Origin of the sequence: Streptosporangium sp. NPDC051022, from assembly GCF_040683035.1 — a bacterium.
Lineage (GTDB): Bacteria > Actinomycetota > Actinomycetes > Streptosporangiales > Streptosporangiaceae > Streptosporangium.
On sequence record NZ_JBFBCF010000001.1, the window covers coordinates 297,736 to 413,078 of the forward strand.

Annotated in this window: 103 protein-coding genes and 1 pseudogene (2 of these 104 only partly in view); 61 read left to right on the plus strand and 43 right to left on the minus strand. The window is 69.8% G+C overall.

Going from position 1 to position 115,343, the window contains the following annotated elements; translation table 11 throughout:
- Positions 1-1,736: the 3' portion of a transglycosylase domain-containing protein gene (locus tag AB0N02_RS01370; protein ID WP_363941221.1), read on the plus strand. It extends 514 nt beyond the left edge of the window; 1,736 of the gene's 2,250 nt are visible here — the last part of the coding sequence; the start codon falls outside the window, past its left edge; it ends in the stop codon at positions 1,734-1,736.
- Between the two features lie 271 nt (positions 1,737-2,007).
- Here the strand turns inward: AB0N02_RS01370 and AB0N02_RS01375 are convergent, their stop codons facing one another.
- Positions 2,008-3,630 carry an FAD-binding protein gene (locus AB0N02_RS01375; protein WP_363941224.1) on the minus strand — a complete coding sequence of 541 codons (1,623 nt, stop codon included), beginning with the start codon at positions 3,628-3,630 and terminating at the stop codon, positions 2,008-2,010.
- A gap of 288 nt (positions 3,631-3,918) precedes the next feature.
- Here AB0N02_RS01375 and AB0N02_RS01380 point away from each other — a divergent pair, with 288 nt between their 5' ends.
- Both AB0N02_RS01380 and AB0N02_RS01385 read left to right on the plus strand, forming a co-directional pair.
- Complete coding sequence (locus tag AB0N02_RS01380) at positions 3,919-5,142, plus strand: LLM class flavin-dependent oxidoreductase (RefSeq protein WP_363941226.1); 1,224 nt, start codon at positions 3,919-3,921, stop codon at positions 5,140-5,142.
- Positions 5,142-5,996 (plus strand): patatin-like phospholipase family protein, encoded by an 855-nt coding sequence (locus tag AB0N02_RS01385; protein ID WP_363941228.1) that lies wholly within the window; start codon positions 5,142-5,144, stop codon positions 5,994-5,996. Before AB0N02_RS01380 ends, AB0N02_RS01385 begins: the two co-directional genes overlap by 1 nt.
- Positions 5,997-6,167: 171 nt before the next feature.
- Here the strand turns inward: AB0N02_RS01385 and AB0N02_RS01390 are convergent, their stop codons facing one another.
- The gene (locus AB0N02_RS01390; protein WP_363941229.1) at positions 6,168-6,797 is read right to left on the minus strand and encodes a TetR/AcrR family transcriptional regulator; all 630 of its coding nucleotides are present in this window, start codon (positions 6,795-6,797) and stop codon (positions 6,168-6,170) included.
- 109 nt (positions 6,798-6,906) lie between these two features.
- Here AB0N02_RS01390 and AB0N02_RS01395 point away from each other — a divergent pair, with 109 nt between their 5' ends.
- Positions 6,907-7,389 (plus strand): nuclear transport factor 2 family protein, encoded by a 483-nt coding sequence (locus AB0N02_RS01395; RefSeq protein WP_363941231.1) that lies wholly within the window; start codon positions 6,907-6,909, stop codon positions 7,387-7,389.
- Between the two features lie 340 nt (positions 7,390-7,729).
- Here the strand turns inward: AB0N02_RS01395 and AB0N02_RS01400 are convergent, their stop codons facing one another.
- The 7 genes from AB0N02_RS01400 to AB0N02_RS01430 form a co-directional block, all read right to left on the minus strand.
- Entirely contained in the window at positions 7,730-9,208 is a 1,479-nt protein-coding gene (locus AB0N02_RS01400; RefSeq protein WP_363941233.1) for an FAD-dependent oxidoreductase, read from the minus strand.
- Positions 9,205-10,122 (minus strand): VOC family protein, encoded by a 918-nt coding sequence (locus tag AB0N02_RS01405; RefSeq protein ID WP_363941235.1) that lies wholly within the window; start codon positions 10,120-10,122, stop codon positions 9,205-9,207. Before AB0N02_RS01405 ends, AB0N02_RS01400 begins: the two co-directional genes overlap by 4 nt.
- Before the next feature lie 37 nt (positions 10,123-10,159).
- The gene (locus tag AB0N02_RS01410) at positions 10,160-11,347 is read right to left on the minus strand and encodes an acyl-CoA dehydrogenase family protein (protein ID WP_363941237.1); all 1,188 of its coding nucleotides are present in this window, start codon (positions 11,345-11,347) and stop codon (positions 10,160-10,162) included.
- A 95-nt stretch (positions 11,348-11,442) separates the two neighbouring features.
- The gene (locus tag AB0N02_RS01415) at positions 11,443-12,321 is read right to left on the minus strand and encodes an alpha/beta fold hydrolase (protein WP_363941239.1); all 879 of its coding nucleotides are present in this window, start codon (positions 12,319-12,321) and stop codon (positions 11,443-11,445) included.
- Complete coding sequence (locus AB0N02_RS01420; RefSeq protein ID WP_363941242.1) at positions 12,321-12,752, minus strand: hypothetical protein; 432 nt, start codon at positions 12,750-12,752, stop codon at positions 12,321-12,323. The genes AB0N02_RS01415 and AB0N02_RS01420 overlap by 1 nt, the downstream gene beginning before the upstream one ends.
- Positions 12,753-12,848: 96 nt before the next feature.
- On the minus strand, positions 12,849-13,073 hold the full coding sequence (locus tag AB0N02_RS01425) for a ferredoxin (RefSeq protein WP_363941245.1): 225 nt from the start codon (positions 13,071-13,073) through the stop codon (positions 12,849-12,851).
- Positions 13,074-13,096: 23 nt separating this feature from the next.
- Positions 13,097-14,272, minus strand: a complete 1,176-nt coding sequence (locus AB0N02_RS01430; RefSeq protein WP_363941247.1) for a Rieske 2Fe-2S domain-containing protein — start codon at positions 14,270-14,272, stop codon at positions 13,097-13,099.
- A gap of 178 nt (positions 14,273-14,450) precedes the next feature.
- Between AB0N02_RS01430 and AB0N02_RS01435 the strand changes: the two genes are divergently transcribed.
- The 10 genes from AB0N02_RS01435 (at position 14,451) to AB0N02_RS01480 (ending at position 26,413) form a co-directional block, all read left to right on the plus strand.
- Positions 14,451-15,191, plus strand: a complete 741-nt coding sequence (locus AB0N02_RS01435; protein ID WP_363941250.1) for a hypothetical protein — start codon at positions 14,451-14,453, stop codon at positions 15,189-15,191.
- Between the two features lie 282 nt (positions 15,192-15,473).
- The gene (locus AB0N02_RS01440) at positions 15,474-17,096 is read left to right on the plus strand and encodes an ABC transporter substrate-binding protein (protein WP_363941253.1); all 1,623 of its coding nucleotides are present in this window, start codon (positions 15,474-15,476) and stop codon (positions 17,094-17,096) included.
- 67 nt (positions 17,097-17,163) lie between these two features.
- Positions 17,164-18,117: an ABC transporter permease gene (locus AB0N02_RS01445; RefSeq protein WP_363941255.1), complete on the plus strand. Its 954-nt coding sequence runs from the start codon at positions 17,164-17,166 to the stop codon at positions 18,115-18,117.
- Positions 18,110-19,147 (plus strand): ABC transporter permease, encoded by a 1,038-nt coding sequence (locus AB0N02_RS01450; protein ID WP_363941257.1) that lies wholly within the window; start codon positions 18,110-18,112, stop codon positions 19,145-19,147. Before AB0N02_RS01445 ends, AB0N02_RS01450 begins: the two co-directional genes overlap by 8 nt.
- Positions 19,148-19,149: 2 nt before the next feature.
- A complete protein-coding gene (locus AB0N02_RS01455) occupies positions 19,150-20,208 on the plus strand; it encodes an ABC transporter ATP-binding protein (protein WP_363941258.1) in 1,059 nt (352 codons plus the stop codon).
- Positions 20,208-21,221 (plus strand): oligopeptide/dipeptide ABC transporter ATP-binding protein, encoded by a 1,014-nt coding sequence (locus AB0N02_RS01460; protein ID WP_363941260.1) that lies wholly within the window; start codon positions 20,208-20,210, stop codon positions 21,219-21,221. Before AB0N02_RS01455 ends, AB0N02_RS01460 begins: the two co-directional genes overlap by 1 nt.
- 86 nt (positions 21,222-21,307) lie before the next feature.
- A complete protein-coding gene (locus AB0N02_RS01465; RefSeq protein ID WP_363941263.1) occupies positions 21,308-22,258 on the plus strand; it encodes a VOC family protein in 951 nt (316 codons plus the stop codon).
- Between the two features lie 165 nt (positions 22,259-22,423).
- On the plus strand, positions 22,424-23,836 hold the full coding sequence (locus tag AB0N02_RS01470) for an MFS transporter (protein WP_363941265.1): 1,413 nt from the start codon (positions 22,424-22,426) through the stop codon (positions 23,834-23,836).
- Between the two features lie 46 nt (positions 23,837-23,882).
- Entirely contained in the window at positions 23,883-25,388 is a 1,506-nt protein-coding gene (locus AB0N02_RS01475; RefSeq protein ID WP_363941267.1) for a CoA-acylating methylmalonate-semialdehyde dehydrogenase, read from the plus strand.
- A 245-nt stretch (positions 25,389-25,633) separates the two neighbouring features.
- A complete protein-coding gene (locus tag AB0N02_RS01480; RefSeq protein ID WP_363941270.1) occupies positions 25,634-26,413 on the plus strand; it encodes an IclR family transcriptional regulator in 780 nt (259 codons plus the stop codon).
- Between the two features lie 62 nt (positions 26,414-26,475).
- Here the strand turns inward: AB0N02_RS01480 and AB0N02_RS01485 are convergent, their stop codons facing one another.
- Together AB0N02_RS01485 and AB0N02_RS01490 are read right to left on the minus strand one after the other, a co-directional pair.
- A complete protein-coding gene (locus AB0N02_RS01485; RefSeq protein ID WP_363941272.1) occupies positions 26,476-27,513 on the minus strand; it encodes a ferredoxin--NADP reductase in 1,038 nt (345 codons plus the stop codon).
- 1 nt (position 27,514) lies between these two features.
- Positions 27,515-28,672, minus strand: a complete 1,158-nt coding sequence (locus tag AB0N02_RS01490; RefSeq protein ID WP_363941274.1) for a flavin reductase — start codon at positions 28,670-28,672, stop codon at positions 27,515-27,517.
- A gap of 245 nt (positions 28,673-28,917) precedes the next feature.
- Between AB0N02_RS01490 and AB0N02_RS01495 the strand changes: the two genes are divergently transcribed.
- From AB0N02_RS01495 to dmpG, 4 genes are all read left to right on the plus strand, one after another.
- Positions 28,918-29,721 carry an IclR family transcriptional regulator gene (locus AB0N02_RS01495; protein WP_363941276.1) on the plus strand — a complete coding sequence of 268 codons (804 nt, stop codon included), beginning with the start codon at positions 28,918-28,920 and terminating at the stop codon, positions 29,719-29,721.
- A 118-nt stretch (positions 29,722-29,839) separates the two neighbouring features.
- Positions 29,840-30,640 carry a 2-keto-4-pentenoate hydratase gene (locus AB0N02_RS01500; protein WP_363941279.1) on the plus strand — a complete coding sequence of 267 codons (801 nt, stop codon included), beginning with the start codon at positions 29,840-29,842 and terminating at the stop codon, positions 30,638-30,640.
- A gap of 11 nt (positions 30,641-30,651) precedes the next feature.
- The gene (locus tag AB0N02_RS01505) at positions 30,652-31,545 is read left to right on the plus strand and encodes an acetaldehyde dehydrogenase (acetylating) (protein WP_363941281.1); all 894 of its coding nucleotides are present in this window, start codon (positions 30,652-30,654) and stop codon (positions 31,543-31,545) included.
- Positions 31,546-31,557: 12 nt separating this feature from the next.
- Complete coding sequence (gene dmpG, locus AB0N02_RS01510; RefSeq protein ID WP_363941284.1) at positions 31,558-32,577, plus strand: 4-hydroxy-2-oxovalerate aldolase; 1,020 nt, start codon at positions 31,558-31,560, stop codon at positions 32,575-32,577.
- Between the two features lie 93 nt (positions 32,578-32,670).
- Here the strand turns inward: dmpG and AB0N02_RS01515 are convergent, their stop codons facing one another.
- The 5 genes from AB0N02_RS01515 to AB0N02_RS01535 form a co-directional block, all read right to left on the minus strand.
- Complete coding sequence (locus tag AB0N02_RS01515; protein ID WP_363941287.1) at positions 32,671-33,846, minus strand: acyl-CoA dehydrogenase family protein; 1,176 nt, start codon at positions 33,844-33,846, stop codon at positions 32,671-32,673.
- Positions 33,815-34,015: a hypothetical protein gene (locus AB0N02_RS01520; RefSeq protein WP_363941290.1), complete on the minus strand. Its 201-nt coding sequence runs from the start codon at positions 34,013-34,015 to the stop codon at positions 33,815-33,817. The genes AB0N02_RS01515 and AB0N02_RS01520 overlap by 32 nt, the downstream gene beginning before the upstream one ends.
- Positions 34,015-35,442, minus strand: a complete 1,428-nt coding sequence (locus tag AB0N02_RS01525) for a dihydrolipoamide acetyltransferase family protein (RefSeq protein ID WP_363941293.1) — start codon at positions 35,440-35,442, stop codon at positions 34,015-34,017. Before AB0N02_RS01525 ends, AB0N02_RS01520 begins: the two co-directional genes overlap by 1 nt.
- Positions 35,443-35,510: 68 nt before the next feature.
- A complete protein-coding gene (locus AB0N02_RS01530; RefSeq protein ID WP_363942476.1) occupies positions 35,511-36,470 on the minus strand; it encodes an alpha-ketoacid dehydrogenase subunit beta in 960 nt (319 codons plus the stop codon).
- 8 nt (positions 36,471-36,478) lie between these two features.
- Positions 36,479-37,597, minus strand: coding sequence for a thiamine pyrophosphate-dependent enzyme (locus AB0N02_RS01535; RefSeq protein ID WP_363941296.1), 1,119 nt, complete (start codon positions 37,595-37,597; stop codon positions 36,479-36,481).
- Between the two features lie 166 nt (positions 37,598-37,763).
- On the opposite strand from AB0N02_RS01535, the gene AB0N02_RS01540 reads away from it, so the two are divergent.
- The 3 genes from AB0N02_RS01540 to AB0N02_RS01550 all read left to right on the plus strand — a co-directional run bounded on the left by AB0N02_RS01540 (position 37,764) and on the right by AB0N02_RS01550 (position 42,009).
- Positions 37,764-38,201: an Lrp/AsnC family transcriptional regulator gene (locus AB0N02_RS01540; protein ID WP_363941299.1), complete on the plus strand. Its 438-nt coding sequence runs from the start codon at positions 37,764-37,766 to the stop codon at positions 38,199-38,201.
- Positions 38,202-38,480: 279 nt separating this feature from the next.
- Positions 38,481-39,020 carry a DUF1062 domain-containing protein gene (locus AB0N02_RS01545; protein ID WP_363941301.1) on the plus strand — a complete coding sequence of 180 codons (540 nt, stop codon included), beginning with the start codon at positions 38,481-38,483 and terminating at the stop codon, positions 39,018-39,020.
- Between the two features lie 943 nt (positions 39,021-39,963).
- A complete protein-coding gene (locus AB0N02_RS01550) occupies positions 39,964-42,009 on the plus strand; it encodes a primary-amine oxidase (RefSeq protein ID WP_363941304.1) in 2,046 nt (681 codons plus the stop codon).
- A 143-nt stretch (positions 42,010-42,152) separates the two neighbouring features.
- Here AB0N02_RS01550 and AB0N02_RS01555 read toward each other — a convergent pair whose 3' ends face one another.
- The 3 genes from AB0N02_RS01555 to AB0N02_RS01565 form a co-directional block, all read right to left on the minus strand.
- A complete protein-coding gene (locus AB0N02_RS01555) occupies positions 42,153-43,262 on the minus strand; it encodes an aldo/keto reductase (protein WP_363941307.1) in 1,110 nt (369 codons plus the stop codon).
- A gap of 243 nt (positions 43,263-43,505) precedes the next feature.
- Positions 43,506-44,111: a TetR/AcrR family transcriptional regulator gene (locus AB0N02_RS01560; protein ID WP_363941309.1), complete on the minus strand. Its 606-nt coding sequence runs from the start codon at positions 44,109-44,111 to the stop codon at positions 43,506-43,508.
- A 99-nt stretch (positions 44,112-44,210) separates the two neighbouring features.
- Positions 44,211-45,464 (minus strand): oxygenase MpaB family protein, encoded by a 1,254-nt coding sequence (locus AB0N02_RS01565; protein WP_363941311.1) that lies wholly within the window; start codon positions 45,462-45,464, stop codon positions 44,211-44,213.
- 114 nt (positions 45,465-45,578) lie between these two features.
- On the opposite strand from AB0N02_RS01565, the gene AB0N02_RS01570 reads away from it, so the two are divergent.
- From AB0N02_RS01570 to AB0N02_RS01580, 3 genes are all read left to right on the plus strand, one after another.
- Positions 45,579-45,701, plus strand: coding sequence for a hypothetical protein (locus AB0N02_RS01570; protein ID WP_363941314.1), 123 nt, complete (start codon positions 45,579-45,581; stop codon positions 45,699-45,701).
- 234 nt (positions 45,702-45,935) lie between these two features.
- Entirely contained in the window at positions 45,936-46,871 is a 936-nt protein-coding gene (locus AB0N02_RS01575) for an SDR family NAD(P)-dependent oxidoreductase (RefSeq protein ID WP_363941317.1), read from the plus strand.
- A gap of 469 nt (positions 46,872-47,340) precedes the next feature.
- Positions 47,341-48,096, plus strand: a complete 756-nt coding sequence (locus AB0N02_RS01580) for a GntR family transcriptional regulator (protein ID WP_363941320.1) — start codon at positions 47,341-47,343, stop codon at positions 48,094-48,096.
- Positions 48,097-48,131: 35 nt separating this feature from the next.
- Here the strand turns inward: AB0N02_RS01580 and AB0N02_RS01585 are convergent, their stop codons facing one another.
- The gene (locus AB0N02_RS01585; protein WP_363942478.1) at positions 48,132-49,379 is read right to left on the minus strand and encodes an amidohydrolase family protein; all 1,248 of its coding nucleotides are present in this window, start codon (positions 49,377-49,379) and stop codon (positions 48,132-48,134) included.
- 1,248 nt (positions 49,380-50,627) lie between these two features.
- Here AB0N02_RS01585 and AB0N02_RS01590 point away from each other — a divergent pair.
- The gene (locus AB0N02_RS01590) at positions 50,628-52,445 is read left to right on the plus strand and encodes an APC family permease (RefSeq protein ID WP_363941322.1); all 1,818 of its coding nucleotides are present in this window, start codon (positions 50,628-50,630) and stop codon (positions 52,443-52,445) included.
- A gap of 116 nt (positions 52,446-52,561) precedes the next feature.
- Here the strand turns inward: AB0N02_RS01590 and AB0N02_RS01595 are convergent, their stop codons facing one another.
- On the minus strand, positions 52,562-53,230 hold the full coding sequence (locus AB0N02_RS01595; RefSeq protein ID WP_363941325.1) for a class I SAM-dependent methyltransferase: 669 nt from the start codon (positions 53,228-53,230) through the stop codon (positions 52,562-52,564).
- Complete coding sequence (locus AB0N02_RS01600; RefSeq protein WP_363941327.1) at positions 53,227-53,349, minus strand: hypothetical protein; 123 nt, start codon at positions 53,347-53,349, stop codon at positions 53,227-53,229. The genes AB0N02_RS01595 and AB0N02_RS01600 overlap by 4 nt, the downstream gene beginning before the upstream one ends.
- 220 nt (positions 53,350-53,569) lie before the next feature.
- Here AB0N02_RS01600 and AB0N02_RS01605 point away from each other — a divergent pair, with 220 nt between their 5' ends.
- From AB0N02_RS01605 to AB0N02_RS01625, 5 genes are all read left to right on the plus strand, one after another.
- Complete coding sequence (locus AB0N02_RS01605) at positions 53,570-53,905, plus strand: PadR family transcriptional regulator (protein ID WP_363941329.1); 336 nt, start codon at positions 53,570-53,572, stop codon at positions 53,903-53,905.
- On the plus strand, positions 53,902-54,318 hold the full coding sequence (locus AB0N02_RS01610) for a DUF1048 domain-containing protein (RefSeq protein ID WP_363941330.1): 417 nt from the start codon (positions 53,902-53,904) through the stop codon (positions 54,316-54,318). The genes AB0N02_RS01605 and AB0N02_RS01610 overlap by 4 nt, the downstream gene beginning before the upstream one ends.
- Positions 54,315-55,118, plus strand: coding sequence for an ATP-binding cassette domain-containing protein (locus AB0N02_RS01615; protein WP_363941332.1), 804 nt, complete (start codon positions 54,315-54,317; stop codon positions 55,116-55,118). Before AB0N02_RS01610 ends, AB0N02_RS01615 begins: the two co-directional genes overlap by 4 nt.
- 34 nt (positions 55,119-55,152) lie before the next feature.
- Positions 55,153-55,914, plus strand: coding sequence for an ABC transporter permease (locus tag AB0N02_RS01620; RefSeq protein ID WP_363941335.1), 762 nt, complete (start codon positions 55,153-55,155; stop codon positions 55,912-55,914).
- A 324-nt stretch (positions 55,915-56,238) separates the two neighbouring features.
- On the plus strand, positions 56,239-57,447 hold the full coding sequence (locus tag AB0N02_RS01625; protein WP_363941336.1) for a cytochrome P450: 1,209 nt from the start codon (positions 56,239-56,241) through the stop codon (positions 57,445-57,447).
- An 89-nt stretch (positions 57,448-57,536) separates the two neighbouring features.
- Here the strand turns inward: AB0N02_RS01625 and AB0N02_RS01630 are convergent, their stop codons facing one another.
- Positions 57,537-58,508: a transcriptional regulator gene (locus AB0N02_RS01630; protein WP_363941339.1), complete on the minus strand. Its 972-nt coding sequence runs from the start codon at positions 58,506-58,508 to the stop codon at positions 57,537-57,539.
- A gap of 147 nt (positions 58,509-58,655) precedes the next feature.
- On the opposite strand from AB0N02_RS01630, the gene AB0N02_RS01635 reads away from it, so the two are divergent.
- From AB0N02_RS01635 to AB0N02_RS01645, 3 genes are all read left to right on the plus strand, one after another.
- On the plus strand, positions 58,656-59,078 hold the full coding sequence (locus tag AB0N02_RS01635; protein WP_363941342.1) for a VOC family protein: 423 nt from the start codon (positions 58,656-58,658) through the stop codon (positions 59,076-59,078).
- A gap of 198 nt (positions 59,079-59,276) precedes the next feature.
- Positions 59,277-60,371, plus strand: a complete 1,095-nt coding sequence (locus AB0N02_RS01640; RefSeq protein ID WP_363942480.1) for a winged helix DNA-binding domain-containing protein — start codon at positions 59,277-59,279, stop codon at positions 60,369-60,371.
- Positions 60,372-60,984: 613 nt separating this feature from the next.
- On the plus strand, positions 60,985-62,742 hold the full coding sequence (locus tag AB0N02_RS01645; RefSeq protein ID WP_363941345.1) for a phosphatase PAP2 family protein: 1,758 nt from the start codon (positions 60,985-60,987) through the stop codon (positions 62,740-62,742).
- Between the two features lie 91 nt (positions 62,743-62,833).
- On the opposite strand, the gene AB0N02_RS01650 is transcribed toward AB0N02_RS01645, so the two are convergent.
- The 16 genes from AB0N02_RS01650 to AB0N02_RS01725 form a co-directional block, all read right to left on the minus strand.
- Positions 62,834-64,051, minus strand: coding sequence for a VOC family protein (locus AB0N02_RS01650; protein WP_363941347.1), 1,218 nt, complete (start codon positions 64,049-64,051; stop codon positions 62,834-62,836).
- 20 nt (positions 64,052-64,071) lie between these two features.
- Complete coding sequence (locus tag AB0N02_RS01655; RefSeq protein ID WP_363941350.1) at positions 64,072-65,577, minus strand: aldehyde dehydrogenase family protein; 1,506 nt, start codon at positions 65,575-65,577, stop codon at positions 64,072-64,074.
- 80 nt (positions 65,578-65,657) lie between these two features.
- The gene (locus AB0N02_RS01660) at positions 65,658-67,004 is read right to left on the minus strand and encodes a M20/M25/M40 family metallo-hydrolase (protein ID WP_363941353.1); all 1,347 of its coding nucleotides are present in this window, start codon (positions 67,002-67,004) and stop codon (positions 65,658-65,660) included.
- Positions 66,997-68,034 (minus strand): branched-chain amino acid ABC transporter permease, encoded by a 1,038-nt coding sequence (locus tag AB0N02_RS01665; protein WP_363941356.1) that lies wholly within the window; start codon positions 68,032-68,034, stop codon positions 66,997-66,999. Before AB0N02_RS01665 ends, AB0N02_RS01660 begins: the two co-directional genes overlap by 8 nt.
- Positions 68,031-68,900 (minus strand): branched-chain amino acid ABC transporter permease, encoded by an 870-nt coding sequence (locus tag AB0N02_RS01670; protein WP_363941359.1) that lies wholly within the window; start codon positions 68,898-68,900, stop codon positions 68,031-68,033. Before AB0N02_RS01670 ends, AB0N02_RS01665 begins: the two co-directional genes overlap by 4 nt.
- Positions 68,893-69,696 (minus strand): ABC transporter ATP-binding protein, encoded by an 804-nt coding sequence (locus AB0N02_RS01675; protein ID WP_363941362.1) that lies wholly within the window; start codon positions 69,694-69,696, stop codon positions 68,893-68,895. Before AB0N02_RS01675 ends, AB0N02_RS01670 begins: the two co-directional genes overlap by 8 nt.
- Positions 69,693-70,433 carry an ABC transporter ATP-binding protein gene (locus AB0N02_RS01680; RefSeq protein ID WP_363941365.1) on the minus strand — a complete coding sequence of 247 codons (741 nt, stop codon included), beginning with the start codon at positions 70,431-70,433 and terminating at the stop codon, positions 69,693-69,695. Before AB0N02_RS01680 ends, AB0N02_RS01675 begins: the two co-directional genes overlap by 4 nt.
- 9 nt (positions 70,434-70,442) lie before the next feature.
- Positions 70,443-71,726: an ABC transporter substrate-binding protein gene (locus AB0N02_RS01685; RefSeq protein WP_363941367.1), complete on the minus strand. Its 1,284-nt coding sequence runs from the start codon at positions 71,724-71,726 to the stop codon at positions 70,443-70,445.
- Between the two features lie 15 nt (positions 71,727-71,741).
- The gene (locus AB0N02_RS01690) at positions 71,742-73,163 is read right to left on the minus strand and encodes an APC family permease (RefSeq protein WP_363941369.1); all 1,422 of its coding nucleotides are present in this window, start codon (positions 73,161-73,163) and stop codon (positions 71,742-71,744) included.
- Between the two features lie 52 nt (positions 73,164-73,215).
- Positions 73,216-74,376, minus strand: a complete 1,161-nt coding sequence (locus AB0N02_RS01695) for a M20 family metallopeptidase (RefSeq protein WP_363941371.1) — start codon at positions 74,374-74,376, stop codon at positions 73,216-73,218.
- A 169-nt stretch (positions 74,377-74,545) separates the two neighbouring features.
- A complete protein-coding gene (locus AB0N02_RS01700) occupies positions 74,546-75,712 on the minus strand; it encodes an FAD-binding oxidoreductase (protein ID WP_363941373.1) in 1,167 nt (388 codons plus the stop codon).
- A gap of 57 nt (positions 75,713-75,769) precedes the next feature.
- Positions 75,770-77,146: a glutamine synthetase family protein gene (locus AB0N02_RS01705; RefSeq protein WP_363941376.1), complete on the minus strand. Its 1,377-nt coding sequence runs from the start codon at positions 77,144-77,146 to the stop codon at positions 75,770-75,772.
- Positions 77,143-78,195 (minus strand): amidohydrolase family protein, encoded by a 1,053-nt coding sequence (locus tag AB0N02_RS01710; protein ID WP_363941379.1) that lies wholly within the window; start codon positions 78,193-78,195, stop codon positions 77,143-77,145. The genes AB0N02_RS01705 and AB0N02_RS01710 overlap by 4 nt, the downstream gene beginning before the upstream one ends.
- Before the next feature lie 407 nt (positions 78,196-78,602).
- A complete protein-coding gene (locus tag AB0N02_RS01715) occupies positions 78,603-79,493 on the minus strand; it encodes a MurR/RpiR family transcriptional regulator (RefSeq protein WP_363941382.1) in 891 nt (296 codons plus the stop codon).
- A gap of 74 nt (positions 79,494-79,567) precedes the next feature.
- Positions 79,568-80,722, minus strand: coding sequence for a Glu/Leu/Phe/Val dehydrogenase dimerization domain-containing protein (locus AB0N02_RS01720; RefSeq protein WP_363941385.1), 1,155 nt, complete (start codon positions 80,720-80,722; stop codon positions 79,568-79,570).
- Positions 80,719-83,643, minus strand: a complete 2,925-nt coding sequence (locus AB0N02_RS01725; protein ID WP_363941388.1) for an FAD-linked oxidase C-terminal domain-containing protein — start codon at positions 83,641-83,643, stop codon at positions 80,719-80,721. Before AB0N02_RS01725 ends, AB0N02_RS01720 begins: the two co-directional genes overlap by 4 nt.
- A 159-nt stretch (positions 83,644-83,802) precedes the next feature.
- Between AB0N02_RS01725 and AB0N02_RS01730 the strand changes: the two genes are divergently transcribed.
- On the plus strand, positions 83,803-84,711 hold the full coding sequence (locus AB0N02_RS01730) for a LysR family transcriptional regulator (protein ID WP_363941390.1): 909 nt from the start codon (positions 83,803-83,805) through the stop codon (positions 84,709-84,711).
- A gap of 22 nt (positions 84,712-84,733) precedes the next feature.
- On the opposite strand, the pseudogene AB0N02_RS01735 reads toward AB0N02_RS01730, so the two are convergent.
- Positions 84,734-85,003, minus strand: a pseudogene (locus tag AB0N02_RS01735) (FCD domain-containing protein); the annotation flags it as partial.
- On the opposite strand from AB0N02_RS01735, the gene AB0N02_RS01740 reads away from it, so the two are divergent.
- From AB0N02_RS01740 to AB0N02_RS01765, 6 genes are all read left to right on the plus strand, one after another.
- On the plus strand, positions 85,003-85,518 hold the full coding sequence (locus AB0N02_RS01740) for a GntR family transcriptional regulator (protein ID WP_363941393.1): 516 nt from the start codon (positions 85,003-85,005) through the stop codon (positions 85,516-85,518). The pseudogene AB0N02_RS01735 and the gene AB0N02_RS01740 sit on opposite strands and share 1 nt — an antisense overlap.
- Positions 85,519-85,758: 240 nt before the next feature.
- The gene (locus AB0N02_RS01745; RefSeq protein WP_363941396.1) at positions 85,759-86,460 is read left to right on the plus strand and encodes a GntR family transcriptional regulator; all 702 of its coding nucleotides are present in this window, start codon (positions 85,759-85,761) and stop codon (positions 86,458-86,460) included.
- A 236-nt stretch (positions 86,461-86,696) separates the two neighbouring features.
- Entirely contained in the window at positions 86,697-87,836 is a 1,140-nt protein-coding gene (locus AB0N02_RS01750; protein ID WP_363941399.1) for an LLM class flavin-dependent oxidoreductase, read from the plus strand.
- Between the two features lie 30 nt (positions 87,837-87,866).
- On the plus strand, positions 87,867-88,373 hold the full coding sequence (locus AB0N02_RS01755; protein ID WP_363941401.1) for a flavin reductase family protein: 507 nt from the start codon (positions 87,867-87,869) through the stop codon (positions 88,371-88,373).
- Entirely contained in the window at positions 88,370-88,942 is a 573-nt protein-coding gene (locus AB0N02_RS01760; RefSeq protein ID WP_363941404.1) for an NAD(P)H-dependent oxidoreductase, read from the plus strand. The genes AB0N02_RS01755 and AB0N02_RS01760 overlap by 4 nt, the downstream gene beginning before the upstream one ends.
- 35 nt (positions 88,943-88,977) lie before the next feature.
- The gene (locus AB0N02_RS01765) at positions 88,978-90,438 is read left to right on the plus strand and encodes an aldehyde dehydrogenase family protein (RefSeq protein ID WP_363941407.1); all 1,461 of its coding nucleotides are present in this window, start codon (positions 88,978-88,980) and stop codon (positions 90,436-90,438) included.
- Positions 90,439-90,504: 66 nt separating this feature from the next.
- Here the strand turns inward: AB0N02_RS01765 and AB0N02_RS01770 are convergent, their stop codons facing one another.
- Together AB0N02_RS01770 and AB0N02_RS01775 are read right to left on the minus strand one after the other, a co-directional pair.
- Positions 90,505-91,506: an AraC family transcriptional regulator gene (locus AB0N02_RS01770; protein WP_363941410.1), complete on the minus strand. Its 1,002-nt coding sequence runs from the start codon at positions 91,504-91,506 to the stop codon at positions 90,505-90,507.
- A gap of 67 nt (positions 91,507-91,573) precedes the next feature.
- A complete protein-coding gene (locus AB0N02_RS01775; RefSeq protein WP_363941412.1) occupies positions 91,574-92,380 on the minus strand; it encodes an IclR family transcriptional regulator in 807 nt (268 codons plus the stop codon).
- Between the two features lie 590 nt (positions 92,381-92,970).
- On the opposite strand from AB0N02_RS01775, the gene tcuA reads away from it, so the two are divergent.
- The 9 genes from tcuA to AB0N02_RS01820 all read left to right on the plus strand — a co-directional run bounded on the left by tcuA (position 92,971) and on the right by AB0N02_RS01820 (position 102,560).
- Positions 92,971-94,476, plus strand: a complete 1,506-nt coding sequence (gene tcuA / locus AB0N02_RS01780; RefSeq protein WP_363941413.1) for an FAD-dependent tricarballylate dehydrogenase TcuA — start codon at positions 92,971-92,973, stop codon at positions 94,474-94,476.
- A gap of 19 nt (positions 94,477-94,495) precedes the next feature.
- A complete protein-coding gene (locus tag AB0N02_RS01785; RefSeq protein WP_363942483.1) occupies positions 94,496-95,416 on the plus strand; it encodes an SDR family NAD(P)-dependent oxidoreductase in 921 nt (306 codons plus the stop codon).
- A gap of 100 nt (positions 95,417-95,516) precedes the next feature.
- Positions 95,517-96,302, plus strand: coding sequence for a citryl-CoA lyase (locus AB0N02_RS01790; RefSeq protein ID WP_363941415.1), 786 nt, complete (start codon positions 95,517-95,519; stop codon positions 96,300-96,302).
- 3 nt (positions 96,303-96,305) lie between these two features.
- Positions 96,306-97,172 (plus strand): MaoC/PaaZ C-terminal domain-containing protein, encoded by an 867-nt coding sequence (locus AB0N02_RS01795; RefSeq protein WP_363941417.1) that lies wholly within the window; start codon positions 96,306-96,308, stop codon positions 97,170-97,172.
- Entirely contained in the window at positions 97,160-98,092 is a 933-nt protein-coding gene (locus tag AB0N02_RS01800; protein WP_363941419.1) for a hypothetical protein, read from the plus strand. The genes AB0N02_RS01795 and AB0N02_RS01800 overlap by 13 nt, the downstream gene beginning before the upstream one ends.
- A 121-nt stretch (positions 98,093-98,213) precedes the next feature.
- Positions 98,214-99,167, plus strand: coding sequence for an alpha/beta hydrolase (locus tag AB0N02_RS01805; RefSeq protein ID WP_363941421.1), 954 nt, complete (start codon positions 98,214-98,216; stop codon positions 99,165-99,167).
- 36 nt (positions 99,168-99,203) lie between these two features.
- Positions 99,204-99,968 carry an enoyl-CoA hydratase-related protein gene (locus AB0N02_RS01810; protein ID WP_363941423.1) on the plus strand — a complete coding sequence of 255 codons (765 nt, stop codon included), beginning with the start codon at positions 99,204-99,206 and terminating at the stop codon, positions 99,966-99,968.
- 63 nt (positions 99,969-100,031) lie between these two features.
- Entirely contained in the window at positions 100,032-101,096 is a 1,065-nt protein-coding gene (locus AB0N02_RS01815) for an LLM class F420-dependent oxidoreductase (protein WP_363941425.1), read from the plus strand.
- 36 nt (positions 101,097-101,132) lie between these two features.
- Positions 101,133-102,560, plus strand: a complete 1,428-nt coding sequence (locus AB0N02_RS01820; RefSeq protein WP_363941428.1) for an aldehyde dehydrogenase family protein — start codon at positions 101,133-101,135, stop codon at positions 102,558-102,560.
- Positions 102,561-102,693: 133 nt separating this feature from the next.
- Here the strand turns inward: AB0N02_RS01820 and AB0N02_RS01825 are convergent, their stop codons facing one another.
- Positions 102,694-103,449 carry a GntR family transcriptional regulator gene (locus AB0N02_RS01825; protein ID WP_363941430.1) on the minus strand — a complete coding sequence of 252 codons (756 nt, stop codon included), beginning with the start codon at positions 103,447-103,449 and terminating at the stop codon, positions 102,694-102,696.
- 155 nt (positions 103,450-103,604) lie between these two features.
- On the opposite strand from AB0N02_RS01825, the gene AB0N02_RS01830 reads away from it, so the two are divergent.
- The 12 genes from AB0N02_RS01830 to AB0N02_RS01885 all read left to right on the plus strand — a co-directional run.
- On the plus strand, positions 103,605-104,333 hold the full coding sequence (locus tag AB0N02_RS01830; RefSeq protein WP_363941433.1) for a GntR family transcriptional regulator: 729 nt from the start codon (positions 103,605-103,607) through the stop codon (positions 104,331-104,333).
- The gene (locus AB0N02_RS01835; RefSeq protein ID WP_363941435.1) at positions 104,330-105,085 is read left to right on the plus strand and encodes a 3-oxoacid CoA-transferase subunit A; all 756 of its coding nucleotides are present in this window, start codon (positions 104,330-104,332) and stop codon (positions 105,083-105,085) included. The genes AB0N02_RS01830 and AB0N02_RS01835 overlap by 4 nt, the downstream gene beginning before the upstream one ends.
- 107 nt (positions 105,086-105,192) lie before the next feature.
- Positions 105,193-105,909, plus strand: a complete 717-nt coding sequence (locus AB0N02_RS01840; RefSeq protein ID WP_363941438.1) for a CoA-transferase — start codon at positions 105,193-105,195, stop codon at positions 105,907-105,909.
- Entirely contained in the window at positions 105,894-106,823 is a 930-nt protein-coding gene (locus AB0N02_RS01845; protein ID WP_363941441.1) for a hypothetical protein, read from the plus strand. The genes AB0N02_RS01840 and AB0N02_RS01845 overlap by 16 nt, the downstream gene beginning before the upstream one ends.
- Before the next feature lie 61 nt (positions 106,824-106,884).
- Positions 106,885-107,691 (plus strand): enoyl-CoA hydratase/isomerase family protein, encoded by an 807-nt coding sequence (locus AB0N02_RS01850; RefSeq protein ID WP_363941443.1) that lies wholly within the window; start codon positions 106,885-106,887, stop codon positions 107,689-107,691.
- Between the two features lie 174 nt (positions 107,692-107,865).
- A complete protein-coding gene (locus AB0N02_RS01855) occupies positions 107,866-109,503 on the plus strand; it encodes an ABC transporter substrate-binding protein (protein ID WP_363941445.1) in 1,638 nt (545 codons plus the stop codon).
- A gap of 30 nt (positions 109,504-109,533) precedes the next feature.
- Positions 109,534-110,277 (plus strand): enoyl-CoA hydratase/isomerase family protein, encoded by a 744-nt coding sequence (locus AB0N02_RS01860; RefSeq protein ID WP_363941448.1) that lies wholly within the window; start codon positions 109,534-109,536, stop codon positions 110,275-110,277.
- A gap of 39 nt (positions 110,278-110,316) precedes the next feature.
- Positions 110,317-111,375 (plus strand): LLM class F420-dependent oxidoreductase, encoded by a 1,059-nt coding sequence (locus AB0N02_RS01865; protein WP_363941451.1) that lies wholly within the window; start codon positions 110,317-110,319, stop codon positions 111,373-111,375.
- Positions 111,375-112,313, plus strand: coding sequence for an ABC transporter permease (locus tag AB0N02_RS01870; RefSeq protein WP_363941453.1), 939 nt, complete (start codon positions 111,375-111,377; stop codon positions 112,311-112,313). Before AB0N02_RS01865 ends, AB0N02_RS01870 begins: the two co-directional genes overlap by 1 nt.
- Positions 112,314-112,407: 94 nt before the next feature.
- A complete protein-coding gene (locus AB0N02_RS01875; RefSeq protein ID WP_363941456.1) occupies positions 112,408-113,319 on the plus strand; it encodes an ABC transporter permease in 912 nt (303 codons plus the stop codon).
- Positions 113,320-113,353: 34 nt separating this feature from the next.
- Positions 113,354-114,412, plus strand: coding sequence for an ABC transporter ATP-binding protein (locus AB0N02_RS01880; protein ID WP_363941459.1), 1,059 nt, complete (start codon positions 113,354-113,356; stop codon positions 114,410-114,412).
- 43 nt (positions 114,413-114,455) lie between these two features.
- On the plus strand, positions 114,456-115,343 hold the 5' portion of the coding sequence (locus AB0N02_RS01885; protein WP_363941462.1) for an oligopeptide/dipeptide ABC transporter ATP-binding protein. The gene runs 126 nt beyond the window's last position; 888 of the gene's 1,014 nt are visible here — the first part of the coding sequence; its start codon is at positions 114,456-114,458; its stop codon lies off the right edge, out of view.

Sequence of the window (115,343 nt, forward strand, 5' to 3'; positions counted from 1 at the left end):
AGGAGCTGCGGTACGCGATGGCGGTGGAGAAGAAGTACCCCAAGGACGAGATCCTGGGCAAATACCTGAACATCGCTTACTTCGGCGCGGGCGCCTACGGCGTCGAGGCGGCGGCCAAGCGGTTCTTCGGCGTCAAGGCGGACGCGCTCACCCTGCCGCAGGCGGCGACGCTGGCGGGCGCCGTGCAGAACCCCAACGCCACCGACCCCAACCTGGGCAGGAAGCAGCGTGAGCGGCTGCTGAAACGGCGCAACGTCGTGCTGGACCGGATGGCCGAGCTGGGCAAGATAACTCCGGACGAGGCGGCGAAGGCGAAGGCCACCGGCCTCCGATACAAGGGCACGAAGCTGCCCGGCGGCTGCGAGTCCAGCAAGTATCCGTACTTCTGCATCTACGTCCGCAACGACATCCTGAAAAATCCTGACTTCGGGAAGACGTCCGCGGATCGTCTCAAGCTCCTCAACCGCGGCGGTCTGACGGTCAGGACCACGATCGACCCGGCCATGCAGGCGGCGGCGGACAACGCGATCAGCAAGTGGGTCCACCCCTCCGACAACCCGGTGGCCTCCGAGGCGCTGATCCAGCCGGGCACCGGGGCCATCAGGGCCATGTCGGCCAGCCGGCCGTACGGCCAGGACGCGGCCAAGCACGAGATGGCCTACAACCTCATCGCGGACGCCGCGCACGGCGGCGGCATCGGCTTCCAGGCCGGGTCCACCTTCAAGACCTTCACCCTGCTCACCGCCCTGAGCAAGGGCATGAAGGTCAACGACGGTTTCAGCGTCGGCGCGGGTTACCGCGCGCCGGGCTACTCGACGTTCAAGAACTGCAAGGGCGAGAACATCGGCGACCCGACCCACACCGTCACCAACGACGAGGGCTCTCCCGGCTGGCGGACCCTGCAGACGGGCACGTGGGGTTCGGTGAACACGTTCTTCATGACGCTGGAGCAGCAGGTCGGGCTCTGCGACACGATCAAGACCGCCAAGTCGCTGGGCATCCACCGCTCCGACGGGAACAAGCTCCAGGAGTACGAGACGTTCACGCTCGGCATCAACGAGATGGACCCGGTGACCGTGGCCAACGCCTACGCCTCGATCGCCGCCCGCGGCAAGTACTGCGCGCCGACGGCGATCGCCCAGATCACCGATCGCGACGGCAAGACCACCGTCTACAAGCCCAAGTGCCGTCAGGCGCTCGACCCCGAGGTCGCCGACGCGGCGGCCGACGTCCTGTCCGGGGTGTTCACCAAGGGCACCATGCGCGGCGTCGGCGGCATCGGTCGTGACGCGGCGGGCAAGACCGGCACCACCGACAGCTACGCCACCGCCTGGTTCGCCGGATTCACCCCGGACCTGGCCGGTGCCGTCAGCATCGGTGACCCGCGCGGCTCGCAGAACCACAAGCTGACCGGCGTCACCATCGGCGGCCGCTATTACGGTGTGGTGGCCGGTGCCAGCATCCCGGGGCCGATCTGGAAGGACACGATGCTGGCGGCGCTGAAGAACGTCGACCCGACGTCGTTCACCCCGATCAACGCGGCGCGGTTCGGCGGCTGCGGCCAGAGCTGCCAGCCCGCGCCGCCTCCGTCGAACGACGGCGGCCCCGACCGGAACACCGACGTCAACGGCCCCGACCAGGGCGGCCCCGATCGCGGCGGCCCGGGCGGCGGCAACGGTCCCGGCGGTGACCGCGGCCGCCAGAACGGCAACGGCCACTCGAACGGCCGAGGCTAGGAGAAACGGGTCACGGCCGGGGCCAGGAGAGACGGGGTCGCGGCCGGGGCCAGGAGACACGGGGTCGCGGCCGGGCCCCGGCGGCGGCCCGGTCACCACCGCGCTCCGCCCCTGGGCGGCGGCCTGACCCGAAGACCAGGCAGGTTCCGGGGCCGCCGCATGCCGGTCACGATGGGGCCCCGACCGGGCCCCGACCGGGCCCCGACCGGGCCCCGATCGGGGCCCGAGTGAGTCCCGGGTGAGCCCCGAGTGAGCCCCGAGTGAGCCTCGGTCAGGTGAGGGCACCCCGTCGGATGACCTGTTTGTTCCCCGAGGCGACCGTCTGGTCACCGAGGCGGAGGTCGGGGAACTCGAGCGGCGCGTCCGCCATATGGCGGACCGCCCGGTAGGAGTACACCATCGCGCTGGCCAGGGGCACTCCGGGGCCCGGATAGCAGGGACCGCTCACGTTCGCGCTCGAATTGGAGGCCGCGTAAAGGCCCTTGATGGGAGAGCCGTCGGGACGCAGCACCTGCGCGTCGCCGTTGGTCACCAGACCACCCTTGGTGCCGAGGTCACCCAGCACGAGCCGGGCGGCGAAGAACGGCGCCTGCTTCACCGGTACCAGGACCGGGTTGGGCTGATCGGCGGCGTCCGCGAAGAACCGATCGTAAACGTCCTCGCCGCGGTCGAAGTCCCCGTCATGCCCGCTCGCGGCGTGGCTGTTGAACCGCTCGGTGGTGGCCCCGAGGACGGCCGGATCCATGCCGAGCTTCTCGGCCAGTTCCTCGATCGTGTCCGCCCGCACCCAGGTGCCCGCGGAGAGATGCTGCTCCGGCGTCCGGTACGGGATCACGTTGGCGGGAAGTTCTCCGCCCCAGCGACTGTCGAAAACGACCCACGAGGGGGTGCGGGTTTCGCCGGGGGCACAGCCGGCGAACATCTCCCGGCCGAACCGGTCGTAGGGCAGGGACTCGTTGAGATACCGGCGGCCGGAGGAATCCACCACGAAACCGCCGCGCACGGCGAGCATGAAGGACACGTCCCCGTCCGGGTTGACGATCCCCGGGCACCACCAGGCCTCGTTCATCAGACGCGTGGCCGCGCCCGCCTCGATGCCCGCTCTGATGGCGTCCCCGGTGTTCGCGCCCCGGGGCGCCATGCTCCACTCGGCCTTGCCCGGGGTCTGCTGCCGGGTGCGCCACTCGGCGTTCTGCTCGAAGCCGCCCGCGCTCAGGAGAACGCCCTGACGTGCCCGGATCCGGGAACGGCCCCGGTCGCTGCTCACCTCGACCCCGACGACGGCATCGTCTTCGACGATGAGGCTTTCGAGCCGGGTCCGCCGCCGCAGTTCCACGTTCTCGTAGTTGCGCAGAGCCATCAGGTAGCGGCCGATCAGCGCCCGCCCGCCGTTGAGATCGCCTTCGAGGTGCCCCTGGCCGTTGCGGTCCTCCGAGACCGGCGGGCGCAGCACGTGGATCAGATCTCCCAGCTCACTCTGCGGGAGGTCCAGGGGGAAGATGGAACGCCCCTGCGGCATCCGGCCGGGCGCGTCGTAGTAGTCGGGGAACATCCGGAACTGGAAGGCGATCTCGTCGTGCGACTCCAGGAAGTCCACCACGGTCGGCGCCGAGGTCAGGTAGGCCTCGCGCCGCTCCGGCTCGCCGTCGCCGACGACCGCCAGCCAGTAGTCGCGCGCCTTGTCCACCGAGTCGTCCAGCCCCTCGCGCCGGTGCACCCGGGTTCCCGGCATCCACAGGCCCGCACCGGAGTACGCCGAGGTGCCGCCGAAGTAGCCGGTCTTCTCCAGGACGAGGGTTCGCGCCCCCTGGGCACCGGCGGTCAGGGCACCCGCCAGAGCGCCGCCGCCGGAACCGACCACGACGATATCGACCTCTTCGTCAAACTCCGCCATCCGGCTAGCTCCCTTCAACCCGTTGCGCTGGTGTTGCAGCACGGGCACATCCAACAGAGCCGGGCGCGGATTGCCCATACCACTCCCACTCCTCGGACAGATGCTCCTGGTCTGTGGGAGTCAGGTTCCCTTCTCGGCGCGGGAGCCGTAGCTTCCCGCGATCAGGGGTGACGCCCGGTGGGCCGGCGGAGGGGCCGCGACGCCGTGCCCCGTCCGGTGGGCGGGAGTGGTCTTGTCCGTTTCCCGGGGCGGGTTCCAAGCTACCGGCCGTTAGCCAAAGAGCCACGTGTGAACGACTCACGCGTCGAGACTGAGGAGTCCCAGGTGCAGGTTGGCGTCATGGTGACCAGCTACAACCAGAAGGACTGGCATCGCGTGCTGGCCGGCGACTACACGTCGCTGCCGGAGCGGCGCGACGTGGACATCGTCGACAACACCCTCGCGCTGGGCGAGATGGTCGAGCCGCTCGGTTTCGACTCGCTCTGGTGCGCCGAGCACTACGGTTCGCCGTACTCGATGCAGTCGAACCCGTTGCAGTGGCTCTCCTACTGGGCGGGGCGCACGGAGCGCATCGACGTGGGGTCGGCCGTGCTGGTGCTGCCGTGGTGGCAGCCGATGAAGCTCATCCACGAGATCGGCATGCTCGACACGCTGCTGAAGGGGCGGCGGTTCCACGTCGGGCTGGGGCGCGGCGTCGCGGCCCACGAGTACGAGGCCTTCGGCATCCCCCGCGAGGAGGCTCGCGACCGGTTCAGCGAGATGGTCGAGATCCTCAAGGCGTCCGACGAGAATGAGTGCTTCTCCTACGAGGGCCGGTACTACAACCTCAAGGACGTGAGCGTCCGCCCGAGGCCGCGAAACAAGGGGCGCCTGTTCGACAACGTCAAGGCGGCGTTCAACACGCCCTCCTCCATGCAGATGGCGGCCCGGCTGGGGCTCGGGCAGATGTTCGTCGCGGCGGAGACGCTCGACCAGATGCGGACGCAGGTCGCCAAGTTCAACGCGATCCGGGCCCAGCAGGGGCACGCCCCCAACCAGCCGACGACCATGCTCTACCTGCACTGCTCGACCGACCCCGAGGAGATCGACAACGGCCGCCGGTACGTGGCGCAGCAGAGCTGGGCGGCGCGTAACCACTACGCGATGTGGAAGAACGACGTCGACTTCGCCAGCACCAAGGGCTACGAGGACTACGCGGCGAAGTTCGACCAGTCGAAGCAGATCGCCGAGGACGAGGGGCAGGGCCGCCTCAAGAGCGCCGAACTGGTCGGCACGCCGGACCAGCTCATCGAGAAGATCCAGGCCCTGCAGGAGGCCATCAGCCTTGAGTACCTGATCGTGCACCCGGCGCACGGCGGCAAGTCGGCGGCCGAGGCGCAGAGCAGCCTGAAGCTGTTCGCCCAGGAGGTGCTGCCGGTGGTTCAGGCGATGAAGACGCCGTTGCACGAGCACAACCTGGGCAGCCCGGAGCTTCTCGAGGTCGAGACCGTCGTGGGCGGTGCGGTCGGCTGATGACGACCGACACGTCGGGGGCGCGACCCGGCGCCGCGCCCTTCGCGGTCGTCCTGGGCGGTGGCGGCGTCGCCGCCATCGCCTGGGAGACCGGGCTGGCACTCGGTCTGGCCGAGGGCGGCGTGAATCTCGGCGACGCCGAACTGCTGGTCGGTACCTCGGCCGGCTCGGTGGTGGCCACCCAGATCGCCTGCGGGCGTACGCTGCGGGATCTCTTCGCGGAGCAGGTCGACGCGTCCTCGACCCTCGAACCAGTGATCGACATGGACCTTGGAGCCCTGCGTCAGGAACTCGACGCGATCCGGACCGGCTCCGCCGACCCGGTCGAGGTACTGCGGGGCATCGGCGCCGTGGCTCTTCGCGCGGACCGGGTTCCGGAGAAGGTGCGGCGGGCGCAGGTGGCCGCTCGCCTGCTGGCCGGGGAGTGGCCGCACCGGGCGCTTCTGGTCACCGCGGTCGACGCGGTCACCGGCGACTTCACGGTCTTCACCCGAGCGTCCGGGGTCGACCTCGTCGACGCGGTGGCCGCGAGCTGCGCGGTACCGGGGGTGTGGCCGGCCGTCACCATCGGCGGCCGACGCTACATGGACGGCGGGATGCGGTCGGGCGTCAACGCCGACCTGGCCGTTGGGCACCGCCGGGTGGTGGTCGTCGAGGCGGCGGAGCTCGCCGAGACCGCGGACGTCAAGGAGCTGGGCCCCGAAAGCCAGGTCTTCCGGATCACACCGGACGAGGCGTCCGGCGTGGCACGCGGCGCGAACCCGCTCGATCCGGCGGTCCGCCCGGCCTGCGCGCGGGCCGGGCACGCGCAGGGCCTCCAACTGGCCGCCCGGTTGCGTGCCTGGCTGTCCTGACCGGTATTCCTCCGTACGGCCCCTGGATCTTCGCGGTTCAGGGGCCGTACCGGCGGTTCGGGGGGCATATCGGCGGTACGGGGGAGACCGCCTACTGATCCAGGGGGCCGCCGGTCGATCCGGGGGAAGTCGCCTCGTCGACTCCGGCGCCGTGCCTCGGCCTGCCGGCGGTCAGATCGGCCGGCGAGGGGCGGGCATCAGGAGATTCAGCGCCTGCTCGCCGTACCAGTAGATCAACTGCGCCGTGGGTGTCGGCTGTTCGCGCGTGAAGTGGAGCAGTTGCAGCCAGTTGCACATGTCCTGCAGCAACAACGCGGTGAGGCGGGAGTTGGGCGAGGTGAAGACCCCCTCGTGAACGCCCCGCTCGATCACCTGGAACCACATCTCACGTTGCTCGTCGCGCAGTGCGATGACGTCGGTCCGCACACGCGGGGAGAGGTTCAGCGTCTCCCGGGTCAGCACCAGGATCGCGTCGCTGTGGGCGAGCCGATAACGTACCTGCTCCTCGATCCCCCGCTTGACCTGGACAACCACGTCATCGCACAGGGTCAGCCCCGTCTTGACCGCCGTGGCCGCCCCCTGCATGGTCTCCAGGCACACCGCGTCGAGGATCGCCTGCTTCGAGGAGACGTAGTTGTAGATGCTCGGCGGCTGGATGCCGAGAGCGTCGGCGATCTCTTTCATGCTCGTCTCGCCGTAGCCCCGCTGAGCGAAGAGCCCGGTGGCGACCTCGTGAAGACGTTCGATACCGCCCGCCGCGGCGAGGCTGCCACGTTTGGTTTGACGGATTCGTTGGGACACGCAAAGACAGTAGCCGACCATTCGCCCTCCGCGGTACTAATGATGTTTACACTCTCACTCTGCGGGAGTGAGGTGTTCCGATGCGGACGCACGGTCGACACTGTCGGCCATGAATAGCGAAACGAGGACGATCGTCCCCGGCGCCACACGGTCCGCTCTCGAGGACCTCGTCCACCGCTATGCGCGGGCAATGGACGTCAAGGACTTCACCGGCGTGGGAGAACTCTTTCTCGACGACGGGGTTCTGGTCACTCCCCGGCCGCCGGAGAGTTTCTCCCCGACCGTTGTCACGATGGGGCGCGACGGGATCAGCGCCGCGGTGAGCGCCCTGGCGCACGTCCCCCTCACCCAGCACGCGGTGGTCGGCGTCACCTTCGAGGCGGGCGCCGGCGAGCACGACGCGACGGGGCGGGTGGTCTGCCGGGCCGCCCATCTCACCGTGGACGGAAACGGCGCCGCGAGCTGCTCGGTATGGAACATCCGCTATCTCGACAGCTACCGTTTTATTGCGAATAAGTGGTTTCTGGCGCGCCGTGAGGTTCATCTGGACTGGATTGAGGAGCCGAGGGTGATGCTCCACGCGATCCGGTGACGGTGCCATCGCCGACGACATCTCCCGGTGATAATCGCGAAATACGCCGGGGCACAGTTATGCCGACACGCTGAACTCCACTTGCCGGACATATCGCCTTTTGCTGGACATATCGCTGAATCCAGCCGGTTCGTCGCCACGCAAAGGCGCGCCATACGGGCACGCCGCCGTGAACGCAGCGCTCCGAATGGCGCACGGGATGCCCGATGCGGCCCAAGTACGGCCCAGTACAGCCCGGCGCGGCCCCGTGTGGCCCGTCCGGAGCGCCGTCCGGAGCGCCGTCCGCGGCGTGAACGCTTCGGGCTCACGCCGCGGACGATGACACCTTCACGCCGGGGCGCTAAACGGCGACCCCCGCCGCGGCCCGCCCGGCCCGGCGGCCGAAGAAGGCGCCGTCGCCGAGTGAGGTGCCGCTCACGTAGTCGGACCCGTGGATCCCGGAGGCGGCTCGTCCCGCGGCGAACAGGCCGGAGATCTTGTTGCCGGAGACGTCGAGCACCTCGCCGTCGGCCGTGGTGTGCAGCCCGCCGAGGGTGAACCCGATGATGCCCGTGCCGACCTGCTTGATCTCGGAGGAGGCGCGGCGGATGACCCGCGGGTCGATCGCGGCCAGCGGACCGCGCAGCGGGCGGATCCACCGCTCCTGCTTCCCGAAGATCGGGTCCTCGCCCTTCTCGGCGTAGGCGTTGTAGAGCTCGATCGTCGACTGGAGCGTGCCCGGCACCATCTCCAGGGCCTTCTCCAGCTCGGCGGCGTCCTCCTCCGCGTGCGTCGGGACGGTGCCGAGCAGATCGATCTCCAGCACCTCCTCGAAGCCCTCCTGGTCGACGATCACCCAGTACGGCCCCGGCTGGTTCCGGATCGCCTCGACGCTGAGGTGACCGGGGTAGGAGTCCTCGGCGACGAACCGCTCCCCGCGGGCGTTGACGAGGATCCCGCGCGCCACGAGCCCGGGGATCACGTTGAGGGCGAGCTGGGTGACCGACATCCGCCGCGTGTTCGCGCCGAGCGCCGCGGCCATCCGGATCCCGCTGCCGTCGTCGAGGCCGTCACTGACCTTGCCGTGGCCGACCAGCAGCGGCGCGTGGTGCGCGAGCATCTGCTCGTTGTCGACGAAGCCGCCCGTGGTGATCACCACGCCCTTGCCGGCGCGGTAGGTGACCTGCTCGCCGTACTTCCTGGCGACGACGCCGACGATCCGGCCCTGATCGACCACCAGGTTCGTCACCAGGGTGTCGGTGTGGGTCGTCGCGCCGGCCTCGGCGACCGCGGCCACCATCCGCTGCATGAGCACGCCGCCACCGGACCACTCGACCTGCGGACGGTGCCCCCGGGGCGCCGGCGTCGCCAGACGGCGGTACGGCGACGCGTTCTCACCCAGCCACATCAGCCCGTCGTCGGTGGGCGGGATCCACGCGGGACGGTCGAAGAACGAGTTCTTGAACGTGACGCCCCGCGCCACGAACCACTCGAAGAGCTCAGGGCTTCCGTCGCAGTAGAGGCGGAGCTTCTCGGTGTCGACGTACGGGCCGAGCGCCGCCTCGAGATACCGGTACATCGCGTCCGGGCTGTCCTCGAAACCGCAGGCCCGCTGCACCGAGGTGCCGCCGCCCAGGTAGATCTCCCCTCCGGACATCGCCGACGACCCGCCGGGGCCGCTGGCCCGCTCCAGGACGATCGTCCGCGCGCCCGCGCCGGCGGCCTCGAACGCCGCCGCGGCGCCGGCCATCCCGAAACCGATGACCAGCACGTCGGTCTCGTGGTCGAAGCTCTCGATGGAGTGCGCCTGGACCGGGGTCACGTCGATGTCCGTGCTCACTTCGCCTCCTGACTCGTCACGGGCACGAACGCGGCCGGCGGCTCGCCGCCCGACCAGTCGTGACCCCAGTAGCTGTCCGCCGTGATCTCCTCGGCGGTGTAGTGGGTCTCGTCCACGAGCAGCCCGCCGCAGCCGTACTCGATGTCCCAGCCGCCGGGAGCCCGGACGTAGAAGGAGACCATCTTGTCGTTGGTGTGCCGGCCCAGAGTCGAGGAGATCCCGAAGCCGAGCTCCTTGACCCGGTCAAGCGCGCGTCCGACCGTGTCGAGGTCCTCGACCTCGACCATCAGGTGAATCACGCCCGGGGGCTCACCGTGCGGAGCGGCCGCCACGGCGAGGCTGTGGTGGCGCTGGTTGACGCCCATGAAGCGCAGCCGTGCCCCGGACCGGAGCCGGAACGCGCCGCGCGGCAGGAAACCCATCACCTCGGTGTAGAACGCGACGGTCTCCGGCGCCTTCGTGGTCGGCAGTACCACGTGCCCCATGCCCTGCGGGCCGGTGACGAACGTTTGGGCGTACCCCGTGCGCACCGGGCTGTGGTCCAGCCGCGGGCCGAAGAAGACCTCGACCGGGGTGCCGGCCGGATCGGTGAAACCGATCAGCGTTTCGACGCCGCGCTCGTCGGCGATCTCCTCGGAGAGCCTCTCCACCGCGATGCCGGCCTTCTCGACGGCCTCGGTGACGGCGGCCAGCGCGAACTGGTCGCGGACCTCCCAGCCGACCGCGAGAACCCGGTCGACATCACCCGGCAGTACCGCCAGGCGGGCCGGACGTTCGTCCATCCGCAGGTAGAGCCCCTCGGGGTGCGGCCCGCTGCCTTCGGCGAAGCCGAGTCCGTCGAGAGTGAGCTCGCGCCATCGCGGCAGATCGCGCGCCTGCACGATCAGATAGCCGAGCCCACGTAGATGTGTCATGGGAATGGTGTTCCTTCCCTCGATCGAGCCGGTCGGTTCAGATGAAGAAGCGCAGCGGGCCGGGCGGGACGTTCAGCCCCAGGTCGGTCATCGCGGAGGCCTGCATGACCGTCCCGGTCACGTGGATCGCGTGGGTCAGTCCCATGTGGGCGTCACGCCAGAACCGCTGCACCGGGCTGGACATCCGCATCGCGTTCCCGCCCGCGCGGGCCACGACCTGGTCGAGGGCCCCTACGGCGCGCCAGGCCGCCTGAACCTGGATCCGCCGGCCGTGGGCGCGGTCCTGGAAGGTGATCTCCTCTCCGGCCACGACCCTGTCGTACAGCCGGGTGGCGTTCTCCAGCAGCGCGGCCCGTGCGGCGTGGATCTCGGCCGCGGCCTCGCCGAGGCTGTAGAGCAGGTGCGGGTCCTCCACGGCGTGCGCGCCGGTGACCCGCACACGCTTACGGGCCTGCTCCTGGACCTCGGCCAGGCCGCCCTCCGCCATGCCGACGACCGACGCGGTGATGCCGAGCGGGAACGCCGCGGAGAACGGCACGTGGAACAGCGGGTCCTCGACGCCGAGCTCGCGGGCCAGCTCGCCTTCGAGCACCTTCAGAGTGCTCAGCACCCGGTTCGCCGGGACGAAGGCGTTCTCGACGACGATGTCCTTGCTCCCGGTGCCACGCAGGCCGACGACATCCCACGAGTCCGGGACGATCGTGTAGTCGGAGCGCGGGATGATCACGTGGTATCCGACCGGCGGGTTCACCGGCGTGCCCTCCGCGTCGCCCAGCCTCGCGCCGAGGAACAGCCACCGGCAGTGGTCGGTTCCGGAGGAGAACTGCCAGCGGCCGTTGAAGACGTAACCGCCGTCGACCGGCCGGAGCACACCGGTCGGCGCGTACGGCGACGCGATCCAGGTGTTGTCGTCCTCACCCCAGATGTCCTCCTGCACCTCGGGGTCGGCGAAGGCCATCTCCCAGGGATGCACTCCCACGACACCCGCCACCCACGCGGTGGACCCGTCCAGTTGCCCCAGCCGCATCACGACCTCGGCGAACTCGCGCGGGGTGGAAACGAGGCCGCCGTGCCGCCTGGGCTGCAGCATCTTCATGACGCCGGCCTCGCGCAGGATCTCGGCGGTCCGGTCGCTGAGGCGACCGAGCCTCTCGTTGGTCTCGGAGAGCGACTTGAGTTCCTCGGCGTGCTTTTCGATTACGGCGAGAACCTGGTTCTCGGACATCCCGACCTCTCGATCCCGTCCAGGGCTGGACGGCGGTGTTTGCTAGTGGGGGTGTGGCCAAGGGGTGAGGGCCGATCCGCGAGTCACCGCGGATGTCATGCGGGCGACGAGGATCCCGCCGAGCGGTCGAGGAAGGCGAGTACGGTGCTCTCCCACGCCGCCTTCTGCTCGATCATGACCCAGTGCCCGCAGTTGGGGAACACGTGCAGTTCCACGTCGGGGATCACGCGCATGGGCAGCAGCCCCAGTTCCAGCGGGGTGACGCGGTCGTCCCGTCCCCACGTGATCAGCGTCGGCGCCTTGATCCGGTGCAGCTGCGCCCAGAGCGGCGGGATCCCGGCGGCGGCGCCGGCGGCCGCCCGCTCCTCCAGCTTCCCGCGGCCGTAGATCCTGCGCGCGGTGTCCAGGGTCGCCGGCTCGGTGGCCTGGCGCCACCGCTGCTCGATCAGTTCCTCGGTGACCATCGCCGGGTCGAAGACCATCGAGCGCAGCCACTGCACGAGGCGTTCCCGGGTCGGGTCCTCCGTGAACTCCACCAGCAGCCTGATGCCCTCGCCCGGGAACGGGTTGAGGATGTTCCGGCCGACCCCGCCGACGGTGACGAGCCGGTCGACCCGCTCCGGTGCGGCGATGGCGAACTGGGCGGCCACGATGCCGCCGAGCGAGTTGCCGACGACGTGCGCCCGCTCGATCCCGAGCGCGTCCAGGAAGGCGGTGACCGAGGCCAGGGAGGCGTCACCCGGATGGCCGGGGGTGTCGTGGCTCAGTCCGTACCCCGGGAAGTCGAGCACCAGGCACCGGTAGCGGTCGGCGAAGCTCCGCAGGTTCTCCCCGAAGTTGCGCCAGCCGGTGACGCCGGGGCCCGACCCGTGCAGGAAGAGCACCGGGGGACCGTCACCGACCTCGTGGTAGTGCAGCGGCCCGTCCGCGGTCTCGACGACCTTCTCCGTGCCCTCGAAGGTGATGTCCGCCATCACCGCTCGATCCACGCGTCGCCGAAGAGCACCAGGCCGGCCGAGGACGGGACGACCCCGTGGACCTTCTTGTTCCAGGCCGCGATCGATGTGGTCATGCCCAGTCCCACGCTCGGCGCATCCATTTTCCACAACTCCTCAATCTTGGTGATGGCGGCGAGCCGCTCGTTGTCGTTCGCGGCGACCTGCAACCGGTCGAGCAGGCCGTCCGTTTCGGGTGATGAGTGACCGCCGGTGTTCGTCAGCGACCTGGTGTGCGGCAGGTCGTACAACCGCTGGAACGGGTCGTCCTCCCGGATGTTCCGGAGGTTCGGCGCGATGTCGTGGTCGTGCTCGACGAAGACCTTCCTGGTCAGCGAATTGGCGCCGGTGAGGAAGCCGGACCGCACGTCGAAGCCGGCCCGGGGGAGGGGCCGGTGCGGTGGGGACACCCGAAATGGCCGAAAGCCGGAACCGGCCGCCGCGCCTCCGGTCGGCGGCGACCGGCCCGCGCCATCCGGCAGGGGTTTCGCCGTCGCCGGGCCCGGTCAGTCGATCCGGGGCAGGGACCCGTCCGCGTAGGCGTCGGCGATGGCCGAGAAGAGCGCCGTGCAGCCGGGGGCCGTGATGTCCCTGTGCTCCACGGCGGTGCGGCGGGCGAACTCCGCGCAGGTGGACGCGGCATCCGGCCCCCACTGGATCGAGGTCTGCGTGACGCTCGCCTTGCGGACCCGAACCCGGGTGTCGCACGCCGGGCATGCCAGCGGAGTCATGGACTCGAAACGGTGGTCCTTCATCACGACCCGGTCAGGTCGGCGATCTGCATCGGCCGGCCGTTGTTGCGACGCAGGTTCTCCTCGACCTCGGCCTGCCAGGACGCCAGCGCCTTCGACGTGTCGATCTCGTACTCGAAGCGGTTGGTCATGTCCTCGGTGACGTCGGCGGCGTCGACGTAGAACTGGCTGTACCACCGGCGGAGCTGGTAGACCGGCCCGTCCTCCTCGCACAGCAGCGGGTTGTCGATCCGGGTCTTGTTCACCCAGATCTCCACGTCCTGGAGGAAGCCGGTGCGCAGCCGGGCGGTGAGCGCCTTGGCGGTGGCCTCGGCCAGCTCGGGCGACACGGAGCCCTGCTTCTCGACGATCACGCCGTACTGCAGGATGAACTTGTTCTCGGTCACCGGGTAGTGGCAGTTGATCAGCACGCTGCGGTTGGTCGCCTTCTCGTACTCGTTGACGACCTTGTCGATCATGTACGACGGACCGAAGTACGCGGCCTCGTGGCTGTTCGAGACGAACGCGCCGGTCTGCTCGGTGCTGCCGAGCGGCGTCATGTCGTCACGTGTGGTGCCCCGCATGTACTGGGTCGCGGTGTGGCCTTCGAAGACGTTCCGGAAGTAGGTCGGCATCGAGTAGTGGATGTAGAAGAAGTGCGCCATGTCCACGACGTTGTCGATCACCTCCCGGCAGTTGGTGTCGATCTCGATGCTGGTCCAGATCCACTCGGTCCAGCTGTCCTCGCCGTACCCCTCGACGACCGGCGGCTGCAGGGCCGGGTCCGGCGGGTTGCCCTCGGGGTCGTGCCAGACGAAGAACTGGCCGCTCTGGGAGAGCGTGTGCCAGGCGCGGGTCCGCGCGCGCAGCGGAACGCGGCGCGCGTAGGGGATGTCGACGCACCGGCCCTCGCCGCTCCACCGCCAGTCGTGGAAGGGGCAGGCGACGTTGCCGTCCTTGACGGTGCCCTGGCTCAGGTCGCCGCCCATGTGCCGGCAGTAGGCGTCCAGGGCCTTCAGTTCCCCGTCCTTGCCCTGGAAGATGACCAGCTTGGTCCCGAACGCCTGCACCGAGTGGGGCTTGCCGTCGGCGAAGTCGCGGACCAGGCCCAGGCAGTGCCACCCGCGTGCGAAGCGGTTCGGAACGGCCTCGGCTTCGATCAGGCGCGGCTCGTCCTCGGTGTTCGTGGACTGTGTCATGCTCATCCTTTCGGCGGTGTCTGGCCCCGCGCCATCGGTTCGGGGCCGGCTGCTCCGCCCGCCGCGCAGGTCTCAGGTTCGTCAGAGCATGTATCCCGCACCGCGGCCCTGAACAGACCACTCCCGATGTCCGGGAGCCGCCTTCTCACCGACCCCACCGTGTGTGAGGGTCCGCGGCATGCGTCAGATCTTCCAGGCCGATCCCTCGCGGCTGTGCGCCGTCGAGGAGGCGGATCGGCATCACGAGCAGGTGCACGGCCCCTTCGCGCGGGACGTGCTGCTGCGGGAAAGCCCTCGCGTGACTCGTTACTCCTGGAACCGGGTCGAGCGAAGCCGTGACCTGAGCGGGCGTTTCGACCGGCGACCGGGTGCGTGGCGATTCATCTTCCTGGACTCCGAACCCCGGTTCGCGGGAGACCCCGAAGCGCGGGTACCGGGCCACCTCAGCCAACGCGTGCTGCACGACCATGTCAACTTCCTCCGCGACATGCGGTGCTTCGAGGCCGAGCCGGCGGTGGCCGCCGACCGCAGGTCCGGGCAGTGCTCGACCGCCAAGTTCCTGCTGGTGGTCGAGGTGACCCGGGAGAGCCGCCGTGACGAGCTCGTCCGGCTGCGCCGCGAACTGGTCTCCGCCCTGGCCGAGCACCTGCCGACCTCCGACGGCGGCAGGCTGCTCGTCACCAACGAGATCGTCCGGGAGATGGCCACCGCGCCGATCGAGGAGCCCGGCCAGCTGCCCACCGGGGAGTTCCGCCAGGTCTCGTCCCGGCTCGCCGTCGACGAGCTGTACTGCGACAACGCCACGGCCGGTGTGGAGCTCCTCACCTGTCCGGCCGTCCGGGAGATCATCGACGGTTTCCTGCCGGACGAGCTGCAGGGACATCTGGTGCGCGAGTGGGTCGGCTTCGACCGGAGTTGATCAGCGGACGCCGATGGGCGAGCCGTACACGCGGCCGCTCGCGTCACTTTGGGTGAACAGATGATCGCCATATGTCGTGGAAATCGGCAAGATCTGACTCTTGACGGCGGCGGGCCGTGCCCCACATCATCTGTTTTACATAAATGTGAAAGATGCATCGGATATCTGAAATCCACCTGCGGGCCGGCTCGCGATGAGCCTGACGCTCAAGCGCCCGTTGACCCTCCTTTCCACTCATCTGTAACCCGGCGACTCGATGCCGGAACCCCCCCTGGAGTACCGATGGCAAACAGTTGCACGCGCTCGTCGCGCTGGCTGCGCGCCGGGGTCGCCCTGCTCGCCGCAGGTGTCCTCGCAGCGTGTTCGACCTCGCCCTCCACCCCCGGCACCGCCGAAAAGGCGCAGGCGAGCGACGTCACCAAGACCTACAAGGCCGGCCTCGTCGGAGTGAGCGAGGGAGGCACCCCCGTCAAGGGCGGGACGCTGACGTACGCGGCCATGGCCGAGACACCCGTGCTGGACCCGGCGAAGGTCATCTACTCCGCGTCGACCGGCGGCATCGAGATGTCCGCGGTCTTCGACGTGTTGATGCGCTGGGACAGCGCGACCGGCGAGCTGGAGCCCCAGCTGGCGAAGAGCCTGGAGTCGTCCGACGACTTCACCACCTGGACGCTGACCCTGCGCGACGGGGTGAAGTTCAGTGACGGCACGCCGCTGAACTCCGACGCCGTGATCTGGAGCATCCAGCGCTACCTGACCATGAAGGGCACGGAGTCCGCGCTGTGGGGCCGGAACGTCACCTCGATGAAGGCCTCCGGCGACTCGACCGTCGTGTTCAAGCTGAAGGACAAGTGGCCCGGGTTCGCCAACCTGCTGGCCAGCGGCCCCGGACTGATCGTCGCCAAGGCGTCGGACGGTAAGGACGCGTTCAAGCCGATCGGCGCCGGTCCGTTCGTCTTCGAGCGCTACGCGCCGCACGAGGAACTGCTGCTCAAGGCCAACGAGAACTACTGGGACGGCCGCCCCAACCTCGACGCCGTGCGGATGGTCTGGCTGAACGACCCGAAGGCCTCCCGGGAGTCACTCGACGCGGGCAGCGTCAGCATGACGCTCCTGCGGCAGCCGGACGCCGTGGAGAAGGCGCTCGCGGACGGGCTGCCCGGTTACCTGAACCTGGTCACCCTCACCAGCCAGCCGATCATCAACGCCACCGAGGGGCGCCCCGGGCACGACGTGCGCGTGCGCCAGGCGGTACAGCTCGCGATCGACCCCAAGCTGATCTACCAGCGGGTCTACAAGGGAGCCGGCACGCCGACCGGAGAGATCTTCTCGGCCGCCTCCCGCTGGCACACCGACGCCAAGCCGCTGCCCTACGACCCCGCCAAGGCGAAGCAGCTCGTCGAAGAGGCCAAGAAGGACGGCTGGAACGGGAAGATCAAGTATCTCGGGTCCCAGGACCCCACCTCGCGTGACATGAGCCTGACCATCAAGGCCGCGCTGGACAGCGTGGGCTTCGAGGTCGAGGTCGAGACGGCGCGCACCGTCCAGGACATCCTCACCAAGGTCGCCGTCGAACGCGACTACGACATGGCGGGCTACGGCATCACGCTGCGCGAGTCCGACCCCTACCCCCGCATGTTCGCGGCCCTGCACAGCCAGGGCACCCTCACCAACGGCGTGCACACCGGCCCCGAGATGGACGCGGTGATCGACGAGTTCAAGGCCGCGAGCACCAAGGAGGAGCAGCTCAAGGCCATGGCCAAGTTCCAGGAGCAGTGGAACAAGGACGTTCCCGCCCCCGTCTTCGGGCCGATCAACGAGTACCTGGCCTGGTCCAAGAAGGTTCACGGGATCGTCGACTCCGCCACCAGCGTCGTCCTCCTCGGCAAGGCCTGGGTCGAGTGATCAGCTTCGTGATGCGGTCCCGCCGGGTGCACACCACACCCGGCGGGGCCGGGAACCAGGAGGAACCGTGCCGTACAAGCTGATCAAAAGGGTCGGTGAACTGCTGGCCGTCCTGCTGGTCGTCAGCTTCGGCACGTTCAGCCTGATGTCCCTGATGCCGGGCGATCCGGCTGTCACGATCCTCGGTGACGGCCGCACCCCCGAGGAGTACGCGGCCGTACGGACCGAGCTGGGGCTCGACGACCCGCTCCTGACCCGCTACTGGCACTGGCTGTCGTCGGCGCTCACCGGAGACCTCGGTCAGTCGGTGATCCCGCCCCACACCGAGGTGACGGCCCGGGTCGCCGCGGCGCTGCCGGTCAGCGTCGAGCTGGCGCTGCTCGGACTCGTCCTGGCCCTGGTGCTGTCGGTCCCGCTGGCGATGTGGTCGGCCAGCCACGAGGGCAAGCGGGTGGACCGGTTCATCAGCGCCGGCACGTTCGGCATGCTGTCTGTGCCGAGCTTCCTCGCCGGTCTGCTGATCATCATGGTCATGGTGAACCAGCTCGGCTGGTTCCCCCGCAGCGAATGGGTACGGCTCAGCGAGGACTTCGGCGGGAACCTCTACCACGCGTTCCTTCCCGCCTGCGTGATCGCGTTCACCGAGACCGCGATGTTCACCCGGATCCTGCGCAACGACCTGATCAGCACCCTCCGGGAGGACTTCATCCTCTCGGCGAAGGCCAAGGGCATGTCGACACTGCACGTCCTGGTCAGCGACGCGCTCAGGCCGTCGTCGTTCTCGATGATCACTGTCCTGGGCATCAGCCTGGGCCGGCTGATCGGCAGCACGGTGATCGTCGAGTACCTCTTCGCCCTTCCCGGCATGGGGACGCTGGTCGTCGGTTCGGCGTCCAACGGCGACTTCCGGATGGTGCAGGGCGCCGTCATGGTCATCGCGCTGATCTACATCGCCGCGAACGCGCTCATCGACGCGTCCTACGGCTATCTCGACCCGCGCATCAGGAGGGCGCATGTCTGAGCTCAAAGCGCCGCTGTCACCGCCGTGGTTCGCCCGGCCCGGCACGGTGCTCAACGTCGTGCTCGGCTTGGTGGGCCTGGCGGCGGTCCTGCTCTCGCTCAGCGTCCTGCAGGGATCACCGGTGCAGATTCCGGCCTTCGCCGTCGCCTGCGTCGGGGCCTACCTGGCGCTCGCGCGACTCGGCGCGGGGCTCTGGGGCACGCGCTTCGACCTCACCGCGGTGCTGTGCGCCGTGTGGATCGTGCTGATCGTCTCGGCCGCCGTCCTGGCGCCCCTGCTCCCCCTGGCCGAGCACCAGGATCTCGCCAAGTCCCTCGACGTGCAGACCATGGCGAGGCCGGACATCTTCTCCGCGCACCCGCTCGGCACCAACAACTTCGGCCTGGACATCCTCGCCCGGATCATCTACGGCGCCCGCGCCTCGCTGGTGGTCTCCCTCGCGGCGGTCGCCATCGGCATGATCGTCGGCGGGGCGATCGGCATTCTCGCGGGATACTTCCGCGGGACCGTCGACGCCGTGGTCGGGGTCTTCACCAACTCGCTGCTCGCGCTGCCGCCGCTCATCCTGCTGATCGCGCTGGCGACCGTGCTGCAGCCGAACCTGCGCAACATCACGATCGGGCTGTCCCTGCTGGCGCTGCCGAGCATGATCCGGATGGCCAGGGCCAGCACCCTGGCGTTCGCCCAGCGCGAGTTCGTCCTGGCGGCCAGGGCGATGGGTGCCAGCCGGCTTCGCATCATGATCCGTGAGCTGCTGCCGAACGTGCTGCTCCCGCTGGCCTCGTACGGCATGGTGATGGTGTCGGTGCTCATCGTGGCGGAGGCGTCCCTGAGCTTCCTCGGCCTGGGCATCCGGCCGCCGGAGCCGTCCTGGGGCAACCTCATCGCCGAAGGTGAGGGCGGCGTGTTCGTCGACCACCCGCACGTGGTGCTGATGCCGGGCATCACCCTCTTCCTGACGGTCTTCTCACTGAACCTGCTCGGAGAGAAAGCGCGGAATCGCTGGGATCCCCGGAAGGCGAAGGTCTAGAGATGGCGACCACGAATCGGATTTCTCCCGCGACGGACTCCCCCCTGAAGGCCGTCGACGAGCGGCCGCTGCTCGTCGTGGACGACCTGCGCACGGTGATCCACACGCCGCGGGGCGACATGAAGGCCGTCGACGGGGTGTCCTTCTCCCTGCGCGGCGGCGAGACCCTCGGCGTCGTGGGTGAGTCGGGATCGGGCAAGTCGGTGCTGGGCCGTACGATCATGGGCCTGTACCGGAGCGGACCGGGCATGACCGTCTCCGGCCGGGTCGAGTTCGACGGTCGCGACGTGCACACGCTGTCGCCGCGGGCCCTGCGCGGCCTGTGGGGCGCGGACGTCGGCATGGTGTTCCAGGACCCGATGACCGCGCTGAACCCGGTCAAGAAGGTCGGCCCGCACCTGACCGAAAGCCTGCGCAAACATCGCCGGATGTCCCGGTCCGACGCCGCGGCGCGGGCCGAGGAGCTGCTGAACCTGGTCGGCATCCCCGAGCCGCGCCGCCGCCTCGGCCAGTATCCGCACGAGCTCTCCGGCGGCATGCGTCAGCGCGTGGTCATCGCCATGGCTCTGGCGAACGACCCCAAACTGCTTGTCGCGGACGAGCCGACGACGGCGCTTGACGTCACGGTGCAGAAGCAGATCCTCGACCTGCTCGACCGTCTCCAGGCCGAACTGGGCATGGCGATCATCCTGATCAGCCACAACCTGGGGGTCGTGGCCGGCCGGGCCGACCGGGTCGCCGTCATGTACGCCGGCCGGATGGTCGAGACCGCGTCGTCCGGTGCCTTGTTCGGCGGGGCCCGGCACCCCTACACCGAGGCGCTGCTGGACTCGATCCCCCGGCTGGCGGACGCGCCGCACATGCGACTGGAGGCCATCAACGGTTCGCCGCCGAACATGACGGCGCCGCCGCCCGGCTGCCGGTTCGCCCCGCGCTGCCGGTACGCCGGGCAGGACTGTGCGGAGGAGCTGCCCGGGATGACCACGGACGACGGCGGCGATGTCACGAAGGCGGACCACCTGTTCGCCTGCCACCACCCCGTCAGTGCAGGAGGTAACTGATGGCCGGCACAGGCTCCGCGCACCTGCGCCCGGACGGCGACCGCGTCCTCGTCGTTGAGGACCTCGTCGTCGAGTTCCCCGCCGGGAGAAACCAGAAGGTCCACGCGGTGTCCGGCATCAGCTTCGACGTGCTGGACGGGGAGACCCTGGGGATCCTCGGAGAGTCCGGCTGCGGCAAGTCGAGCGCCGGTCGCGCGATCATGCAGTTGCCTCCGCCCACGTCGGGCACCGTCCGGATGGAGGACAACGAGCTCACCGGCATCGGGCAGGGCGCGATGCGCCGGCACCGCAAAAGTCTTCAGATGATCCTGCAGGACCCGGTGTCCGCGCTCAACCCCCGGCGCAAGGTCAAGGACCTCGTGGCCGAAGGGCTGGAGATCTGGGGCGTCAAGCCGAGCAAAGACGACATCGCCTCGATGCTGTCGGCCGTCGGCCTGCCGCCCGAGGTCGTCTGGGACCGCCGCCCGCACGAGCTCTCCGGCGGACAGTGCCAGCGGGTGTGCATCGCCAGGGCGCTCATGCTCGGTCCCCGGGTGCTCATCTGCGACGAACCGGTGTCCAGCCTCGATGTCTCGGTGCAGGCGCAGATCCTCAACCTCCTTGAGGAGAGCAAGGAGCGCTTCGGGCTGAGCATGATCTTCATCGCCCACGATCTCGCGGTCGTCAAGAACATCAGCGACCGCATCATGATCATGTATCTGGGCAAGGTGTGTGAAGTGATCCGCTCCGAGGATCTCGCGAGCGCCGCTCTGCACCCCTACACCCGGCTCCTCCTCGACTCCGTCCCCGAGGCGGCGCTCGACGCCGCGGTCAGCGGCGAGCCGGCGGCCGTGGTTCGCGACCGGGGTTCGAAGTCCGAGACCGTCGAACTGCCGTCACCGCTCGCTCCTCCCTCGGGATGCCGGTTCCGGACCCGCTGCCCGCTGGCCACCGAACGGTGCGCGACCGACGAACCGCAGCTGCGGGAGGTGGCGCCCGGTCAGTTCATCGCATGCCACAACGTCGCCGGCTGACCGGTTCACCGATCACCGACCACGCATCTCACCTCGGACGGCCGTCCGAGGCAGTCCATCACCCAAAGCACGAAAGGCAATACCCCGTGAGTTTTCACTTCGGCAACGGTTTCCGCGTGCGCTCGCTTTTCCACACCACCAGCGTCGTCCGCGACATGAAGCCGGTCGCCGACTTCCACCGGCGAGTGTTCGGCACCGAGACCATCACCATCCCCTACGCCATGAACCGGTACGCCCACTTCACCTTCATCGGTGACGTACCTGTCGAGGCGACCAGCCCGAACGTGGCCTTCGCCACCGCCAAGCGGACGTTCCTGCAGCTCGCGGGCAACCACTGGAGCCCCGCTGTCTTCTGGGTCGACGACCTCCCCGACGCGATCCACGCCTGCGACGTGCGGCACGGTTACCGCTTCACCCACCTGTTCGACGGGCGGCCGGTGGAGGGAAGCCCGGCTGACCGGCCCGAGCACGCCATCCAGGTCTACTCCAACCCCTTCGAGACCGGGGTCGACTGGGGGCTGTACGAGATGGACCAGGACCATGTGAACACGCAGCGGACCCGGCAGAACGCCGACCCGTTCGAGTACGCCGGTTCCTACACGCCGGCCCCGCCGCGCGACGACATCGTCAGCGTCGAGCGGCACGCCCAGCACGCGGTCGTGACCGACGACCCCGCCAAGACCCTCCGGTTCCTGGTGGACGCGCTCGGGGGCACGGTGTTCGCGGAGTCCGAGAACAAGGTGCTCGGCACGCGGAGCACCTTCCTCACCCTGGGGGACCGGCCGTGCACCGTCGAGGTGGCCGAGCCGGTCGGCCCGGGCGGCGCGGCGCGTGACCTGGAGCGCAACGGCAGCATTTACCACCGCCTCGACTTCAAGGTCCACGACCTGGACGCGGCGGTGCGACACCTCGAACGGGAGAACATCGGCCTGGAGGCCAAGGGCGACGACTTCGTCGTCCTCGACCCGAAGGACACCAACGGCCTGCGTTACGGGCTTTTCGCCGACCTCCAGGCCGGGGACCCGAGACTGTCCTGAGGCGCCATGACGAACGGCCCCGCCCGGTGGCCGCCCGCCGTCCGTCCGGACGGTGTGGCGTCCCCCGGGCGGGGGCTCGTGATGATCGGTACAGGTGACGGGTCGGGATCGCCCCCGCCGTACGACCTGGAGGGAAGTCCGCGTGCCCCCGGAAGAAAGGCCACAGTGAAGGACAAGTACCTGGTCGCCTGTCTCTGCTGCGCCTGCATGGTCGTCGCCCTTCAGCAGACACTCGTCATTCCCCTGCTGCCGGACCTGCCCCGCCTTCTCGACACCTCCGTCGCGGGTGCCTCCTGGCTGGTCACGGCGACTCTTCTGACCGGGGCGGTGTCCACACCGGTGCTGACACGCCTGGCCGACATGGTGGGCAAGAGGCGGATCGCCCTGGTGTGCCTCGCAGCCGTGGCCGGTGGCGGCGTGATGGGAGCCCTCTCGGTCTCGCTGTCCAGCGCCGTCATCGCCCGCGCCGTCGCGGGGGTGGGGATTCCGCTGATCCCGATCAGCATCGCGATCCTCGAGGAGGAGTTGCCGGACGAGAGGTCGCCGGCCAGGGTCGCCCTGCTCAGTTCCACGCTCGCCGTCGGGTCCGCCGTCGGCATGGTGCTGCCCGGGATAGTGGCCCAGGTGGTGCACTGGCGCCTGATCTTCTTGATCTGCGGCGTCGCGGCCCTTGTGATGATCGCCGGAGTGGTCCGTGTCGTTCCCCGCAGGGAGGGGAGGGCTCCGGGCCGGTTCGATCTCGTCGGCGCCGTGATCCTCACGGTGGCCCTCGTGGCGTTGCTGCTCCTGTTCACCCAGGCGGAGACCTGGGGCTGGACCAGCGGGCCGGTGATCTCGCTCGCCATCGGATCGGTTCTGGCGACCGTGCTGTGGATCGTGCTGCAACTGAGGGTCCGTGATCCCCTCGTCGACATCCGGACCTTGGCGCGGCCGGTGCTCCTCCTCACCAACGCGGGGTCGTTGCTCGTCGGGTTCGCCATGTTCATGAACCTGCTCGCTACCTCGCAGCTTCTTCAACTTCCGGATTCCACCGGGGCCGGACTCGGGATGGACGCCGTGCGGGCCGGTCTCTGGATGACGCCGATCGCGCTGTCGTTCGGCCTGCTCGCGCTGCTGTCGTCGCACATCACCCGCCGTTTCGGCGCGCGGACCACCCTGGTCGCCGGTGCCCTGCTCATGTCCGCCGCGTACGTCGGCAGGATCTCTCTCGGCGCCGGCCTCTGGCAGATCATCCTGGCCTCCGTCGCGGTGTCGGTGGGCTCGGCCTTCGCCTACGCCGCCTTCCCGGTCATCGTCACGCGCGCGGTACCGTCCTGGCAGACCTCCTCGGCCAACGGGCTCAACAACCTGCTCCGATCGATCGGGACCACCATCTCCAGTGCGGTGATGGCGGTCCTGCTGACCACGACGATCACCCGGAGCGGCGCGGGTGCCGCGCAGCAGGCCTTCACCTACGTGTTTCTGATCGGGGCCCTCGTCGCGTTCGTCGCGTTCCTGGTGACCTTGCCGCTCATCTGGCTCCCCGACTTCCCTCCGCGGACCGTCGAGTCACACACAGGCCTCGCGGGCCGGCCGTGACCGACCGGCCGTACGTTCATTCCATGATCAAGAGCAGGAGACCCCTATGACACAGACCGCCGTCGTCGACCACTTCGTCGCCGGAGTTCCCCTAAGCGGTGTGGGCGAACGGCTGGGGCCGGTGTACGACCCCGCCCTGGGGGTTGAGACGAAGAAGGTCCGTTTGGCCGCCCCCGCCGACGTGGACGCGGCCGTCGCGGCCGCCGCGGCGGCGTTTCCGGCATGGCGTGACACGTCCTGGGCACGTCGCCAGACGATTCTGTTCACCTTCCGCGAGTTGCTCAACAGCCGGAAGGGGGATCTCGCGGAGATCATCACGTCCGAGCACGGAAAGGTGCTGTCCGACGCGCTCGCCGAGATCTCCCGCGGCCAGGAGGTGCTGGAGTTCGCGCTGGCCATGCCCCAGCTGGCCAAGGGCGGCTACTCGGAGAACGTCAGCACGGGGGTCGACGCGTTCTCCGTGCTCCAGCCCCTCGGCGTGGTCGGGCTCATCAGCCCGTTCAACTTCCCGGTGATGGTGCCCATGTGGTTCCTCCCGATCGCGCTCGCCACCGGCAACACGGTCGTGCTGAAGCCGAGTGAGAAGGACCCGTCGGCGGCGAACTGGATCGCGGCGCTGCTGAAGGAGGCCGGCCTGCCGGACGGCGTCTTCAACGTCCTGCACGGGGACAAGGTCGCGGTGGACGGGCTGCTCGGACATCAGGACGTCCAGGCGATCTCGTTCGTCGGCTCCACCCCCATCGCCCGGTACGTCTACGAGAGCGCGACCCGCAACGGCAAGCGGGTCCAGGCCCTCGGCGGCGCGAAGAACCACATGCTCGTGCTCCCGGACGCCGACCTGAACCTGGCCGCCGACTCCGCGGTCAACGCCGCCTTCGGATCGGCGGGTGAGCGCTGCATGGCGATCAGCGTGCTCGCCGTCGTCGACTCCGTCGCCGACGACCTGATCGACCGGATCGTCACCCGGATGAAGGGCGTCACCGTCGGTGACGGACGCCGCAACTGTGACATGGGGCCGCTGATCACCCGGGAGCACCGGGACAAGGTGACCTCCTATGTCGAGGAGGCCGAGCGGGACGGTTCGACGCTGGTCGTCGACGGGCGGAGCGTCAAGGCCGACGGAGCCGCCGACGGGTTCTGGCTCGGTCCGACACTGGTCGACCGGGTCTCCGTCGGCTCCCGGATCTACACCGACGAGATCTTCGGCCCGGTGCTCGCGGTCGTCCGGGTCCGCGATCTGGACGAGGGGATCGACCTCATCAACAAGGGCGCGTACGGCAACGGCACCGCGATCTTCACCACGAGCGGTGGCGCCGCCCGGCGGTTCCAGCGTGACGTGCAGGTGGGCATGATCGGCGTCAACGTCCCGGTGCCGGTTCCGGTCTCCTACTACTCCTTCGGCGGCTGGAAGCAGTCGATGTTCGGCGACACCAAGGCGTACGGCATGCAGGGTGTGCACTTCTTCACGCAGGAGAAGACGGTGACCTCCCGGTGGCCCGAACCCGTCACCGGCGATGACGAGCTGAACCTGGGCTTCCCGCAGAACGCCTGACGTCTTCCGGCGAGGACGTCTCCGCCCGTTCGCGGAGACGCGGGCCGTCCGGCCGTGGAGGCGGCCGGACGGCCCGCGTCCCGGGAGCGGCCGATCACCCACGCCCTGTCACGTTCCGGGCAATGAAAAGGACGTGAGAGCGGGTGCTCATGACGCCACGACAGGTTCGAGCAACGTCCTCGCGGGAGCTAGTGTTGTACGCCACGCTTAGCCAAAAGCCGTGCCATAGCAGAAGAGGTGCAAGGATGGCGGTCTACGGGGAGGGCGGTGCCATTGTTCCTTCCGTGGCCCGGGCGATTCGCGTCTTGGAACTCCTCGCCTCCGCTCCGGACGGGCTCACGCTGACCGAGGTCGCGCGTGCTCTTGAGATGCCGCCGAGCAGCGCACTGGCGATCTGCACGACGCTGCGCCAGGAAGGGCTCGCCAACAGGACCCGGGACCGGCGGTACACCCTCGGCCCGGGCATCCTGTCATTGGCCGAGAAATACGCGCGGGGCGGTCTTCCCGCGCTTTTCATGCGCGCCTGCCGAGACGTGTTGCCCGACAACCGGGAAACCGTCGTTCTCGCGTTACGCGAGTGGCACGAAGTGGTCTATTTAGCGCAACGGCCTGGAAATCGCCCGCTGGCGGTTAACTATCACCTGGGCATGAGACTGCCCGCCCACACCACCGCGAGCGGAAAGGCATCACTGAGCCTGGTGCCGGACGACGAGGTGCGGGAGATCTACACGCTCACCCGGCCACCGGCCGAGCACGCCGGCGCCGGGCAACCCGACGTCGACCTGTTGATCGCGGATCTCCGGGAGATCAGGGAGCGCGGTTACGCCATCGACGACGAGCAGACCGCGCCCGGGATGGTCTGCCTGGGCGTTCCCATCACCGTCGCCGGATCCCGTGCGACCACGGCCGCCGTGGCGGTGAGCCTCGTCAAGTCGACCGTGACCGACGAGGTGCTTGCGGAGTACGTCGCGCTGATCCGGCTGCTGGCCGACACGCTGTCGACGGCGGAGCCCGGCAGCGACTGAGGGGGCGTGCGCCCGGGGGTCGTTCCCGCTGTGAAGGAACGAACCCCCGGACGCACGCGGGATCAGTGGTCGTAGCTGACCACGACCCGCTCCGTCAGGGCGCGTGCCTGACAGGGAAGGATCACGCCGTCCTCGAGGTCCTGCTCTTCCAGGATCGTGTTCGCGTCGTGGGCCACCTCGCCCTCCAGCAGGATGCAGGCACAGGCGCTGCACGATCCCTCCCGGCACGAGTACGGCACGTCCATGCCCGCGGCCAGGAGAACGTCCAGCAGCCGGTTGTTCTCCGGCCAGCGCACGGTGTGCTCATCGCCGTTGAGCCGGATCACGGCCTCGGCCGCGGCTCCGCCCTCGTCCGGCACCGGTTCGCCGGAACCGAACGGATCGCCGCTCAGCGAGCGATATTCCTCGATGTGAACGGCCCGGCCCGGCGACCCGGACGACCCCGGGCCGGTGAGACCGCACCGGACGCTCTCCATGAACGGTCCGGGACCGCAGACGAACACATCGCGCGAGGGGAACGGCGCGGCGAACTGGCGGAGCACGTCCTCGGTCGGCACTCCGGAGAGGCTCTCCAGCCAGTGGGTCACGAAGAGCCGATCCGGGTGCCGTTCCTGCAGCGCGCGCAGCTCGCCGGCGAAGATCACCGAACTCTCGTCCCGGTTGGCGTACAGCATCGCCACCCGGCCGGTGCCGGCGGCCATCACGGCCTTGACGATCGACATGATCGGGGTGATCCCGCTGCCGCCGGCGTACACGACCAGATCCCGGTCCAGCGACACCGGCACGAACCTTCCGGCCGGGGCGATGACGTCGAGCACGGTGCCCTTGACGGCGTTGTCGCAGAGCCAGTTGGAGCCGACGCCGCCTTGGACCCGCTTGACCGTGATCCGGGGCGGTTCACCGAGGTCCGGAGCGCTGCTCATCGAGTAGCAACGGGCCAGGGACGCGCCATCGGCCGGAACGCGAACCGTCAGGAACTGACCCGGCCGGTAGTCGAGGGCGCCGTCGTCCGTGAGCGGGTCGAGGACGAACGAGCAGGCGGCCGCGGTCTCCCGAACGACTTCGCGGACCTGCACCTGGAAAACACGAGCGGTGGCCATCTCAGATCCGACCGCCGCGACTCCCGATGAGCTCCAGGCAGCGCATCTTCAGATCGTCGGAGTACCCCATCACGGCCTCCCTGGCCGCCGGCAGGTCCCGGCGGGCGAGCGTCTCGGCGAACCGCACCCTGGCCTGACTCCATCTGCGATGAAGATCGCCCCAGTCGGTTCCGGAGACGACCTGGGCGAGGATCGAGGGGACGCTCAGGAGGTGGTAGGTGTCGAGCACCATCGGGTTCCCCGACAGTGACAGCAGGGTCTCGTGGAAGGCGACGATCGAGGCGCGACGCTCCTCGGCGTCCTGGTCGGGATGGAGTTCCACCGACGCACGCTCGGCGGCCTCGTGCACACGCGCCAGGTCCTCGTGGCTCACGCTGTCCAGCACATCGGCGATGACACCCAGGGTGAGCGTGGCTCGCGCGTCCAGCGCCTTGCTCACCAGGGCACCGTCGACCGGAACGAGTTGGTAGGCGCCGGGTCCGGAGTGCTGGAGCAGACCCTCCTGCAGCAGGCGGGTGATCGCGTAGTACGCGCTGAGCGGATTGGCCTGGAGTCGCTCGGCCACGTCGTCGACCGTGAGATCGCAGTCCAGGGGCAGCTCCCGCTCCAGCACCATGGCCCGGAGACGCTGGTGGGCGGAGCGGTCCGACATCTCGACGAACGCCCCGAAGCGCCCCTGATAGTAGGCCAGGGGGGCGCCCGGGGTGGCGACCGCGTTCACCACGTGTCCCAGGAAGATCACATGGGTTCCGCCCGTCGGCACGTCGGCGACACTGCACTCCAGGTGGGCGAGAGAGCCGTCGAGCAACGGCTGACCGTCGACCCCCGGGCTGTGCCTCACGCTGAGGAACTTGTCGTCCCCCTTGCCGGCGAAGTGCACGGCCAGGTCGCCCTGCCCCTCTTCGAGCACGTTGACCACGAACCGCCCGGTTCGCTGGATCGCCTTGGCGGTTTCGGAACTCTGGTTGAGGCAGACCAGCAGCATGGGCGGTTCGAGAGAGAGTGAGGAGACCGCACTGGCGGTGCTGCCGAACAACCGCTCGCCCTCGCGCGTGGTGATCACGGTCACACCGCTCGCGAAGTGGCCGATCACCTGGCGAAAGGTCCCCTGATCGAGCGGGGTCTTGAGCTGGACCTGTTCGACACCGGACGGGCGCATGGAGGCTCCTGAGTTCGGCCGAGTTAGCTAACGGTCAGTAGTTTGTCTCGACGTCGGCTGGCCCGCCAATACCGCTCCCGCTGACCGGATACCGCTTGCTTGCCCGCTGGTGATCTGGAAAGAAAGGGAAGTTTCCAGGTTGCCGGTATTGATTTCCGGCTGCCTCTCGATCAGGCTAACTAACAGACGTTAACTAACGTTGAGAGGGAGGCTCGCGTGTTCGCCCGTGTCAAAAAGGGAGTCCGGTGAGTACCACAGCGGTCAAGGTGTCCGATCCGCTCCATGACAAGAACAGCGCGGGTCGCGCACCGGGAACTCCCGTCACGATGGTGGAACGCGTGGCCCTGATCCTGGAGGCGTTCGGCGGACAGCCGGGGTGGCTCAGCCTCGAAGCGATCTCACAGCGGACCCGGCTGCCGCGGTCCACCGCTCACCGGATCCTGGACCAGCTCCTCAGAGTGCGGTGGCTGGAGCACAGCTCCTGGGGATACGCGCTGGGTCCCCGCCTGCTGGAGCTGTGCGGCCAGGACAACTCGGACTCGCGGCTGAGGACCGCCGCCGATCCGATCCTTCGCGAACTGCGGGATCGGACCGGAATGGTGGTGCACCTGGGAGTGCCCGAGCGGGACCAGGTGAGGTACCTGGCGAAGTACTCGGTGGCGTCGTTCGCCGTCCCGTCCCAGGTCGGAGCACTGGTGCCGATGCATGCCAGCGCGTTGGGCAAGGCGTATCTCGCCTGTCTGAAGCCGGAGCGCATCGGCAAGATCCTCGGCGACAACCTGGAGCGGCGGACGTCGCGTACCATCTGCGACCTCTCCCACCTCCACGCCGACCTGGCCCGGGTACGCGAACGCCGCGGCATCGCCTACGAGAAGGAGGAATGCGTGCCCCGGCTGGCCTGCGTGGCCTCGGCCGTCCACAGCAAGGACGGGCCGCTGGGGAGCGTCTCGCTGGTGACCAGTGCCGAGACCGGATCGCTCAGCCGTATGGCTCCCCTGGTGGTGCGAGCGGCCCGCCGCATCACCGAGACCCTGCTCAGCGGTGCGTGATCGGACGAAGGCCCCGATTCACCGGTAACGCACAGGGGTAAGCGCTCGCCACGACGATTTCATCCCGGTGGGCGAGAGACGGGTGTGCGCCGGTCGCGCCACCTGCCAACGTTGAATCATGCTCGACGTGACAACCCGCAGGGCCGCGGCGGACGCGCTCTGGACGGCGCAGCGGGAACGAAGCCCGATTGACCCTCTGACCGAGTCGTACCCCGGTATCGACGTGGTCGACGCCTACGAGATCCAGCTGCTCAACATCAGGCGTCAGCTCGACGCCGGGGCCGGCGTCCACGGCCACAAGGTGGGGCTCTCGTCACCGGTGATGCAGCAGATGATGGGCGTCGACGAGCCCGACTACGGGCACCTGCTCGACACCATGGTGCACTCCGAGGGCGAGCCCATCGAGATCGCCCGGTACTGCTACCCCAGGATCGAGGTGGAGATCGGCTATGTCCTGGGAGACGCGCTGCCCGGCGAGAACTGCACCGTAGAGGACGTACTCGCCGCCACCGAGTACATCGTGCCGAGCATCGAGCTCATCGACAGCCGCATCAGGGACTGGAAGATCGGCTTGGCCGACACCATCGCCGACAACGCGTCCTCGGCCGGGGTGCTGCTGGGGGCCGCCAGGCGGAGCCCGGCCGAGCTGCGGGCCGCCGGCGTGGACATCGCCGATATCGAGGCCGTCCTCTACACCGGCGACACCGAGGTGGCACGGGGCAACACCAGCGCGGTCCTGGGCGATCCGACCACCGCCGTCGCCTGGCTGGCCAGGAAGGTCGCCTCCTTCGGGGTCAAGCTCCAGGCGGGGCACGTCATCCTTCCCGGGTCCTGCACCCGCGCGGTCGACGTGCGTCCCGGCGACACCTTCCGCGCCGAGTTCGCCGGGCTCGGCTCCGTGACCGCTCGATTCGAATGAGAGTGAAACCAGTGACCAAGGCGACCGCCGCGATCGTCGGCTCGGGGAACATCGGGACCGACCTGATGTACAAGCTGCTCCGCTCCGAGGTGATCGAGCCGCGCTGGATGATCGGCGTGGACCCCGACAGTCCGGGTTTGAAGCGGGCCGGGGACAACGGCCTGATCGCCTCGGCCGAGGGCGTCGACTGGCTGCTCGGCCAGGACGAGCGCCCCGACATCGTGTTCGAGGCCACCTCCGCCTACGTGCACCGGGCGAACGCTCCCAGGTACCGCGAGCTCGGCATCCAGGCCGTCGACCTGACCCCGGCCGCGATCGGGCCCGCCGTGGTGCCGGCGGTCAACCTCGGCGCGCACCTGGACGCGCCCAACGTCAGCCTGATCACCTGCGGGGGACAGGCCACGATCCCGATGGTGCACGCGGTCTCGCGGGTGACCGAGGTGGCCTACGCGGAGATCGTCGCCAGCGTCGCCTCCCCGTCGGCCGGTCCCGGCACGCGGGCGAACATCGACGAGTTCACCAAGACCACCAGCCGTGGCATCGAGACGATCGGCGGAGCCAGGCGGGGCAAGGCGATCATCATCCTCAACCCGGCCGAGCCGCCCATGCTCATGCAGGACACGATCTTCTGCTCGATTCCGGTAGAGGCCGACCGGGAGGCGATCGCGGCCTCGATCAAGGAAGTCGCGGCGGAGGTGGCCTCATACGTGCCCGGTTACCGGCTGCGTACCGAGCCGCAGTTCGACGACCCGACGGCCGTCAGCAGCGGCCTCGCCCGCGTCGCCGTATTCGTCGAGGTCGAGGGCGCGGGCGACTTCCTGCCACCCTACTCGGGCAACCTCGACATCATGACGGCCGCCGCCACCAAGGTCGGCGAGGGCTTCGCACAGCGCATCCACCCGTAAGGAGATCGACCCATGCCCTACAGCGCCGACCTCGACATCCGCATCACCGACTCGTGCCTGCGGGACGGCTCGCACGCCAAGCAGCACCAGTTCACCGTCGAACACGTCCGCTCCGTCGTCGCCGCGCTCGACGAGGCGGGTGTGCCGGTCATCGAGGTCACCCACGGCGACGGCCTCGGCGGCTCGTCGTTCAACTACGGCTTCAGCCACACCCCCGAGCAGGAGCTGATCAAGGCGGCGGTCGCCACCGCCAAGCGCGCGAAGATCGCCTTCCTGATGCTGCCCGGCGTCGGAGTCAAGGACGACATCCGCGAGGCCGCCGACAACGGTGCGAGCATCTGCCGGATCGCCACGCACTGCACCGAGGCGGACGTCTCCGTACAGCATTTCGGCCTGGCCCGGGAGCTCGGCCTGGAGACGGTCGGGTTCCTGATGATGTCGCACACCCAGCCGCCCGAGGCACTGGCCAGGCAGGCGCGGATCATGGCGGACGCGGGCTGCCAGTGCGTGTACGTCGTCGACTCGGCGGGCGCGCTGATCATGGAGCAGACCTCCGACCGCGTCTCCGCCCTGGTCGCCGAGCTCGGCGACGACGCCCAGGTCGGTTTCCACGGCCACGAGAACCTCGGCCTCGGCGTCGCCAACTCCGTCCTCGCGGTCAGGGCGGGCGCCCTCCAGATCGACGGCTCGGTGCGCAGGTTCGGCGCCGGGGCGGGCAACACGCCGCTGGAGGCGTTCACCGCCGTCGCCGACAAGCTCGGCATCCGTACCGGCGTCGACACCCTGAAGATCATCGACGCGGCCGAGGACGTGGTGCGTCCGATCATGGACGGCGAGTGCCTGCTCGACCGGCTGACGCTGACCATGGGTTACGCCGGCGTTTACTCCAGCTTCCTCAAGCACGCCGACCGCCAGGCGAGGAAGTACGGCGTCTCCGGCGCCGAGATCCTCGTCGAGGCCGGGCGCCGCAAGCTCATCGGCGGGCAGGAAGACCAGCTCATCGAGATCGCGGTCGGCCTGGCCGGCCGCTGAGGCGAGGCGGGGGCGAGTCCGCTTCGTTCCTCCGTCGTGGCTCGGAGGGTACGGGCACGGACCGGGGGAGGGGCCGGTGACTCCCCTCCCCGGTCAGATCCGGGTGATCGCGCCGGTGTTGTCGCGGTCAAGGTGCCGTCCGATGATCATTCGCTGGATCTGGTTGGTGCCCTCGAAGATCTGCATGACCTTGGCCTCGCGCATGTAGCGCTCCACCGGGAACTCCCGGGTGTAGCCCGCACCCCCGAGGACCTGGACGGCGTCCGTGGTCACCTTCATCGCGTTGTCGGTCGCCACGAGCTTGGCGATCGACGCCTCGCGGCTGAACGGAAGATCGGCGTCCTTGAGCCGTGCCGCGTGCAGCAGTGTCGCACGCGCGGAGACGATGGCGGCCTCCATGTCGGCAAGGATGAAGCCGAGTCCCTGGTGGTCGATGATCCGCCGTCCGAAGGTGTGGCGCTGCCGGGCGTAGGCGACGGCGGCGTCGAGAGCCCCCTGGGCGAGACCGGTCGCGACCGCGGCGATGCCGAGCCTGCCGACGTCGAGTCCGGCGAGGGCGATCTTGAGACCGTCGCCCTCCGCGCCCAGCCGCCGCTCCACCGGCACTCGGACCCCTTCGAGCCGCAGGGCTGTGGTGGTCGAGCCGGTGAGGCCCATCTTTCGCTCCGGTACGTCCGCGACCAGGCCGGGCGTGTCCGCGGGGACGAGGAAGCAGGAGATGCCGTGGCGGTCGCCCTGGGCGGCACCGGTACGCGCCATGATCTTGTAGAAGTCGGCCTGGCCGCCGTGGGTGACCCAGGCCTTGGTGCCGTTGAGCACGTAGCCGTCGCCGTCGCCGCGGGCCGTCGCGGTCATGGCCGCGGGGTCCGAACCGGCGTGCGGCTCGGAGAGGCAGTAGGCGCCGAGGAGCTCGCCACCGAGCATCTCGGGCAGCCAGCGCTGTTGTTGCTCCGGAGTACCGCGCGTCGCGAGGCCGAAGCAGGACAGCGCGTGGACGGAGACGCCGACACCGACCGAGGCCCACACCGCTCCGATCTCCTCCAGCACCTGAAGGTAGACCTCGTACGGGAGACCGGACCCGCCGAGCTCCTCCGGGTAGGGCAGGCCGAGGATGCCGACCTCGCCGAGCATGCGGAAGACGTCGCGGGGGAATTCCTCGTCGGCCTCGGCCCGTGCCACCCGGGGTGCGAGCTCGTCGGCGGCGATCGTGCGGACGAGCTGGATCAGGTCGGCGTGCTCAGCTGAACGGAAGGTACGTCGGGCCGGCATCGGTGGTTCTCCTGGAGTGCTGGGGGTGGTGGGTGGCGGTGGTGACGGTCGGAGCCGGGCCGGGCTCACCGCCCGGCCGGGCGGCAGCGCGGATCTCGGCGACGTGACCGCCGGGACCGGCGCCGATGACGACGACGTCGAAGGGCTGTTCGGCGACCTGGTTCGTCATCACAGCGCCGCCAGTCCGGGCTCGGCGAGCAGGGCGGCGGTGTCGGCGAGGACCTGGGAGCCCTCGGCGCCGTCGAGCACGCGGTGGTCGAAGGAGAGCGCGAGCTGGACGATCGAGCGGGGCTCGATCCTCTCACCCGCGGCGTCCTCGACGACCCAGGGCTGCCGGCGGATGGCGCCGACGGCCAGGATCGCCGTCTCGCCCGGGTTGAGGATGGGGGTGCCGGTGTCGACGCCGAAGACGCCGACGTTGGTGATGGTCGTCGAGCCGCCCGCCATCGCCTCCGGCGTGGTCCTGCCGTCGCGGGCGGTGGCGGCGAGCTCATTGATCGCGTTGGCGAGGTCGAGCAGGCCGAGGGTGTGCGCGTCCTTGATGTTCGGCACCATCAGGCCGCGTGGCGTGGCGACGGCGAGGCCGAGGTTGACGCCGGCGGGGATGACGATCTCCTGGGCGGTCTCGTCCCAGCGCGCGGTCGCCATCGGGATCCGGGCCAGGGCTCGGAGGTAGGCGCGGGCGACGAACGCCAGGGGCGTGAGCTTGGTGTCGCGGAACTCGCGGCGTCGCTGGACCAGCTCGCGCAGCTCCAGGGTCTTCGTCACGTCGACGGTGACGAACTCGGTCACGTGCGGTGCGGTGAAGGCGGAGGCGACCATCGCGGCCGCGGTGTGCTTGCGCACCCCCTTGATCGGGATCCGGGTCTCCGAGCCGGTGACTGCGGCCGGGGCCGGGGCCGCCGACGCGGGCCGGCCGCCGGACTCCGAGGCACGCAGCACGTCGGCACGTGCGACGGTCCCGTCCGGGCCGGTCGGCTCGACCGCGGCGAGGTCCACCCCGAGAACCTTCGCCAGCTTGCGGATCGGAGGCTTGGCCCGCGGCCTGTCCCGGCCGGGAGCGGCGGGTGGCGTGACCGCGGGGGCGGATGGCGTGACCGCGGAGGCGGGTGGCGTGACGGCGGGGGCGGGTGGCGTGACAGGGGAGGCGGGTGGCGTGACGGCGGGGGCGGCCGCGCCGCTTGGGACGGCGCCACGGCGACGCCGGCTGCGACCGGAGTCCCTGGCGCCGTAGCCCACCAGCAGCCTGGGCTCCGGCTCGCCGGCCTCGCCCTCGGCCGGAGCGATCGGAGCGGCCGGAGCGGCCGGAGCGGCCGGGGCGGACGCCGGTGCGCCGGCGGTGCGGATGGCGATGATCGGCGAGCCGACGGCCACGACCTCGCCTTCGGCGGCGAGCAGCTCGACGACCTCGCCGGCGTACGGCGAGGGCAGCTCGACCACGGACTTCACGGTCTCGATGTCGACGATGATCTGGTTGACGGTGACCGTGTCGCCGACGGCGACGCGCCAGGTGACGATGTCGGCCTCGGTGAGGCCCTCACCGACATCGGGCAGCAGAAAGGTCTGTGCGGTCGCGGTGGTCGTCGCGGTGGTCAAGGTGTGCTCCTGCGTGCGGAACGGACGGGGCCGTCTCGGGATGGCGTCAGTGGCGTCTCGGGATGGCGTCAGTGGCTCAGGCTGAGGTCGCAGGCCTCGAGGATCCGGTCGACGTTCGGCAGCCAGTCCTCCTCAAGGCGGCTCGCCGGGTATGGCGTGTCGTATCCGGTGACCCGCAGGATCGGCGCCTCGAGCTCGTAGAACGCCTGGGCCTGCACCCGGGCGGCGAGCTCGCCGCCGATGCCGCAGGTCTGGGGGGCTTCGTGGGCGATGACGAGGCGGCCGGTCCGTCGTACGGACTCGACGACCGTGGCGTCGTCGATGGGCGAGAGCGAGCGCAGGTCGATGACCTCGACCTCGCGCCCCTCCTCCGCCAGCACCCCGGCGGCCCTGGTCGCCACCGGCACCAGGGCGCCGTAGGTGACCAGGCTCAGGGCGTCCCCGGGCCGCACGATCCGGGCGCGCTCCATGTCGACCGGCGGGGCCGACGGGTCGACGTCGCCCTTGGACCAGTAGGACCGCTTGGGCTCGAGGAAGATGACCGGGTCGTCGCACCGGATCGCCTGGCCGAGCAGGTCGTAGGCCTCCTGCGCGTCGGACGGGCAGAGCACGCGCAGTCCGGGGGTGTGCGCGAAGTAGGCCTCGGGCGACTCGCTGTGGTGCTCGATCGCACCGATGCCGCCGCCGACGGGGATGCGGATGACGACGGGGAGCGAGATCCGCCCCTCGGAGCGGTGGCGGTACTTCGCGAGCTGGGTGACGATCTGGTTCATCGCCGGGAAGACGAAGCCGTCGAACTGGATCTCGCACACCGGCCGGTACCCGGCCAGGGCGAGACCGATCGCGCTGCCGACGATGCCGGCCTCGCCCAGGGGCGAGGTGACGACGCGGTCGTCGCCGAAGTCCTTCTGCAGGCCGTCGGTTATACGGAAGACGCCGCCGAGCCGGCCGATGTCCTCGCCGATGAGGAGCACCTTGTCGTCGGCGTTCATCGCGTCGCGCAGGCTCGCGTTGAGGGCGTGCGCCATCGCGGTGCTCACGAGTGGTCTCCTTCGGCCGCGGCCACGAAGGCCAGGTGCTCGTTCATCTGCCGCCTGAGGTCGCGCGGCATGCTCTCCAGGGAGTGGAGGAACGGGTCGCCCGCCGCGGGCACGGGGAGGGCCCGGCAACCGCCGCGCAGACGTTCGGCCAGCTCCTCCTCCTCACGGGCCAGATCGGCCAGGAACGCCTCGTCGATCCGTGGCGAGTGGTCACCGCCGGTCAGGAGGGCACGGAGCCGGTCGATCGGGTCGCGGGTCGCCCACTCGTCGTTCTCCGAGCCCGCCCGGTAGCGCAGGTCGTCGTCCGACGTGGTGTGCGGGTTCCGGCGGTAGGTGACCGCCTCGATCAGGGTCGGGCCGCCACCGGCGCGGGCGTTCGCAAGCGCCGCCTGGGTCGCCGCGTGGCAGGCGATGACGTCGTTGCCGTCGACCCGCACGCCCGGGAAGCCGAAGCCCCGGGCGCGCTCGGCCGCCGGAACGCGGCTCTGCACGGAGAAGGGCGCCGAGATCGCCCACTGGTTGTTCTGGCAGAAGAACACCACCGGCAGGTTCTGCGCGGCGGCCCACACGAACGCCTCGTTGGTCTCGCCCTCGCTGAGCGCTCCGTCGCCGAGGAAGACCAGCACCGCCCGGTCCCGGTCGGGGTCGCCGGTGCCGACGTCGCCGTCACGCACGATGCCCATCGCGTAGCCGACGGCATGCAGGGTCTGGGCGCCGATGACCAGGGTGTACAGGTTGAAGTTGCGCTCCCGCGGGTCCCAGCCGCCCATCGTGGTGCCGCGGAAGAGCCCCAGCAGCCGGACCGGGTCGACGCCGAAGCACCAGGCCACCGCGTGCTCGCGGTAGGTGGGAAACACCACGTCCTGCGCCCGCAGCGCGGAACCCGCGCCGACCTGGGCACCCTCCTGGCCCAGCATCGAGGGCCACAGCCCGAGCTCACCCTGCCGCTGCAGCGCGATCGCCTCGGTGTCGACGCGGCGGGCCAGGACCATGTCGCGGTAGGCGGCCCGCAGGTCCAGGGCGTCGGCGCCGGACGGGACGCGGTCGTCCTGGCGCAGCCTGCCCGCTGCGTCGAGGACCGACCAGGGCGCGGTCGTTGGGGGCGCGGAGGTCATGGTGCTCCTTGAATCGTCGTACGGAGCACTCTCGCAACGGCTGAATCCCGCACGCAATCAATGAGCGCAAGATGTGCGTAGGACGCTGACACTGTGCGTCTATATCATGGCAATCCTCATGAACTGCGCGCAGCGCGACACATTCTTTCGCACCCAAGAAGGCGTGATGGACAGCATCGACCGACAGATCCTGGACCTTCTCCGCACCAACGCGCGCATGCCGGTCAGCGAGATCGCGCGACGCGTCGGCCTGTCCGGAGCTCCCGTCTCGCGGCGCATCGAGCGACTGGAGGCGGACGGGATCATCCAGGGCTACGTCGCGCTCGTCAGCGAAGCAGCGGTGGGCGAACTCGACGCCTTCACCGAGATCCGCCTCACAGGGGACACCGACACCCGGGAGATCGAGGAGATCGCGCGCCAGGTTCCGGAGGTCCAGCAGTACTACACGATCGCCGGCGACCCGGACGCCCTCGTGCGGTTCCGGGTCCGCAATGTCGACCACCTGCAGCAGGTCGTCAACGCCATCCGGCGCACGGGGATCGTGGCCGGCACCAAGACGCTCATCGTCATGTCGACGTGGGACCGTACCCGCACACTGGACTGAGGATGCGGCCGGGCGGCCCGGTCACATGTCACCCCCTCCCTCGGCACATGGGCTCTCCCAACCCGCCTGCCGACGGCGCCGCGAAAACGGGTGGATCTTGTGAACGGTGGTCGCCTAGTTTGGGTTCTCATCCCTACGTGAGGACTTCGCGCGCATGACGCCGCCTGCTCTTTAGACCTGACACCTCCCTGCGCACCGGTCGCCGACGACGCCGTCGGCTCTGTTTTCCGTGCTCTTCGTCAGGTCTTCAGAGAGATCATGTCTTCACATCCTCATATCGTGCTGCCCTGGGTGGTACGGCGCACCCGCCTGCCCCTGCTCGCCCTGCGGTGCGTGGCCTGCCCTTCCGGCCGCGCCACCATCGGCGACGGCAGGTTCCGCGTCAACGCCAACGGCAAACTTCTCGACGTCTGGCTCCTGGTCAACTGCGTTTCCTGTGGCCGGACCGGCAAGCTCACCGTCCACGATCGCGTCCCGGTCCGCTCACTGCCCGCTGACCTTCTGGCCGGTTACTCGGCCAACTCGCCTGCTCTCGCCGTGGACACCCTCCTCGACCCGTTGATCGCCCGGCGCAACCGGTTCGCGCTCGATTGGGACGGGCGCTGGGAACTCCACGCATCTCCCGTTCCCGAGGATCCGTGGCCCCTCCAGATCGCGGTCACCTTCGACGATCCCGTGCCGGTCCGACCCGAACGGCTCATCGCTCATGGATCAGGCATCAGCCGTAACGAGATCGCCCGCAGAGTCAAGATCGATATCCCGCTGAACCGCAGGACGAAACTGGACTTCTCATTCGTCCTGATGAGGCCGGTTCAGTAGGTCCAGGTATCGGTGCGACGCTCTCCGCTCCGACCCCGCGTACCGCAGCGGCCCACCGCCGAAACCCCGTCCTCCCGCCCCGCGTGTTCGCGGGGCGGCCCGTTTCCGTCGCGCTCGGGTGGCTCCCCTGGGGACACGTCGGCTAATGGCAACCCGACAAACGTGCCTAACTTTCATTAAGTGAACCTATCGGAAACTAGACTGTTTCTATCGGTAAGAGGCCTATAGCGTGCGATAAGTTCCCTTATCGCGCGCGATTGTTTTCGCGGATCGGAGCCCTATGGCCGGGCGTGACCCGGGATGCAGCCACGCAGAGTAGCGAGAATCCGCATTCTCGCTACCGGCCTGCGGGATCGGGGTGTTTCGGGAATAGGTCTTCTCATTGCTTATGGGCGTTTCCGCAGATCGTGCGCCCGAACATGGACATAGCGGGATTTGTGCCACACGGGCCCGTGCTGAAATGGTCACCGAAATGCGACAGAACCATAGCCTTACCCGGCCGGTGCCTTGACGTGACGTATTTTCGCCGTATTACTGTCGCGCCCGTCAAAGAATGATATTGCTTGGTTGTGGCTGATCAGGGACAGATTCTGAGCGCATTCGAGGGCGCGGCGCCCATTGTCCTGTCCGCCGGCCCCGGGCAAAAGCCCGAGCGGACGGCTCCGGAACCCGGCCATACCCGGGAGCCGCCGGGCGGTACCGCCGTGTCCGTCACCGCCTCCGTCACCGCGTCCTCGGCCACCTGGCTCCTGGACAATCTGCCCTGACCCAGGCGCGACATCCGATCCGGCCCTGTGGAGGAGACACCCGGGGGCGCCCTGCTCGTGCCCCCGGTCAGGGGCGAGGACGCGGACCGGCCGCGCGCCAGGCGGCCCATGGCCTACGAGACGTCGAGAGCGTCGAATCGAGCGGTTCGACGCGGACCCATCCGAGAGAGGATCCCATGACCCCCCTGCCCACCCCGGTCTCCAGCCTCACCGCGACCGAGATCGAGCGGACCGTCGCACTGGTACGCGAGGCCGGCCTGGCCGGCGAGAGCGTCCGCTTCGTCTACGTCGGCCTGATCGAGCCGCACAAGCAGGAGGTACTCGCGTTCCAGGCCGGCACCGGGCCAAGGCCCGACCGCCGGGCGCGGGTGCTGCTGCTCGACACCGCGACCGGCGACGCCCGGGACGTGACCGTCGACCTCACCGCCGGGGCGGTGGCCGCGGTCGTCGACGTCGACGGCTCCCGCGGCGGGATGCCGATCCTGGTCGAGGAGTTCATGTCGGTCGACGGGATCCTCGCCGAGGATCCGGCCTGGATCGACGCGCTGGCCAAGCGCGGCCTGACCGCGGAGCAGGTGAAATGCGCGCCGCTCTCCGCAGGCGCCTTCGACCTGCCCGGCGAGGAGGGCAGGCGGATCATCCGGGTGCTCTGCTTCGCCGCGCTCGACCCCGACGGTCATGTCTGGGCGCACCCGGTGGACGGGCTGAGCGCCTACGTCGACCTGGTCGAGAGGAAGGCGACCGAGATCATCGACATCGGTGTCTTCCCGCTGCCGGAGGAGCTGAGCAAGTTCCACCTCCCGGAGGGGCGCCCGGCACCGTTGGAGACCCTCAGACCCATCGAGATCACCCAGCCCGAGGGGCCGTCGTTCCGGGTCGAGGGCGACCGGATCACCTGGGCGAACTGGTCCTTCCACTTCGGGTTCGACGCCCGTGAGGGCCTGGTGCTCCACCAGCTGGCCTACGCCGACCCCGACCACGACGGCGAGGTCCGGCCGGTCGTCTACCGCGCCTCCATCGCCGAGATGGTGGTGCCGTACGGCGACCCGGCGCCGGTCCGGTTCTGGCAGAACTACTTCGACACCGGCGAATACCTCTTCGGCCGGTTCGCGAACTCGCTCACCCTGGGCTGCGACTGTCTCGGCGAGATCCACTACGTCGACGTCGACCTGGCCGACGAGGCCGGCGACGTACGGCGGATCCCCAACGCGATCTGCCTGCACGAGGAGGACTACGGCACGCTCTGGAAGCACACCGACATCTACACCCCGAACTCGGCCGAGGTCCGCCGCCAGCGCCGCCTGGTGATCTCGTTCTTCACCACGATCGGCAACTACGACTACGGCTTCTACTGGTACCTCTACCTCGACGGCAGGATCGAGTGCGAGGCCAAGCTCACCGGCATCCTCTTCGCCTCGGCCTACCGCGGGCTGCAGGAATGGCCCTACGCCGGAGAGGTCGCCCCGGGTCTGGGCGCCCCGTTCCACCAGCACCTGTTCAGCGCTCGCCTCGACATGATGGTCGACGGCGTCCGGAACGCGGTGGACGAGGTCGACGCGGTCCGGGTGCCGGTCTCGCCGGAGAACCCGTACGGCAACGCCTTCAGCTACGCCCGGACCCGGATCGCGAGCGAGGCCGAGGGGGTGCGCAGCGCGGACGCCTCGGTCGGGCGGACCTGGCACGTGGTGAGCACCGAGCGCACCAACCGGCTCGGTCAGCCGACCGGCTACGTACTGCGCGCCGAGCAGCACCCGACCCTGCTGGCGGACCCGTCCTCGTCGATCGCCGCGCGGGCGGCGTTCACCACCCGGGACCTGTGGATCACCCGGTACACGCCTGAGGAGCGGTACCCGGCCGGCGAGTTCGTCAACCAGAACCCGGGCGGCGACGGTCTGCCGACGTACGTCGCGGGTGACCGGCCCCTGGACGGCGAGGACGTCGTGCTGTGGCACACCTTCGGCGTGACCCACTTCCCACGGCCCGAGGACTGGCCGGTGATGCCGGTCGACCATGTCGGATTCTCGTTGACGCCGTACGGGTTCTTCGACCGCAACCCCACGCTGAACGTGCCCGCCAACACGGCCAAGCACTGCAGCGGGCACGGTGACGGACACGGGCACGGAGACGGTGACGGGCACGGAGACGGGCACGGGCACGGAGACGGGCACGGGCACGGAGACGGGCACGGGCACGGAGACGGGCACGGTCACCACGGCGACTGAGATGCGGAGATAGAGCGGGTACCGGTGGCCGGACCGCTCCCGGCGGCGCTCGGTGCGGGCTGCTGCGCGGTCGCCGGTGACCCGTTCCAGGGCGTCGACGAACTGGCCGGCGTCGAACACGCTGTCCTTGAGGAAGTGGCCCGTCATCCGCTGCTTTCGGGCGCCCAGTTCTGTACGGCGGGGGCGTACCCGGCCGGCTTGTCCCCGACCTTGACGCCGGGACTGACCAGCCAGCTCTGGTACTCCGGTGTGAACATGCGGTAGACCGACCGGGGCGGCACGGAGCTCGCCTCGTCGAGTTCGGCGCGCAGTTCGGCCGGCAGCTCGGCGTCGAGGGCGGCCATGTTGGCGTCGAGCTGGTCGGCGCTGCTCGCCCCGATGATCGCCGAGGCGATTCCGGGCTGGGTGGCGACCCAGTTGAGGGCGACCTGGGCCATCGTCATGTCGAGCTTGCCGGCGACACCGTTGAGTGTCGTCAGCAGCCGCCAGTCCCGGTCCGTCCACGAGCCTCCGGGCGAGCCCGCGTCACTGAGCCTGCCCTCCCCGGCCAGACCCCGGCCGGTCTGCCGGTACTTGCCGGTGAGGAAGCCGCCGCCGAGCGGGCTCCACGCGGTGATACCGAGCCCCAGGTTCTGCCCCATGGTGACGTGCTCCAGCTCGATCGTCCGGTCGATGAGAGAGTAGGGCAGTTGCAGGCTGACCACCGGGACGAGGGAGTGGGCCTCGGCAAGGGTCTGGGCTCGCGCGGCGTACCAGCTGGGCACGTCGGACAGGCCCGCGTAGCGGATCTTGCCGGCCCTGGTGAGGTCGTCGAAGGTCCGCATGACCTCCTCGACGGGAGTGATCCGGTCCCAGGTGTGCAGCAGGAACAGGTCGATGTAGTCGGTGCGCAGGCGGCGCAGTGACGCCTCGACCGCTCTGATCATGTGCTTGCGGCCGTTGCCCCCAGCGTTCGGGTCTCCGGGGGCGACACTGTTGGTGAACTTGGTGGTGAGCACCACCCTGTCGCGCACCCCGGCTTCCGCGATGAGATTGCCGAGGATGGTCTCGCTCTCACCGGCGGTGTAGAAATCCGCGGTGTCGATGAGGTTCCCACCCGCTTCGAGATAGCGACGGAAGATCGGGCGGGCCTCCTGCTCGGTCTTGCCGTAGGCGGCGTGGAAGCCGCCGGTGCCGAAGTTCATCGTGCCCAGCGCGATCCGGCTGACCCGCAGGCCGGAACGTCCGAGCAGGTAGTAGTGGTCCAGGGACATGAGGGAGTCGCTCCGTTCGCGAACAGATTCGAGGAGGTCGGGCGAGCACACGTCAGCTTGCGCATCTAAAAATGGACTGTCAAGTCCAGAAACGCCCGCTCGTCACCACCTTGACGGGGGATGAGTGGTGCCGCGAGCGTCGTCACCGGTTGGACGGGTGACGCTGATGGGTGTGCGTGTTCCGAACGCGAACAGGTGGGGCGGGCAGGTCGTGTCCGCCTCCCCCGGAGGCGGAGCTCCATGTCAGGGTGACGCAGGCTTGCCGGTGCGCAGGTGGGCGATGCCCATGTCCAGGGCGGCTTCCAGATGGTCGGTCTCGCCGGTGGACATCTGGATCAGGACACCGCCCTGGATGCCGGCGAGCAGGGCGGCCGCCGCGCGGTCGGGGTCCAGGGCCGGGTCGATCTCGCCGGCGTCCTGCATGTGCCGTACACCGGCGGCGATCTCGGCCTGCCAGCGGTGCATCAGCTCGGTGACCACGGCCTGGGCGCCGGGCGTGCGGCTGCCCAGTTGTGACGTGACGGAGTTGAGCGGGCACAGGCGGCCCTGCCGCCGGTAGCGGTCGACGACCTTGTCGCGCCACGACTGCCAGGCGGGCCAGGAGGTGAGGTCGCCGAGCTGGGGCCGCTGGTCCTCCAGCACCCGGTCGGCCTCGAAGCGGGCCACGGCCAGCAGCAGTTCCTCCCGGCCGTCCGGGAAGTAGTGGAAGAGCTGGCTCTTGCTCGTCGCCGTCCGGGCCAGCACGTCGTCGAGCGTCATGTCGGCCACGCCGTGCTCGCGGATGTGCGCTGCCGCGCCCTCGAGAATGCGCTGCCGCGTCGCGGCTCCCTTGCGGGTCAGAGTGCGCATGACCGCCCTTCGGACTGGACTTGCCAGTCCATGCTAGCCGGGGTGCGCGTCAAGCGGAGCGCTCACCGGCGAGCGGTGATCGCCGGCACGTCGGCCTGCCTACGCGCGGCGGTCGATGTGAGCCTCGGGCAGCTCGCCCACCTCGGCCGGCCGGTCGCGGAAGGTGGAGGCGAGGACGCGTTCCTGGGCGTGGGCGCCCCGTTCCCCGGCGCGGCGGCGGCCGCCCGGGAGCGCCCCGAGGACGCGGTAACGGAACGTGTTGCCTGCGAGCGCGAGGACGAGCGCCCACGGCAGGCGTGCCGGCAGCCCGAGATCGCGCATGCCGGACGGGCCGAGGAACGCGGTGAGCATGCTCAGGGTGCGGGCGTGCTCATAGCGCCGGTGCAGGCGCTCGACCACGGCGCTCCTGTGGCCGAAGTCGCGCATGCGCTGGGCGTCGACGGCTGCGCGAGCCAGGTCCCGGCCGGCCTGCGTCTGCTTTCCGGCGGACAGGAGGATGTGGTAGTTCATCCGGTGCCGCACGCTCTCCTCGTCCGTGAGGAAGTCCGGGTCGACGCCCATCAGCCATCCGACGTAGCGCCACAGGTGCATGAGGTCGTCGCGTTGCCGGCGGTTGAGGGGTACCCCCAGCCCGAGGCAGCCCAGGATCACGGTGGCATCGAAGAGGCCCAGCGTTCCGGCCTGATCGGCCTGGTTGATCGGCAGTCCCCAGCGCTCGCTGTCCCAGCGCGGCTCGAACCGTGAATTGACCAGGGCATGCATCGCGCGCACGTGGACGGTCAGTCGCCACCCCTCGGCGCCGGGCCGGAGACCGCCGGCTCGAGTGACCGCATGCGTCCACTTCTGGGTCTCGGCGAGACGCCTGAGCGTGTTGTCACCACCGAGGCCGCCGGTGAGCACAAGAAGGTCGGCCGGTCCGCCGAAACGGTAGCCCCCGATCAGTGACAGCTGCAGGAGTACGTCGTTCGCGTTGCGGCCGAGGTACCGGAAGGTGGCGGCACCTCGCTCGATCCGGTCCCAGTCGACCCATTCGGGCACCGCGGTGAGTTCGTCCATGAACCGCTCGAGCGCCGGCGGTAGGTCGCTCGCCCTGTGAGGCGCATCGCGGAGGGCCGCGGCCACCTGGTGGTGAGCGACACGGTCGGGGTCGCCGGGAGAAAGGCGCATCGCCTCGGCCAGGTCGGCCCCAAGCTCGTCGCGTTCCGTCAGAGCAGTGCGGATCCGCTCCATGCACGACTCGTCGATCTCGTGGCTGATGCGGGCGAGCCGGAGCAGCGCACGGGAGATGTTCCGGCCGCGCCGCTCGGCCTCTCGGAAGCGGGTGGGGTGGGGGTCGGTGGCGACGGAGGTCATGCCACATTCATAATGCGATAGACCACTCGCATACAATTCGCATATATGCGGAAGGCGCCTCGACAGGAGCGATGTTGTCAAGGCGCAGGACGTCCGGAGGGTCACGACCCGCGCATGGGTGATCGTCGTGTCCATGAGGCTCTCACGATCCGCTGGGTGATCGATGGTCCGGACATCCCGCGCGAGGAACTCGTCGACGAGCTCACGGCCCTGGCCGAGAGCTACGTCGGGGGCTGAACCGCTCCGGTCGAAGCGGGAACCCCTGCCGGTGGCGTGGTCATATCCGGCCGGAAATTCCCGCTGAAGGGCGACTGAAAGCCGGTGTTCGCGTAACCGCCCGATTGTCCGCCGGGGTGTGCCGCCGGGCGTGGGAGGCCCCATGCCCGGCCCCCGACGCCCCTGTCCGGCCGATCCCACCGGCACCGAACGGTGGGGCACACGTCTGCTTGTAAAGCATGCGCGAATATACGGATGTCGCGTCTGATTTCCGCTGCAATTGCTCGTCCGAATCACGCCATCTCTCGTCACCCGGCCGCTCGTAACGTGTTCAGCGAAAAGGCCCATCCGCTCTGTCGGATGAAAACCAAAACGAGGGAAGACGATATGGATCTCCAGCTTTCCGGTCAGGTCGCGGTCGTCACCGGTGCTTCCAAGGGCATCGGTCTGGCCGTCACTCGTACGCTTCTCGCCGAAGGCGTCCGAGTCGTGGCCGCTTCGCGGAAGAGCACCCCCGAGTTGGAGGCGCTCAGCGGAGACCTGATCCATGTTCAGGCCGATCTGATGGACGCCGATGCTCCCGTGCGGATCGTGGAACAGGCCGTGTCGGAGTTCGGCGGGCTCGACATCCTGGTGAACAACGCCGGCGGACCGCCGCCCGGCGTGGCCCTGCCGCGCTTCTCGTTCCTGGCCCCCACCGACGAAGACTGGCGGGTGATGTTCGAGTTCAACCTGTTCTCGGTCGTGCGCATCGTTCGGGCGGCCATCACGCCGATGCTCGCCCGCGGCGGAGGCTCGATCGTCAACGTCTCCTCGGGCAGCGCCCGCTTGCCCGCTCCGATGAACGTCGACTACAACGCGGCCAAGGCGGGCCTCAACAACCTGACCAAGGCCCTCTCCGAGGAGTTCGCCCCCCAGGGCATCCGGGTGAACACCATCTCCCCGGGTCCGGTGCGTACGGCATGGTGGACGGAGAGCGGCGGAGCGGCCGACATCATCGCCGCCCAGGTCGGAACGGACCGTGACAGCGTCATCAATCAGGTGGCACCCGAAATGATGAAGCTGTCGACCGGCCGTCTGGTCGAGCCACAGGAGATCGCCGACGTGGTCGCCTTGCTCGCCTCACCTCGCTCGGCCAGCACGACCGGCGCGGACTTCGCCGTAGACGGCGGGTTCCTGAAGCAGACCTGACCACCGATCTTGACGCTCCCGGCTCAGGTCATGAGGTACAGGTAGACGGGGCACGGCTCCCCGCGAGTCCCCGTGGGGGCCGGGGCTCCCCGCCTGTGAGCGCGCCGTGTCGCTGCCGCTCGCGGAAACGTGAGCGCAGACTTGTGGCCATGAGCGCCGGGCATGCATATGAGGAGCTTCACCACCTGGTGGATCGGCTGTCGCCGGACCAGGCGCGTCGGCTCCCGCGCTTGGTGAAGACAGAGTTCCTTTGCAGACGCGCTTGCCGTCGCGCAGAGTCGTGTGACTCACGTCGATCCTCTCAACGGCCATGTTGGCATACACAGTTTCAGATTAGGTCGCTTTTCTCATGGTATTGAAGACGCTTTCGCTTATTCTGTATGCCAAAACGGAAATCACGCTGAGGTGAGCCGGGGCGGGCGGAGCTTGATCACGCTTAGAATGGATCGCCGGAGCACGGAGGTTGAGGGTGTCCATTCCAAAGGAAGATCGGCCGCCGACGGTCGAGGGGGAACCGGCCGACACACCCGGCCTCTCCCTCGACCAGCTGGCCTACGAGTGGGTGCGCGAGCGGATCATCGACGGCACCTACAAACCAGGCGCGCGTATCCGCGAGCGGACTGTGGCCGAAGAGCTCGGCATCTCCCGCATCCCCATCCGCGAGGCGTTCCCGCGGCTGGAGAGCGAGGGGTTCATCCGCAGCCTGCCCCGGCGCGGCGCGGTGGTCGCCTCGCTGACGGTGCGAGACGTGAACGAGCTCTACGACGTGCGTGGCTCGTTCGAGGTGCTCGCCACCCGGCTCGCGGCCGAGCAGTGCTCGCTTGGCGCGTCCGCCGAGACTCTCCGGCAGATCCTCGACGAGGCGGAGACAGCCGTCGCCACCAACGACGGCGTGCTGCTGTCAGCCACCAACTCGCGCTTCCACGCCGAGATCCTGACGCTCTCGGACAACCAGCTGCTGCAAGATCTCATGGCGCCGATCCTCGGGCGCGTGAACCGGCTCTTCTACATCGTGCCCGAGAGCAACCAGGTCGACTTCCACCGCGAGCACGCCGAGCTCTACCGGGCGATCTCGTCCGGTCAGGTGGAGCTGGCCGCCGCCCTGGCCTTCGCGCACGTGGAGCACAGCCGGCACGACACCCTCCCGATCGTGCGGTCACTCCTCAACGAGGCGCAGGCGCCCCGGCCGACGAGCGCCCGTCATACGATCAGGCGCGCACCTTAGGGCCACATGATCCACAGGATCGACGGCATCACGGGCTACCAGGCCCGTTGGACACCCGGCTCGGGGGCCGGCAGTCCCGCCACCGGGCAGCCGTCGGTCGCCACGACCCGTCCGGCGTGCATCACCATCAGGCGCCGGGGGTGCGCGGCCACCGCCTCGGCGACGCTCGCCGCCGCGACGGCGACGAGGTCGGCGCGGCTGCCCGGCTCCAGCCCGTAGCGGTCCAGGCCCAGCGCCCCGGCGGCCTCCGTGGTGACGAGCGAGGCCGCGACGTGCAACTCGTCGTCGGTCATCAAATCGCCGCGCAAACCGATGATCGTCGCCCGCTCCAGCATGTCGCCCGTGCCGTACGGCCACCACGCGTCACGGATGTTGTCGGAGCCGGCGAAGACCCGGACGCCCGCCTCGCGCAGCCGCAGCGGGGGCGGCATCGACCCGGCGGGGCCGTTGGTGAGGATGGACACCCCCGCGGCCGCGAGCGCCGACGCCGTCCGCGCGAACGTGGCGTCGGCGACCTGGCCCAGGCAGTAAGCGTGGCTCACCGTCACCCGGCCGCCCAGGCCGAGGGCGGCGGTGCGCGCGGCGATGTCCCGCAGCTGCCCGGCCCCGATCTCGCCCGGATCGTGCAGGTGAACGTCGACGCCGACACCGTGCCGTTCGGCGAGCCCGAAGACGACGTCGAGTTGCCCGTCCACGTCGCCGTCGAAGCTGTGCGGGTCGAGGCCGCCGACGAGGTCGGCGCCCTCACGCAGCGCCGCGTCCAGCAGGTCGGGCATGCCGGGCGCGGTGATCACCCCGCTCTGCGGAAACGCGACGATCTGTACGGTCATCAGGTCGCGGACACGCTCGCGGACCTCGAGTACCGCGTGCAGGTTCGCCAGGCCGGCCTCGGGGTCGACGTCGACGTGTGACCGGGTGTGACCGGTGCCGTGCCCCACCATGCGATGGGCCAACCGCAGGGCGCGCTCGGCGACCGGGGCGGTGAGCCCTCGCCGGGTCCGCAACTCCTTCTCGACCCGCTCGCGGATCGTGCCGCCTGGGACATGCGGCTGCCAGGGAACCCCGAGGAGCGTCTTGTCCAGGTGGGAGTGGCCGTCCACGAAGGCGGGGAGCAGCAGCGCGCCGCCCAGGTCCACGCGGTCGTCGCCGACGTCCCCGGCCGCCCGGACGTCCTCGGTGGGCGCCCCGCCGTCCGGGGAGCGCTCGCGGATGGACGCGATGAGACCCTCGCGGAGGGACACGTCGGCACGCCGGCCGTCCGGGAGTGTGACGTCGGCCAACACCGAAGGGTGGGAACGGCTGCTTCGCATGCGGGGCTCTCCCAGGGCATGAGCGGGTGCGATGTGGAACGTACGGCGCGGCTACGCCTCCACGAGCTATTTGTATACCAAAGCTCAGGTTAATGGGCAGACCTCGGGTGTGCGATCGAGGGGTGGGGGGCGGCTGCTCCGCATGCAGAGCTCTTCCGGGACGTGAGGGGGTGCGGTGGGGCGCGGGGCTTGGCTGCGCTTCTGCAGGCTATTTGTATACCAAAGCTCAGGCCGGTGGGCAGACCCCGGACACGCGGAGCGAAGCGTGAAAGGGTCTCCGGGCCTGCCCGTCCGGACACCCCTGAAATCCGGCCTCGCGACACGTGGACCCGCGGTCCCGCCGGCCCCGGCGAGCGCCGTGCCCCTCGGGATCGCCACTTCGGGGGGAACGCGGTCGTGCGCCGAACGTGGTCACACGTTGGTGAGGCGTCAAGGTCGGGCGTGGAACCGTCAGAATGCCGTACAGGCCGGCTCTCTCCGCCTCCGGGCGGCATACCGTCTCTCCTGCCTCGCCACGTGGCCTGGCCAAAAGAGCAGGAGCAACGTATGGCAACCCCATGCAGGAGCAGACCTCTGCCGTCTCCGGTCCACTCCGGCCACCGGCCTCTGTCCTGTCGCCTCTTCCGGATCCCGGTGGGCAGGAGGACCACGGCCGGGCTCACCTCGCGAAGCCGGCCGATCGAAGTCCCGGAAGACGAACACGCCCGGACGTGGCCCGGTGAACGCGCGCCAGGAGGAATGCCCGAAGGCGTCGACGCCATCGTGATCGACTCCGTCGGCGCGATGGACTGCCGAGGCCGATGCCCGCGGGCGGCGTGATGCGCCGCCCGCGCATCGCACCCGACTACGTCATTCCGATCTACCTGGTCATTCTGGTGTCCGCCCTCGTTGTTCTCATCAAGGTCGTGGCGTGACCCCGGTCGGCGGGATGATCGGCGTTCCCCTCCATCACGGACGGCTCGGCACCGGTGATCACGCCTCGGCCGGCCCGGTGCCGCACGAGGTCCGGGGGTCCGGGGACGCCAAGGAGAGCCACCGTCCGCGCCGGCACATGGTCCGGCTCCGCGGGAACCCGGCCCGCTCACCCGCTGACCACGACCGTGAAGGAGTCAACGCCGCGTAGGAATACGGGGGGCCGCCATCAAGGATGCGTAGGGAGCGGAGGGAAAGAGCCGCTTCAAGAGGACTATTTATGACATATCCCGTTCCTGGAGAATGTTGATGTCCGCACTGCTCACCCCTGCCGCGGCCCCGGCGGCCAAGGAGCCCTCCGATACCGGTGACCGGCACCGGCTGAGCGTCGTCGGCGGTCTGGCCGCGCTCTCACTCGACGCGATGGCCTCGGTCGCCTACGGTCCCGAGGCCATCGTCCTGGTCCTCGCTCTGGCGGGCGGCGCGGGGCTGGGGTTCACCGTCCCGGTCACGATCGCCATCGCCGTGCTGCTGGCGGTGCTGACCTTCTCCTACCGGCAGGTCATCGCGGCCTTCCCCGAGGGCGGCGGCGCGTACGGCGTGGCCAAGACCCACCTCGGCCGGAACGCCGGCCTCGTCGCGGGTGCGTCCCTCATCGTCGACTACGTCCTCAACGTGGCGGTCTCCGTGGCCGCCGGAGTCGCGGCGCTCACCTCCGCCTTTCCCGGGCTGCTGCCGTACACGGTCTGGCTCTGCCTGGCGGTGCTCGCTCTGGTGACCGCGGTCAACCTGCGCGGTATCGCGCACAGCGCCCGTGTCTTCATCGTCCCCACGGCGCTCTACGTCGGCGCCGTCCTCCTGGTGATCGTGGCGGGCCTGGTCCGCGGCGAGCCGGCCACCGCCGTCGAGCACGCCGCGCAGGCGCAGAACCTGCAGGCCGCCGGTGTCCTACTGCTGCTGCGGGCCTTCGCCAACGGCTGTGCCTCGCTCACCGGCGTCGAGGCCATCGCCAACGCCGTCCCCTCCTTCAAGCGGCCGCGCGTACGGCGCGCGCAGAACGCCGAGGTGGCTCTCGGTCTTCTGCTGGCGGTCATGCTGCTCGGCATCGCCACCCTGATCGAGAGGTTCGCCATCACCCCGGTCGAAGGGGTGACCGTGCTGGCCCAGGTCACCCGGGCCTCGCTCGGTGACGGTCCGCTGTTCTACCTGGTGCAGTTCTCCACCGTGGTGCTGCTCGCGCTGGCGGCCAACACCTCCTTCGGAGGCCTGCCCGTGCTCGCCCAGCTGCTGGCCGAGGACAACAACCTGCCGCACCTGTTCGCCCTGCGCGCCGACCGGCACGTTCACCGCTACGGCATCGGCTTCCTGACCCTCGCCTCGGCCGCGCTGCTGGTCGTCGCGGGCGGAGACATGAACCTGCTGGTGCCGCTCTTCGCGATCGGCGTTTTCGTCGGCTTCACCCTCTCCCAGGCGGGGATGGTCAGGCACTGGATCATCGACCGTCCCGCGGGCTGGCGGTGGCGCGCCGCGCTGAACGGCTTCGGCGCGCTGCTCACCGCCCTGGCCGCCGTCGTGGTCACCGTCTCGAAGTTCACCGAGGGCGGCTGGCTGATCGTGGTCACGCTTCCCCTCATGGTGGTCGCCATGCGGTGGGTCAACCGCTCCTACGCCCGCATCGGTGAACGCCTGGAACTCGGCAGGACCCCCGCGCCGCCCCGGCCCCGCCGTTCCCTGGTCGTCGTCCCGGTCCACGCGGTCAACCGCCTCACCCACGACGCCCTGGCCGCGGCCCTGTCTCTCGGCGACCGCGTGATCGCCGTCAACGTCACCCATCCTGGCGACGAGCGGGCCGCGCACGCGTTCGTCGAGGCATGGGAACGCTGGCATCCCGACGTCGAGCTGGTCCAGATCCTCGATGCCCATCGGCGTCTGGACGAGCCCCTCGTCGACTATCTCGGGCACGTCCCGGAGGCCCACGTGTTCGTGCTCATCGCCGAGGTCGAGCCCACGCACGCCTGGCAGCGTATGTTGCAGAACCAGCGCGGAGCCGTCCTCGCCAGGGCGTTGCGCCGCCGTACCGACGCGGTGGTGTGCCGGATGCGTTTCCGGGTGCCCCTCGGCGGATGACAGGGGCGATGACAGGAGCAAGGCCGGGAGAGACCGGCGACGAGGGCGCGGGAAAGACGAGGGAGTAGGAGAGAGGAGACCGCTCGACCGGTGTCTGAAGACTCCGGAAGGGGAGGTCACTCCTCCCGGGCCGCTCGGGCGACGCCGACGACGTGGCTGACGCGACAGAAGGAGAAGTGGTCGAGCCGTTCGACGACGAAGCCCGCCCGCTCGATGGCGGCCACGACGTCGCGGGCGAGGTGACAGCCGCCGCAGACACGCGACCAGAGTGGCGTCACCGCGCTTTCCGCCAGCGCGACGACGGGATGGGCCGATCGCTGGTGCTCATGAAAACGCAACTCCCCTCCCGGGCGGAGAACCCGCCGCACCTCATGGAGCGCGACCTCCAGACGGGGTGCGCAGCACAGGATCAGCGAGCAGACGACGGCGTCACAGGACGCGTCCGGGATAGGCAACCGGGACGCCGTGCCGTCGACGATGCGCACCGGCGTTCGGGCACCGGCGGCCGAGCGCCGGGCCACAGCGCGAAGGAACGGGTCCGGCTCGACGAGCACGATCTCTTCGAGATCTGCCGGAAAGAAGGTGAGCTTGACTCCGTCGCCGGCGCCGATCTCCAGGACCCTGCCGGTGAGCCCGGTCACCAGCCGCTCACGCGGCACCGTCGGCCGGGCTTTCTCTCCTTTTCCCGTGCACACGGGCCTGGGGTGGTGGAACTGCTCCATCCCACGCCCGACCGCCTCGCCGAGGCTTCGAGGTTCGCCGCGATCGGACACAAGCGCTGTCATGTCTCCTCCTCCGGTTCGACGTGTCCACTGTCGGGCACGTCCCCGTCCGGAGACGACAGCCGATACGGGATCAGTACGGCTTTGGCCTCGGTTTTCACGTTCTTCTGACGCTTCTTCACGGCGCCTTCCGCTCCCCGGAAGCAGACCCTCCAGGGGCGCCCGGCGTCGGCCGCCCGGCAGTGAAGCGAGGAGCCCGATGAGGGCGGCGAGCGGACGGCGGGCTCGCCCGCGAACAGCGATCAGGTCGCCCGCACCCACATGCCTGCGGTGCGGGCTTGCGTCACCACTATTCAGTGTTACTATCTACCAGTAGTCAATAACACTAAGTAGAAGGTGTTCATGGGCAAGCAGGCGACGGAGATGCTCAAGGGGACGCTGGAGGGCATCGTCCTGGCGATCCTGTCCGGCCGGTCCGCGTACGGCTACGAGATCACGGCGTGGCTGCGGGACCAGGGCTTCTCCGACATCGCCGAGGGCACCATCTACGCGTTGCTCGTCAGGATCGAGCAGCGCGGCCTCGTCGACGTGGAGAAGGTTCCGTCCGAGAAGGGGCCGCCGCGCAAGGTCTACTCCCTGAACGCCCAGGGACGCGAGCATCTCGAAGAGTTCTGGAGGAACTGGAGCTTTCTTGCCGAAAGGCTCGAACAGCTCCGCGAAGGAGGTAACCAGACATGACCACAGAGCCGAACGAGCAGAAGAGCCGCTACCGGCAGTACCTGGAGATGGTCGTAGGGCCGTTCGAGGACAAGCGGCGCTACCGGCACTACAAGGCGCGCATCAAGCAGCTTCCGGAGAACTATCGCACGGCGGTCGAAGCGCTGGAGCGGTACCTGATGTACTTCGGGCCGGGGAAGGCGGACAGCCTGCTGTCGATGCTGGAGGATCTCGCCGATCTGTTCGAGCAGAGCGCGGCGGACGGAACCTCGATCCGCGACATCTTCGGGGAGAACCCCGTGGAGTTCGCCGAGGCGTTTCTCCGCAACTACCCGGAGGGCCAGTGGATCGGCCGGGAGCGGGCACGGCTGGCCGGCGCCATCGATCGCGCCGCCGGTGACGACACCGGAGAACAGGACAGGACGGTCCGATGACGACACGGCAAGCCCAGGCGATCCACGTCCGGGGCCTGGAGAAGTCGTACAAGGAGCTGCAGGTGTTGCGCGGCGTGGACTTCGCCGTGGCGCACGGCAGCATCTTCGCCCTGCTCGGCTCCAACGGGGCGGGCAAGACCACGATCGTGAGAATCCTGTCCACGCTGCTCAAGGCCGACGCGGGGAGCGCCGGCGTCAACGGCTTCGACGTCGCCACCCAGGCCGCGGACGTGCGCAGGTCCATCAGCCTCACCGGACAGTTCGCCGCCGTCGACGAAATCCTCACCGGGCGGGAGAACCTCGCGCTGGTCGCCCGGCTGCGGCACCTCAAGAATCCGGGAAAGATCGCAGATGACCTGCTCGAGCGTTTCTCGCTGACCGACGCGGGCGCGCGGAAGGTGTCGACGTACTCGGGGGGCATGCGCCGCCGCCTCGACATCGCGATGAGCCTCATCGGCGATCCGCCGGTCGTCTTCCTCGACGAGCCGACGACCGGACTCGACCCCCAGGCGCGCATCGAGGTGTGGCAGGCCGTCAGGGAACTCGCCCACCGCGGCACGACGGTGCTGCTCACCACGCAGTATCTCGACGAGGCCGAACAACTCGCCGACCGGATCGCGATCCTCCACCAGGGCCGGATCATCGTGAACGGCACCCTCGCCGAGCTCAAGCAGCTGCTCCCGCCCGCCAAGGTCGAATACGTCGAAAAGCAGCCGACCCTCGAGGAGGTCTTCCTCGCACTCGTCGGCGCCGACGGCAAGGACGACAAGGACGGCAAGGACGGCGAACGCCGGCGATGACCGCAACGCCGGCACCGACGAGTAAGGAACAACGATGCCCAAGCATTTCCTCGGCGACACCGCCACCCTGCTGGGACGATCCCTGCGTCACATCACCCGCAGCCTGGACACCGTCATCACGACCACGATCATGCCGATCGCCTTCATGCTGCTGTTCGTCTACGTGTTCGGCGGCGCGATCGACTCGAGGTCGGACTCGTATGTGAACTACCTGCTGCCCGGCATCCTGCTCATCACGATCGCCTCGGGCATCGCCTACACCGCATTCCGCCTCTTCCTGGACATGAAGAGCGGCATCTTCGAACGATTCCAGTCCATGCCGATCGCACGCTCGTCCGTCCTGTGGGCGCACGTGCTGACCTCACTGGTCGCCAACCTGATCTCACTCGTGGTCGTCGTGCTCGTCGCCCTGCTCATGGGCTTTCGCTCGGCGGCGGGAGTGCCGGCCTGGCTCGCGGTCGCCGGCATCCTGATCCTGTTCACCCTGGCACTGACATGGATCGCCGTCATCCCCGGTCTTACCGCGAAGTCCGCGGACGGCGCGAGCGCGTTCTCCTACCCGCTCATCTTCCTGCCGTTCATCAGCTCGGCGTTCGTGCCCACCGACACCATGCCCGGCCCGCTGCGCGCCTTCGCCGAGCACCAGCCGGTGACGGCCATCGTCAACGCCATCCGTAACCTGTTCACCCAGCAGCCGGTCGGCACCGACATCTGGATCGCCCTGGCCTGGTGCGCCGGCACCCTCGTCGTCGCCTACGTCTTCGCCATGGCCGTCTACCGCCGCAGGATCTCCTAGACCGCGTTGACCGAGCCTGTCCCGGCCCGCACCGGCGTGGCGGAGAGGCAGATCACGGCACGACGGTCGCGTGCGTGCCCGTCGGTGCGCATCCCGATTCCCGGCCATCGCCGGAAACCATCTAAGCACCGCCCGAACAGCCTTCCGCAGTGCACCCGTACAGCCGTCATGGCCTGAAGGCGCGATGAGCGGCCTCGAAGGCCTGTCCTCACCTCGGCCCTGATCGCCCGGCTGAACGCACTTCCCGTGACTGACGGAAGTTCTGAACGCAACCCGGCTTTCGAGCCGCGCCACACACCTACCATCGCGAGACAAGGAATGGTCATGGGTGAATCCCTCCACACCGTCACCACGCTGCCGGCCGCGCGTCAGCCCGGCTGTCCCTTCGACCCGCCGGCAGAGCTGATCGACGCCCGCCGGCACGGCCCGATCAGCCGTTACGTCTTCCCCGGCGGACACCCCGGCTGGCTGATCACCGGATACGACCTGGTCAGGTCGGTCCTGGCCGACTCGCGGTTCAGCTCGCGCAAGGAGCTCATGCGCCACCACCCGCTGATCGACTACGGCGACATCGAGGTCCCCCCGGCGCCGCCCGGCGAGTTCCTGCTCATGGACGAGCCGCAGCACGGCCGCTACCGCAAACCGCTGGTGGGCAAGTTCACCGTACGGCGGATGCGACAGCTCACCGAGCGCGTCGAGCAGATCACCGCCGACCACCTGGACGCCATGGCCAAGGCAGGCCCGCCGGTCGACCTGGTGACCGCCTTCGCCAGGCCCATCCCCGCCATCATCATCTGTGAGCTGCTGGGTGTGCCGTACGAGGACCGGGGCTCCTTCCAGGAGCACATCGACAGGTTCTTCGACGGGGAGACCGGCGACGAGGACATGTTGGCGGCCTACATCGCCGTCCAGCAGTACCTCGCGCAGCTGGTGGCCGCCAAGTGCGCCAACCCCACCGACGACGTGCTCAGCGACCTCACCGGCGGCGACCTGACCGACGAGGAACTGCGGGGCATGGCCCTGATCCTGCTGTCGGCCGGGTTCGACACCACCGCCAACATGCTGGCGCTGGGCACCTTCGCGCTGCTGCGAAATCCCGCGCAGCTGGCCGCGCTACGCGCCGATCCCGCGCTCACCGACGGGGCCGTGGAGGAGCTGCTGCGGTATCTGACCGTCGTCAAGACATTCATGAGGACGGCGCTGCAGGACGTCGAGCTGGGTGGCCAGACCATCAAAGCCGGTACGACGGTCATCCTGTCCTACAACACCGCCAACCGCGACCCCGAGCGCTTCACCGATCCCCACCTGCTCGACCTGCGCAGGCAGAACAGCGGGCACCTGGCCTTCGGCCACGGCATCCACCAGTGCCTGGGCCAGCAGCTCGCCCGCGTCGAGATGCGCGTCGCGCTCCCCGCGCTGGTCAACCGCTTCCCCACGCTGCGCCTGGCCGTACCGGCCGAAGAGGTCGTCCTGCGCCCGGAGACCGCGGACATCCACGGGGTCAAAAGCCTCCCGGTCACCTGGGACGTGTGACCGCCGACCGGCACCTGTCCCGTCCCGCGCTCACCCGGGCCGGGATGACCACCTGCGCTCGCGCGGGGACGGTCCTGATGTTTTGAATGTCATGCTCTGGCGAAGCGGCGGGCCAGGCGGGCGAAGGCGTCCCTGAGCTCGGCCGGGCCGACGACCTCGATGTCGGCGTCGAACCTGCCGATGGCGGAGGCCAGGCCGGTCCACGACCATGACCCCAGAACGAGCCGAGAGCGGCCGGGGCCGAGCTCTTCGACGACTCCTTCGCGGGTGTAGCGGGACACGACGGTGGCGGGCAGGTCGAGGATCACCTCGCCACGGCACGGCCAGTCGGCGGAGGAGCCGTCGGAACCCCTGAACCTGGCGGTCACAAAGGCGGCCACCGTGCCTCCGGGCAGCTCGCGCGGTGTGAAGCGGGGGCCGGTGGGGGTGCGCGGGGTGATCCGGTCGACGCGAAAGGTGCGCCAGTCCTCGCGGTCGAGGTCCCAGGCGACGAGATACCAGCGTCCGCCCCAGGCAACGAGGTGGTGGGGCTGCACCCGGCGCGGCGGGGCCGGCGCGTCGCCGTCGCCGGCTCCTGACGCGTAGTCGAAGCGCAGTTCCTCCCGGAGGTGGACGGCGGCGCTGAGCGCCATGAGCACGTCGCCGTCGACCTGCGAGTCCGGCCGGAGCCCCGGCCGCTCGACGGCGGTGACCTGAAGGGTGTCGATGCGGTGGCGCAGCCGTGCGGGCATGACCTGGCAGATGGTGTGCAGGGCGCGGGCCGCGCCCTGCCCGATGTCGGCGCCGCTGGTGGTGGCGAGCCGCAGGGCGATGGCCAGGGCGACGGCCTGCTCGTCGTCGAACAGCAGCGGGGGCAGCTCCGTGCCGGCGTCGAGCCGGTATCCGCCGTCGGGCCCCTTGAAGGTCGTGATGGGGTAGCCGAGCTCGCGCAGGCGGTCGACGTCACGGCGTACGGTGCGGGGGCTGACGTCCAGCCGTTCGGCCAGCAGCGCTCCCGGCCAGTCCCGGCGGGTCTGGAGCAGCGAGAGCAGTGCCAGCAGCCGCGCTGAGGTTTTCGGCATGTCATCCATCTTGCCGGAAGAAGAGGACACAACCTGGCCACTTCCCCTGCGACTGTTGTCCCCGGCCGAACAAGTCCGCGGCCGGTGGCGCAGGCCGGGCGCGCCCGATGACGCCCGGGGACGATGAGCAGAGATCAGGGGTCGAACATGTCCGTCAAGTCCGTGGCACATGTGAACTTCCGGGGCGACGCCCGCGCGGCGCTGGAGTTCTATCAGTCCGTGTTCGGCGGTGACGTCGCCGTCGTCACGTACAAGGACTCGGGAAACGTGCAGGACCCCGCCGAGGCGGATCAGGTGATGTGGGGCCAGGTGGCCGCCGGCAACGGCTTCCACGTCATGGCCTACGACGTGCCCTCGCGGTTGCCGTGGAACCAGGGCGAGAACTCGTTCTTCCTGTCCGTGCGCGGCGAGACCACGGAGGAGGTCACCGAGTACTGGCAGAGGCTGTCCGCCGGGGCGACCGTCGTGCAACCGCTGGGGCCCGCGCAGTGGGCGCCGCTGTACGGGATGCTCAAGGACCGCTTCGGCGTCGTCTGGGTTCTGGACGTGGTGAGCCCGTACAACGGCTGATCACGGGGCGGGGGACGGAGGCCGTCCCCCGCCTTCACCGGCCTTCCGTCGATCAGAGCGAAGGGAACACCCCGAAATGAGAATGCGGCCCCCGGGCGGCGACATCGGCCCGCTCGACGTGTCCTACGACCCACCGGCCATCACGCGGGCGGCCCTGCGCCGGCGGGCGGCCGGCGAAAGTGCCGCGGCGTGACCACGATGACCGTTCTGGACACCCGGGCGCTCAACCGCGCGACGCTCGCCCGGCAGCTGCTGCTCGATCGCGCCGACGTGCCGGTGCTCGACGCCGTCGCGCACCTGTGCGGCATGCAGGCGCAGGAGCCGCAGGAGCCGTTCACCGGACTCTGGTCGCGGCTGCGCGCGTTCGACCCGGCGGTGCTGTCGGAGCTGCTGGCCGGGCGCGGGGTGGTGCGCACCCACCTCATGCGCCGCACCGTCCACCTCCTGACCGCCGAGGACGTGCTGACCTGGCGGGCGCGCCACGACCTCATGCTGCGTCAGCGGGTGCTCGGGACCTACCGTCGCGAGCTGGCCGGCGTGGACCTCGACGAGCTCGCGGCGGCGGGCCGGGCGGTGATGGCCGACGGCGAGCCCCGCTCGATGGCCGAGCTCGTACGGGCACTGGCCGACCGCTGGTCGGAGCCGGGACCGCGGGCGCTGGGGGAGATGCTGATCGCGGCCCTCGTCCCGGTGGCGCAGCTCCCGCCGCGCGGGCTGTGGCGGGCGAGGGGAGGAGTGCGCAACGTGCTGCTCTCCACCTGGCTGGGGCGCGACATCGACCCGCCGGCGCAGGACGGCTCCGACCCGGTGGGCCAGGAGCTGGTACGGCGCTACCTGGCGGCGTTCGGTCCCGCCGCCGTGGCCGACCTGCGTGCCTGGTCCGGCCTGGCCGGGCTGCCCGCCGCGGTGGCCGCGATCCGGGACGAGCTGGTCGCCTTCCGCGACGAGCGGGGCCGGGAACTGCTCGACCTGCCCGGCGGGCCGCGGCCCGACCCGGACACGCCCGCGCCGGTACGGTTCCTGCCGGCGTTCGACAACGCGATCCTCGGCTACCACGACCGCGGCCGGATCATCGACGACGCCCACCGCGGCCTGTCGGTCACCGGCGCTCGCGTCGTCCTGGTCGACGGCCGGGTGGCCGGCACCTGGACCGTCGAGGCCGGCACCGTGGTCGTCGCCCCGCTGAGCGGCTTCTCCCGGGCCGGCCGTACGGCGGTGGCCGAGGAGGGGCGCGCGCTGGCGTCGTTCCTCTCCGACGGCGACAGCGATCGCGTGCGGATCACCCCTCGGTGAGCCGGCCGATCGGAATCATCCGCATCACATGACGCAGCGTCCCCAGGGCTTTTGTGCCCGAGCCATTTTCTTGACACTTCGCACCGGGGTTAGGATTACCGGCGCCGCGGAGCGGATGGCTCACCTTGCATAGGGCTTTGCCCCGGCAATGTTTACGGGCACTTGCTGTCGGCTATGGTGGTAAACGCGACAGTATTTGATTAACCCAGAACCGTGGGTGTCGTGTAGTGCCCTGTGGTGGCCGATGAACAAAACATTCTCGCCGCCGGCCACCATGCCGGGAAATGTCTTCGCTCAAGAGAGAGATTCTTCTGCGTTCAATATTCGAGTCGGCGGGCAATGTTGACGAAGGGGCACTGTTCTCCGTGCGGAGAACAACGAGATCGTAGCTTTCAGTTGCGTCCTGTCGTTCCGATGCTTTTCGCCATCATTTGGAGTGGCTTTCGCGGCCGAACCGGTGAGGCGCCGGAAAGGTCCTGACGACGCAAGCCCTACGAGCCGGGCCGAACCCCGACCGGGTTGCGGTCCCTGACACGGTGGGCGCTGGTTGAGCGTGGAGACGCTGAAGTGGCCTGTCATCTTTCCTCAACCTCCGCTGCCCGACAGGAGGATCGTGAGGATCTTCGCGCTTCCAGAACCGGTGAGAATCCAGCGGCGGCCCGTGCTCGCGCTCGCGGTGGCCTTCTTGACACTCGGCGCCCAGCACACCGCGGCACCCGCCGCCCATGCCACCCATGCCGCCCCCCTCGCGACCGCGAACGTCGGCGCACAGCCGGCCCGGGGCAACGTGGTAATCGAATGGAACCGGACGCTGCTCGACATCGTGCGCAGTCCGCACGCACAGCCGCCCACCGTTCACCCCACCCGAAACTTCGCCATCATGAGCGCGGCCGTCTACGACGCGGTCAACGCGATCAGCCGCGCTCATCCCCTCTACGGACCCGATCTCACCGCGCCGCAGGACGCGTCACGTCCCGCGGCGGCCGCGGAGGCCGCGCACGACACCCTCACCGTCCTGTACCCCGCGCACAAGGCCGACCTGGACCGCCGTTTGTCCACCGATCTCGCCGGCATTCCCGACGGCCGCGCCAAACAGGAGGGCGTCAAGGTCGGCGCCCAGGCGGCCCGCGCCATCATCACCCTGCGCGCGCACGACGGCGCTGACGCCACCCCGCCGCCCTACGTCACCACCGGCAAACCCGGCGACTACCGGCCGACCCCACCCGCCTTCAAAGCGCCGGAGTTCACCCAGTGGGGCAAGGTCACCCCGTTCCTGCTCCGTACCGGCCACCAGTTCCGTCCCCCCGCGCCTCCCGCGCTGGCCGGCGCCGCCTACGCGGGCGCCATGAACGAGGTCAAGGCCGTCGGCGCCGCCCGCAGCGCCACCCGTACGGCGGAACAGACCACGCTCGCCAAGCTCTGGGGCGGCCCCGCCCAGAACTACTGGTACGACATCGCCCAGCAGGTCGCCCTCGCGCGCCACAGTGACCTCGACCAGTCGGCGGACATGTTCGCCCTGCTCAACCTCACCGTCGCCGATGCCACCATCGGCATCTACGACGCCAAGTACACATACCGGTTCTGGCGGCCGATCACCGCCATCCGCCTCGCCGCCGGCAACCCGCAGGTCAAACGGGACCCGGCATGGACCCCGCTTGTCGCCACCCCTCCCGACCCGTCCTACCCGGGCATGCACAGCGACATCAGCACGGCCGCGGCCACGGTGCTCGCCGGCTTCTACGGCGACCGCAACGACTTCACCCTCACCTCACCGGCCACCGCCGGCGGCCCCCGGCCGTACACCAAGCCCTACACCAGCTTGAGCGCCACCGCGACCGAAGCCGGGCTCAGCCGCATCTGGGGCGGCGTACACACCCGGCTCGACCATAAGTCCGGCAACGCGCTCGGCACCGCCATCGCCCGCTACGCGCTCGGCCAGTCGAAGCTCGCGCCGGCCGTCCCGAGTGCGCCGACCGGAAAGACCCCGGACGACAGCGCCAGCCCCGCCGGCGCCACCGTCGCGGTCCGAGACTCCAAGTTCGGCAAGATCCTCGTCGACGGTCAAGGACGCACGCTGTACCTGTTCGAGGCGGACAAGGGCACCAGCCCGACCTGCTACGGCGCGTGCGCGAAAGCTTGGCCGCCACTGACCGCCACGGGCAAGCCGCAGGCCGGCGGCGGCGCGTCACCCGCCTTGCTCGGCACCACCACCAGGACCGACCACACCGTCCAGGTCACCTACAACGGCCACCCGCTGTACTACTTCGTCAGCGACGTCAAGCCCGGCGACATCACCGGGCAGGGTCTCAACTCCTTCGGCGCCAAGTGGTACGTGCTCGACCCGCAGGGCAACAAGGTCGAAAAGGGCTGAGTACCGCCGGCCACGGCGGCCGCCGGGCTCGCCGTGGCCGTGACGGAGCCGCCGGTGAACGTTTCCGGTCACCGTACGCCGATCGACCGGCTCACGCTCCCGCCGCCCGCTCCGCCTCGTACAGGGCGTAGGGGTCGTGCAGCTCCCGGCCGAGGGCGTCCCGCAGCCAGGAGGCGTCCCGCACGGACGCGCGCTGGGACGCGTCGGACCGGCCCTCGCCGGTGAGGTTGGAGGCGAAGATCCCCGCGGCCGATCTGGGAAGGAAGTCCTCGTAGACGATCGGGGAGAGCCCGCCCTCCTCATCGCGTACGTAATAGGCGAGATCGGCCTCGTGCAGGGTCGTATCGGTGTCGGGGAGAGCTCGAATCCCGTGCGCGTCGTAGAGTTCACGGCCCGCCGGGGTGAGCGCGACGCCACGCTGTTCGACCTCGCCGAACCGCACGCGCAGGGCGCCCTCGGTGACGCTGCCGTCCGCCTCGCGGAACCGGCGGGGCTCCGACAGGGCACGGAACGACGTCTGCCGCAGCAGGACGTCCGGCCGGCCCGGGGCCGTACGCGGCGGACCCTGGATTCGGTCGATCATCTCGATGCCGCGCTCCCTCATCCGCGAATAGAGCGCGTCGATGTCCAGTACGCGGGGCGTCAGGTGGTTGATGTGGGTCGACGGGACGCCCCCGATGTCGGCGGCGACGCCTGAGATCTCCTCAAGCCGCCGGTACCAGGCCCGGTCGACCGGATCCGGCGACAGCTCGAACGCCGCCGTCGCCAGCGACAGGAACCGGTCGGCGTCGGCGGCGGACAGGCTCCCCCGGCTCTCCATGCGGTCCGCGAGCGAGAGCAGTTCGCCGGGGAACAGGGTCCTCGCGTCCAGGAACTCCCGCAGCTCGGCCTCCGTCCGGTGATCGAAGAACCGGCGATCGTCGGCCACGAGCACGGATGTGAAGATCCGGAACGGGTTCCGCGCCAGCTCCGCGCGATCGATCGGACGGAACGCCGTCGACACCACGGGAATCGGCGGATTCGCCTCGCGGAGGTCGTAGAAGCCGACCGGGTACATGCCGCAGGCACCGAAGATCCGGGCCACCTGCCCGATCTCCGACGGACTGCCGACCCGGATCGCGCCGTGTCGTTCAGCGGTCACCCGTTCGATCGAGCCGAGGCGCTCGGCCTCCGCGCCCGAGGCGGCGATCACGTCGGCGTTCACCTCCTGCGACACCTCGACCAGCGTGGTGTACGCCGGGACCTCCCGGCCGTAGAGCGCCGACAGGCTCGACGCGAAGCGGGTCCGCAGTTCGGTTGGGCTCACCATGTTCATCGTTCCTCTCGGCCTCAGCTGAACTCGACGCCCTGGGCGAGTGGCAGTTCGGTGGAGTAGTTGATCGTGTTGGTGGCGCGTCGCATGTAGGAGCGCCACGCGTCGGAACCCGACTCGCGTCCGCCGCCGGTGTCCTTCTCACCGCCGAACGCCCCGCCGATCTCGGCACCGGAAGGGCCGATGTTGACGTTCGCGATGCCGCAGTCCGAACCGGCCGCCGACATGAACGTCTCGGCCTCCCGCACGTCGAGGGTGAAGATCGACGACGACAGCCCCTGGGGCACCGCGTTGTGCAGGCCGACGGCCTCGTCGAGGTCGCGGTAGCCGAGCACGTACAGGATCGGTGCGAACGTCTCCTCCCGCACGATCTCGGTCTGCTCGGGCATGTCGACGATCGCCGGGCGCACGTACTGCCCGCCGTCGACGCCGTCGGCACGGGTGCCTCCGGTGACCAGCGTCCCGCCGTCGGCCTGCGCCCGCTTGACCGCCCGCAGGAAGGCCTCCGTCGTGGCCTCGTCGATCAGCGGTCCGACGAGCGTGGACGTCTCCAGGGGGGAGCCGATCGGCAACGTCTCGTACGCCGTCTTGAGCCGTGACAGGAGGTCGGCGCGGATCGACTCGTGCACGATGATCCGCCGCAGCGATGTGCAGCGCTGCCCGGCGGTGCCGACGGCCGAGAACACGATGCCGCGCACGGTGAGGTCGAGGTCGGCCGAGGGGGCGACGATCGCCGCGTTGTTGCCGCCGAGCTCCAGCAGGGTACGCCCCAGCCGGGCGGCCACGAGCGGGGCGACCTCCTTGCCCATCCGGGTCGAACCGGTGGCCGACACGAGCGGGATCCTGGGGTCCTTGACGAGCACCTCACCGATCTCACGATCGCCGAGCAGCACCTGCGAGAGGCCGTCCGGCGCGCCGGCCCGCCGGGCCGCCTCCTCGACCAGCGCCTGACACGCCAGTGCGGTGAGCAGCGTCTTCTCCGACGGCTTCCACACCACCGCGTCCCCGCACACGAAGGCCAGCGCGCTGTTCCACGACCACACGGCGACCGGGAAGTTGAACGCCGAGATGACGCCGACCACCCCGAGCGGGTGCCACTGCTCCATCATCCGGTGCCCGGGACGCTCGGTCGCGATCGTCAGCCCGTGCAACTGACGGGACAGGCCGACCGCGAGGTCGCAGATGTCGATCATCTCCTGCACCTCGCCCAGACCCTCGGACACGATCTTCCCTACCTCGATCGTGACGAGCGCCCCGAGGTCGTGCTTGTGCTCGCGCAGGAGTTCACCGAGCTCACGCACCAGGCGCCCGCGCACCGGGGCGGGAACCGTGCGCCACAGCTCGAACGCCTCCTGCGCCCGCCCGATCGCGGCCTCGGCCTCCTGCGGTGTGTGGGCGCGCAGCCGGCCGATCACGCCGCCGTCGACGGGCGAACGGGCGACCAGTTCGCCGTCCTCGTCGAAGGGGTTTCCCGCGCCGAGGCGTTCGAGGATCTCGCGAGCCCGCGTGCTGATGTCTGTCACCGGAGTGTCCTTTCCCCCTGGGGAGGTGTGATCCAAGCTTGGTTTGCCGAGTGCTCTGGGAGACGCGCGACCGACGCGGCCTAGGCGTGCCGGTCGTCGGCGACCCCGCAGAAGTCCAGCGCGGTCAGCGCGTAGGTCTTCGCCGCGGTGATGAGCTGGTGGATGGGCACGTACTCGTTCTCGGCGTGTGCCGTCTTCGCGGCGCCGGGGCCGTAGATGACGCCGTCGACTCCCTGGGCCGCGGTCCACGTGATGTCGCACACGCCGAAGAATCCTTCGCGTTTCGGCGGGGCCGCGTACTCGACTCCGCCGAGCGCTTCGACGTGGGCGTCGCTCACCGATGCCTCAAGCCCGTGGTCGCCCGGGGTGGTGTACGGCGGCCAGTCGAGCTTCCACTCGAACTCGGGCCGGTGCTCGCGCAGCCACGGGTCGTTGGCGCAGGCGAGCCGTACGGTCTCCTGGATCTCGGCCCTGACCTCGTCGTTGCCGCGGTCGGGGTGGTGGAGCACGCAGTAGTCCACGGTGAGGGTGTCGGCGAGCAGGAAGGGAACGTCGATGCCCACGGGGTTGGCCTTGAGGACGCCGGGCAGGAGGCTGAAGTGCCCCGGGGCGAAGAGCGGGTGCCGGTCGCGCAGCGCCCAGGTGTTCTCCAGCTCACGCAGTGCGTGGTAGATCACCCAGTACTTGTCGACGGTGTTGACGCCCAGGCGCTCGCCGTCGAGGGTCGGGTGGATGGACGAGCCGCGCCACCCCGGGTGGGCGGTCTTGCCGGTGATGGTGATGGAGAACCACAGCAGCCCGGGGGTGCTGGTGACGAGGCTGGGCAGCCCGTCGGTCGGGTTGGTGGGCTCGCAGAGCAGGACGGCGTCCCCGGTGTACCCGGCGTTGAGGGCGGCGCTGGTCCCCGCCTGGTGGTCGCCCACCTCCTCGCCGACCACGGCGTGGAGCACGAGGTCGCCCTTGAGCGTGACACCGGCCCTGGCGAGCGCGAGCGCCGCGTACGCGGCCGCGACGGTTCCGCCCTTCATGTCGGTCGCGCCGCGACCGAGGACGGCGGTGTCGGTGATCTGCCCGGAGAACGCCGGCGCGTCCCACAGGTCCGGCTGGAGCGCGGGGACGACGTCGACGTGTCCGTTGAGGACGAGCGACCTTCCGCCGCCCACCCCGCGGACCCGGCCGCAGGCGTTGTCGCGCCTGGCCTCCTCGGCGACCAGTTCGGTCTCGGCGCCCGCCTCGCGGTAGAGGTCGGCGATGAGGGCGCTGACGTCCGCCTCGGCACCGACGACGCTGTCGTAGTCCTGTCCGGGGTACTTGGGGTTGACCGACGGGATCTTGACGGCGTCGGAGACCGACCGCACCAGGCGCGGCGCGAGTTCGTCGACGGCGTCCAGGACGGCTTTCTTCACGTCACGGTGGTTTTCAGGCATGTTCGATGCTCCTCTGGGGAATCCGGCTCGGGCTGCCGGTCGGTGGTGTCGCGTCCGGACGGCCGGGGCCGGTGAACCGTCCGCGCAGGGCGGCGGCGCCCCGGACGAGCGCGGCGCTGATTCCGCCGGGCGCGAAGATCAGTACGGCGATGGTCCCGGCGGCGAAGACGACGGGCCGCCAGGCGTCCAGACCGGTGAGCCGGTGGTCGGCGAGGGTGATGACGACGGCCCCGACGACCGGCCCCCAGATCTGCCTGGTGCCCCCCAGGAAGATCATGCTCAGCCCCAGCGTCACGAGCCCGAAGCCGAAGAGGCTGACGTCGGCGACCCTGAAGTACGCGACGTACAGCGCGCCGGTGAAACCGGCCATCGCACCGGAGACCACGAAGGCGATGAACTGCTGACGGAGCCGGTTGACCCCCCGGCTCTGCGCGAGCTGTTCGTTGTCGCGCAGCGCCACGAGGCTGTGGCCGAACGGGCCGGCCATGATGAGTTCGAGGATGATGAGCATGGCGGCGACCGCGGCCCCGAGCAGCCAGAGATACCCGAGTCCGCCGAACCGGGCGAGGCTCTGCCCCGCGATCGTGATGGCCGGAACGCCGGGCAGCCCGTTGGAGCCGCCGGTGAGCTCGGGGAGCGCCAGGACCAGGTGGTAGCTGATCTGGACGAACACGAAGGTGATGAGGGCGATGTAGATGCCCCGCATCCGGATGACGGGCAGGTAGGTCAGCCCGCCGACGATCGCCCCGACCAGGACGGCGAAGGCGAGGGAGGGGATCGAGTCCCACTGCCACTTGAGCGTCGCGATCGCCATCGCGTAGCCGCCGATCCCGAACATTCCGGCATGGGCGAAGTTGAAGATCCCGCCGAATCCCAGGGTCAGGTTCCAGCTGGCCGCGAGCAGCGCGTAGATGAGCGCGGTGGAGACGAGCAGCCGGCTCGACGGCGCGACGAAGACGTACGGGATCACAAAGGCGACGGCGAGATACCCGGCCCAGCGGACGAGACGGGAAAGAGCGTGTTTCGTCATGTGCCTCTCCTGACGAGTCCCTCGGGGCGGACGAGCATCACGACGACCAGCAGCACGAAGACGGCCACCGGGCTCCACTGGAGGCCGATCCAGTAGCTCGCCGACGCCTCGATGAACCCGATCGCGTAGGCGCCGATCAGGGTGCCCATGAGCGTGGCCGTACCTCCGAAGACCAGGACGACGAAGGCGATGAGCAGGGGACCGCTGCCCTTGGCCGGGGTCAGCGTGGTGGTGGTCGCGAACACGAGGGCCCCCGCCGTGGCGAGTGCCGCCGAGGCCGCGAAGACCGACAGGTAGACCCGGCCGGGTTTGATGCCGAGCAGCATCGCCATGTCGCGGTTCTGCGCGACGGCGCGGATGCTCGCGCCCCACCCGGTGCGGTTCACCGCGAGCATGAGGCCGCCGACGAGGCCGACGGCGAGGAGGAACGCGAGGACGGTGGTCCAGCGGACCGCGACACCGGCGATGTCGAACGTCGCGGTGGTCACCGGTCGTACCTGCTTGTTCTCCGGTCCCCAGATGAGCTGGGCGGCGCCCTCGGCGAGACCGGCGAGGGCCAGCGTGGCGACCATCACCATCAGCGTCCCGTCGGGGCGCGACGCGAGCGGTCGCACCACGACCAGTTCGACGAGCGCGCCGAGGCCCGCCATGACGACGGTCGCGATGAGAACGGCGAGCGGGAGGGGGAGCCCGGCCTCCGACGACAGCGTCCAGATGAGGTATCCGCCGATGATCAGCATGGCGCCGTGGGCGTAGTTGAACACCTGCAGCGTCGACCAGATCAGCGACATTCCGGCGGTGAGGAGCGAATACATCGACCCGAGCAGGAGCGTCGAGACGAGGACCGGGATCAGTCCGTCAAGCATGGCCGCCCTCCTCGTCCGCGCTCGCCGCGAGCGCGGTGGAGGCGGTAGGGGCGGTGGGGACGGTGGGAGCACGGCTTCCGCCGACGAACATGGCCATCATCTGCTCCTGGGTCGGCTTCTGGTCCGTGGTGCCGCGTCCGACGGTCCGGCCCAGCTCGACGACCTGCCAGGTGTCCGCGAGACCGAAGAGGAAGTCGACGTCACCGTCCGCGACGAGAAGCGAGAGCCCGGTCGTGCGGACGTCGAGGAGGGTCCGCAGGATCTCGTGCCGCACTTTGGGGGCGAGGCCGAGCGTCGGCTCGTCGAGGATGAGGACGCTCGGGTTGGCCATGATGCCCATCGCGATCGCGAGCATCTGCCGCTCTCCGCCGGACATCGCGCCGACGGGCTGGCCACGGCGTTCGGCGAGCTTGGGGAACAGGCCGAGGACCAGGTCGAGGTTGGCGTCCCTGACCGGCCTGGCCCGCCGGAGCCGACCGGCGAGGTTCAGGCTCTCGTCGACGGTGAGCCGCGGGAACAGCGTGCATCCCTGAGGCACGTGCATGAGGCCCCGTTCGACGATCGCCGGTGTGCCGAGCCGGTCGATCCGTTCACCGTCGAGTTCCACGGTGCCCGCCGTCAGCGGGGCCAGCCCGGTGATCGCGCGCAGGAGCGTCGTCTTGCCGTGCCCGTTCGGCCCCAGGAGCGCCAGGGCCTCCCCGCGGCCGACCGACAGGGAGATGCCGTTGACGACCTGGACCCTGCCGTACCCGGCGGTCACGTCGCTCACCGAGAGCCGTGCGACGTCCGTGCTCATCGGTTCGACTCCCCGAGGTAGGCGTCGATGACGCGGGGGTCGGACAGCACGTCGTCCGGGCCGCCCACGACGAGGATCTCGCCGGCGACCATGACGATCATCCGGTCCGCCACCCGCCGCAGCAGGCTCAGGACGTGTTCGATGATGACGAACGTCGTCCCGTCGGCGTTCAGGGTCTCGACCAGGGTGGCGAGGTCGTCCTGGTCGTCGGTGTCGAGGCCCCCGGCGGGCTCGTCCAGCATGAGGACCTTCGGCCCCCCGGCCAGGGCGCCGGCGATCATCAACTTTTTCTTGGCCAGGACGGACAGGTCGCCGCCCCGCAGGTGCGCGCTGTGCAGGAGCCCGACCCGTTCGAGCGCGTGGAGCGCCACCGAGCGGGCGTTCCGGCGCCCGTTGAGATAGTGCGCCGCGAGGCGGACGTTCTCGAAGACCGTCAGTTCCGGGAAGACCTGGTCGGCCTGGAAGGTACGGCGCAGGCCGAGGCGGGCGATTCGGTGCGCGGGGAGTCGTTCGATGCGACGTCCGTCGTACTCGATCCGGCCGCTGGACGCGTTGAACGGCACCCCGGTGATCAGGTTGAACAGCGTGCTCTTACCCGCGCCGTTCGGACCGGCGATGCCGAGTATCTCGCCCTCGGTGAGGTCGAAGGTGACGTCGTGTACGGCCCGGTAGCTTCCGAACGTCCGGCAGGCCCGCCGGACGCTCAGCAGCGCGCGTTGGTTGGTCGTCGCGGTCATCGGGGGTGCTCACTTGAACCAGTCGGGCAGCTTGAACGCGCCGTCGGCGTATTCGGCGGGGCCGAGCAGGACGTCGCGGCCGTCCTGGATCTGGAAGAACTGCAGCGGGAGGCCGTTGGTGTCGTCGGCGACCGCGAGGTGGGTGGCCTGGTCGAACCGGATGGTGCCCATCGCCGTGTCGCGCATCTCGATGCCGCCCACGGCCTTGCCGACCGCCGCTCTGTCGAGCGGGTCGCCGACGGATTCGACGGCCTTCGCCCAGAGCCTGACCTGCTCGTAGCCCATGACGCCGTACAGGCCGGGGTCGGTGCCGTAGGCGTCGTTGAACTTCTTCACGAAGTCGCGGCCCGGTGTGTACCTGTCGGAGACGACGGCGCCGACGGGGAGGTTGTAGAGCACGCCGTCGGCGCCCTTGCCCGCGAGCTTCTTGAACTCGGGCACGCTCGGCGCGTACTGGGAGAACAGCAGCGAGTCGGTCGGGTTGTCGCGGAACTGGGTCAGGAACTTGACGGCGTTGGCGGTCAGGTAGTCGAGGTTGACGATGACCGACGGGTCGGCGCCGTGGATCTTGCCGATCTGCGGGGTCCAGTCGTTGACCTCTCCGTACGGGACGACGTCGGGTCCGACGACCTTCCACCCCTTGGCCTTGAAGTTCTTCACCAGGCCGTCGGAGATGTCGTTGGAGTAGGGGTTGTCGCTGGAGATGAGATAGACGGTCCTGTTGCGGACTTGGAACGTGCCATCCCGGCTCCACGTCTCCAGCCGGTTGGGCAGGTCGGTCTTGTAGGCCTCGAAGTGGGGGGCGGTGGACCAGACCCCCGGATACCTGCCGGGGTCCTTGGTGATGATCTCCGCGGTCTGCGTGCTCCCGCCGCCGATGAGGTACGGCATCCCGGCCTCGGCGAGCAGGTCGATCTCGAAGTTCGTGGTGCTGGCGTAGCCGGTGATGACGGCACCGACCTCGCTGTCGGCGGTGAGCCGCGAGACGGCGGACGCGACGGCGTCGGACTTGAGGTCCTTGACGTCGGCCGCCTCAAGGGTGATCTCACGTCCGGCGACCCCTCCGGCGGCGTTGAGCTCCTTGAGGGCCAGCTCGGTGCCCTGTCGCATGAGCTTGCCGTCGGCGGCGGCCGCTCCGGTGAGGGGGGCGAGCAGGCCGAGCTTGACCGGTCCGTCCCCCTTCGTGGTCTCCGCGCCGCCGGGCAGGGGGGCCGAGCACGCGGTGAGCGCGAGGCCTCCGGCGATCGCGAGCGCGGCGGCTCCGAGCCGGACCGGGGGGAACTTGATCGACATCACGTCTCCAAGGGCTCAGGGGTGTTCGGCCGGTGTGGTGGCCCCGGCCGTACGGGTGGTCAGCAGGCCGTGGAGGAATCCCCCCGCCGCCAGCGGGATGACGCTCCACTTCAGTACGTCGGCCAGGACGGTCTCGCCGGCCAGCAGGCCGAAGTTGGACCAGATGAGCCACAGGGCGGTGAGCAGCGCGACCAGGGCGATCACGGGTGCGACCAGCCTCACCCAGACCGACACGCCGGTCTTCCGGAGGAACAGCACCGCGGCGGCACAGGTCGTCGCCATCAGCGCCACGATCGCCATGGTCGCGAACGCGCCCGCGACCGCGCCCAGCTTGAGGTAGGGGTCGGTGCCGGTGACGAGGCAGACCACGATCACGCCCGCCATGAGCAGCATCTGTACGGTCGACGCCAGGTGCGGGGTCTGGTACCTGCGGTGCGTACGCCCCAGGGCCCGGGGGAGCAGCCCGTCACGCCCGAACGCGAACAGGTAGCGCGAGGCCATGTTGTGCACCGCCATCGACACGGCCACCAGGCTGGCCAGCAGGAGCCAGTTGATCACGTGTTCGGACCACGGCCCCAGCAGCCTCACCGCCGCGCCGCTCAGGAAGGTGCCCGGTGAGTCCATGGCCGTGCCCGCGACCTCTCCGCGCGGGTAGACCGCGATGACCGCCCAGGCGACCAGTGCGTAGAGGATCGCGATGGTCCAGACCGCGGCGTACGTCGCCTTCCCGACGGTGCGTCCGGGGTCGCGGGCCTCCTCGCCGAACACGGCGGTGGCCTCGAAGCCCACGAAGCTGAGCAGGGCGAAGGTGAACGCCACCCCGATGTTCCCCGAGAAGGCGTCCGAGACCGCGAGGGTCTTGTCGGTCGACGGGTCCAGGATCGCCCCGGCCACCACGAGGATCAGGATGCCGACTTCGAGGCAGAGGAGGCAGCCCATGATCACGGTGTTCAGCTCGATGCCGCGAATGCCCACCAGCCACGCGAAGATCAGGATGGCCGCGCTGATCACCGTCCACGGCACGTCGATCGAGAGTTCATCACGGAAGACCTGATTACCGAAATATCCGGCATAGGCGATCGGGACGAGCATGATGACGTTGTAGGCGCACACCGCGAGCCAACCGGCGGCGACGCCCGCCGGTCTGCCGAGGCCCGCCGAGATGTAGGAGTAGAAGGCGCCCGTGTTCGTGATCCGGTGGCTCATCGCGACGAACGGCACCGCGAACAGCGTCAGGACGACCCCGGACAGGATGAAGGCGAGCGGGGCCCCGGCCCCGTTCCCCATCCCGACGATGAAGGGCATGTTGCCCGCGACGGCGGTCAGCGGCGCCTGGAACGCCATGACCAGGAAGACCAGGGCGGAGACGCCCATGATGCCCGGCCGCAGGGTTCCGCCGGGGGCGGTGGGTTTCTGTGAACGATCGAGGTCAACCATTGCTGTCCTATCGGGGGCCGAGGTGGGGGGCGGATGCTCTCGGGACGGGCGATCAGGTGATGAGCGCCGTACAGGCGGCCAGATAACCGGCGGCCAGTGCCAGGGCCGTGTGATCGACCGCTTCGTCCGGAGCGAGGAAGTCGGCGCCGTGCAGCCTTCCCGAGCTCGCACCGGTGCCGACGAACATCATCAGGGAGGGGAATCGCTGCGCGTAGTGGGCGAAGTCGTCCGCCCCGCACGAGCGAAGATCATCCGAGTGCGACAGCCCGAACCCTTCGAGGTTCACGGCCGTCTCCTTCGCCAGCCTCGGATCGTTCAGGAGAGCCGGTTCGCCGAGGTCGAGGTGGACCTCGCTCTTGCAGCCGACCGATTCGGCCACCCCGGACGCCACGGTTTCCAGGCGGCGATGCAGCAACTCCCGCTGCGCGGGGTCGAACGACCGCAGGGTGCCGCGCGCGACCGCGTGATCCGGCCGGACGTTGGGGGAGGAACCCGCCTGGATCGCTCCGATGCTCACCACCGCCGGCGTCATCGGGTCGATGTCGCGGGACACCAGCTGCTGGGCCGCGGTGACGAACAGTGAGAGCGCCAGGACCGGGTCGGGGCCGAGGTGCGGATAGGCGGCGTGACCCCCGACGCCCAGCATCCGTACGGTGAACTCGTCGGCCGAGGCGTTCACGGTGCCGGGCGTGCTGGCCACCTCACCCGAGGCGAGGAGCGGCTGCACGTGCGCTCCGATCACCGCGCGGACCCCGTGGCGTTCCAGGGCGCCCGAGCCCAGGACGTCCACGGCGCCGGAGGGGGCGGTCTCCTCCCTCGGCTGCAGAACCAGCAGCAGCGGGATCGGCGCTCCCACACGATGGACCGCCCTGGCCAGCGCGATACCGGCGCTCAGGTGCACGTCGTGGCCGCAGGCGTGCATCGCCCCGTTCCCGGCGGCCCAGTCGATGAGGGTCCGCTCGGTGATGGGCAGGGCGTCCAGCTCGGTGCGGACCGCGACGCAGGCGCCCTCGCCGCCGACGCGGATGATCGCTCCGGAGCCGGCGACCTCCTCGACCCGCAGGCCGGGCGGCATCTGCTCGATGATGGTTCTCGTCGTCGCGTGTTCGTGTCCGGACAGGTCCGGACGCGCGTGGATGTACCGGCGGATCTCACGCGCGGCGGCGAACTCATCACGCAGAGCGGCCTCCAGCTGCCGGCCGAGCGCTCTCATGTATATCTCTCACCTTCGGTCATCGAACGGAATGCTCCGTAGAAATATTTACAATCCATCAAAAAATGTCTTGCTTTGAAAATTTCAATTCAGCCAAACGGTGTGGGCGCAGGCGCGACCGGTCACCGGATCACCGGTCACCGGTCGCGGGGACCGGCGCCGGGTGAGGTCAGACCGCCGCCGTTTCCAGCGAGTTGGCCCACGCCGGAGGGGTCTTCCCGTCGAGCAGGTAGTCGACGGCCGCGCGCGCCGTCACCGGGCCGACCAGGTTTCCCGTGCCGTTGTAACCGCCGATCGCGACCACGCCCTCCTCCACCCGGGCGCACAGCGGCCGGTCGTCCGGGGTCCATCCGACCGACGCCGCCCACCTGTGCTCGACCCGTACGGCACCGCCCGCCATCCGCCGCGCGACGTTCTCGATGTGGCGCTGCACGGTCTCGGTGGGTTCGGCGTCGTGGGTCCACTCCTCGCCGAGGAAACGGTCCCGGCCACCCCCGACGTAGAGCCGTCCGTCGGGCAGCTGCTGCGCGTAGTCGTAACCCCAGCGGGCGTAGACCGGGCAGGGCAGCCGGTGCGACGAGATCGGGGCGGAGCTCAGCATCTGGAGCCGGGTCGTCCGCACGTGGGGACGGAGCGCGGGCACGATCCTCTCCAGCCGCCCGTCGACGGCCACCACGACGAACCGCGCCCTGATCACGCCCCGCTCGGTCACCACCGCGCCGCCGCCGACGGACGTCACCGGGGTGTGCTCGTGCAGCGGCGCGCGACGGCCGAGGCGCGCGGCCAGCCCGGTGGCCCGCACCGCCGGGTTCATGGCCGCGTCGTCGGGAAGGTACAGGCCGACGCCGAGGGGCCCGTCGTACTCCTCCACGGCGATTCCGTGCTCGCGCATCGCCGTGGCCTGTGCCGCGCAGTCGGCCACCTCGGTCTCCCGGTCCGCCGCCTCGGCCTCGTCCGCGGGGTCGCCCGGCAGCCCGGCCAGCCGGATGGAGCCCACCCGGCGGATCACGGACGGGCCGAGCAGCGCGTACAGCCGGTCGAGTTCCCCCAGCGTGTCGTGGTAGAGGTCGGCGGCGGCGGGGCCCCAGCGCTCGACGGCCCGGTGGAGCGCCGGCGCCGGTCCGCCCAGCAGGAAGCCCCCGTTACGCCCGGCCGCCCCGGCCGCCACCCGGCCGGCGTCGACTCCGACGACCGAGAGGCCACGGTCGAGGAACGCCTCGATCGCGGCCAGCCCGGAGGCGCCCAGACCCACCACGCAGGCGTCGGCGACGACGTCGCCCGTTAGGGGAGCGAACCCTTCCCGTCCGGCCACGGCCGTGTCCCAGCCCACTGACATGTCGTGTGTACCCTTCCGTCGTCTCCGTCGTCGTCCGTGTCGTCCGTACCGGCTCGGTCAGTACCGGAAGCGATCCTCGATGGCCAGCTCGTGAACGTCCCGGGTGGCCGCCGACCGCGCGGCCCGTTCCCGGACGGCGACCAGCGCGCCGTGCAGGGTGTCGCCCAGCACGGACCTCGCCAGCTCGCTGCCGGCGAACAGCTCGGTCGCCCGCGCCAGGTCCTCGGGGAGCCTGATGACCCGGTGCTTGTCGCGCTCGACCTCGCTGAGGCCCGCCGGGTCGGCCTGGACGGGCGGGGGAAGCTCAAGCCGCCGTTCGATGCCCCGCATCCCCGAGGCGAGGAGCAGCGCGGTGGCGAGATAGGGGTTGGCCGCCCCGTCGACGGTCTTGACCTCCAGGTTCGCCGAGGATCGCCGGACGCTGACGGTCCCCGGGATGAACCGCAGGGCGGCCTCACGGTTCTCCACGCCCCAGCAGGCGAAGGCCCCCGACCAGTGGTTCGGCTTCAGGCGCTCGTAGCTGGCGGCGGTCGGCGCGAGAACGGCGAGCAGGCGGGGCAGCTCGTCGAGGATGCCCGCGGTGAACGCGGCGCCGTCCGCGCGCATGCCGGGTTCGGTGACGCTCCCGTTCTGCATGAGGTTCTCGCCGTCCCGCCAGACGCTCACGTGCGTGTGCGCGCCGTTCCCGGCGGCGCCCGGGTTCACCACCGGCGCGAAGCTGACGTCGAGCCCGTGACGGCGGGCCACCTGCCTGGCGACGTACCGGAGCAGTACCACCTCGTCGGCGGCCGTCAGCGGGTCGCGCGGCGCGACGGCGACCTCGAACTGGCCCGGCGAGTACTCGGGGTGCACCTGTTCGACGTCGATCCCCGCGCCGTCGAGCGCCTCGACGAGCGCGAGCGTGAAGTCCTCCAGCGGGAGCAGCGCCCGCGCGCTGTGCGCGGGACCCGAGTGGGCCGGGGTCCCGTCCCGGTTCAGCAGCGTCATCTCCGACTCGAACACGGTACGGAACTCGAAGCCCATGCTCCGGGCGTTCTCCACGACCGACCGCAGGACGCTGCGCTGGCACCCGGCGCTGATCTCCAGGCTCTGCTCGTACTGGACGGCGGGCACCCAGGCGTACCCGGGAGACGACGGCAGCGGACGAGCGGCGGTGAGGTCGGGGAACAGCCGCAGGTCGCCACTGGGCGAGTCGTACGGCGGGACGGCCGCGAACTGGTCGTCGCCACCGGCGACGGCCCACAGCGTGGACATGCCGACGCCGCCCGTCGCGGCGCTCTCGAAGCGTCGCAGGGGGATGACCTTCACCCGGGTGATACCGGCGTTGTCCACCATGGTCATCACGATGAGGCGGGTGCCCGCGTCCTTCAGCCGCGCGTACGCGTCGGCCACGTCCTGCGGGTCGAACACGCGCATCGCGTCCGCCGGGTTCACGACGCGATCCCGTGAAGCCGCCTGGCGTTTCCGCCGAGGACGTCCAGGCCGATGCGCGTGGCGTGCCCCTCGTCCAGATATCCGTGGTCGATCGCCCGTCGCAGCACACGTTCGAGGGCCTCCCGCGCCAGGATCGACGACAACCAGATCACCTCCGGTTCGCTGGCCTCGTCCGAGCCGTACATCACCTTGGCCGGTGGTGCGATGCCCAGCATCAGCTCCAGGCGGTTGTCCACGGCGATCGAGGACCACGGCGTGGACAGGGACGTGTCCAGGTAGACGTGCGGGAGGATCGAGGCGATGTAGGCCGCCTCCTCGATCCACGGCCAGCCCGAGTGGATCAGGACGATCGGCTGCCCCAGGTGCTGGCTGAGCAGCGGGAAGATGTCGGACGGGCGCGCGTGCGACAGGACGATCGCCGGGTCGCCCCCGCCGCAGTGCACGTGGACGGGGACGCCCCCGGCCGACGCGGCGATCGCCAGCGCGCGGCGCAGCAGCATGTCCCGCACCGGTTTGGAGTTCTCCCGCGACTCGGCCCAGCCGGCGGCGCGCCAGGCCCGGAAAGCGCTCTCCACGTCGGCGCCGCTCCACGTCGAGACGTCCAGCCCGCTCCGGTACGCGATGATCGACTTGAAGGCCACGGCCCCCTCCGCGATCGCCTGTTCGGCTCGGGCGGCGAACGCGTCTTCGAGCTCGGCGAAGCTGTTCACCTGGTCACGCAGCTCGACGATCCATGGTTCGAGGCGCGCGACCCGGCTGATCGGCAGGCCCGTCTCCCCGGACATGACGGCCTGGTCGACCATCGGCTGAGGGTAGCCGTCCTCGACGAACAGGCGTTCCACGCCCGCCTCGTCCCACAGTCCGCGCAGGTAGGAGGGGTCGTTCAGGGCCGCCGAGCGAGCCTCGGCCAACGAGGCGCGTGAGGGGTCGCAGTTCAGGACCCTGCTCAGCCGCAGCGCCATGGCGACGGCGATCGGCGAGGTGTCGGTCGTCCGCCGCAGGAGGTCGGGAAAGGAGCTGTGGTGCAGGCCCGAGCTCGTCAGGCACATGCCCAGCATCGTGATACGATCAAGGAACCCGTGCTGATCGCGTTGCCGTATGTCATCCATGCGGAAGCCATGACAGTGGACATCGACCACTCGTGCTTCATCCAACAGCGTCACGTGTACATCCTTTGAAGACTGGTCGCGCTTGTGTCCGATCCGGCGCGATCCAATGGACTTGGTGGCCGACGGGGTATCTACGCAGTGATTGTTCGGCGATTGTTCGGCGGTCGATTCACGCCCCGCATGATTTTGACTGGTCGCGTTCGCAGACTGTGCGCGACCATCTAGGTGTGAACGAATAATTTCACTAGCGGGGTCTAGGGTCAAGCAAGAACGAAATAATTCTTAACATGGGGTCCTCCGGTCGCCGTGGACGCCGTGACCAGGGCATACGGGGCCGACGCGCCGGCCTACGTCGCGGGCTCCGTCGACACCTGCTCGATCAGCCGCATGCGGGCCTGGGCGTCCTCGCCGATGCGGGCCAGGGCCGCCGCCGCCAGCGCCTCCACCAGCGCGATCGCGGGCACCAGGCTGTCGTACGGGGACCCGATGTCCGTGCTCAGCGGAAGAACGACGTCGGCGAACTCGGCGACGGGCGACAGCCACACGTCGGTGATCAGGACAATCTTGGAGCCCCGCAGGTGGGCCTTCCGCGCCAGGTCGATGACGTCGTCCTGGTAGCGCCTGAAATCGAGCACGAAGACCACGTCACGGCGCCCGAGTTCGACGAGGGCCACCCCGGCCTCGTCCCGCTGGGCGCTCAGCAGCTGGGTGTCCGGCCGCATCGTCCGCAGGTGCAGGATGAGGTACTCGGCGACCAGACGGGACCAGCGTCCTCCGATCGCGTTGATCCGCAGCCTCGGGTCGGAGGTCAGGTCGATGGCCAGGCCGAACTCGCTCGACGGCAGCGCCGCGAACCCCTCGCCGAGAAGCCTCTGACCGGCCTGCGAGACCTTGCTGAGCACCCGCGACGCCGGGGTGTCGGCCGTGTAGACGGAGGGCAACGTCATCGGGCTGGCCCCGCGAGCGTTGATTTCGTCGCGGAGGACCTGCTGGAACTCCTTGTACCCGCCGAAACCGAGGCGCGACACGTAGCGGGTCACGGTCGGGGCGCTGACCCCGGCGCGTTCGGCGAGCTTCACCGCGGGCTCCATCCCCGCCATCGGGTAGTCACTCAGAATGGTCCGGGCCACCCGCCGCTCGGCGGCGGACACCTCGCTCATGGTCCGATGGATCACCTCTGCGACGGATCGCGCCGCATCGCCGGGCGACGATGAGCCATCCAGCTTGTGGATTTCCACCAGGACCTCGATTCGTGTGCCTCACCCGGATTCTAGTGCGGCACACGTGGCGTCCCGCTCGCCGAACGCGGCCGTCACCGGGCGCTCGCCGGGATCCGGCCCTTGCTCCGCATCGCCGCGGCGACGCGATCCTGGGAGATCCTGCGCCCGGCGGCGTGCGGGGTGAGGGCCAGCCGACGGGCCTCCTCCAGCACACCGAGGGTGTTGGCGCGGAGCCTGTCGGAGATCGCGGTGAAGACGGCGTCGGAGTCCGGCCGGAACCCCGAGTAACGGGCGTCCATCGCGAACGCGGCCGCGATCACCCCTCCGGCGTTGGCGATGAAGTCGGGGACGACGGTGACGCCGCGCTCGGCGAGGATCTCCTGGGCCGCCGGTGAGGTGGGCAGGTTGGCCCCCTCGACGACGAGGCTCGCCTTGACCTGCTGGGCGGTGCCTTCGTCGATCACGTCCTGCACCGCCGCCGGGACGAGGACGTCGCAGTCGACGAGGAGTTCCCGCCCGGCGGGGAGGAGGGCGCCGCCGTCGAACCGCGTCACGAAGGCGTCGCCGTACTCGTCGCGGGCGCGGTCCAGCGCGGCGACGTCGAGGCCGACCGGGTCGTGCACGGCGCCGTACGCGGTGGAGACGGCGACGACGGCGGCGCCGAGGGCGCTGAACCGCCGGGCGGCGGCCCGGCCGACGGCGCCGTACCCCTGGATGGCGACGCGGGCGCCGCCGAGGGGCCGCCCGACGTGCCCGGCGGCGGCGTCGGCGGCCTCGGCGACGCCGAAACCGGTGACGCCGAGCTGGTCGTAGGCGATCCCGCCGAGGTGGGCGGGGGTGCCGACCGCCGCCCCCCGGTCACCGAGTTCATCCTGGACGATGGCCGCGTCGTCCTCGGTGAGGCCCATGTCGAGGCCGAGCACGTATTCGCGGGGAACCTCGTTGTGCAGCGCGCGGACGAAGGCCCGCAGGATCGCCTCCTTGTCCGGCGAGGCGGGATCGGCCGCGATTCCAGCCTTGGCGCCGCCGTAGAAGAGGTCGGCACCGGCCCACTTCCACGTCATGTTCCGGGCGAGCCGGGCGACCTCCGTCACGGTGACGGTGGGGGCCATCCGGGTGCCGCCCTTGCCCATCCCACGGGCGGTGTTGTCGATGACCAGCACGCCCTTCATGCCCGTGCGGCGGTGGGAGACGACAACGATCTTCTCGGGGCCCCACTCGTCGACGATTTCGAGTGCGTCGGTCATGACCTGTTCTCCTCCGTTGGTGGGTGGCCGGGTAGTGCCCGGGCGATGAGCTCGGCCAGGTGGACGCCGGTCCGGTCGGTCGCCTGGCCGATCTGGGTGCGACAGCTGAAGCCGTCGGCGAGGATGACGGTCTCCGGTGACGCCCGGCGGACGGCGGGCAGCAGCACCTGCTCGCCGACCTCCCGCGACACCCGGTAGTGGCCCCTCTCGAAGCCGAAGTTCCCGGCCAGCCCGCAACATCCGGAGTCGATGACCCGGTTGTCCACCCCCAGCGCGGACAGCAGCGCGGCGTCCGCGCCGAACCCGGAGGTGGCGTGCTGGTGGCAGTGGGTCTGGGAGATGGAGGGAACCTCGACCCTCGGGGGGACCCAGCCCGGCGTCCTTTCCATGAGCAACTCGGCGAACGTCACGGTCAGCGCCGACAGGTCGCGGGCGAGGGGGGCTCCGTCCAGCAGCTCGGGCAGGTCCTGCTTCAGGGCCGCCGTACAGCTGGGCTCAAGCCCGACGACCGGCACGCCCTCGGCCACGCTCGCCCGCAGCGCACGGGCCGTACGGCGGGCCATCCGGCGGGCGACGCCCAGCTGGCCGGTGCTGATCCAGGTCAGGCCGCAGCACTGGGTTCCGGAGGGCACCCGCACGCGGTATCCGGCCTCCTCCAGGACCCGGACACCGGCCCGCAACACCCGGGGGCTGAAGTGGTTGTTGAACGAGTCCACCCAGAGCGTCACCGGACCGCGTTCGCCGGTCCCGGCGGGGGAACGGGAGCGGAACCAGGACAGGAACGTCCGGTCGGCGAACCGGGGAATCTCCCGCTCCGCCGCGATGCCGCCGGCCCGTTTGATCAGCGGGGCCAGCCGGGAGGAGGTGACGGCGTTGACCGCCCCCGGCATCCGGGCGGCGACCCGGGAGAGCAGTGGCAGCCAGCCCATCGAGTAGTGCGAGGCGGGCCGTGGCCTGTGCCGGTAGTGGTGGTACAGGAACTCCGACTTGTAGCTCGCGACGTCGACGCCGACCGGGCAGTCGACGCCGCACCCCTTGCAGGACAGGCAGAGGTCGAGGACGTCGCGCACCTCGGTGGAGCGCCACCCGTCGGTGATGACCTCGCCCTGGGTCATCTCGTAGAGCACCCGGGCCCGGCCCCGGGTGGAGTCCTTCTCGTCCCGGGTGACCCGGTAGCTGGGGCACATCACCCCGCCCTGCGGGGTGGCGGACCGGCATCTGCCGACTCCGACGCAGCGGCGGGTCGCCTTGGCGAAGTCCCCGCCGTCGGCGTGGAAGGGAAGCCTGGTGACCAGGGGAAGCGCCGGACGGTCCGGGCTGACCCGCAGGTTCCCGTCCAGGGGCAGCGGGTGCACGATCATGCCCGGGTTGAGCCCGTTGTCCGGGTCCCACACGTGCTTGAAGTGCTCGAACAGCCGCATGACCTCGGGCCCGTACATCACCGGCAGCAGTTCCGATCGGGCCTGGCCGTCGCCGTGCTCGCCCGAGAGCGAGCCGCCGTGGGCGGTGACGAGCTTGGCGGCGTCGGTGAGGAACGCGCGGAAGGCGTCCACCCCGTGGCCGGTGGTGAAGTCGAAGTTGATCCGGGTGTGCAGGCAGCCCTCGCCGAAGTGCCCGTAGACGGCGCCGGAGAGGCCGTACCTCTCGAACAGGGCCCGCAGCCCGCGCAGGTAGGCGCCGAGCCGGTCGGGTGGGACGGCGGCGTCCTCCCACCCCGGCCACGCCTCCGATCCGTCGGGCAGCCGGGTGGCGAGCCCGACGCCGTCCTCCCGGATTCGCCACAGGCTCCTTGCCCGCCCCGGGTCGGCGACGACCTCGGCGCCGGTGAAACCCGTGGTCGAGCGGGCGGCGGCGACCAGCGCGGCCCCGGCGGCGGGCAGCTCGTCCGTGGCCCCGGCGAGCTCGGCGAAGAGCCAGGCCCGCCCGTCCGGCAGGGTCTCGATCGTCGCCCGGGTCTCCTGCCGGGTCACGATGTCGGTGAGCGCCTGGTCCACGCACTCCAGCGCCACCAGGTCACGCTGCCGGAGCAGCTCCGGGACCGCGTCGGCCGCGTCGCAGGCGTCGGTGAAGCCGAGGACCACCAGCGAGCGGTCCTGCGGTGCGCGGACCAGCCGGAGCTTCGCCGACAGCACGACCACGCAGGTGCCCTCGGAGCCGACCAGGGCGCGGGCCAGGTTGAAGCGGTTCTCCGGCAGCAGTTGCTCGAGCGCGTATCCCGAGACCTGTCGCGGGAAGCGGCCGAGCCGGGTGCGCAGCGGCTCCAGGTTGGCCCGGGCGAGCTCGTGCAGCCGCCCGATGAGCGCGCCGCGCTCGCCCCCCTCGGCGACGGCCCGGTCGATCTCCTCCGGGGTCATCTCGCCGACGGTCATCACGGTGCCGCGATAGGTGAGAACCTCAAGCTCCACGACGTTCTCCGCGGTACGGCCCCAGGCGAGCGAGTGGGAGCCGCAGGCGTTGTTGCCGATCATCCCGCCGATCGTGCAACGGCTGTGCGTCGAGGGGTCGGGGCCGAAGAGGAGCCCGTGCGGGGCTGCGGCGGCCTGCAGGTCGTCCAGGACGATGCCCGGCTCGACGGTGGCCACACCGGCCGACGGGTCCAGTTCCAGAAGCCGGTTGTAGAAGCGGGAGAGATCCAGCACGACGCCGGAGCCCACCGCCTGCCCGGAGGTGCTGGTGCCCGCGCCACGGCAGGTGACCGGGAGCCCGAGCTCGCGGCAGGCGGCCACAGCGTTGATCACCTGCTGCCGGGTGCGGGGGAAGACGACGGCGCGTGGCACCTGCCGGTAGTTGGACGCGTCCGCCGAATACTGCGCCAGCCGACCGGCGTCGGTGGCGACCTCGCCGCAGTCCGTCCGGCGCAGCGAGCGGGCGAGCTCGGCCGGTCCCTGGGAGGAGCCGGTGCGCTCGGTCGAGATGGTCACGTCCCGTCTCCTTCGCCTTCGTCTTCGTTTTGTCTTCGTCTGGCCGGGGGTGCAGAGCCAACCATGCGGGGTCCGGCACCGTCGTGCCAAGAGTAAGCAGAATGCTAGTTTTTTAACCTTAGGTATAGATTTTCTTGTTCTCAGGCTTGGGGTACGGACGTGTACAAGCTCCACCATCTGCTGACCTTCCAGACCGTCCACCGGACGGGCTCGTTCGCGACGGCCGCGCGGGAGCTCGGATACACCACGTCGGCGGTGTCACAGCAGATCGCCGCCCTGGAGAAGGAGACCGGTCTGACGCTTTTCGAGCGTGAGGCGCACGGCATCCGGGCGACCACAGTCGCGCACCGCCTCGCTGAGCTGAGCCGAGGGATGCTCGCCGACGTCGACGAGTTCGACTACCAGGTACGGCGGCTCGCCACGGGGCTGAGCGGGCGGCTCCGGGTGGGCAGTTTCACCACGGCGAGCGTCCGCCTGGTGCCCGCCGCGCTGTCCGACCTCCGGCGCCGCTGCCCCGGCGTCGAGATCACCCTGGACGACGGCGAGCCGGAGACGCTGCTCGACTCACTCGTCGACGGCGGCCTCGACGTCGCGCTGGTCTACGAGTACGGGCTGAGCCCCCGGCAATGGCCCCCCGGGATCAGGACGCTCGCCCTGGTCAGGGAGGACCTGCTGCTGCTCCGCCCGTCCGGTGAGGCGGGACCTTCCAGCCTGCCGCGGCTGGCCGACCGCCTGTGGATCACCAGCCGGGAGGGCACGGCCGGGGACCTCTCGCTGGCCCGGCTGTGCGCGTTCGCCGGGTTCACCCCCGCCATCGCCTTCCGCAGCAACGACTACGCCGTCGTACGCGAGCTGGTCACCCACATGGGCGGTGTCGCGGTCGTGCCCGCGCTCGGCCACGTGCCCGACGAGCGCATATCCGCCGTGCCGCTGCGGGCGTACACCGCCGCCCACCGCACCGTGCTGGCGATCCACCGGGAGGGCAACGCGAACCCGGTGCTCGGCGACTTCCTGGCGGCCCTGCGCCGGGCGGTCCCCCAGGACGCCGACCACCTGCTCGCACTGTGACCCGGCCTCGGGACGCGGTGGGTCAGCGGGCGGAGGGAGGCATGCCCGCGAGTATCCGCGCCATCGCCCCCTCCAGGTGGCCGCGCAGCGCCGTGACCGCACGCTCGGGCTCTCCGGCCACGCATGCATCCAGAATGGCGCGATGTTCCAGGTGGCTGAGATGGCGCCGCTCCGTGTCCGGCTTCGAGGCGAATCGGTAGCGCTCGCTGTTCTGCCACACCGGCTCGATCGCCCGCGGCAGCCAGCGTGAACCGGACGCGTGGTAGATCGCGAAGTGAAACGACGAGTGTGATGCCGGTCCGTGAGGTTCTTCGTCGGCTCGATGCGCTCGGGCTCGTCGAGGTCGTGCCGCATCGCGGCGCTCGTGTCGCGGAACTCTCCGTCGCCGACCTCGAAGACACGTATCAGACGCGGCGGGCGCTTGAGTCCGCCCTGGTCGGCCTCGCGGCCTCGCGCTTCACCGAGGCGGACGCGGACACCGCGCGCGAGGCGCTGGCCCGGCACGAGCAGCTGATCGAGGCGGGAGAGGTCGACGAGGCGCGGCGGGCGCACACCGAGTTCCACTTCGGCATCTACCGGGTATCGGGCTCGCGGTGGCTCGTCAGATCCGTCGAGCCCGTGTGGCAGAACAGCGAGAGGTATCGCTTCACGTCGCCCGATGACCCGCAGGCGCGCGAATCCAGCCACGCGGAGCACACCGAGATCCTCACCGCCTGCGTCGAGAAGGACGAGGTCCGCGCCAAGGCCGCGATCGGCCGCCATCTTGACGGGGCGCTTGAGCGCATCCGTCGCGCGATGCTCGCCTGACCTCTCAACGCGCCGGTCCTGCTCGCCGCCGGACACGGGCCGTGGCCCCAAGCGGCCACCCGCCTGTGACGTCGGGCCGGTTCACCGTGGGTGCCTCACGTCAACATGCCCGCGAGATCTGACCGGTGCCTCGGCGCGCCCGCCCACCGCCACAGCCGCACGCCGGCCTCGTTGTTCACTTGCAATTTGATCAAATATTCGAGTAGGCTTATTGGGGCGCACATTGAGGATGGAGCATCGATGGCCGCCGTTGAGGAGCTTTTCGAACTCACGCCCGACAGCGGTGCGTCGATGCGGCGAACCCTTGCCGAGCAAGTGACAGCGGAACTGCATCGCGCGGTGCTACGCGGTGAGTACCCGCCGGGTAGCTGGTTGCGCGTGCAGGACATCGCCCGTCAGTTCCAGACGAGCACCATGCCGGTGCGGGAGGCTCTCCGGCGGCTGGAGACGCTCGGCCTGGTCGAGATCTCGCCCCACCGCGGAGCCCGTGTCGCGGAGCTGTCGATCGACGACCTCGAGGACACCTTCCGCACGCGTCAGATCCTCGAGATCGAGCTGATCCGACGTGCGGCCGCGTCCTTCACCGCGGAGGACGCGGACAACGCGCGATCCGCGCTGGAGCGCCACGAGAGATTCCTCAGCGCCGGGAGCCTCGAGGAGGCCCGCCGGACTCATTCGGAGTTCCACTTCCTCATCTACCGCGCCGCCTCTTCACGCTGGTTGCTGCGTTCCGTGGAGCCCCCCTGGCAGAACAGCGAGCGATACCGCTTCGCCTCCCCCACCGACGCCGGGGCGCGGAGCCGGGCGCACGCGGAGCACACGGGCATCCTCGCCGCCTGCGTCGCGAACGATCCCGTCGCGGCGGTGAAGGCGTTGCAGGACCATCTCGGCGGATCACTGGAAAGGATCCGGGCCGCGATGACGGCACGGCAGCAAGGCTGACAAGGGCGACCTCCGCCTCGTAGGCCCGGTTGGCGGAGATCTCCGGGTCCCGGGCGATGTCGTCGAGCGTGCCTCCCGCGGTGTTCTGCCGCCCCGTCGGCACAGCTTTCGTTTGACGGCCCGCGGACGTGCGTTTTGCGCATAGTCGCCGCTCCTGGGGCGCGCCTACATTGCGGCTACGCCCCGTTGCGAGGCCGTCTTGGACGGCGTCTTCGCCGATCACACAGGAGATCACCGTGAACACCACCGCCCCCGCGCCGTCGTACGAGGAACTGCTGGAGGCCCGCCGGGCCAGCGGTGTCGCCATGTTCAACGACAACGTCATGAAGCTGGGCATCTTCGGCGCGAACTGCAGCCACGGGCTGATGGCGACCCACGCCGAGACGTCGTACGAACTGAGCTGGCAGCACACCCGGCGGATCGCCCAGATCGCCGACCGGCTCGGCTTCGAGGCGATGCTCCCGGTCGCCAGGTATCGCGGGATGGGCGGGGAGACCAACTTCAACGGCTCGAACTTCGAGACCCACACCTGGGCGGCGGGCCTGGCGCAGGCGACCGAGAACATCATGGTCTTCTCCACCACGCACGTCCCGACCAAGCACCCCATCGTCGCGGCCAAGGAGTCGGTCACCGTCGACCACATCTCCAACGGCCGCTTCGGCCTGAACATGACCATGGGCTGGTACAAGGCCGAGATGGAGATGTTCGGCGGCACCCAGCGGGAGCACGACGCCCGCTACCGGTACGGCTCCGAGTGGATCGAGATCGTCAAGCGTATGTGGACCGAGGACGCCGCCGTGAACTTCGCCGGCGAGTTCTTCGAGATCAAGGACGCCCACTCCGACCCCAAGCCGATCCAGAAGCCGTACCCCGTGCTGGTCAACGCGGGGAACTCCCCGGCCGGGCTGGAGTTCTGCGCCCGCGAGTGCGACTTCAACTTCATCGCCTTCGCCGACCCGGAGGAGGCCGGGGCCACCGCCGCGCGGGTCCGCTCCATCGCCCACGGGCAGGGCCGGGACCTGGGCATCCTCGGCTACGGCAACATCATCTGCCGGGACACCGAGAAGGAGACGAAGGATTTCCTCTCCCACATCCTCGACCGGGGCGACTGGGAGGTCGCCCGGATGGTGTCCGGCGGCCTCGGCGCGGAGAGCGGGTCGTTCGACAAGGTCAAGCTCCTGCAGGAGCGCTTCATCCTCGGGTACGGCGGCTACCCGCTGATCGGCACGCCCGAGCAGGTCGTCGAGCAGATGGTCGAGCTGTCGAAGGCCGGCGTCAACGGCATGATGGTCGGCTTCCTGGACTACGTCGAGGAACTGCAGTACTTCGGCGAGCGGATCCTGCCCCTGATGAAGGAGGCCGGGCTGCGGAACTGAGGCGGAGGGGAACCGGGGAGGCGGGGCGGCATGAACGAGCCGACCAGCACCGACGCGCACCAGTACAAGACCGTCCTCGGCCACTTCTGTACCGGGGTCACCGTGGTCACCGCGCTCGACGGGGACGAACCCGTCGGATTCACCTGCCAGGCGTTCTCCGCGCTTTCTCTGCGCCCGCCCCAGGTGTTGCTGTGCCCGCAGAAGACGTCCACCACGTGGCCGAGAATCAGGCGATCCGGCCGACTCGCGATCAACATGCTGGGCGCCGGGCAGCGTGAGATAGGCCGGCGCTTCGCGCGGACCGGCGTGGACCGGTTCGCCGGAGTCGGCTGGCGGCCCTCGCCGGCCGGGCTCCCCCTCATCGACGGCGCACTCGCCTGGCTGGAGTGCCGCGTGGTCGAGGAGATCGACGCGGGCGACCACATGATCGCCGTGGCGTCGGTCGGTGAGCTGGGCGTAGGACAGGCCGAACACCCGCTGCTGTTCTTCCGCGGTGAGTTCGTCGGCTACGAGGTGAAGGAGGCCGTGTCGGCATGAGACTTGTGACGATCTACGGGAGCCCGACCCCTCCCGGCAAGCTGGCCCGCGCGCTCGGGCTGCTGGAGGCCGGCGTACGCGACCGTCATCCCGGCTGGGAGGTGGAGCGGATCTCGCCGGCCGAGGTGATCGACCCGGTGACGGCCACGTGGCCGGCGGACGCCGTGGACAGGGTCGCCGCCGCCGACGCCGTGGTGATCGCCTCTCCGGTCTTCCGCGGGTCGATCACCGGCACACTGAAACTGCTGCTCGACACGCTGCCGGTCGAGGCGTTGCGGTCCACGCCGACGGCCGTTCTCACCGTGGCGGCGGCTCCGCACCACTGCCTGGCGGCCGAGCGGCACCTGCGCGACATCCTCACCTGGTTCGGCGCTCTCACCGCGCCCAACTGCGCCTTCTTCGTGGACCGCGTGTTCGGCGCGGAGGAGGTCCCGGCCGATGTTCTCGGCGAGCTGGCCGAACTGGCCGACGAGGTGGTGGTGCTCGCCGAACGCCTGGGCGGCCGGTCGTTCGGCCCGGCCCCGCTGGCCGCCCGTCGCGGCGGGCCGCCCCCGGCCCCGGCCGCGTAACCCACGTGACTCTGACGACGTAAGGAAAAAGAACCGTGACGAGTGAGATCACAGAACACGCGCCGGTCCCCGCCCGGAACTACATCGGCGGGGAATGGACGGCGTCGAGCACGACCGGCGTGTCGTACTCGCCCGCCGACGGAAAGGCGCTCGGCACCTACTACGAGGTGGACGAGGCCCAGGTGGAGGAGGCGATCCGGGTCGCGAAGCACACCTTCGCCACCCACGCCTGGCGTACGGACCGCCAGTTGCGCGCCCGGGTCCTCAACGAGATGGCGGACCGCGTCGAGGCCGCCACGGACGAGCTCGCCCTGCTGCTCGCCCGCGAGAACGGCAAGATCCTCCCGGAGGCCTATTTCGAACTCAGCCTGACCCCGTCGAAGCTGCGGTACTACGCGGCACAGGCCCTCACCTCCTCCGGCCGCGGCGGCCGGGTCCGCCCGGGGGTGTACTCGACGCTGCTGGTCGAGCCGGTCGGCGTCGCGGGCGTGATCGTCCCGTGGAACTCGCCCGTGGTTCTCGCCGTCCGCTCGTTCGCCCCCGCGCTGGCCGCGGGCTGTACGGTCGTCATGAAGATGGCCGCGCAGACCGCCCTGGTCAACACGCGGCTCGCCGAACTGCTGGCCGACTGTCCCTCGCTGCCGCCCGGCGTGCTCAACGTGTTCACCGAGTCGGGCAGCGTCGGTGCCAAGTTGCTGGTGAGCTCGCCCGACGTGGCCGCGCTCAGCTACACCGGCAGCACGACCGTCGGCCGCCAGATCATGGCCGACGCGGGCACGACGCTCAAACGACTCTCCCTGGAACTGGGCGGCAAGACCCCCATGATCGTGTTCGACGACGCCGATCTCGACGCGGCCGTGCCGACGATCGTGGCCGGGATCACCACGTTCAGCGGGCAGTTCTGCATGACCGGGAGCCGGGTCCTGGTGCAGGAGTCGGTGGCGGACGAGGTCAGGGCCGGGCTCGCCGAGGCGCTCGCCGGGGTGCGGGTAGGCCCGGGTGACGCCGAGGGGTCGCAGATGGGCCCGCTCATCGACTTCGCCGCCAGGCGGCGGCTGGAGGAGTTGATCGACGCCTCACGCGGCGACGCCGAGGTCATCGTGCCCGGCGGCAGGCCCGAGGACGAGAGCCTCGCGCCCGGGGCCTACTACCGCCCCGCGCTGTACGGGGTGTCGGGCACCGACTCGCCCCTGGTGCAGAAGGAGCTGTTCGGCCCGGTCGCCACGTTCGAGACCTTCGCCACGGAGGAGGAGGCCGTGCGCAGGTCCAACGCCACCGAGTACGGCCTCGCCGCGTCGGTCTGGACCGCCGACGGGGCGCGCGGTCTGCGCGTCGCCGACGCCCTGGACGCGGGGACCGTCTGGACGAACGGGTGGGCCGTGGTGCTCGACCAGTTCGAGGAGGGCGGCTACAAGCAGAGCGGCCTCGGCCGGTTGAACGGCGATCGTGCCCTTGAGGAGTTCCAGGAGTACAAGCACATCGTCCAGGTCATCTGAGCCGGTGACCGGAGCACCGGGCCCGGGTGAGGACGCGTGTCGCGTGCCCCGCCCGGGCCCGGCCCGTCAGGCGTCCCTCGTTCTGCGCAGGGTCTCCGACGGCGACTCGCCGTACATCGACCGGTACAGCGAGGAGAACCGGCCGTGGTTGTAGAAGCCCCACGCGGCGGCCACGTCGGCGACCGTCACCGAGTCCGAACTCGGGTGCAGCAACTCCTCCCGGGCCGCGCGCAGCCGTACGTCCCGCAGGTAGTGCGAGGGGGTGCAGTCCAGGTTGTGCAGGAACTGGAGCTGCAGTGTCCGCGCGCTCACCCCGGCCGCCCCGGTCAGGTCGGTCAACGTCGGGAGGGTCTGCGCGTGCTCGTGGATGTAGTCGAGCGCGCGGCGCAGCGCGTCCGGTCGTGCGCTGTCGGCCTGCCGGAGCAACTGCTGGTGCGGCCCGGAGGCGGCGATCAGCAGGTTCGTCAGGATCATCGATTCCAGCTGCCTGCGTGACCCGGGGTTCTGGGCGAGGATGCCGTCCTCGTCCCACTCGGCGCGCACGAACTCGATGCAGCGCAGCAGCCCCCTGCCCGCGCTGGAACGCAGGTTCATCACCAGGTCGAACTCGATGGGCCCGGTGATCGGCGTGCGGGAGAGGGCGGCGAGGTGGCCCTCGATGTCGGCACGCGGGATCTTCAACGCGAACTGGGCCGTGTCGGCGGCCCAGTCGATGATCTGCGCGCGGTGCGGCAGCAGGATGGCCGCGCCTTCCATCCCCGTGGTCGTGCCCCTCTTGCCGTCCTCACGGGTGACCCGGCTGTCACCGGCCAGGGCGATGTTGATGTGGTACCAGCGATCGCTGGGCGGGAGGGTGATCCTCACCTCGCTGCCGTAGGTGAGATAGCCGAGGGTCAGCCCGCCGTTCTGGACCGCGTTGAGCCGCGCGTCCAGGGCGGAGCGGTCCACCGGCTCGAGCGTGTGCGGTTCGTAGACATCGGCGACGACCTGCTGGGCGAGGGCGACGTCGCCGGTACGGAGCCGTCCGTGCTGCCGGAGCGGTTCCTCTGAGACTGTCGATCGGGACACGGGCATGGGGGACCTCCCACGCTGACCAGCGTTTTCTTACGAGTGAGGTGGTCGTTGTCCAGAGTATTCACCGGGCGCCGCCCGCGTTCCACGGCGACGACCGGTCGAGGTGCTCCACGTCGGCGTGGCCGGCCTCCTGGCGGACCCGGTCGCTGATCCGCAGGAGCTCCGCGGCCACCGCCTCCAGGCCTCCGCCCGCGACGCGCGCCGTGGGCAACGCGACCACGAGTGCGGCGTGGTAGCCGTCGACGACGCCGACCGAGGCGCCGATCGCGGTCACTCCGGGCTCGCTCTCGTCGTAGTTGCCGCCGAAGCGATCACGGCGGACGGCCTCCAGCTCACGATGCAGGGCGGTCAGGCCGGGGAGCTTCGCGTCCGTGGCGGGGACCCGCCCGTCCGTGTACAGCGCGTCGATCTCGCCCGGTCCGAGGTCGGCGAGCATCGCCTTGCCGCCCGACGTCCGGTCCGCGGGCATCCGTGCCCCGACGCGCAGTCCCACGCGGAGCGACCTGGTGCTCTCGATCCCGTCCAGGAAGAGCACCTCGGAGCCCAACCGCACCATGAGGTGGACCGTCTCGCCCACCGCGTCGAAGAGCATCTGGAGGAAGGGGCGTATCCGGTCGGGCAGGGCCTGCACGTCGCCGGTGCGCAGTCGCAGCAGAGCCGGGCCCCGCAGGTACACCCGCCTGTCGCCCTGGATGGCGTACTCCCGGTGGCACAGCGTGGAGAGCAGGCGATGCGCCGAGGACGGCGCGACGCCCAGCTCCCGTGCCGCCTCGGTCACGGTCAGCCTGCCACGCTCGGTCAGAAGTGTCAGCAGGGCCAGCGCGCGGTCCGCGGCCTCAACGAGATAAGGCGGATCATTCTGCTGCACAGAAAGATAGTAGGACACATTTCTGTTGAGCGGAATACATCGGTGACAGTGGCTCTCGTGTCGAGACAGGCCGGGGCAGGGCGAGTCGTCGTCCACACCGACGCGGACGGCCGCGATCCGGCCCGACACGCGACCGGTCAGGCTGCCGCGGAGGCGCCGCCGCGCGGGAGATCGGGGTTGGCTCGGCCGTACGTCTGGTGTTTGAGCCTTTTGGTGTGGTTGACGTGCCCTTCAACGGGGCCCGAGTCGTAGGGCCGGGTGAGCCCGGCGGTGACGGCGTCTTGGTCTCGGCGTAGCCCGGTAACGAAGGCGTGCGGCTCAGGCGGATCGTCGCTGAGTACCGCGGTGATCCAGCTCTCCGGATTCCGGCCTTGGCGGTGCGCCGTCATCTCGCGAACGGGCACCTCGCCGGCGGTCGACCTCGCTCTGTGGGAGCCCGCAGGTGAGAGTCCCGGGCCACCCGGCGAGCGACACCCGGCCCTGCGCGGCTCGGCGCCGGCCGACGTCCTCGGACACCGGGGCCGCCTTGCCGGGGCATTGACATCTGATATATTAGAGTTTACGTTGCACATGCAAGGAGAGGGGCAGGCATGGGTCAGAGTCGAGTTGTCGTCATCGGCGGCGGTAACGCCGGCTTGTGTAGCGCGTTGGCCGCCCTCGACGGTGGGGCCGAGGTGACAGTGCTCGAAGCCGCCCCGGAGCCCGAGCGTGGCGGGAACTCCGGATTCACCGCGGGGGCCATGCGCTTCGCCTACGACGGCAGGGAGGAGATCCTCCAGCTCGTCCCCGACCTGTCGGAAGAGCAGCTCGCGAAGACCGACTTCGGCAGTTACTCGAAGAACCAGTTCTTCGACGACATGGCCCGGGTCACGCAGTACCGCTGCGACCCCGACCTGGTCGATCTGCTCGTGACGCGCAGCTTCGACACGTTGAAGTGGATGAGCGACAAGGGAGTGCGGTTCCTGCCGATCTACGGCCGCCAGGCGTTCCAGGTGGACGGGAAGTTCACCTTCTGGGGCGGCCTGACGCTGGAGGTCAACGGAGGCGGTCCCGGGCTCGTCGACTCGCTGTTCGACGCGTTCGAGTCGGCGGGCGGCAAGGTGTTCTACGGCCACCGCGCCATCGGCCTCACCGAGGACGGCGGCAGGGTGACCGGCGTCGTGGTCCGGGCCGGCGGGGAGATCCGGACGATCTCCGCTGACGCCGTCGTGCTGGCCTGCGGTGGATTCCAGGCCAACACGGAGTGGCGCACCCGCTACCTGGGACCGGGATGGGAGTTCGCCAAGGTCCGCGGCACCCAGTTCGACGTGGGCGACGGACATCGCATGGCGATGGAGATCGGCGCCATGTCGTGGGGCAACTGGTCGGGCTGCCACGCGGTGGGCTGGGACAGCAACGCGCCCGCGTTCGGTGACCGCGTGGTCGGTGACGGGTTCCAGAAGCACAGCTATCCCTTCGGAATCATCGTCAACAGCCGCGGTGAGCGGTTCGTCGATGAAGGCGCGGATTTCCGGAACTACACCTACGCGAAGTACGGCCAGGAGGTCCTGCGGCAGCCGGGGCAGATCGCCTGGCAGGTTTTCGACAGCAAGGTGACCCACCTGCTGCGCGACGAGTACCGGATCCGGCAGGTCACGAAGGTCGTGGCGCCGACCCTGGAGGAACTCGTCCGGCGGATGGAGGGCATCGACGCGGAGCAGTTCCTGCGGACGGTCCGCGAGTACAACGCGGCGGTCGACCAATCGGTCCCGTTCAACCCCAACGTCAAGGACGGGCGGGGCGCCTCCGGACTGGCGGTGCCGAAGTCGAACTGGGCCAACACGCTCGATTCGCCACCGTACGAGGCCTACGCGGTGACGTGTGGAATCACGTTCACCTTCGGCGGCCTGAAGATCGACACGTCGGCGCGCGTGCTCGACGTCACCGGGGAGCCCATTCCCGGGCTGTACGCGTGCGGGGAGATCGTCGGCGGGATCTTCTACTTCAACTACCCGGGGGGCAGCGGGCTCACGGCGGGCTCGGTGTTCGGGCGGATCGCAGGGTCAGCGGCCTCGGGCGCGCTCGGCCGCTCCGCCACGTCGTCAGTGAGCGCGTGAGGTGGCTGTGCCGGGCGGAGTGATCGTTACTGGTGCGGGTGGGGGCATCGGAGCCGCGGTGGCCAAGTGCGTCGCCGCCGCGGGCTACGGCGTCGTCGTAAGCGATCTGGGGGTGTCCGTCGACGGCCACGACCCGGACCGGCAGGTGGCGGATTCCGTGGTCGAGGTGATCCGGGCCCGGGGCGGCCGCGCCGTGGCCCACCAGCACGACGTCGTTTCGTTCGACGCGGCGGCCGACCTGGTCCGGTGCGCGGTCGAGGAGTTCGGCTCGCTCGACGGCCTTGTCACCTGCCACGGCATCCTGCGCGAGCGCATGATCTTCAACATGACGGAGGACGAGTGGGACTCGGTCATCGCCGTGCATCTCAAGGGCACGTTCAACTGCGTGCGCTTCGCCACGGAGCAGATGCGCCGCCAGCGCGGCGGAAGCATCGTGCTGCTGAGCTCGGCGGCGGGCCTGGAGGGCAGCCCCGCGCAGGCCAACTACGCGGCGGCCAAGGCGGGCGTCGTGGGCCTCGCCCAGAGCACGGCGCTGGCGATGGGACGCTACGGCGTCAACGTCAACTGCGTCGTCCCCTCCGCGGCGACGCGCATGACCTCGCGGCTCAGCGAACGGATGCAGGCCAGCAGGCCCGACGCCGAGCGACAGGGCCCCGAGCTGGTCGCCGAGCTCATACGCGCGCTGCTCGACCCGGCCAACCGCCACATCACCGGGCAGACCTTCACAGCGGCCGGTCGCCGGCTCGCCCGGTGGGCGCCTCCTCAGGAACAGGAGAGCGTGCGCCTCGCTGACGAGTTCACATACTCCGACGTGACCGGCGCGGTCCGGCAGCGGCTCGGAGCCACGCCGCTTCGCCGGTTCGCGGCGCTCGGGCTGCCGACGCCGGCCGCGTCCGACCACCAGACCACGGACATCCTCGGAGTGGGAGACGGAACATGAATGCTCGGTCGACAGCGAGCTCCCCGCACGATCCGCACGATCCGGCCGCCATCCGGAACGGGCTCGCGTGCTCCGCCACGTACGCCGGGGAGATGTCGCGGTGAGCGGGCGCAGCGTGCCGCTGGAGATCGGCACCGCTGTGGGAGCGGCGGACGAGCACCACGTGCAGGTGCGCGGACTGGATCTCGTCGACGACCTGATCGGCGAGCTGACCTACACCGAGGTCGCGCTGCTCGCGGTGACCGGCCGCAGGCCGACCCCCGCCGAGGCCAAGGTGGTCGACGCGGTGCTGGTGAGCCTGCTCGACCACGGGCTGACGCCCAGCGCGCTCGCCGCGCGACTGACGTTCTGGGCCGCTCCGGAGGCGATCCAGGGTGCCGTCACGGCCGGTCTGCTCGGCGCGGGAAGCGTGCTGCTCGGTTCGATGGAGGGCTGTGGGCGCCTGCTCACGGACATCGCCGGCCAAGTCGCCGCCGGTGCCGTAGCCCGCGACGTGGTGGACACGCGGCTGCGCGCCATCGTGGACGCGGGCGAGCGGATCCCCGGCCTCGGCCACAGCCTGCACCGCGACGGTGACCCGCGCGCCGGGAAGCTGCTCGGCGTCGCGCGCGACCAGAAGGTCGCGGCGCAGCACGTCGAGCACCTCGAACTCGTCGTCGAGCGGGCCGCCGCGCTCACCGGCAAGGCGCTCCCGCTCAACGCGACGGGCGCCGCCGCCGCGCTGCTGCTCGAAGTGGGTGTGCCCTGGCGGCTGCACCGCGGTTTCGCCCTGATGAGCCGTACGGCCGGCCTGGTCGCGCACGTCGGTGAGGAGCTCGAATCGCCCATCGCCCCCGCGGTGCGCGCCGCGCTGCGGGCCGCGAGCCGCATCGAACCGGAGGTGTGAGCGGTGTCGGAGGCCGTGGAGTCGCAGCCGGAGCCGGGGTGGGAGATCTTCGTCTGCGACGAGTGGCGGGCGCGGGTGCTACAGGAGATCACAGGCCTGCACGGCCCGCCGTACGCCGACGGTTACGTGCCCTGCCTCGCGTTGCTGCCCCCGACGTTCCTGGTGGCCCATCGGACCGACCCGGCGGCCATGGGCGTCCCGGACGCACCGGTCCGGCTCAACGCCGGCAACTGGTGCCGGTGGGAGGCGTCCGTGATGCCGGGTGAGATCCTGGAGCGGCGCACGGTGATCGAGTCGGTCACCACGAAGCCGGGTCGAGACAGCGATCTGACGTTCTACCAGCTCGCGACGACGTACCGGCGCCGCATGACGCGCGACGTGGTGGCGCGCACGTCCACGACGACGATCCGCACGGGCGCCCGGCAGGGGCGCGGCGGGTCCGGGCATCACACGGAGCCGCCCGCCGACGCCGTGCCGGTCATCGAGGTCGTCCCGAGCAGCCGCGAGGTCGTGCGGTACGCCGCGGCCACCGACGACTTCTACGAAGTGCACTACGACCACGCGTTCGCGCGGGCGAGGGGTTTGCCGGGGACGATCACCCACGGCCTGCTCAAGCTCGCCTACCTGGCGCGTGCCGCCGTGCAGTGGGGCGGTCACGGGACGTTCGTGCGGGAGCTGAGCGCCTCCTACCGGGGGATGGACCGGGTCGGCGCGCCGTTTCGCGTGCTCGCCCGGGCGGACGACGACGCCGGGGACGGGCCCTCGCGTCGTCTCACGCTGTACGGCGTCTCCGCTGACGGCGCGGTCAGCACCGTCGGCCGTGCGGTGATCGAGAGAAGCGAAGGAGAGGACGGGCAGTGGTTGAGCTGACGGTGCAGACGGTACGCGGACCGGTCGCGGTGTCCGAACTCGGGCGCGTGCTGCCGCACGAGCACGTGGCGTGCGACCTGTTCCGAGTGACACGACAGATGGGTCTCGCCGCGTTGAACGACCCGGACGAGGCGGTCCGGGACCTGAAGGTCTTCAAGGAGCTCGGCGGCGGCTCCGTCGTGGAGGCCACCAGCGGCGGGCTCGGCCGTAAGCCCGGCGTGCTCCGGTCGGTGTCCGAACGCGCCGGCGTGCACATCGTCATGGGCTGCGGGTGGTACCGGGAGCCCTACTACGAAGACGACATGAACAAGGTGAGCACGGCCGAGCTGACCGACCGCCTGCTGATCGACATCTTCGAGGGCGAGGACGGCGTGCGGCCGGGAGTGATCGGCGAGATCGGCGCCGACCGCGAGTGGGTGTCCGGGGTCGAGGAGCGGGTGCTGCGCGCCGCCGCCCGCGCCCAGCAGGAGACCGGGCTCGGGCTGATCCTGCACGCGGTCAAGAGCGAGGTCGGCGCCTGGCAGCTCGACGTGCTCGAGGACGAGGGCTGTGACCTGAGCCGGGTCGCGGTCGGCCACTGCGACACGTATCCGGACGTCGACTACCACGAGCGGCTGGCTGAGCGCGGCGCGATGGTGATGTACGACGGCAACGGCCCGGGTGACCCGCTGCTCCAGGAGCAGCGGGTCGCGAACGCGGTCGAGCTGATCCGCCGCGGATGGGCCAAGAGCCTGCTGCTGTCCCACGACGTCTGCGTGCTGGGAATGCGCGAGCGCCGCGGGGGGCCGGGCTACTCGTACGTGCTGCGGCAGGTCGGCCCCGACCTGATCGCGGCCGGGGTTCCCAAGGATGTCGTGGAGACGATCTTCCGCGAGAACCCGCTGCAACTGCTCGCCGGGCACCGCCCGGGCGACAACTGAGGAACGCCTTTTCTCCCGGTTCGAACGTTCGGGGACGACCGCTGCCGGATGCATTGGCGTCTGTTCTGTCAAGTTCCGAGAAAAGTGTGAGGATGCAATGAACGACAGGACCGATCGGACGATGAATCGACGCCGCCTGCTCGCCGGGGTGGCGGGGGCCGGTGTCGTCGCGTTCACCCCGTCGGCCGCGTTCGCGGCGGGGGAGCGGGCGCGCGGCCCGAAGCCGGGCGGGCGCGAGACCGTGTTGCCCGCGCAGACGTCGTGGGACCCGGTGCCCGCGATGACCGGCAGGAAGCAGGTGCAGATCCCCGACGTACGGCTGGCGGTCTGGGACACCGGCGACGGAGGCAAGGGCCCGGGCAAGGGCCAGGCCGTGGTGCTCATGCACCCGCACACCGGGAACGGCGGCTCGTGGGGCTACCAGCAGGCCGCGTTCGCCGCCGCGGGCTACCGGGTGATCAGCTACTCACGGCGGGGATATCACGGGTCGGAGGCCGGGCCGGCGGAGCGGCCCGGCACGGTCGTCGGGGACCTGGTGGCGCTGATGGACGCGCTCGGCGTCGGAAAGTTCCACCTGGTCGGCCTGGCCGCGGGCGCGTTCGCGGCGTTCGACGCCGGCCTGTCGGTCCCGGACCGGCTGCTGAGCTGCACGGTGGGCTCGACGCTGGCGGGGATCCAGGAGCCATCGTGGAACCAGGGCACCACGGCGATCCTGCCGGAGGGCTGGTTCGCGCTGCCCGAGACGTTCCGCGAGCTCGGGCCGTCCTACCGGGCCGCGAGGCCGCAGGCGATGACGACGTGGATCGAGCACGTGCAGCTGCCGGTCACGACCGTGCAGCAGCCTCCGCAGAACACGCTGATGTGGCCGGCGATCGAGTCGATCAGGACGCCGATGCTCCTCCTCACCGGCGACTGTGACCTGTACCTCCCGCCGACGCGCCTGCGCGAGATGGCGGGCCATGTCCGGAACGCCGAGGTGGCGATCTTCAGCGAGGCGGGACACGCCCCGCACTGGGAGTCCTACCGCGAGTTCAACGCGACGGTGCTGTCGTTCCTCGGCAAGCACCGGCGGTAGGCCATGGGAACAGCAGGCATCGGGGCCGAAGAGCTCGTGGATCTGAGAATCGCGGGTCACGTCGCGACCGTGACGCTCGACCGGCCCGACGTGCTCAACGCGGTCAACACGCCGATGTACCGGTGCCTGCTCGCGGTCTTCGCGAAGATCGAGGATGGGGCGGACGTCCGGTGCGTCGTGGTGCGCGGGCGGGGCAGAGCCTTCAGCGTCGGCGCGGATCGGACCGAACGCGCCACGATGACGGTCGACGACCTGCGGCGAAGGCGCAGGCTCGTGCCCCGGGTGTTCTCGGCGATGTATCACTGCTCGCGCCCCGTGATCGCACAGGTGCACGGCTACGCGCTGGGCGGTGGTCTCGAGCTGGCGCTCAGCTGCGACCTCGTGGTCGCCGCCGAGGACGCCGTCATGGGGCTCGTCGAGACGACCCTCGGCAGCATGCCGGCGGGCGGCGGCACGCAGCTGCTCCCGCGGCTCGTGGGCGTCCCCAGGGCGAAGGAGCTGATCTTCACCGGCCGCCGGTTCACCGGCGCCGAGGCCCGGCAGTGGGGGCTGGTGAACCACGCGGTGCCCGCCGCCGACCTCGAGGCCACGGTGGACGCGCTCGCCGTCGAGATCAGCGCGGCGGCACCGCTGGCGGTCGCGCAGGCCAAGCGCGCCATCGACCTGTCCAGCCGGCTGGAGATCGATAGCGGGGTTGAACTGGAGGCCGAGCTGTACGAGCGGCTCCTCACGAGCATGGACCGGCTCGAAGGGCTGGCCGCGGCGCGTGAGGGCCGACCGGCGCGCTTCCGCGGCCAATGACAAGGCCGGTAACGAGGCCGATGACAAGGCCAGTGACGAGGCCGGTGACGAAAGGAATGCACAGTGATCGAAAGGTTGGGATGCGCCATCGGCGGGCTGGCCGACCCGGAACACCCGGGGGACGTCACCGCGATGGTGCGGGCGCTCGAGGGCGCGGGCTACGAGTCGGCGTGGTCCTACGAGGCGTTCGGCGCTGACTGCTTCACGCCGCTGGCCTGGTGGGGCTCGCACACGCGCACGATGCGGCTCGGCACCGACATCGCCCAGATGGCGGCGCGTCCCCCGACGGGGATGGCGATGGCCGCGATGAGCCTCGACCAGCTGTCCGAAGGGCGGGCCGTGATCGGGCTCGGGCTCTCCGGCCCGCAGGTCGTCGAAGGGTGGTACGGGATGCCCTTCGAACGCCCGCTGGGCTGGACCCGGGAGTACGTCGCGATCATGCGCGCGGCCATCGCCGGGGAGCGCGTCGCGTACGAGGGCAAGACGTACCGGCTTCCGGCGGAGGGAGGATCGGGGCTGGGCCGCCCGATCCGCTCCACGCTGCGTGGCGGCCGTACCGACATCCCGATCTACCTGGGCGCGGAGGGGCCGAAGAACATCTCGTTGGCGGCCGAGATCGCCGACGGCTGGCTGCCGACGAACTTCTCGCCCAGCGCGGACGACTGGTACCGGGAGCGGCTGGAGCTGGGCTTCGCCCGCCGACCCGGCGGCCGGCCGGAGAACTTCGAGATCGCGCCCGCGGTGTCGGTGGCGTTCGGCCCGGACCTGGAGTCCGCCGCTGACCGGATCCGCCCGTTCATCGCCTACCAGATCGGGGCGAACGGGGCGGCGAACATGAACTTCCACCTCAACGCCGTCGCGCGGCTCGGGTTCGAGGAGCCCTGCCGCGAGATCCAGGCCAAGTTCCTCGAACGGGACCGCGAAGGCATGGTGGCCGCGGTGCCGACCGAGATGGTCGAGGCGGTCGCGCTGGTCGGGCCGCCGGAGAAGATCCGGGCCGACCTGGAGACGAAGTGGAACGCATGCGTCGCGACGAGCCTGATCGCCCGGGCGGGCTTCGGCGACCTGCTCCAGCTGGCCGAGGTGTTCCGCACAACCACGGGTGCCGCGCAACGGCAGCCCGCCTGATTCGTACGACCGGTTTGGTCGGTGAGGAGTTCGCAAATGGTGATTAGGTACGAGCACTGGATCAACGGCGGGCCGGCGCCGTCGGCGGGTGAAGAGCGGCTCACGTCGACCAGGCCCGGTACGGACGAGGTCGTGTGCGAGATCCCGTTGGGTGTCCGGGAGGACGCCGACCGGGCGGTGGCCGCTGCGAACGCCGCCTTCGCCGGGTGGGCGGCGGAGAAACCGATCCGCCGCGGCCGGGTCCTGATGGGCATCGCGGCGGGGTTGCGGCGCGAGCGGCAGCGGCTCGCCGAGCTGGAGGCCGCCGAGACCGGCAAGCCGCTGCGGCAGGCGGACGTCGAGATCAGGGGCGCGGCGGCGTTCTTCGAGTTCTACGCGGGCCTGGTCAACGTGCCGGCGGGGGAGATCCTCGATCTCGGCGACGGCTACCACGGATACACGCGGCACGAGCCGTTCGGCGTGGTCGGGGTCATCACCCCGTGGAACGTCCCGCTCAACCAGGCGGCCAGGGCGGTGGCGCCGGCGCTGGCGGTCGGCAACGCCGTGGTCTGCAAGCCGTCGGAGTTCACGTCGGCGACCACGCTGGAGCTCGGGCGGATCGCCGCCGAGGCCGGGCTGCCGCCGGGGGTGCTCAATGTGGTGACCGGTATGGGCGACGTCGTGGGCAGCGCGATCGTCGAGCACCCGCATGTCCGGAAGGTCGCGTTCACGGGTTCGGTGCGCGCCGGCCGCATAGTCGGCCGGGCCGCCGCCGAGAAGATCATCCCTGTCACGCTCGAGCTGGGCGGGAAGTCGCCGAACATCGTGTTCGCCGACGCCGACCTCGACGCCGCCGTCGCCGGCGCGACGAGGGCGTTCGTCGGGAACGCCGGGCAGGTCTGCTCGAACGGCACCCGCCTGCTGCTGGCCCGCGAGATCCACGACGCGTTCGTAGCGCGGCTGGCCGAACGCGTGCGGACGGTGAAACCGGGCGAGGACTACGGGTCGCAGACGACGAAGGCCCAGTTCGAGAAGGTGTTGTCCTACTTCGAAGTCGCGCGCCAGGAGGGCGCCACGCTGGTCACGGGCGGGCGGGCCACCGGCGACGGGTGGTTGATCGAACCGACGATCTACACCGGGGTGACGAACGAGATGCGGATCGCTCAAGAGGAGATCTTCGGCCCGGTCCTGGTGGTCATCCCGTTCGACGACGAGGACGACGCCGTCGCCAAGGCCAACGACTCCGACTACGGTCTCGCGGCGGGCCTCTGGACGGCGGATCTCGGCCGGGCCCACCGCGTCGCGGCCGCCCTGCAGGTGGGACAGGTCTACGTCAACGAGTGGACGGCCGGGCTGATCGAGGGCCCGTTCGGCGGCTACAAGAACAGCGGCCACGGCAGGGAGAAGGGTGTCGAGGCGCTACGGCACTACACCCAGTCGAAGTTCGTGTCGGTCCGGATCGGGAAGAGCGCGAGTGGTGGGTAGGCGCGGCCACCACTCGTGACATGCACGGCCGGCCGGGCCGACGACCCCCGGTGAACGACCCCCGGCGAACGAGGGCAGGCGGCGGGGCATCGCGAACGAGGGACATCGGGGGCCCGCCCGGCCTGATGCGGGCCTACATCGAGGTCGAAGACGAGCGCTTTCGGGGCCCGCGCTTCGACCGGGACGTCCCGCGCCGGCCCGCCGCCAGCTGAGTGATCGACGGCGTGTCGCTGTCGGTCGCCGGCATCAGCGCCTCGACCTTCGAGGTCGAACGCGCCTTGTGGGCCTGCATCGCGTCGTACGCCGCCTGCGGGTCGCCGTCGGCGATCGCTTCGGCGACCGCGCGGTGTCCCGTGACGGATTCGGCGAGACTGCCGGGCTGGCTGAGGTTGCGGAACCGCAGCAGGCGCACGCGGCCGTCGAGAACGCCGAGCGCGTCGCGCAACCCGCCGCTCCCGGCCATCGTCAGCATCTCCTCGTGCCTTTCCTCGATCATGCGGACATACGTGGGGACGTCCCCGGCCTCGGCCGCCCGCTCCAGATCGGTCACCGACCGCAGCAGAGCGCTCCGCTGCTCCACGGTGCCGCGTACGGCGGCCCACGCGGCCATCATGGGTTCCAGCGCGGTCTTGATCTGGTAGACGTCGCTGATCTCCTGCGGGCTGATCTCCCGGACGAAGACGCCGACGCGCGGGGCGATGGTGACCAGACCCTCCACGCTCAACTGCTGCAGAGCGTCACGCACCGGTGTCCGGGACACGCCGAACCGCTCGGCGAGGTCATCGGTCGAGATCCGCTCACCGGAGGCCATCGTGCCGTTGTAGATCAGCGCGCGGATCTCCTCGGCGACCACATCCTTGGCCGAGAGGATCCGGACCTGTGAATCCAACGATTTCACCTACTCCATTAGCGCTGATGTGCAGAACCCCTGACGTAATCGTAGCCGCACGACAGGGCCGGCCAATGGCGATTGGAGCGGCATCTCGAGCGGTGCTGGGATGCTGATCCTTGACATGTAGTACATCAGCGCTCACACTTGAGTTCGTGCGAACTTCCCTGAGACTCCGTGTTCTCTCGGCGAAGGACGTCGTCATCGAAGAGATCCGCGCGCTGATCCACAACGGCACGGTGACCTCCGGTGAGCGGATCTCGACCGACGAACTCGCCGAGCGGTTCGGCGTGTCCCGGACACCGGTGCGTGACGCTCTGCAGCAGTTGAGCGTGGAGGGTCTCGTCACCATCACCCCGCGCGTCGGTGTCTTCGTCCGGGAGATCAGCCCGCAGGAGATCACCGACGTCTACCAGATCAAGACCGCGCTGGAACCCATGATGGCCGCGTGGGCCGCCGTACGCGGCACCCCGGAACAACGTGCCGCGTTTCGCGGGGCCTTCGACGAGCTCGAACGGCTGGCTCGCTCCAACAACGTCCAGGAATATGTGCGGGCGCTGGAGGAACGCCGCGAAGCCCTGCTCGCGATGGCCCGGAGCGACGGGTTGCGGGACTCGTTCGCGGTGCTCGACGGGCGCGTGCGCCTGCTGCGGTTCCGCAACCTCAGCCAGCCCGGCAGGCTCACCGAGTCCGCGGCCCAGCACCGTTCCATCGCGGAGGCAATCGAGGCCGGTGACTCCGACGCCGCCTACATCGCCATGCGGAACCACATGCTGGACGCCACCGCACGGGTGCGCCTTCTCGTGGTGACGGCGCAGCCGAACGGCGACCCGGCGCCCACCGCCCACTCAAAGTTGTCGAAACGCACGGAAGGTAACAGATGATCAACAAGGTCGTGGAGTCGGCGGCCGAGGCCGTTGCCGACATCGAAAGCGGCGCCATGATCGCCTTCGGCGGCTTCGTCGGAGTGCCCGGTGTCCCGAGCACGCTGATCAAGGCAATCGCCGAGCGCGACCTGCGCGACCTGACGATCATCGCGTGCGAGTCCGGCCGCGGCCGCGCCGGTGCGCAGTCGTACGGGGCCGGCGGCGGCGACCAGCCGTACATCCCGGAGCCGGAGGACGGCGTCTACCCCGTCGGATACCTCGCCGAGCTCGGCCAGGTGCGCAAGGCGATCACCACCTTCTCGTCGCTCAACAACCCGAACTTCGACGGGCCGTTGGAGGCGGGCGTCCGGCGGGGCGACGTGGAGATCGAGCTGATCGGGCAGGGCAGCCTGTGCGAGCGGCTGCGCTGCGGGCGCGCGGGTCTCGGCGGCGTTTACACCCCGGTCGGCGTGGGCACGAAGATCGGCGCGGGCAAGGACATCCGTCATTTCGACGGCGTGCCGCACATTCTCGAGACGGCGCTCCGCCCCGATTTCGCCATCATCTCCGCATACCAGGCCGACCGGTTCGGCAACCTCATCTACCGGCACGGCGCCCGGACGACGAACCCCGTCGTGGCCGGCAGCGGCAAGGTGACGATCGTGGAGGTCGAGGAGGTCGTCGACTATCTGGACCCGCAGCACATCGTCACCCCCAGTCCGTACGTGGACCGGATCGTACTGAGCGACAGGCGCCTCATGGTGAGGTGACCAACGGTCCAGCGAGTTCCAGGACCGAGGCGGTCGGGCGGCCTCGGGTGAATCCATCCTCGGGAAAGGAGTTCGGGGGACACCGCGCCCGAACCCCCGGCCAGGCTATGACGCCAGCTCAACACCCCTCCGCGCCATCCCTGAGCAGGGTCGGAATCGCGCGACGCATCTCACAGGACTTCCGTGAGGGAGACGTCATCAACCTGGGCGTCGGCGTTCCCATGCTGTGCAGCCTCTTCATCGAGGACGAGGACGACATCTTCCTGCACAGCGAGCACGGCGTCCTCGGGCACGGCAGGACGGCCCGCACCCAGGACGAGGTCGACCCGTCGCTGGCCACGGCGGGCCGGCAGCCGATCATCCCCCGTCCCGGGATGGTCGTCATGGATCACGCGGAGTCCTTCGCCCTGATCCGGGGCGGCCACCTCGACGCGACGATCCTGGGAGCGTTCCAGGTGAGCGTGCAGGGCGACCTCGCCAACTTCTGGCTGCCCGGGGCGGTGGCGGGAGCGATCGGCGGTGCCCAGGACCTCGCGTTCTGCGCCCGGCGGGTGATCGTCGCCATGCAGCTGCTGCCGCGCCCGCGGCGGTTCGTCAATCGGCTCGACCTGGAGATGACCGCGCCGCGGTGCGTCGACCGGCTGGTCACCGACATCGGCGTGATCGACCTGGAGGACGGCAGGGCGATCGTACGCGAGCTCGTGCCCGGCTGGAGCCTCGAGGACGCCCAGCGGCTCACCGAGGTGGAGCTCGTGGCCGCGCCGGAGGGCATCGCCGAGGTGACGCTCAAGAGCGACAGGGATGACCTGTGGAACGCGGCATAGCGGCCGGCCGGACCGTCGAGACCGTGCGCGGCCCGGTCTCGGCGTCGGAACTGGGGCGGATCCTGCCGCACGAACACGTGGTCTGCGACCTCATCAAGGACCGGCCGCGGCCCGATCCCACCCTGGACGAGTCCGAGGACGCCATACCCGACCTCAAGGAGTTCAAGGCGGCGGGCGGCAGCACGATCATCGACTGCACGAACAACGGCCTGGGGAGGAACCCGGGTCTGCTGCGTTCGGTGTCGGAGCAGACCGGCGTGCACATCGTGATGGGCTGCGGCTGGTACCGCGAGTCCTTCTACGAGGAGGACATGAACAAGGTCAGCGTCGCGGAGCTGACCGAGGTCCTGCTCGAGGACATCAGGACCGGGGTGCACGGCATCCGGCCGGGCGTGATCGGGGAGATCGGGGCCGACCACGGCTACCTGTCCGCGGCCGAGGAGCGGGTGCTGCGCGCCGCGGCCAGAGCTCAGAAGGAGACCGGTCTCGGGCTCGTCCTGCACGCGGTGAAGAGCGACGTCGGCAGATGGCAGCTCGACGTGCTCGAGGAGGAGGGCTGCGACCTGCGGCGGGTCGCCGTGGCCCACTGCGACATGTATCCCTACCTCGACTACCACGAGCTGCTCGCGAAACGCGGCGCGCTGGTGAGCTACGACCGCAACGGCCCCCGCAACCCCCACCAGCAGGAACGGCGCATCCGCAACATGGTGGAGTTCATCCGCCGGGGCTGGGCGTCGCATCTGTTGATCTCCCATGACGTGTGCATTCCGGGGGATCGCGGCAGTGCGGGCGGCCCCGGATACGCGTACGCGCTGAAGCAGGTCGTGCCCGATCTGCGGAAGGCCGGGGTGCCCGATGAAGTCGTCGAATCCATCATGGTGGACAACCCCGTGCGCCTTCTCGTCGGCTCCTGACCGCGCCGATCCATCCGATTCCCGATTCCAGCCATGTCCCATCGACGTCAGGAGAAAGCGAGTGGCTGACAACGCCGAAGTAGTGCTGTGCCGGACCGACGGCCGGGTGCGCGTCATCATCCTCAACCGTCCCCAGGTCCGCAATGCGCTGAACAGCGAGATGATGCGGCGCTTCCACCAGGCGGTGGACGACGCCGTCGCCGACCCGGATGTGGGCGCGATCGTCGTCACCGGCAACGGCCCCGCGTTCTCGTCGGGCGCCGACCTCAAGGAGGCCGGGACGGGCCCCCGGCCGGACGAGCTGTGGGACCGGTACGCGCAGGCGATCGACAACGACCGGATCTACGAGCGGTTGTCGCGGGTGCCGAAGCCGGTGATCGCCGCGGTCAACGGGTTCGCCGTGGGCGGCGGTTGCGCGCTCGCGGTGTCGTGCGACGTCGTCATCGCGGCCGACACGGCGCGGTTCGGCTATCCCGAGACCAACCACGGGATCGCCCCGGTCACGGTGGCGGTCGGCCTGAGCCGCGTGGTCGGGCGCCTCCAGGCCCTCGACCTGCTGCTGTCCGGCCGGTTCGTCGACGCGGCCGAGGCCCACGCGATGGGCATGGTCACCCGGATCGTTCCCGCCGCCGACCTGATGACCGAGGCCGTCGGCTACGCGCAGGCCCTGGCGGAGAAGTCGCCGACCGCGATCCGCCTCACCAAGCGGGTCTTCCGGGCCGTCCAGGAGCTCGATTACGACCACGCTTTCGAGTACGCCCGCGACGTCAGCCTGATGACCCGCGAGGCGATGTCCGGCGGCCGCGGGGCGACGGGGTCGCCGGCCGGCCCGGGGAGCCGGGCGGCGGTCGTCCACACGACGGAATGACCATTGCGTATGTGATATTTCAGGTGTAACATTCAATACTACACCGCAAGCGGAGTCAGCCCAGCGCGGTTTCTATCACTCGGGGACGGGATCGCCGCCGTCTCGGCACGACCCGTATCAATAATTCCTTGGACTTTCGGAATCGGGTCAGTGCCCGAGACATGGGAGTGAACGATGAAGGTATGCGGGGTTCAGACCCGCCTGGTCGCCCCTGCCGCGCTCGTCGCGCTACTGGCGGCCACCGGCTGTGGTGGCAGCGGTTCGACGACACAGGAGCGGCCGACCATCCGATGGGGCGTGGCCACCGAGGGCATCACGTCGATGGACCCGGTCCGTGCCGTACAGCCGGTCGACCGCAGCCTGTCGATGATGTTGTTCGACGGCCTCGTCCGTTATCAGCCGGGTAACGCGACGGCGCCGTTCGAGCCGGGGATCGCGAAGGAGATCCCACAGCCCGCGACGCAGGACGGCAAGCAGGTCTGGACGATCGCGCTCCGCACGGGCGTGAAGTGTCCCGCCGGCCAGAAGACCCCGGCGTACGACCTGACGTCCGACGACGTGGTGTTCTCGCTGAAGCGGGCGGCCAACCCCGAGACGTCGACGTTCGCCTCGGTGTTCACCGCCTATGACACGGTCGAGGCGGTGGACGCCGGCACCGTGAAGGTGACGATGAAGCAGCCGGTGTCGCCCGCCGCGTTCCTGCCGACGATCTCGAACTGGCAGGGCGGGCTCGTGGTGTGCAAGAAGGCGGTGGAGGCCGAGGGCGAGGACTTCGGCAAGCACCCGGTGGGGCCGGGGCCGTTCAAGTTCGAGAACTGGACCCCGGGCCAGCGGATCACGTTGCTGGCGAACGACGACTACTACCTGGGCAAGCCGCTGGCCGCCGGGTGGGACATCCGCTTCATGCCGGACGACACGGCCCGGCAGGCCGCCTTGTTCGGCGGCGACCTCGACGTCGCGGCGCCCACCATGACCGGCGACAAGGGCCTCGAGGTCATCGACTCCCGGAAGGGGTTCAAGGTCGTCGAGACTCCGCTCTTCGGCACCTGGTACCTGTTGTTCAACACGAAGGTCGGCCCGACCACCAATCCGCAGGTGCGTAAGGCGCTGGCGTACGCGGTGAACCGCGCCGACTACGTGGCCTCGGCCGGGCAGCGGACCGCGAAGCCGACGCTCAGCGTGTGGGGGGCCCAGTTGCCGGGCGGGATTCCCGACTCGCACGTGCAGCAGGCCGGCCTGGCGTACGACTTCGACGTGGCGAAGGCGCGTCAGATGCTCGCGGCGGCGGGATATCCCAACGGCTTCGACGTCACCGTCACCGCGCCCAGCAGCGCGACCTCCTTCCAGATCCTTCAGGCCCAGATGAAGGAGATCGGCGTCAACGTCAAGATCAAGAGCGTGGACGTGCCCACCTGGCAGACGGCGATCATGACCGGCCAGGAGCCGCTCATGCTCACTCTCATCTCCTACCGGCCCACGCCGCAGATCCCGTACACGGATTTCTTCTACGGACCCTCGGCCGTACGGGGCGGCAAGCACCCGGCGCAGAACTTCGGCGGATACGACGGGGCCGACGCCCTGATCGAGAAGGCGGCCCAGACGTCCGACTCCGAGGAGCAGGCGCGGCTGTGGCAGGAGATCAACGACAAGATCCTCGAGGACGCCGCGGCGAAGCCGCTCTTCGTGTCCTACCAGGCGTACGGCGCGGTCTGCGGGTTCACCATGGGCGGCGTCGAGCCGCCGACCACGATTCCCGGCAACTGGCAGCCGAGTTACAAGGCCACCGTCGATGCCCGAGCGAACAACTGCTGATCCCCTGCTGTACGGAAGAGAGGTGCTGTAGTGGCCGAGGTCGAATTCCAGGTCGCGACCGATGGCGTCGGCGTCATCACGCTGAATCGGCCGGAGAAGCTCAACGCGTTCAACTTCGAGATGCACCGGCAGCTGGGGGCGGTGCTCAACAGCGACGAACTGCAGGACTGCCGGGCGGTCGTGCTGCGGGCCGAGGGCCGGGCGTTCTGCGGCGGCACCGACCTCAGCGAGCTGGGCAACCAGCTGGGGCAGAGCCGGACGCCCTCGTTCGAGGTGTCCACCGGCACCGAGCTGTCGCACAACCTCCGGTACGCACGGCCCGTGATCATCGCGGCGGTGCAGGGCTACGCGCTGGGTCTCGGGACCCTGGTGGTGAACCTCACCGACCTCGTGATCGCGAGCGAGGACGCCGTGTTCGGGCACCCGGAGGTCACGCACGGCCTCGTCCAGGGCAACGGCATCCCGCGGCTGCGCGAGGTCGTCGGCACGCGGGCGGCGATGTCGCTGCTCGTCACCGGCCGGCGCGTGCCGGCGGACGAGGCCCTGCGGATCGGCCTCGTGAACGAGGTCGTGCCCGCCGAGCGGCTCGGGGAACGGGCCATGGAGGTGGCGCGGCAGATCGCGGCGAACCCGACCTACGCGGTGCACATGGCGAAGAGGTTCTTCTACGAGTCCGCCGAGATCCCCTACGGCGCCGCCGTCCAGGCGGGCTACCGGGTCATGCGCACCGCGCAGCTGGCGAGGCGGGAGAGCGGGGCGAACTTCCAGTGGTGACCACGCCGCGGGCGGTGGTCGGGCCGGAGGGAGCACCAAGTGATCGATAAGCTCGCCTGCTCGATCTACACGCTGGGTGCCGACGCCGCCGAGGTCGCCGAGGCCGCGGGTTACGAGTCGGGGTGGACGTCGGAGTCGTACGGCACCGACTCCTTCACCCCCCTGGCCTGGTGGGGCGCCAAGACCCGGACGATGCGCCTCGGCACGGGCGTCGCGCAGATGGCGGCCCGCGCCCCGACCGCGACCGCGATGGCCGCCATGACGCTGGACCGGCTCTCCGGCGGGCGCGTGGTCGTCGGCCTGGGGTTGTCCGGCCCGCAGGTGGTCGAGGGGTGGTACGGGATGCCCTTCGAACGGCCGCTGCAGTGGACCCGCGAGTACGTCAAGATCATGCGCGACACGTTCGCACGGGAGCGGGTCGCCCACCACGGCGAGATCTACAAGCTCCCGGTGACCGGCGGAACCGGGTTGGGGCGCTCGATCCGCACGGGCATCCGGGACGCCCGCACCGACATCCCCATCTACCTGGGCGCGGAGGGGCCGAAGAACATCTCACTGGCCGCCGAGATCACCGACGGCTGGCTGCCGACGAACTTCTCCCCGGAGTTCGACCACTGGTACCGGGAACGCCTCGAGGTCGGTTTCCGCCGCCGGCCCGGGGGGCGCCCCGAGAACTTCGAGGTGGCTCCCGGCGTGTTCGTCGCGTTCGGGCCGGACGTCGAGACGGCCGCCGACGAGCTCCGGCCGGGCATCGCCTTCCAGGTCGCGGCCAACGGCGCAGAAGGCATGAACTTCCACTACAACTCCATCGCCCGGCTCGGCTTCGAGGAGCCGTGCAAGGAGATCATCGAGCGGTTCAAGGCCCGTGACCGCGAGGGCATGGCGGCCGCCGTGCCCACGGAGATGGTCGAGGCGATCGCGCTGGTCGGCCCACCCGAGAAAGTCCAGCGGGACCTCGAGACGCGGTGGCACAACTGCGTCGCCACGACGCTCATCGCGCGGACCTCCGTGCAGAACCTTCCCGTGTTCGCCCACGTGTTCGCGGCATCGCGAGCCGCCTGCGGCGCACCCGTGCCCTCACGAGCGGAGAACGGCTGATGGCGCGCTACTTCCTGAAGCTGTTCGGGCGGCTGCTGCTGACCCTGGCGGTGGTTTCCACCGCCGTCTTCTTCCTGATCCGGCTCACCCCGGGCGGTCCCGCCGTGGCCATGCTGGGCCAGGACGCGTCCCCGGACGCGGTGGCGCGGCTCAACGAGAAGCTCGGGCTCACCGACCCGCTGTTCCTGCAGTACTGGAAGTTCCTGACGCAGCTCGCCCAGGGCAGCCTCGGCGAGTCGCTCACCAACGGCCTGCCGGTGAGCGAGACGATCCTGAGTGTGCTCCCGCACACGCTCGAACTCGCCGTGGCGGGGCTCGTCATCGGCAAACTCGGCGGGATCACACTCGGCATCGTGGAAGCGGTGTGGAAGGACAGGTCGCCCGACGTCGTCGGGCGGGTCCTGTCGCTGATCGGGCTGTCCTTCCCGAGCTTCTTCGTCGCCGTGCTGCTGGTCCTGTTCATCGCGCTGCCGCTCGGTCTGCCGACCAACGGGGTCGCCCCCTTCACGGAGCTCGGCTCGAACCTGCAACGTATCCTGTTGCCCGCGCTGGCCATGGGGATCGTGAGCACCGCCTACACCTCCCGGATCACCCGCTCGCTCATGGTCGAGGTCATCGGGGAGAACCACGTCCGTACGGCGCGGGCGAAAGGGGTGCGGGAGGGCCGCGTCCTGGTACGCCACGTGCTCCAGCCCGGCTCGCTTCCGCTCGTCCCGATCGCCGGCATCTCGTTCATCACCCTGGTGGGGGACGCGGTGCTCATCGAGACGGTGTTCGCCCGCCCGGGGCTGGGCAGCCTGATGGTCAGCGCCATGCAGGCACGTGACTACACGACAGTGCAGGGCTGCATCATCGTGATCACCACGGTGATCGTCCTCGTGAACGCGGCCGTCGACGCCCTCTACCACGTCCTCGACCCCCGAACCAAGACGGTGTGAGGTCCTCCATGGATCCGACAAGCCTCCGGCCGCTCCGTATCCACAGCCCTCGGCGCCCGAGTGACGTCGAGACGACACGAATGCCGGTACGAGCATGACGACGAACGACTCGGGAGCGGTGGTGACCGCCGACGTCCCCCCGCCGGGCAAGGGCGGCTCACGATATGTCCCGCAGCCCCGGAGATGGGGACTGCGCCGGCTCAATCCGCTGCTGGTCATCGGCGGGCTGATAATCGCCTTTCTGGTGTTCGTCGCGCTCTTCCCGACCCTGTTCACCTCTCAGGACCCGGCGCACCAGGATGTGGCGGCCCAGCTGGAGCCGCCGAGTGCCGAACACTGGCTCGGCCGTGACCAGTTCGGCCGGGACATCTACGCGCGGCTGATCCACGGTACTCGAACCTCGATGATCATCGGGGTGTCGTCGGTGCTGCTGGGGATGGCCGTGGGTGTTCCGGTCGGGATGATCGCCGGCTACTTCCGGGGGAAGACCGAGCGCGTGATCATGTGGATCGTCGACGTACAGATGGCGTTCCCCGGGCTCATCCTCGCCCTGCTCTTCGTCGCCCTGTTCGGACAGGGAACCTGGAACATCACGCTGGCGATCGTGATCGGGATCGTCCCGGTGTTCGCACGGCTCGCGCACGGCCCCGCCCTGGCGTTCCGGGAGCGGGAGTTCGTGAAGAGCAGCATCGTGTTCGGCGCGCGGGCGCCGTGGATCCTGTACAAGCACATCTGGCCCAACCTGCGCAGCGAGATGGTGGTCATCGCCAGCATGACCGCGGCCGTGACGATCCGGATCGAGGCGGGCTTGAGCTTCCTCGGCCTCGGCCTGCCGCCGCCCACGGCCACGTGGGGCGGAATGCTCCGCGACGGCACCACCTACCTGCAGACGGACCCGTTGTTCTCGCTGGTGCCCGGATTGGCGATCTTCGTCGCCGCCCTGGGCTTCAACCTCCTCGGTGACGGACTGCGGGATGCGCTGGATCCCAAGAGCGCGAACAGTTGACCTGCCGGAGACCGGCCGACCCGAAGGTGTGTCGATGACCGACGTGACCGAGTCCGAAATCCACGAACGTCCGCAGAGCCCGGCGTCGGACGGATGCCTGTCCGTGCGGAACCTGACGACGGTGTTCACCACCGGGCGCGGGACCGTGGCGGCGGTGACCGATGTGAGCTTCGACCTGCGTGCCGGGGAGACACTGGGGATCGTCGGCGAGTCCGGGTCGGGCAAGAGCGTGACCGCGATGTCGGCCCTCGGGCTGATCCCGCAGCCCCCGGGCAAGGTCGTGTCCGGCGAGATCTGGGTGAACGGGAAGAACCTGCTGGCGCTCGATCGCCGTAGCCTGCGGGCGGCGAGCGGGTCGGACATAGCGATGATCTTCCAGGACCCGATGACCTCGCTCAACCCCGTCCATCGGATCGGAGCGCAGATCGCCGAGGGGATCCTGACCCATCAGCGCAGGCCGTCGAAGGCCGACAAGGAGGCGGCCCGGCGCCGGGCCGTCGAACTGCTCGCGGCCGTCGGAGTGCCGGCGCCGGAGCGGCGCGCCCGGCAGTATCCGCACGAGCTGTCCGGCGGCATGCGGCAGCGGGTGATGATCGCCATGGCCATGAGCTGCGACCCGAAGGTGCTCATCGCCGACGAGCCGACCACCGCGCTCGACGCCACGATCCAGGCGCAGATCATGCGGCTGCTGCGCGAGGTGCAGCAGCGCACCAACGTCGGGATCATGCTGATCACCCACGACATCGGTCTGGTGGCGCAGAACGTCGACCGCGTCCTGGTCATGTACGCGGGGCGGGTGGTCGAGATGGGCACCGTCGAGGAGGTGCTCGGAAACCCCAAGCACCCCTACACCGTCGGCCTGCTCCGGTGCACGCCGAGCCGGCTGCCGTCGGACTCCGTCCGGCGGCGGCTCACGCCGATCCACGGCCTTCCGCCCAACCCGACGGACCTGCCCCCCGGATGCTCCTTCGCGCCCAGGTGCGACCTCCGCGGCGACCGGGAGCGGTGCCTTCTGGAACAGCCGGAGCTGCGCCCGGCGCCGACGGACGACCACCGGTCCGCATGCCACTTCCTTGAAGAGGTCACCCCCTGAGCGTGCCCCCACGCTCGTGCTCGACGGTAAGGAGTCGGAGCTCATGTTCCACAGCACACAGCAAGACGTGGTGGACCCCGTGGAACCGGTCGGCGAGGAGCTGCTGCGGATCGAGGGACTCAAGATCCACTTTCCGCTCGGCAGGCGCAGACACGGCCAGTACGCCGAGACGGTGTACGCCGTCGACGGAGTGGACTTCACGCTGGACAAGGGCCAGACCGTCTCGCTCGTCGGGGAGTCGGGGTGCGGCAAGTCGACCGTCGCACGGTCGCTCGTCGGGCTGGTCCGCCCGACCGCCGGGTCCATCCGCTACAAGGGCATGGACCTGAGGACCGCGAGCCGGAGCCAGATGCGGATGCTGCGGCGGGAGGTGCAGATCGTCTTCCAGGACCCGTTCGCGTCGGTCAACCCGCGGATGCGGGTGCGGGACATCATCGAGGAGCCCCTCCGCGTGCAGGGGATCACCCGGGACAAGTACGTGGCCGAAGAGCTCCTGGAGATGGTCGGGCTCCAGCCCGTGTACGCGAACCGGTTCCCGCACGAGTTCTCCGGCGGGCAGATGCAGCGCATCGGCATCGCGCGCGCGCTCGCGCTGAAGCCGCGGGTGCTGGTGCTCGACGAGCCGATCTCCGCGCTCGACGTGTCGATCCAGGCCCAGATCATCAACCTGCTCATGGACCTGCAGGACGAGCTGGGACTGGCCTACCTGCTCATCGCGCACGACGTGGCCGTTGTGCGCGCCGTCAGCCACCGCGTGCTGGTGATGTACCTGGGCCGGATCGTCGAGGCCGGCCCGGAGGTGCTGTCCGAGCCCGGCCATCCGTACACGCAGGCGCTGCTGAGCGCCATCCCCTCGGCCGAGGTCGGCTCCCGCGGCTCCAGGAAAGAGATCATCCTTGAGGGCGACGTCCCCAGCCCGACCGATCCGCCG

Excerpts from the sequence above, each read along its gene's own strand:
- AB0N02_RS01695 (WP_363941371.1), bottom strand. The coding sequence starts at position 74,376 with ATGAGAGCGCTCGGCCGGCAGCTGGAGGCCGCTCTGCGTGATGAGTTC.
- AB0N02_RS01615 (WP_363941332.1), top strand. The coding sequence starts at position 54,315 with ATGACGACACGGCAAGCCCAGGCGATCCACGTCCGGGGCCTGGAGAAG.
- AB0N02_RS01410 (WP_363941237.1), bottom strand. The coding sequence starts at position 11,347 with ATGTCCGAGAACCAGGTTCTCGCCGTAATCGAAAAGCACGCCGAGGAA.
- AB0N02_RS01855 (WP_363941445.1), top strand. The coding sequence starts at position 107,866 with ATGAAGGTATGCGGGGTTCAGACCCGCCTGGTCGCCCCTGCCGCGCTC.
- AB0N02_RS01670 (WP_363941359.1), bottom strand. The coding sequence starts at position 68,900 with ATGCTTGACGGACTGATCCCGGTCCTCGTCTCGACGCTCCTGCTCGGG.
- AB0N02_RS01595 (WP_363941325.1), bottom strand. The coding sequence starts at position 53,230 with ATGACAGCGCTTGTGTCCGATCGCGGCGAACCTCGAAGCCTCGGCGAG.
- AB0N02_RS01460 (WP_363941260.1), top strand. The coding sequence starts at position 20,208 with ATGGCCGGCACAGGCTCCGCGCACCTGCGCCCGGACGGCGACCGCGTC.
- AB0N02_RS01675 (WP_363941362.1), bottom strand. The coding sequence starts at position 69,696 with ATGAGCACGGACGTCGCACGGCTCTCGGTGAGCGACGTGACCGCCGGG.
- AB0N02_RS01700 (WP_363941373.1), bottom strand. The coding sequence starts at position 75,712 with ATGTCAGTGGGCTGGGACACGGCCGTGGCCGGACGGGAAGGGTTCGCT.
- AB0N02_RS01550 (WP_363941304.1), top strand. The coding sequence starts at position 39,964 with ATGACCCCCCTGCCCACCCCGGTCTCCAGCCTCACCGCGACCGAGATC.
- AB0N02_RS01405 (WP_363941235.1), bottom strand. The coding sequence starts at position 10,122 with ATGACACATCTACGTGGGCTCGGCTATCTGATCGTGCAGGCGCGCGAT.
- AB0N02_RS01835 (WP_363941435.1), top strand. The coding sequence starts at position 104,330 with ATGATCAACAAGGTCGTGGAGTCGGCGGCCGAGGCCGTTGCCGACATC.
- AB0N02_RS01455 (WP_363941258.1), top strand. The coding sequence starts at position 19,150 with ATGGCGACCACGAATCGGATTTCTCCCGCGACGGACTCCCCCCTGAAG.
- AB0N02_RS01430 (WP_363941247.1), bottom strand. The coding sequence starts at position 14,272 with ATGACACAGTCCACGAACACCGAGGACGAGCCGCGCCTGATCGAAGCC.
- AB0N02_RS01540 (WP_363941299.1), top strand. The coding sequence starts at position 37,764 with ATGGACAGCATCGACCGACAGATCCTGGACCTTCTCCGCACCAACGCG.
- AB0N02_RS01385 (WP_363941228.1), top strand. The coding sequence starts at position 5,142 with ATGACGACCGACACGTCGGGGGCGCGACCCGGCGCCGCGCCCTTCGCG.
- AB0N02_RS01820 (WP_363941428.1), top strand. The coding sequence starts at position 101,133 with ATGGTGATTAGGTACGAGCACTGGATCAACGGCGGGCCGGCGCCGTCG.
- AB0N02_RS01535 (WP_363941296.1), bottom strand. The coding sequence starts at position 37,597 with ATGACCTCCGCGCCCCCAACGACCGCGCCCTGGTCGGTCCTCGACGCA.
- AB0N02_RS01880 (WP_363941459.1), top strand. The coding sequence starts at position 113,354 with ATGACCGACGTGACCGAGTCCGAAATCCACGAACGTCCGCAGAGCCCG.
- AB0N02_RS01745 (WP_363941396.1), top strand. The coding sequence starts at position 85,759 with ATGGCCGCCGTTGAGGAGCTTTTCGAACTCACGCCCGACAGCGGTGCG.
- AB0N02_RS01440 (WP_363941253.1), top strand. The coding sequence starts at position 15,474 with ATGGCAAACAGTTGCACGCGCTCGTCGCGCTGGCTGCGCGCCGGGGTC.
- AB0N02_RS01485 (WP_363941272.1), bottom strand. The coding sequence starts at position 27,513 with ATGGCCACCGCTCGTGTTTTCCAGGTGCAGGTCCGCGAAGTCGTTCGG.
- AB0N02_RS01450 (WP_363941257.1), top strand. The coding sequence starts at position 18,110 with ATGTCTGAGCTCAAAGCGCCGCTGTCACCGCCGTGGTTCGCCCGGCCC.
- AB0N02_RS01620 (WP_363941335.1), top strand. The coding sequence starts at position 55,153 with ATGCCCAAGCATTTCCTCGGCGACACCGCCACCCTGCTGGGACGATCC.
- AB0N02_RS01515 (WP_363941287.1), bottom strand. The coding sequence starts at position 33,846 with ATGCCGGCCCGACGTACCTTCCGTTCAGCTGAGCACGCCGACCTGATC.
- AB0N02_RS01870 (WP_363941453.1), top strand. The coding sequence starts at position 111,375 with ATGGCGCGCTACTTCCTGAAGCTGTTCGGGCGGCTGCTGCTGACCCTG.
- AB0N02_RS01630 (WP_363941339.1), bottom strand. The coding sequence starts at position 58,508 with ATGCCGAAAACCTCAGCGCGGCTGCTGGCACTGCTCTCGCTGCTCCAG.
- AB0N02_RS01660 (WP_363941353.1), bottom strand. The coding sequence starts at position 67,004 with ATGCCTGAAAACCACCGTGACGTGAAGAAAGCCGTCCTGGACGCCGTC.
- AB0N02_RS01840 (WP_363941438.1), top strand. The coding sequence starts at position 105,193 with ATGACGCCAGCTCAACACCCCTCCGCGCCATCCCTGAGCAGGGTCGGA.
- AB0N02_RS01640 (WP_363942480.1), top strand. The coding sequence starts at position 59,277 with ATGACCGTTCTGGACACCCGGGCGCTCAACCGCGCGACGCTCGCCCGG.
- AB0N02_RS01490 (WP_363941274.1), bottom strand. The coding sequence starts at position 28,672 with ATGCGCCCGTCCGGTGTCGAACAGGTCCAGCTCAAGACCCCGCTCGAT.
- AB0N02_RS01530 (WP_363942476.1), bottom strand. The coding sequence starts at position 36,470 with ATGGCGCACGCCCTCAACGCGAGCCTGCGCGACGCGATGAACGCCGAC.
- AB0N02_RS01690 (WP_363941369.1), bottom strand. The coding sequence starts at position 73,163 with ATGGTTGACCTCGATCGTTCACAGAAACCCACCGCCCCCGGCGGAACC.
- AB0N02_RS01650 (WP_363941347.1), bottom strand. The coding sequence starts at position 64,051 with ATGGTGAGCCCAACCGAACTGCGGACCCGCTTCGCGTCGAGCCTGTCG.
- AB0N02_RS01395 (WP_363941231.1), top strand. The coding sequence starts at position 6,907 with ATGAATAGCGAAACGAGGACGATCGTCCCCGGCGCCACACGGTCCGCT.
- AB0N02_RS01755 (WP_363941401.1), top strand. The coding sequence starts at position 87,867 with ATGAACGAGCCGACCAGCACCGACGCGCACCAGTACAAGACCGTCCTC.
- AB0N02_RS01635 (WP_363941342.1), top strand. The coding sequence starts at position 58,656 with ATGTCCGTCAAGTCCGTGGCACATGTGAACTTCCGGGGCGACGCCCGC.
- AB0N02_RS01565 (WP_363941311.1), bottom strand. The coding sequence starts at position 45,464 with ATGACCTCCGTCGCCACCGACCCCCACCCCACCCGCTTCCGAGAGGCC.
- AB0N02_RS01760 (WP_363941404.1), top strand. The coding sequence starts at position 88,370 with ATGAGACTTGTGACGATCTACGGGAGCCCGACCCCTCCCGGCAAGCTG.
- tcuA (WP_363941413.1), top strand. The coding sequence starts at position 92,971 with ATGGGTCAGAGTCGAGTTGTCGTCATCGGCGGCGGTAACGCCGGCTTG.
- AB0N02_RS01500 (WP_363941279.1), top strand. The coding sequence starts at position 29,840 with ATGCTCGACGTGACAACCCGCAGGGCCGCGGCGGACGCGCTCTGGACG.
- AB0N02_RS01875 (WP_363941456.1), top strand. The coding sequence starts at position 112,408 with ATGACGACGAACGACTCGGGAGCGGTGGTGACCGCCGACGTCCCCCCG.
- AB0N02_RS01480 (WP_363941270.1), top strand. The coding sequence starts at position 25,634 with ATGGCGGTCTACGGGGAGGGCGGTGCCATTGTTCCTTCCGTGGCCCGG.
- AB0N02_RS01740 (WP_363941393.1), top strand. The coding sequence starts at position 85,003 with ATGCCGGTCCGTGAGGTTCTTCGTCGGCTCGATGCGCTCGGGCTCGTC.
- AB0N02_RS01685 (WP_363941367.1), bottom strand. The coding sequence starts at position 71,726 with ATGTCGATCAAGTTCCCCCCGGTCCGGCTCGGAGCCGCCGCGCTCGCG.
- AB0N02_RS01555 (WP_363941307.1), bottom strand. The coding sequence starts at position 43,262 with ATGTCCCTGGACCACTACTACCTGCTCGGACGTTCCGGCCTGCGGGTC.
- AB0N02_RS01625 (WP_363941336.1), top strand. The coding sequence starts at position 56,239 with ATGGGTGAATCCCTCCACACCGTCACCACGCTGCCGGCCGCGCGTCAG.
- AB0N02_RS01680 (WP_363941365.1), bottom strand. The coding sequence starts at position 70,433 with ATGACCGCGACGACCAACCAACGCGCGCTGCTGAGCGTCCGGCGGGCC.
- AB0N02_RS01805 (WP_363941421.1), top strand. The coding sequence starts at position 98,214 with ATGAATCGACGCCGCCTGCTCGCCGGGGTGGCGGGGGCCGGTGTCGTC.
- AB0N02_RS01710 (WP_363941379.1), bottom strand. The coding sequence starts at position 78,195 with ATGTGCCTGACGAGCTCGGGCCTGCACCACAGCTCCTTTCCCGACCTC.
- AB0N02_RS01610 (WP_363941330.1), top strand. The coding sequence starts at position 53,902 with ATGACCACAGAGCCGAACGAGCAGAAGAGCCGCTACCGGCAGTACCTG.
- AB0N02_RS01560 (WP_363941309.1), bottom strand. The coding sequence starts at position 44,111 with ATGCGCACTCTGACCCGCAAGGGAGCCGCGACGCGGCAGCGCATTCTC.
- AB0N02_RS01570 (WP_363941314.1), top strand. The coding sequence starts at position 45,579 with ATGGGTGATCGTCGTGTCCATGAGGCTCTCACGATCCGCTGGGTGATC.
- AB0N02_RS01665 (WP_363941356.1), bottom strand. The coding sequence starts at position 68,034 with ATGACGAAACACGCTCTTTCCCGTCTCGTCCGCTGGGCCGGGTATCTC.
- dmpG (WP_363941284.1), top strand. The coding sequence starts at position 31,558 with ATGCCCTACAGCGCCGACCTCGACATCCGCATCACCGACTCGTGCCTG.
- AB0N02_RS01435 (WP_363941250.1), top strand. The coding sequence starts at position 14,451 with ATGCGTCAGATCTTCCAGGCCGATCCCTCGCGGCTGTGCGCCGTCGAG.
- AB0N02_RS01590 (WP_363941322.1), top strand. The coding sequence starts at position 50,628 with ATGTCCGCACTGCTCACCCCTGCCGCGGCCCCGGCGGCCAAGGAGCCC.
- AB0N02_RS01475 (WP_363941267.1), top strand. The coding sequence starts at position 23,883 with ATGACACAGACCGCCGTCGTCGACCACTTCGTCGCCGGAGTTCCCCTA.
- AB0N02_RS01425 (WP_363941245.1), bottom strand. The coding sequence starts at position 13,073 with ATGACTCCGCTGGCATGCCCGGCGTGCGACACCCGGGTTCGGGTCCGC.
- AB0N02_RS01375 (WP_363941224.1), bottom strand. The coding sequence starts at position 3,630 with ATGGCGGAGTTTGACGAAGAGGTCGATATCGTCGTGGTCGGTTCCGGC.
- AB0N02_RS01720 (WP_363941385.1), bottom strand. The coding sequence starts at position 80,722 with ATGACCGACGCACTCGAAATCGTCGACGAGTGGGGCCCCGAGAAGATC.
- AB0N02_RS01415 (WP_363941239.1), bottom strand. The coding sequence starts at position 12,321 with ATGGCGGACATCACCTTCGAGGGCACGGAGAAGGTCGTCGAGACCGCG.
- AB0N02_RS01605 (WP_363941329.1), top strand. The coding sequence starts at position 53,570 with ATGGGCAAGCAGGCGACGGAGATGCTCAAGGGGACGCTGGAGGGCATC.
- AB0N02_RS01520 (WP_363941290.1), bottom strand. The coding sequence starts at position 34,015 with ATGACGAACCAGGTCGCCGAACAGCCCTTCGACGTCGTCGTCATCGGC.
- AB0N02_RS01575 (WP_363941317.1), top strand. The coding sequence starts at position 45,936 with ATGTCGCGTCTGATTTCCGCTGCAATTGCTCGTCCGAATCACGCCATC.